We start from the raw sequence: 115,343 nt of genomic DNA on the forward strand, positions 1-115,343 counted from the left end.
AATTGTTGTAATTCCTTTTCTTTCGTTTTTATAGGTTTTAGAAAGATTTATAGATGAACTAAGGAAAAGATGCCCTCTATTAAAATAAAAAAGCACCAAAAAGGTGCTTTTTTTTACGCTTCAACCGATTGATTTTCAGCAACATTTTTAAATTTTCGTTTGTGCATCAAAGTTAAGGAAGCGATCGTTCCAAGTGATAATACAACGATAAAGATCATGAGCATTCCTATGTTTTGCCACATGAAATTAAAGTCTCCACTTGATACGACTGCTTTCAATCCTGATACAGAGTATGTCATCGGTAACCACGCATTGAATGGTTGTAAAAACTTCGGAATCAACTCTAATGGGAATGTTCCAGCACTTGTTGTAAGCTGAATAATTAATGTGATGATAGCAATGAAACGCCCTGCATCACCGAATGCTGTTACTAAACATTGAATTAACGCGATAAACGCTAAACTTGTAACGATGCTAAAGAGTATGAAATACGGAATACTTTGTACTTCTACACCTAATCCGAATAGTAATATAATATCTGCTACTATCGCTTGAATAATACCGACTGATAGTAAAACACCGAACTTACTAATAAACCAGCTAAACCCTGATTTTGGAACACCGACTGTATCACGTAATGGATATACGATTGATAATAATAATGCCCCAACAAATAAACCAAGTGATAAGAAATACGGCGTAAATCCAGTCCCGTAGTTTGGAACTTCCGCCATTTTCTCCGTTTTCACTTTTACAGGGCTTGCAAACATATCATACGTTTTCTCCGTTCCTTTTACTTCACCAGTTTTCTCTGCCCCTTCGCCAAGTTTCTCTGCAAGTTCACCTGAACCATCATTTACTTTCACTAGTCCATCAGTTACTTTTCCTGATCCGTCTGCTAGTTTATTTACGCCGTCGATTAGCTGGGTTGAGCCAGTTGATAATGCACCTAAGCCTGTTGTTACTTGACCGGAGCCATCTGCTAATTGATTTACTCCACCTGCCATTTGGTTTGCTCCTACAGATAATGTTCCTAAACCACCTGTTACTTGGCTTGAGCCATCTGCTAATTTCGTTACACCTACAGATAATGTCCCTAAACCGCCTGTTACTTGACCAGACCCATCTGCTAATTTGGATACTCCTACAGATAATGTTCCTAAACCGCCTGTTACTTGACCAGACCCATCTGCTAATTGATTTACTCCTGCAGATAATTGACCTAATCCTGCTGTCACTTTTCCAGAGCCACTTTGTAATTGCGTTACTCCATCAATTAATTGAACTGATCCATCTTTTAATTTATCGGCACCTATTTTTGCATTATCTAATCCCTCACCAAATCCATGAAACTTACTAACAAATTCATTTTGTGCGCTCGTTAGTTTCTCAATACCACCTGCTAGAGTTTTTATCCCTGCTGGATTTGGTAAGTTTTTTTGCAACCCATTTGTTGTTTGATGTATTTCACCTTTTAATTGTTTCACTTCTTCATTTAATTTATTTGTTCCACCTGCTACTCCGGCAGCTTTTTGCTGAACTGTCGCTGTACTTTTTACAGCACTTGTTACGAATGGCTGTAACTGCTCTTGATATTCTTTTGGTAAACTTTCAATTTGCTTTTGTAAATTCGCTACATCTTGCGCTGCAGTTTTAGCATCTCCTGCTGTTGATTGCGTAAGTTCATTTAACTGATTTACATTCTCCCCAGCTCCATCTATTTTTTCATTTACTGTATTCAATATAGAAGGAACTTTCGACTGCATTTCCTCTAAGCCTGCAGCAGACTTTTGTACGTTACTATTTAACTCTTGCAATCCCTTTTGGATCGCTTGAGAACCTTCCTCTAATTGGCTTTGCCCTTCAACAAGTTTTCCCATACCATTTGATAGGTCCGTTGTTCCTGTTTTTAATTCACCGGATTTACTTATTAATTTGTTCAAGCCACCGGTCACTTTCTCAGATCCATCACGCAACTCACCCGTTTTACTATTTAACGTATTTAAACCGTCTGTTACTTTGCCCGATCCGTCTACTAATTTCCCAATACCTGCATTGCTATTTAGTGCATGTAAACCGTCTGTTACTTTTCCGGAGCCATCTACTAATTTTCCGATACCTGTATTACTATTTAGTGCATGTAAACCATCTGTTACTTTTCCTGATCCATCCACTAATTTCCCGATACCTATTTGCATTTCACCGTTTTTGCTATTTAACGTATTTAAACCTGCTGTCACTTTCCCTGATCCATCAAATAGTTTTCCAACCCCATCCTTCATCTCCCCAGACTTCCCTTGCAGTGTATGAAGGCCATCTGTCACTTTACTTGAACCATCATGCAGCTCACTTGATCCGTCGTGTAGTTTATTTGCACCTTCCGCTCCATCTGCTAATCCTTTTGAGACGTCTTGAATGGAATCAAACATTGTCTCTGCATATGTTTTCGTTAACGTGCTTGATACTTCGCCTTTAATTTTTTCAATTGCTGTTCCGCCAATTTGTGAAGATAAGAAGTTTAAGCTTTCGTTTGGAATGTATTCTAAGTTTAATGGTTTTGGATCATCTTTTAATAACGTTGTAGCGTTACTTGAGAAGTCATCTGGAATGCGTACTAACATGTAATACTTTCTACCTTCCATTCCTTTTTTCGCTTCTTTTTCACTTACAAATTCCCATTTGAAACTTGTATTATCTTTTAAGTTATCAACGAGCCCTTTTCCGACCTCAATTGGTTTCCCATCAAATACTGCACCTTTATCTAAATTGACTACCGCAACTGGTAAATCATCTAACTGTTTATATGGATCCCAAAAAGCCCATAAAAACATACCTGCATATAAAATTGGTACGAATAAAACCGCGATAATTGGAATTAATATTTTTTTACTTTTTATAATTTCATTAAACTCTTTCCGAAGTAACTGATTCCATTTCATCTTTACTCCCCCTCTTTCAAATGACTAAAATGTTCATTTAGTCATTTTTACCCAAATAAAAAGGCTATATTTATTCATACATATGCCTTATCCCCGAATTTATACTATGCAACTTTTACTCAATATGAAATTATTTTCCCTCCTTAAATTAAATATATGACCGTTTTGTTCATTTAGTCATATTTTATAATAATAAAAGGATTATCTTAATTTGACAATCCTTTTAATAAATAAAGTTCAAATAATTCTGCAATTTTTCCTTTTTCTAGTGGTTCGTGATTTTTTTCCCAATCAAAAATAAGCGATACGTATAGGCGAAGCATAATAAATGCTGTAATTTCTGGATCACATTTGCTAATTTCACCTTTTTCAATCGCAATCTTTAAATACGATTGAATAACAGAAACGATTTCCACATCAACTTGTTGCATAACTTCTTGTACTTCTTTCGTTCCCATATCGCGCTCTTCTTGAATTAATTTAATCATGAGCTGATGTTCTTTTCTAAATTCCAAGATGCTATATAATGCTCTATGTACATTTTCAAAAAATGAAACATCTGAACGAATTGCATTTTCTGCAACTTGCTTCATTTCTGTAATTAAATTAGAAATAATTTCACCAAATAGCTCTTCTTTATTTTTGAAAAAAGTATAAATCGTTCCTTTTCCTACATTCGCTAACTTCGCTACTTGATCCATCGTTGTTGCTTTATAACCGAACGCTGAAAAAGACTTTGTTGCAGCCTCAATAATAGAACGTTTTCGATCTATTGCCACATCATCACCTCCAAAAATGACCAATTGGATAATATAGTCAATCGGTACATCTTTGATATTACCACACGCTTACATTCTATACAAGTTCTCTTTTTATTATTTCCAGTATAAAAAAATTTCAGTCATTGTATATCATACTTTCCATAGTTTATCAGAAGAAAAGAGAAAAGGAAAAGATGTTCTAGAGATATACATCTTAAGAACACCTTTTTACTATTTCAACATAGAAAGCATAATTTTCTCTAATTCTTCTTTATTTACATTTTTATCGAATACTGCTTCTCCTGGGTTCTCTAAACTATGATTAATAATAACAATTTGATATGCACTATCTTTCCCTTTTGCAGGAACAATCATCTTCATACCTTGTAAATTACTCTCCGAGTTATGAATTGCGTAGAATATTTGATTACCTTCTAATTCGTACTGTTCAATGTTTTCTTCTACACCAAATAAAGCATGAAACGGATCTTTACTTTCTCCAAATACTTGCGATTGATAAGTTGTATAGTTTCCTTTTCCGTTTGTATACTCTAATTCAATAATTAATTCAGGTCTTCTCTTAATAAAATAACCTACATTTTCATCCTTCAGATTGTATCCTTCAATTGTGTACGTTGGCTTCTTAATTTGAAAATCAACATGTTGTTGCGCTTCCTTTACCGTGTAATTTAAAGATTCGTATACTTTGTCATCAAATGGTTTTGATTGATCATAAAGTGCATATAATTTGTCACGATCAGCTTTTGATAAACGCTCTTCTCTAAAAACTGTTGACTCGTAGTCAGAATCTCTCGGAGCACCTTTTTTCTGTATATTAATAATTTTTTTAGATAATTTTATGTACTGCTGGAATTCATCTTTTGTTAAAGCTTTTTCAGCTAAATATAAGTAATCTGTCTTTTCTTCATACACTCTTGCTGAATAATGATATTCTTTTTTCGCATTTTCTTCTGTACCATACAGCATATCTACAGCATTTTGGAAAGCATCCTTTGACTGCTCTACTTTATCCTCTTGCTTTTCCTTTCCTTCCGTTGCACATGCGTTGAATAAAGAGAGGGATGCTATAGCAACTATGACAATAACTCCGAGTAAAGAAAAACGATACGATTTCTTCTGGAACTTTTTAATCATAACAATTCTCCTTTTTAGTGTTCGTTTATTTCTACTTAAACTTGCTAGGCTTGGTACTTGATAGGAATAGTGTTCTAAAAGGGTAATAATTGTATGACCGTATGCAATTTGTTCCTCTTTATCTATAAAAGTAAGTGCATATGCATCACAGGCTAATTCTTGATCTTCTCGCATACAAAAATAGGCGTACCAAAGAATCGGATTGAACCAATTTAATAGGATTAAACTGTACATAATCCAATTTACAGCTACATCGTTTCTCTTAATATGAGCTAACTCATGGTAAAAGACATATTGTAATTGTTGCTCATTTAATACTTTCATATGTTTTTTTGATAGTAATACTTTCGGACGAAAGAAAGTAAACACAGTTGGGCTCGCAATCTTTCCCGCTAGACGTAACGAAACTGCCTTCTTCATTTTCATAGACTGCTTACAGCGATTAAACACTGTAATGGCCTGTTCATCTGTAATATCGGGTTGTTTCTTTATGTACGAATATAACCGTCTATTTGTAAGAAACGTGATGGTTGCTAATATGATTACCCCAGCTAGCCAAACATACAAAGCAAGTTTGTATAAAGAAAATGTAGTCTGTTTTTCCAAACTGACTTCTACTTCCGGTTCGCTAGTTTTTGTCACCATTTTAGGATTTGATTCCAATTCCACTTTACGGTCGCTTTCTATGTTCTCTATATTCTCAGTAGCCGGCATATTTTTCGGAATCACTTCCGATACACTAGAACGATAGGAAAGTAATGAGTAAATGCTATAAGAGCTATCTGGCGACCACGGTAAAAGGAGTCTTATCATTAATACGATCCACAGCATATATTGCCACCGGGGGGTTAATTTATTTCTAAATAGAACTTTTATACATAAAATAAATCCAACTAATATGCTAGCCATAAGTGACGTTTCTATAAGCCAATCAAAAAAATGAGGAAGGTATACATTTATAAGCGTGTTTATCATTTTTATCGATCCTTCCTCTTATTCTCCTCTGTCTTCTCATCTAAAATGCGTTTTAATTCATTAATATCTTCTGAAGATAATTTCTCCTCTTTTAAGAAATTAACAAGTAATGGTTTAAACGCTGCACCGCAAAAACGCTTTAGTAAAGATTTCGTTTCCACTTGCAAATAATTATCTTGTGATACTAACGGATAATAAGCATACATTCGCCCTTTATCTTGATGGTAAGAAACGGCTTCCTTTTGTACTAATCGATTAATTAATGTGCGGATTGTTTTTGGTTTCCAGTCCATTGTATCTTCCAGTTCTTCTATAATTTCATTCGCTGTTTGTGGAGAATTCGACCAAAGTACTTTCATAATTTCTAATTCTGCTTCAGATATTTTAGGTAATTGATTTGTCATCGTATGTTTCACTCCTAAGTATTACATTCGTAATCTACAATTAAGATTACAAATGTAATACTTAATTGTCAACCATATTTTAGAAAAAATTAATTCCAGCTAACCTTACTTTACAACAACAAAATTCCTCTTTTTTAAATAATCAAATAAAAAAAACAAGAAAATCTTTACAATTAATAGTAATATAGAAAATAGAAAAGTTTATCAAAACAGTGGAGGCTTTTTCATTCATGATGCGTGCACTTCGTTTAAATATAAAGCAAGCTTTTTGTAGTCGTATTTCTTTCATTATGATGCTTAGTGGATTCGTTCTTATTTGCATTTATCACTATTATTATGTAATTCGTTATTTAGGAGACGCAGCAAATGGTCCTATATCAACAGATTTAAAATGGATTGGATTTCGCGACAATGAAATGGATGTTTATTTATTATTAATGCCAGTTATTGCGAGTTTCCCCTTTAGTACAAGTTACAATTCGGATAAGTCCGATGGTTTTAAACCGTTTGTGAGTAAGGGGATTTCTATATTTCCTTATTCCGTAGCGAAATATATCGTTACGTTTTTTTGCGGAGGATTTCTTTATACACTTCCATTCATCTTATCGTTATTATTTTGCAAATTAACCATTCCAGACGGAACACCTACGGTTGGGTCAGGCATCATAAATGCTGATGGAATGTTCGCAAACCTATATTTTGATGCGCCTCTCACTTACATTACTGTATATATTGGAATTAATTTTTTATTTGCAGGTTTAATGGCCCTTTTAGGACTTGCTGCATCTGTATGGTCACAAAAAGACTATATGGCAATTCTCTTTCCATTTGCAGCCGCCTCCATTCCGTACGTCCTGCTAAATACAATACTTCCTTCAATAGGCGGAGCACCTTTTCATTTATATGATCCGAAACAACCATTGCAAGGCATGTCACCATATATTTTAATGACGCAATGTGCTTTCTTCCTTTTCGTTAGCTTACTTATGTATATACAAGGAGTAAAGCGGGATAGAAAAAAATATAAAAGAAGACTGCAAAAAAGAGAGCGGTGTAGAAAAGCGTTTCAAGTATAATAAAACCCTAATTTCCTTACTATATTGGAAATTAGGGTTTATTTACTATTCACTTACGGTGTACCAGCCAACCCCCATAAAATAACGACCGCTACAAAATAAATCGCTTTAATACCTACAACTAAACATAATGAAACAATTGCATATTTACTTAATTCTCTTCTTGCACCTATTAAAGTGAAAATAACCGCCAAACTAAATGTTATATAAGAAGCTGCTGTATGTATTAAGTTATACGTAATATCTAGATTGCTTGTAAGTCCTGTTATATCAGCTACAAACTGAAGCATGATGATCGTACTAAAAAAAATTGCAAACTGATTCATTACCTTTCCATTTATTTGTAACTGCATTGTTGTCCCCCTTGTTAAAAACTAAATATTCAATTAATTTTATCATTAGATTACAAAAAAAGGAATCATCTCTTTATACTATTCTATAACGATGCAAAAAAAGAACGCTTAGTCACCTAAGCGTTCCCCACTTTAAGAAGCCTTCTTCAAATCAATTTGAGCAAGTACTGGGTCGTGGTCACTTACACGTCCGTGCTCTTTCATTATGTTTGAGTTTAAGTGCACTGGATCTACAATTGTGTGCGGTGCGATGTTGTTTGTTACTAAAATATGATCTAACACTTGCGCATTTCCTTCGTGAATGTACGTGTAACGATTCTCTTTCGGTACTGTGTTTAACATATCTTTTAAGATTGTTCCCTCTAGTGTTTTTAGTGGTTTAGAGAATTCGAAATCGTTCATATCACCTAACACGACAACTGGTGCATTCGTATTCTTTTTCTGAATTCCTTGTACGAAATGATTTACTTCTTGCGCTAACTGAATTCGTTTGTCTTCACTTTTTAATACGAGCGGCTGCACTTTTCCAAATGGCGTTGCATCTCCTATTTTTGAGTTTAAGTGATTTGCAACGACAACAATGTTTTGTCCTTGGAACGTAAATTCTGCCGCTAACGGTTTACGTGTACTTTCAAATAATGGATTTTCGTCTCCAATACGAACGACATTTTTATCAAGTAACTTCGGTACCGTCGCTAATTTCACGCGTGATGGATTATAGAAGAAACCGACGCGAATATTCGCTCCTGGTGCTCCTCCGTCTTGATTATTGTTTGGAGCGATTTCTACATACTCATACTTTGGCCCGCGAATTTCTAGAACTGCATCAATGATACGTTTTGCGCTTAATGACGCATCTGTTGTACCGTCATTAATTGATCCGTTATTATCTTGCATTTCCTCTACACCGATAATATCTGGCATTTTTAAATTGTATTTAATAGAATATGCTAACGCTTTTACCTTTTCATCTGTTGTTTCTTTTTTATTCGCCGAGAAGTTTTCAATGTTATATGTAGCAACTGTTAACTTATCAAGACGAGGCTGAATATTTGCGCCTACTTGCTTAAATCCACCATCCACTACAGATGGTAATTCCGTTATTGGCGAAATGCGGAACGAACCGTAATCATATCCGACTACCCCTGTTATATCTCCAGTGAAAGTATCTCCTACTTTTGCTACATAATCGCGAGGTACTTTTACAGAAAGGCGCTCTGGGTTTAATTGATTTTCATCTAATAGAGGTGTTCCATATTGTGTTACTATTTTATCTCCACCATTTTTTACTGTTACATATAAATTTCCGTTTTTCTGAGGTGTAATGATTTTTGGTGTTGGCATCGTAACACGCATGCCTTCTATACTTTCATAGAAGTCGATTGCATCTTCAGTTGGATCAAATAAACCAAATGCATCATTATCAATAATCTGGTCCGGGATTTTCACACCGTTTTCTCCAAGTATGATCGGTGCTGGTAAAGGTTGATCTTTTGCGACTACAGCAACGCGACTCGCCTTAATTTCTGTCGTCGTTAAGTCTGTTTCAAATCGCTCTGCATATCCTGGTCCAACATATTCTTCTACTACTCCATCAACTTGAATAAGATCTCCTACTGCTACATTCGCATCTTTTTTATATACGTACATACCTTCTGAAGTAGCTGGATCATTATCTGGTTGATTATCTTCTATATAAAAGCCGTTTTTATCAAGCGCTGTGACAACGCCTTCCACATTGTATACTTTCTTCCCGTTGTAAGGAGACATATGTGATTTTCCTTGAATGTCATGAATACGAACCTGTTCATTATTTACGATAATAAATGAAAATGTCGAAATTGCTGAAGAAGTAAGTCCTTCTTTTTCTGCGATTGCTTTCACTACACTATTTTCATTCACTATAATTTGTCCATTATAACGAACACCTTTATTAGTAGGATTAGAGCCATCTAACGTATAGTAGATTGTTGCTCCCTCTGTATTCGTCGTTAATGTTACCGCTGTTCCTTTAGCAACTTCTCCACCGTTCGGTGAAGCTACTACATCGCTAACACGGTTTTGTCCTTCACCTTGAAACTTATAAGCTGTTACTGATTTTAGACCTGGGTTACTAAAATATAATTCAAGAGTCCCAGTCAAAATAACTTTCTTCCCGATATTTTCAGGGTGATCTTTTACATTCACTGCCGTTCTCACATCACCTTTCGGTAACTGAACGGGCATGATTTTGTCTGGATTCGTTTCGTTTGGCGAATCTGCAATTGCTACGTTTGTATCATCAAACTTAGCTGGATCCTTCGTATATTTAGAAGAACTTTGCGTATATCCAACAATATATCCTTCTACTATCCCCTTCGTTTTCCCTTGCTGCTTAAATACTTCAATTGCTTTTTCTACTGACATAGAAGCAGTTTCTTCTGCTTGCGCTAAAGTTCCAGTAAATGAAAGCAATAGCAAGAATGATAAAAAGACACTTAACAATTTCTTCACAGCCATTTTCCTCTCTCTATTTCATATTTTCTCAGCATTTCTATCATAACAAATGATTCGTTATATAGAACTATATTTCGACAAATTTTACAAAAGATTTATTTAATTTACAAGCTTTCAAACTATAATACAAAATAATAATTTTACACCTTCTACAAATACACTCTATAATGTTAGAGAGAGAAAACAGAAAATATCGACATTTAATTGGCATGTAAAATGGATTCATTTGAATAGGAGTGATTGGATGGAAGTGCAAACAGAAACATACCGCGCAGCTATGAATGGAACATTAGAACGTCATTTTTCAGATATGATTGCCGTTATACCAACTAGAATTACAATTGAGCAGTTAAAACAGCGACTAGAAACGATCGCTACTAAAGTTGATGATTTAAAAATTGTTTATAGTGATGAGACAAGCCTTATTGTTGAATTACATATGGGTGAAACAGTCATACCGTACGAACTGCATATTGATGAACCGAACGATCCAGAAGGATATAAAATGTACAATAGACAAGATACTACAATCGTAGATCGTAATTTTGAAGATGCAGCTTTCGGCACTGAAATTTTCACTCGTACGCTATTTGTAGGCGATGTACTGGACTGCTTTTTCCAGCAGTTACAGTTCTTATGGAATCTCGCCCCAGATTTGTTATTTGTAATCGATTCAAGTGCAGCAATGAAAGTGATATCTAGAAGCTATATTGAATATCACGTTGAAAATGAATTATTACCTGACATTCCTGACTTATACGTTATTCATTCCGTTTATGAAGACGATAAAGACGGTGAGCCTACGCAATATTGGTTTCATACACATGGTCTTTTAAGAGCAGGCGTAACTGAAATAGAGTTAATTATTCCAAATCGCATTTCTTCCTACTACGGCATTAGCGATCTCTTTCAAACATTTGCTAATAATGCCGTTGAGAATGGACAAGTCCCTATGAATGAGCCTATCGTTATCGCGCATAGTCAGCAAGGTTCTATACATACAGTCGCTGTTCCGTGGGAAAAAGGATTATCTTATATAGGGCATAAAACGAGTATGGACCAATTATCTTCAATCGAAGATGAGGAAGTGAGTCTACAACCAATAGATTCACAAAATGTATTCTTAGGCGGAATGGATGCCCGAGATGAATACCATCAATCTCCATCCGTTCTCTTATTCAAATTTAATACTTCAGAAGAATATATTGAAAGTTTTTTCAAAGAACACGAGGAAGCTACAGGGCTCATGTTCTATAAAACAAATAGTGAAACCGATCGTATGGCTTACAATGCGAAAAATACTTTTGGGTATTTCAGCAACATTTTTCACATTGAACAATCAAATGAAGATTTTCGTTTCCTTGCTAAGTTTGGTGTCTCCTACGAAGAAGGAAAAAGTGAACATATGTGGTTTGAAATGCAAAACATTACGGAAGATTTCATTCAAGGAATACTCATTAATGAACCATATTTCATAGAAGATATGAGTGAAGGAAATAGTTATCATTTAGATTTTGATAACTTAACAGAATGGGTTATTTATGCAGGAGATGCTGTTATAAAGCCAAATAACTTATATATGTTTATTGGCGAATAAGTATTTTATATAATAAACGAAACGCCTTCAATATGATTGAAGGCGTTTCGTTTATTGTGCGATTAATTCAGCATCTATTACTTTCTCCAAATGAGATAATACACGCTTTGCAGCTTCCTCACCTTGATTAATACAATCTGGAAGTCCAGCACCAGCATAGGAGCTACCTGCCAAGTATATACCAGGCAACTCTTTCTCCATAAATGTTGTGAGCTTTTTCATTCGCTCGTTATGGCCTACTGTATATTGAGGCATCGCTTCTTTCCAGCGGCTTACGATTGTAAACTCTGGATCCTCTGTAATATCCATCGGCTTTCTTAAATCTTCTAGTACGAGCTGAACGAGCTCTTCTTCAGTTTGTTCTACAACCGCTTCATCACCAGCACGTCCAACGTAACAGCGAAGGAGTGTTTTTCCTTCTGGCGTTGTATGTGGCCATTTTTTATGCGTCCACGTACATGCTGTAATGGTGTAATCGCTATTTCGTGATACGACAAATCCTGTACCATTAATATCGCGCTGGATTGCGGACTTTTGGAAAGCAAGTGCGACATTCGCAACGGATGTGGATGGAATATTACGAAAGAAACGAAACTGCTTGTATTGAGCAAACATGGACGGCAATACTTTATGCGAAGTTGCCACTACGATAGCGTCTGCTTCTATTTCTTTTCCGTTACTAAGAGTAATCGTATAACCATCACCCTGTTTTGCAACTTTTTCAATGCGAGTTCCCTTTATTATCGTACCTTCATGCATCTTTGCTTCAAGAGATTCAACGATAGATTCTAAACCTGTTTTCACTGTTTGGAAGATTCCTTTTTTCGGTTCAGCTTTCTCTTCTTTCGGAGCGAGCGTACGCATACCGAGTGAAATGCTGCGATGTTTCTGCTCAATCTGATACATTTGCGGGAATGTTGACATTAAGCTCATTTCATCAATATCCCCTGCATAAATACCCGATAGTAACGGTTCTATTAAGTTTTCAACCACTTCGTTTCCAAGACGATGTCTGAAGAATTGTCCGAGTGATTGGTCAGATACTGGCTTTGACCTTGGCATTAATAGATCAAAACCAGCTCTTAGTTTACCAATTGGGGAGAACAGCCCGGAAAATAGAAACGGCGTAATTTGCGTTGGAATTCCCATCATTGATCCATTCGGCATTTTATGTAATCGATTGTTTACGAGGATAAATGATTGACCGGCTTGATTATTTACAAGTTCATCGCCAAGGCCTAATTCTTTCACTAATCTAGCTGCACTTTCTTTTCGTGCTAAGAAAGAATCCGGTCCGCGCTCAATTGTAAATCCATCTTTTCGAACGGTTTGAATTTTTCCGCCAAGTTTACCCGATGCTTCTATAAGTAATGTATCAATCGGCAAGTTTTTTTCATGAATATTTTTTTGTAAGTTATACATTGCTGTTAATCCAGTAATACCTCCGCCGACGATCACAACTTTTTTCCTCAAGCAGGCTCCCCCTTTCTTCTTACAGTACAGATTCTTTTTTCTTTAATACAACATCTGTTAAACAATCAATAAATGCGTCCGATGCATTTGGCATTTCTGGACGATAATATTTCGCACCAATTTCATCCGTTACAACTTTACACTCAAAGTCATTGTCATATAAAACTTCTAAATGTTCCGCAACAAATCCAACTGGTGCATATACGAATGAAGTATAACCGTGCTTTTCATTTAGTTCTCTCGTTAAATCTTGTACATCTGGACCAATCCAAGGATCTGGTGTGTTTCCTGCACTTTGCCAGCCTACTGCATAGTTTGCTACTTCAGCTCCGCGCGCGATATGATCCGCTGTTTCATTTAATTGATCTGGATATGGATCGCCCATTGCAATAATTTTCTCTGGTAAGCTATGTGCAGATACGATTAATACTGCTTTTTCACGCTCTGCATCTGACATACCGTTATATATACCTTTCACTGCATCAACCCAGTACTGGATGAATTTCGGCTCTTTATACCAGCTATCAATGCCGTGAATTGTTAAGTTTCCAAGTTTCTCAGCTTCTTCTTGTGCTCGTCCAACGTATGATTTCACACTAAACGTAGAATAGTGAGGTGCAAGAACAAGTGCGATTGCATCTTGTATTCCGTCGTTATGCATATCTTTCACTGCATCTTCAATAAACGGTTCAATATGTTTTAAGCCAAGATACATATGGTACTCTACTTCATCTTGTACTTCATTTAAGCGCTTCTCTAACTTCTTAGCTTGCTCTAATGTAATAGTAGCTAAAGGAGAAATACCACCAATTGCACGGTAACGCTCTGTTAAATCTTCCAACATTTCAGGACTTGGCTTTCTTCCTCTGCGAATATGTGTATAGTAACGTTCAATATCTTCTTCTTTATATGGCGTTCCGTATGCCATTACAAGCAAACCAATTTTCTTTTTCATACAGCAATTCTCCTTTACTTCGCTAACTTCCCTTTAGAATATTCATGAATAAATGTAGTTAAACGTTTTAATGTATCTGGATTTACTTCTGGGAACACACCGTGACCTAAGTTAAAGATATAACCCGGCTGTTTCATCCCTTGATCTAAAATACCTTTTACATGTTCTTCAATAACAGACCATGGTGCAAGTAAGAATGAAGGGTCCATATTTCCTTGTACCGCCTTAAGAACGCCGCGTGCACGTGCTTCTTCAATCGGTAAGCGCCAGTCTAAGCCGACTACATCAAGCGGTAAGTCGTGCCACTCATTCACTAAGTGTGCAGCTCCTACGCCGTGCATAATCATCGGTACACCCATCTTACGAACTTCTGCAAAAATACGCTCCATTGCTGGTTTAATAAATACGCGATAATCTGCTACATTTACTGTTCCAACCCAAGAATCGAAAATTTGAACTGCTTTTGCTCCTGCGTTAATTTGCGCTTTTAAATATGTGATAACCATATCTGCTAGCTTATCCATTAAAGCAAACCAAGCTTTTGGCTCTGCATACATGAACGCTTTCGTATTATGGTAGTTACGAGATGGACCGCCTTCAATCATATAGCTCGCTAATGTAAATGGAGCTCCTGAAAAACCGATTAACGGTACGTCTAACATTTCTGTCGTTAATAAACGAATTGTATCTAGTATGTACGGTACATCATCTTCTGGATTGATTTCCCCTAGTTTTTCTACGTCTTGTAAAGAACGGATTTGGTTATCGATAACTGGGCCAATACCTGATTTAATTTCTACATCCACACCAATTGCAGGTAGTGGTGACATAATATCTTTATAAAGAATTGCTGCGTCTACGTTATATTGATCAACCGGCAATTTTGTAACGTAAGCACATAACTCTGGATTGTGTGTAATTTCAAATAAAGAATACTTTTCTTTAATCTTTCTATATTCCGGCTGTGAACGACCTGCTTGACGCATATACCATGCTGGTACATAATCGGTACGTTCCCCCCTACATGCTTTTAAAAATGTCTCATTTATAGTTCTTACCAAGACCCTTGCTCCCTTCCTTACCAATGCTTCGAATACGTTCGATATTTATCTTTTTTTACTATACAGCTTGTAAAAACAAAATGCATAATATTATGTACGTTGTTCATTAAATTGACACAAACATTCGTAAAAACGCTTACTATTTTCACAACATTCTTATTATAACACAGAGAAAAACTATGGTTTAGCTACTTTTGACTTTTCTCCTTCGCGATTCGTTTGTGAATTATATGGTACAACGTAAAAGCTCGGTTTTGAAAATATGTTAACGAACTTTTCCTCATATTCTCCAGCACCATTTATAGTGCTAACATGCGTATGAATTCCGTTCTCCACTCTATAGATTCGGTACATAATTCTGTTATCTGGAAGTGGCGTCCAACTTAATTTTGCTTTAAATAAACCGAAAGGACTAAATGATAGTTTCATTTTTACATCTTCAATTTTGCGCAGCCGAATCGGAGCACCGATTGTTTCCACACCTTCAGGCTTCATAAACTTCTCTTTATGTTCTACATTAGCCTTCGTTAAAATTTTCTTAAACAATTTTGTCGCAGATGCACTTTCTCCTTGCAACTGATGTTCCTTATCCGTACGGTCATAACCAATCCAAACAGCGCCTACTAAGTTCGGTGTATAGCCGACGAACCACATATCTCTTGCTCCCTTATCGTCATTTGGCAATGAAGTTGTACCCGTTTTTCCAGCTAGCGCACCGTTATATACACCTGCTCTCGCTGTCCCCTCCTTCACAACTCCTTCTAACATTTTCGTCATATACCATGCTGTCTGCTTCGAGAAGATTTTCGTCTCTACTTTTGGAGATTCCCCAATGACTGCACCGTGTCTATTTAATACTTTATCAATAACGTGCGGCTCGATAATATTTCCATTTGCTAAAAATGAACGATACATTTTTACAAGATCAAATGTTGAAACGCCATTTTTCAATCCGCCAAGCGCTGTACTTAAACCAGCATCTGCAATATGGACATTTCCTTTTTCTAAATATTGCTTTCCTTCTTCTACCCCTAACTCATTTAATAAAGAAACTGCCGGTACGTTTGCCGACTCTAAAATCGCATCATACATCGTCATTTCTTTTGAATACTCATGATTATAATTTCGAGGTTCATACCCTTCAAAAGAATTTCTTTCATTCGTTAATAAAGAATACGGATTATACTTTTTCGTTTCTAGTGCTGGTGCATAAACGATAAGTGGTTTTAAAACAGATCCCGGCTGCCTTTTGGCAAAAACACGATTAAATCCTCTCGGGACGTACTTTCTTCCCCCAATCGCCGCTTTAATCCCTCCCGTACGATTATCCATTAATAAAAATGCACCTTGTGCCCCTTCTTCTTTCCCAGGAAAATTCCTTGCATCTTGAAACTGGTTATACGCTACCTTTTGAATTTTTTCATCCATAGGTACGACAAACGTATATCCTCCGCGAAGTACTTCTTGATGAGACAATCCGTATAAACGAGCTGCTTCATCTATGACCATATCAATATACGGCATATATGCGAGCTCATTTTCGTCTAAGTTTTTATATAAAGCAATCGTCTTTCCTTGATAACGTACGCTATCTTCGGCAGTCAAATAGCCTTGTTTATGCATAAGTGACAATACTAGATCGCGGCGTTCCTTACTCTTCTCTGCAGAATAGTACGGTGAATATCCGTTTGGTGACTTCGGAAGGCCTGCAAGCATTGCCCCTTCCTCTACTGTTAAATCCTCAACATTTTTATTAAAATATAACTTTGCTGCTGCTTGAATACCGTAAGCCCCATGACCAAAATAAATATGGTTCATATACATTTCAAGAATTTGTTGCTTCGTATATTTTTGCTCTAATTGAAGAGAAATTGCGACTTCCTTCAATTTGCGCGTAAATGTTTTTTCACGAGTTAAAAAGACGTTTTTAGCGAGTTGCTGCGTAATGGTACTACCGCCCTCTACCTTTTCTCCAGCTAACGTATCTTTATAAAGAGCACGGAATATAGAGGGATAATCAATTCCTTGATGCTCATAAAAACGAGAATCTTCCACCGCAACAAATGCCTGTTGCACATACTTCGGAATTTGCTCGATCGGTACGAGCTCTCTATTTTCTACGTATAATTTCGTAATTTCTTTCCCTTTCTGGTCAACGATACGTGATGAAGAGTGGAAAACGAGCTGCTTTTCATCCATCATATAGCCACCAGCTAACACGATAAGTTTATAGAGTACAATCGCTACTACGAACGTTGCGACGCCGCCTAATAAAGTCCACTTTACTTTCTTCATACATCGTCCTTCTTTCCAAATGATGGTACATTTATTATTTGAAAAAGAAGTATCTTTATGTATATTATCTTCGAAGTTTTTTAAGAGAGTTGATATAATAGAAACAAACTATTAAGGGGGCATTAAAATGAAGGCTATTATTTCATATGAAACACCTCTAGAACAAGCACATTTCACTGCAAAAAATGATGAAAAAAATATGTTTTATAAAGAAAATACAGAAGAATCTGTAGAAGGCTCACTTAAGTATGACGTACTAGATGCTGTCGGTGAATTTAAAGGACAACCTGGCTATATCGTTTGTAACAACATTTCTGTCACAGACGAAGGTCGCCCTGTATTTGAAAACCGCTTTAAAAACCGCGCAGGCCTTATCGAAAACGAACCAGGATTCCAAGCGATCCGTGTTCTACGCCCATTAAGTAACGATACATATGTTATCTTAACGATGTGGGAAACAGAGCAAAACTTTAAAGACTGGACAGAATCACGTTCATTCGAAAACGCTCATAAAAAACGTCCCACGCAAGCAGAAGGACAAGCTCCGGCACATCCACATGCGGAACAGCAAAAGAGTATTTTCTCACGTCCATCTTTTGTGACTACTTTTAATGTGTTAGTTTAATTTTTTGGAGTTTGGAGTTCGGAATTCTCGGTATGTGAAATTATATCGGCGATTTTTCGAATATATCAGCGCAACTCGAATTATATCGGCGATTTTTCGAATATATCGGCGTAACTCGAATTATATCAGCGATTCTTCGAATATATCGACTTATCGACAAATCATGACATAAAAAGGAAACACCATTACACACCGGTGTTTCCTTTTTCTTTGTACCAATTATATATACGAAGTGAATCTTTTTTTCTCATATGCTTTACTTCATAACCCCGCCCCGCTACCGCTACAAGAGTTGTACATAATTCATCCTTTCTTTGAAAATACGATTGATTATAACCTACTGCTTGAACATGTCTTCTTCGCATTATTCCTGTATATTTCGAAAAATCACGATATACAACCGTTAGTTGATTTTCTCTTAATTCATAACCGCCGCTTTTATATCTAGCATACGCAAGTAACGAAAATACGATAAATAACGGTAAAATAACAAACAATGCAATATATTGTTTTAAATATATACTAACGCTGGCAATTAGAACTGTTAGTATGATACTTATTAACCAGCCCATAATGAAATAACGACGCAACGCTGTTTTTGGTAAGTGAACGATCTCCGCTTCAATTTCATAAGGTAACTCTAAATATGTGAGCAGTTGCCGTACATCTTTTTTCTTCATAAACGGATGCAGCATCACTTCATTACTTGCTGCTCCAATACTGTGAATTGCTTCCACTTCAACAGCGCAATAACCAAATGGCTGGCGAAGCATACCTTCTTTTACAGTAATCGCTTGAATTCGGTGCAATTTTAAGACAAACTCTTTCTTTTCAAATAAACCTTGAACGATACGAATTTCTTCCCCTTTTCGCTCAATTTTAAAGTTTGCATATTTCAACACATATCCAGCCGTGGAAATAATCCATGAAATTGCCATTAAAATTAATGCTATTACAATTAGTTTATAAACACCGTTTCCCATCACATACGCTTCTACTTTACTTGTGAATCCTTCAGGAAGAATAAAATCAAACTTTGTGTAAAGAAGTACTAGTCCAGAAAACACTAGTCCGAACCGACCAGAGGTAATCGCTGCTGCTAAAACCTCTTTCGCTGTTAACTGATAAACCGTCTTGCTTTCTTCCTCTTCTATTTCTTCTTTTACAGTAGTTTCTTTCTTATGTAATAAAGCGATTAAATGTTTTGCCTCGTCTTCTTTAATACCAGCCAACATCACTTCTGGTTCACTACCACCACCCGCTACTTCTATATTTAACTTCATAAGTCCAAGCATCTGATAAATAACGTTAGAAGACGTACTAACATTTTGCACACGTTCTTTATTTAAATAACTTTCCTTCTTTACAAAAACACCGTGCTTTATATGTAGAATATTATTCTCAATCCAGTACACTTTAAAATACCATTTAATTGCTGAAAAAATAGCCATGATGAATAAAACAACCAGAAGAAAAAGATAAAATAAATACCAAGGTTCCACTTGTTCATCAGGTTTAAATAAAACAAGAATAATAAGTGGCAACAAACTCGCAACCCTAATACCTAACAATATTGTAATCGGATGTTGCCTCTTATACATCCTCATCACTCACTTTCGCAAGTTCTCCAATTTGTCTTTTCAGCTGTTCTGCTTCTTCTTTCGTTAAACCTGGGATACTATGAGAAGTTGCGGCTGTTGAAATATGTAATTCTGCTAAATTATACTTTCTCATGATTGGCCCTTGCTCAATCGTTACGTGCTGCACACGGATCATCGGAATAAGTACGCGTTTTACAACGAACATTCCCTTTTGAATCTCAATCTCTTCTTCATTTAATCTGTAACTATAATAGCGCTGACGTAAATTTGGAAACACAAAATAATCAAGTGGAATAAATATAATGGCTCCTGTTACTAATAGTCCAAACAACCAGCCCCACCAGTTAAAATTAATCATAAAAAAGAAATACGCAATTACGACTGTTAGTATAACTGCCGCCCCAATTAAAGCGTGAATTCGCCACACTTTCAGCATATTAGAATGAATCTCTCTTTCTAACGGCTGCATCTCATCACTCCAATTCTATGAATTTATTACTTATATATTATCAAAAAATATGAATCAAAAGCATATTAAAGAAACACATACCTCAGTTTTGAAAATTATATATTATAAATATGAATTATTTTGAACTAAAATAAACCTTACATAATTCATGCAAGGTTTATCGTTTTATGCACAATATATTTCATTATTGTTGAGATATACTAGCATCGCTTTCAATTTGATTTTCTTTTTGGCTCAGTTTTTTATCTTTAGATTTTTTTAATGTTAAAGTCATGCCAATAAAAATAAAAAGAATTCCTGTTATTTGCATTAAAGTTGGACGGAATCCAGTAAGTACAGTATCTAATAATATTGCCACTGCCGGATCTAAAAAAACTAATATTGAGATTGTTTTTGTAGATAAATAACGTAGACTATCAAAAAACAGATAATATACTATCCCTGTGTGAATAAAACCAGTAGCTATAATATATGTCCAATTACTTTGAGTGAGGCCACTAAAAGCATCTAAATCTATAAATGGTATTAAAAGAAATATCCCCAAGAATGTTTGTAAAAATGTCATTGCATACGCACTCATTTTGTTAATCCCTTTACCAAATAAAGTTGTAAATGCATAAAAGAGAGCTGCAAGAAATCCCCATATCATACCTGAAGACATTAATGAGCCGACAGAGAAGCTTCCATCGATACCAGCAATTAATAAAGCTCCTGCAAAACACACAACTATTGAAATGATAGATATTAATGTTAATTTTTCTTTAAAGACGATACTTCCAATTAACAGTACAATTACTGGTGCAAGATGATAAACTGAGATAGCAATTGTAACTGACATATTTTCAAAGGCTTTAAATAAGAAAACCCAATTAAATACTAAGAAAAAGCCACATATTAAAACTTGAATAACTTCTTTTCGTTCCCATTTATCTTGTTTATATTGCCCTGTAAGCAACCAGCATACACTTAAAAATATTGTCGCAAAAATACACCTTACAAACACTAATTCAAACGAAGGTAAGTTTGTTTGAACCGAAAAAAATCCAACTGATCCAAAGATAACCATTGACGCTATCATCTTTAAGGCCGGTACCGTTTTCTCTTGCTTAAAACTTTTTTGAAGCAAATTAATCCCCCTCCAATAAAAACTCGGTTTATAGTGAGAAAAACACCAGCCTAAAAAAGGACAGGTGCTTTTCCTCAAAAACACTCAATTATAAATTTTTCCCAGCAGTCCAACCACCATCAATTACAAAATTAGAACCAGTAATAAAGCGGGCCTGATCAGAAATCAAGTACTCAATACATGAAACAATATCCTGCGGCAACCCCCAAGTATCTAAAGATTGATTACTTTTTATCATAGACATCAAGGCTTTATTACTAAAGTATTCTTCTGTAAGTTCAGTTCTAATAACACCAGGAGAAATGCTATTTACCCTTATATTTTGCTTCCCAAATTCCATAGCCATCTGTTTAGTTAATCCGATTAAAGCATGCTTTGATGCAACATAAGCAGCTCGCTCTGGTTCAGCCATTAATCCAGAAACCGATGCTATATTCACAATACAACCTTTTATTTTCGATTCACACCATCGCTTCGCTACTTCCCTAGAAAGGATAAATGGGGCTACTAAATTTACATCAATTACTTTTTTAAACATATCATCGGATAAATGTAAAACAGGTGTTATCTCTCGAATACCAGCTGCATTTATTAATATATCAGGAGAAAGCTTTTCTAAATCTAATTGAGTAAAAAGATTATGAATTGCTTCGCTATTACTTAAATCAATTTGCACTACTTTCAAAGGCATATCTGTTTTCATATAATCTATTAAATTATTATTATTAATATCAAGCGCTATTACATGAAATGATTTTTCTAAAAAGTATTTTATACAAGCATAACCTATACCGCTATTGGCTCCAGAAATCATAATTATTTTATTCTCTCTCATTTTGTCTCCTTATAAGAAAATGTTACTAATAAAATATCGCGAAAAGCCTCCGTACTACATTCTGTTCCAAGTGGCGTTACGGCATGGAAGACCTTTTGTCCAAATACTAAAGTTTCTAAAGGCTCCTTCAAACTTATAAACTGATTAATTTCCCGAGGAGAATTAGCTATTAAATTATCTCCGCCAATAGCTGTATTACTTAAATTCATAAGGTGTAAAAACACTACTGGTTCATCATCTTTATGTAACCAAATAGGTGAACTAAAAGATGGTCTTTCTTTAGTAGCTTTATATCTTACTTGATGTAAACCTATAATTAAGTCTTTACTTGTATCTATTATATTTGTTTTAAATGCAAATTCAGTATCGAAACGCACGATATTTTGAATTAAAGGATTACATAAAAAGCTATCATTTATGCTATTGAACTGTCTAACTTTCCCGCCATCGTCATAGTTATATTCTTTAGATTGGAAGTAATCATTACTATTATCTAAAATATAATCTGGTGAATCAACATACTTTATATACCTTGAATAAGATCTAGCACGGCATTCACCGTACGCATCATCTTCCAAATTATAATAATCTAACTGTGCTTGTGTTAATAAACGATGATTCTCTTCCTCTTGTAAAAAGATTTCATTTGAGATTTCAAGGAATCCTTTAGATTCAAATTCATGTACCTTTTCTTCTATGCTAAAGCCACTCATTTTACTAAGAACAAACGTCATTATAAAAACCTCCACACTATTGTATTTTTCTATCTCACCCTATGTTAGAAATGCAATAAGTAACCGAGATTCTTGCTTAATAAAATTTAAAATTATGATATTCAATTAATACACCAAATGAAATATACGTAATTCATTAAAATTATTTATTAAGCAATATTATATATCCTTTCGGGTATTTTTTCTAATTATCTGAAGATTTATCAACATTAGTCTTAATATTCAAAAATAAAGAAATAGATTTTTCAGAAAGATAAAACTGCGTGTATTGCAATTATTTATGTATATAACTTTTTTAAAAATTATATTTGAAATATAGCTAGTTTTTTATAAATTTTTTGATATAATTACATACGGGAAAAGGGAAGAATTTTGTCTTCCCTTGTGTTTTTATTTGCATCTAGTACTTTTGCTAGATGCCTTTTTTTATGCTAAAAAAGGTATCCTCAAATACTTTGAGGATACCTTTTCACATTTATTATCTCTGCTGTTTTCTACCTAATACGAGTAATCCAAAACTCATCATTACAAGAAGTGCTCCCATATATGGTTCCACAGGCATTTTCTGCCCTGTCTTCGGTAATTCTTTTTCAGTTTTTTCTGGATTTTGTGTTCCAGGTTTCTCTGGATCTGGTGTTCCAGGATTTTCTGAATTCGGGGTTCCAGGTTTCTCTGAATTTGGGGTTCCAGGATTTTCTGGATTCGGTGTTCCAGGATTTTCTGGATTCGGTGTTCCAGGATTTTCTGGATTCGGTGTTCCAGGATTTTCTGGATCTGGTGTTCCAGGATTTTCTGGATCTGGTATTCCAGGATTTTCTGGATCCGGTGTTCCAGGATTTTCTGGATCTGGTGTTTCTGGACCTGGTGGTGCTAAATGATTCAATTTGTTTAATACTTCTAATTGAACTGCATTTATCATTCCATTTGTAATTTCAAATGGAATTGGATTAGTTAATTTTTCATATCCTTTTGGTGCTTCTACTTCTACTAGTGTGTAGTTACCTACAGATAGATCTGCGATTTTTGCCTTTCCATCTTTATCTGTTGTTACTTTCACTACTACTTTTCCCTTTTCATCATGAACTTCAAACACAGCTCCTGATAAGACTTCCTTGCTTTCAGCAGCCATTTTTGTAATCTCCACTGAACCTTTGTCTAACTGTTCATTCTCTACTTTCAATGATAAGACTTTCGTCATACCATTTTTGATTTCGAATGATACTGGCTTTTCTAGTGGTTTGTAGCCTGCTGGTGTTTCTACTTCTACTAACTCATACTTTCCAATAGATAAATCTGAAACGTCTGCTTTTCCTTCTTTATCCGTTGTTACTTTCGCAACTACTTTGCCTTTTGAGTCACGTACTTCAAATACAACATTTTCTAATGGTGCTTTACTGTCTTTATCTATTTTTGTGATTTCTACATTCCCCGTATCTACCATTTCATTTTCTACAGTGAACGCTAAAGATTTTGTCATACCTTTTGTAATTTCAAATAGTACAGGCTTTTCTAATTTTTTGTAGCCTGGTAAACTCTCTACTTCTACTAGCTTGTACTTTCCTACTGATAAATCTGCAACTATTGCTTTTCCAGCTTTATCTGTCGTTACTTTCGTTACTACTTTGCCTTTGTAGTCTTGTACTTCAAAGACTACACCTGCTAACGGTGCCTTATTATCTTTATCTATTTTTGTAATTTCTACATTTCCCGTATCTACCATTTCATTTTCTATTTTTAATGATAGAACTTCTGTCATACCCTTTTTAATTTCAAACGATACTGGTTCTGTTAATTGTTTGTAGCCTGGTAAGCTTTCTTTCTCTACTAATTTGTACTTTCCTACTGATAAATCTGAAATTGTTGCTTTACCATTTTTATCTGTTTTTACTTCCGTTACTACTTTACCTTGTTCGTCCTGTACTTCGAAAACTACGCCTTCTAATACTTTTTGACTATCTTTATCTACTTTTGTAATTTCTACTGAACCTTTGTCTAACTGTTCATTCTCTACTTTTAATGATAGAACTTCTGTCATACCCTTTTTAATTTCGAATGATACTGGTTCTGTTAATTGTTTGTAGCCTGGTAAGCTTTCTTTCTCTACTAATTTGTACTTTCCTACAGATAAGTCTGAGATTTTTGCTTTACCATTTTTATCTGTTTTTACTTCCGTTACTACTTTGCCTTGTTCGTCTTGTACTTCGAAGACTACGCCTTCTAATACTTTTTGAGTATCTTTATCTACTTTTGTGATTTCTACTGATCCTTTGTCTACTAGTTCATTCTCTACTTTTAGTGATAAGACTTCTGTCATACCTTTTTTGATTTCGAATGATACTGGTTTCGCTAGTTTTTTATATCCTGGTAAGCTTTCTACCTCTACTAGCTTATATTTTCCTACTGATAAATCTGAAATTGTTGTTTTTCCTTCTTTATCTGTTGTTACTTTCGTTACTACTTTATCTTTTTCATCTTGCACTTCGAATGTTACGCCCGCTAATACTGCGCCACTTTCTTTGTCCACTTTTGTAATCTCTACTGAACCTTTGTCTAACTGTTCGTTCTCTACTTTCAATGATAAAACTTTCGTCATACCTTTTTTTATTTCAAACGATACTGGTTCTGTTAATTTTTTGTAGCCTGGTAAGCTTTCTTTTTCTACTAATTTATACTTTCCTACTGATAAATCTGAAATTGTTGCTTTTCCTTCTTTATCTGTCGTTACTTCTGTTACTACTTTGCCTTGTTCGTCTTGTACTTCGAAGACTACACCTGCTAATACTTTTTGACTATCTTTATCTACTTTTGTGATTTCTACATTTCCCTTGTCTAACATTTCATTTTCTACTGTTAAAGCAAGAGATTTTGTCATGCCTTTTTCAATTTGGAAAGTAATCGGATCTACTAATTGTTTATATCCTTTTGGTGCTTTTACTTCTACTAACTTGTATGTGCCAACTGATAAATTAGTAGCTTGTGCTTGTCCTTTTTTATCTGTCGTTATTTTAGCGACTACTTGTCCTGCTTCATCTTGAATTTCAAAGACTGCATCAGCTAAAGCATCTTTCGTTTCTTTGTCTACTTTTGTAATTTCTACATTTCCTGTATCCACTAATTCATTTTCTACTGTTAGCTTTAGCGCTGTTACTCTACCCTTTTCAATTTCGAATGAAATTGGCTTTTCTAGTGGTTTGTATCCTGCCGGTGTTTCTACTTCTACCAACTCATACTTCCCGATAGATAAATCTGAAACGTTTGCTTTTCCTTCTTTATCCGTTTTTACTTTCGCAACTACTTTTCCTTTTAAATCACGTACTTCAAATACAACATTTTCTAATGGAGCTTTACTATCTTTATCTATTTTTGTTATCTCTACATTCCCTGTATCCACCATTTCATTTTCTACTTTTAATGATAGGACTTCGGTCATGCCTTTTTTTATTTCAAATGATATTGGTTTTTCTAACTTTTTATAACCAGGTAAACTTTCTACCTCTACTAATTCATACTTTCCTACAGGTAAATCTGAAACATTTGCTTTTCCATCTTTATCTGTCGTTACTTTTGTAACTTCATTACCCTTTTCATCTTGGACGATGAATGTTACTCCCGCTAACGGTGCTTTATTATCTTTATCTATCTTTGTAATTTCTATATTCCCCGTATCTACCATTTCATTTTCTATTTTTAATGATAGAACTTCGGTCATGCCTTTTTTTATTTCAAATGATACTGGATCTGTTAGTTTCTTATAGCCTGGTAAACTTTCTTTCTCTACTAATTTGTACTTTCCTACTGATAGATCTGAGATTTTTGCTTTACCATCTTTATCTGTTTTTACTTCCTTTACTACTGTTCCAGCTTCATCTTGCACTTCAAAGACTACGCCTTTTAATACTTTTTTGCTGTCTTTATCTACTTTTGTAATTTCTACTGAACCTTTATCTAACTGTTCATTTTCTACTTTCAACAATAGGACCGTTGTCATACCTTTTGTAATTTCGAATGATACTGAATCTGTTAGCTTTTTGTAGCCTGGTAAACTTTTCGTCTCTACTAATTTGTACTTCCCTACTGATAAATCAGAGATTTTTGCTTTACCATCTTTATCTGTTTTTACTTCTGTTACTACTTTGCCTTGCTCATCTTGCACTTCGAAGACTACGCCTTCTAATACTTTTTGACTATCTTTATCTATTTTTGTAATTTCTACTGAGCCTTTGTCTAACTGCTCATTTTCTACTTTTATTGCTAAAGCTTTTGTCATACCTTTTTTTATTTCAAATGGTACTGGTTCTGTTAGCTTTTTATAACCCGGTAAGCTTTTCGTCTCTACTAATTTGTACTTTCCTACTGATAAATCTGAAACGTTTGCTTTTCCATCTTTATCTGTTACTACTTTTCTTACTACTCCATCTTTCTCATCTTGGACTTCAAATTCGACACTCGCTAATACTGCCCCGTTTTCTTTGTCCACTTTTGTAATTTCTATATTACCTTTGTCTATCATTGAATTTTCCACTTGTATTGGAAATATGCCGTCCCCTGTTACATTTACTTCGAACTCTATTTCTTTTAATTGGTAGCCTTCAGGCGCTTTCGTTTCTTTTAAAATATATTTTCCTAGTGCTAACGGTTTAGAAGTTGCCTTACCATCTTTATCTGTAACAATATGTTCGACTACTACACCGTCTTTTACTATATCAAACTCTGCATTTGCTAATGGTTTTTCACCATTTTCCGAATCAATTTTCTTTACTTCAATTTGACCCTTTTGCATAGTATTTTTAATTTCAATTGTTTTTGTTTCTCCAGCTTGAAGTGTAACCTCTACTGGGCTTGTTAATTTTTGATATCCTTCTGGTGCTACTGTTTCATAAACTTTATACGTCCCAGGAGCTAAAGTTTGAGGTACTGAAAAACCTTTTTCGTCCGTTTTCAGTTTTGCAACAACTTCATTTGCACTATTTCGAACTTCAAATTCGGCACCTTTTAACCCTTTGTTCGGATTCTCAGAATCTATTTTATGAATCGATACTGTACCATCTTTTGGAGCTTCAGGCGGCGTAATAGTTACTTCTTTTGATGTTAATGTTTTATCATCAAAATGTAATTCCGCTTTATTAGGAATCTTCTTATCTACGTAAGAAGATAAGTCTGCATCATTTTTAATTTTCGCCTTGATACTGAGATTAATTATCTGGTCTTCATATGACTTATAGTCAAAATTCTCACCAAACGTAAATGTTACTTCACTTCTTTGTTTATCTATATTTAACGTTCCTTTAGATGTAATATCTTGGCCATTTTGATCATACACTTTTGCCTCTAATACTTCTAAAACATCTTCTAAATCATCACTAATTACCATTGATGTGTATTTAAGAGGATCTTTTGGTATATGTGTACCAACTTGGTATTGAATAACTTGATCCATTTGTGTTAGCTGCTCATTCTCTACAAGCTTGCCATTCTCATCAACTATATTTTTTTCAATACTAGGTGGATTATCGTCACCTGAACCGGATCCTCCCCCACCACTTACAAATACTTGTCCTACTTTTTCTTCAGTTACAATATTTTTACCTTCTAATTTCACAGTATTTTTATGAGGCTTTGCAGCAGGATTTGTAACCTTTGTTTTATATCTTAAAATATAGCCTTTTGAACTGTCTGGAAATTTAATTGTAAATCCAGTCTTTGTTGCATTAATTTTAATGTTAGATAAATCTGCTGGCTTAATATTTGTTGGTGCATAACCATCTTCAAATACAGCCTCTTCTAATACTACGCTGTCTGTAATTAACTCATGCCCAGGTCCTAATGTATCTGTTAATTTAAGATCTTGCATTTCTGTTCCAGTTGCATTTACATATACAAGCCAATCAGCAATTGAAGGATCTTCTTGATTATAAGAACCCCATTTCAATAAATTTTCCGTATTGGGCTGTGGCTTCGGTCTCTCTGTCGTATTATTTACACTTACTTCTTTATTGATGATTTGACCATCAACGTTAAATTCTAATGGAATTTCTTTAACACCATCATATGCTTCTAGACCAAAGTAGAATTCTACGAATAAAGAACCTTTAATGTTATTCTTTCCTTCTACGTAATCACCCATAGTACATGTTAATAAACCCTTTTTCATCTCACATGTACCAACTGTTTTTCCTTCAGCATCTTTTAAGGGAAAACTCATATTCATAAGGTCTTTTCGAAACTCTTTTGGCATATCAATTGTGAACTGATCTCCACTTTTTATTTTTTCTTTAGCTGACCACTTCACTTCTACTTTCATTCCATCTGAGGCTTGATACGGTTCAGATGTCGTGCCATCAGTACGGGAAATATTAATTTCGTCCACTGGACTTTTCATCACAGCAGCTTGAATAACTGGAGCCCATACATTCAGCACTGAAAATAATACTAGAAAAACTAATGAAACCATTGAAATGTGCCTTTTAGTACCTTTCATTTGCATAGTTCCCTCCTAAATTTTTATATTTATATAACAAAAAAAGATCGTCCGGTTGCATCAAAAATGTGCAACCAGACGATCTTAGTAACCAATATGTATTACCGTAGACTCTAAGCTTTGCGGCCTATCCTTTCGAATAGTGTGCTAAAAATATCTTTTATTCTTTTTTTGTTTCATTTTCCTCTTAAACCAAATATTACTATACCGTCTGGACGGTTATAATTCAATACTCTATAAAATTGTTCTATTTTTCTAATAAAAAAAACAATTCACCACTACATTAAAGAAGCAATGGTGAATTATTTTAAAATTATATAGTTCGTATATTCTATTTATATGAATTACTAATAAGAGCTTGAATCACTTTTTCTCTTAACTCTGGCCTTAGTCTTCCAACCCCTAAATATTCCGAATACCATAATCCATCTGCTGCTAATCTAATAATTGTTGCACACACTGAATCTATCTCATCATTTTCTATATTCTTTTGCAGTTGCTGAAATGATTGTTGTAACGGCTCAAGTAATTCAGGTTTTAACATGAGTGCTGCCATCATACTGCTAGACAACTCTTCTGTTCTTCTCTCATTACTTAATCTTTCCTCTACAAAAGAGCGAACCCATCTCCCTTTCCTCTCTGAGTCTTCCGCTACTTTATTGTAAATGGCCCCTTCATAATCCTCTACCCCTCTGACTATCATACCTTCTATTAAAGCTTCTTTATTTGAAAAGTGATACAATAATCCACCTTTACTTAAACCCGCCTCTTTTGCCACTGCTTCTAAGGTTAATTTAGCAACCCCTTTACATTGTACAATTTGAGAAGCAGCTGCTAAAATCTTTTGCCGCGTTATGCTTATACTCATTCCTTTTTAAAACCCCATTTCTACTAAATTTATATAAATACGAATCTTATTTTTAATATTGTTGATTACTACTAAGTATTTTCTTTATACAACAAAAGCTGCATTACCTTTGAATTTTTAGTTACTTATTCTATTAAAAATTTCCATATCATTCAATATGATAACATTAAATACACAAAGTTGACTATACATCTATACTTTTGTATTTATTGAAAATATATCCATTAATAAAATTTACCGATTTAGTCCTTCTTATTACTTTAAGACGGCAGTAATTCTTTCAGCACTAAATAAAAAATGTTATTACCCCCATTGAATTGAGTAATAACATTTTACTTAACAAATTCGCTGCCAACTAGCATCCTTCACTAGTCGGTTTTCTAACTGATCCAATAAAACATTCCTCGCAAGCACCATATGCAATAAAATTTTTCTGTGCTTGCCTTAACGAGACTTCATTTGCCCCACCTTCATAGTCATGATTTTCAAATTGAACCGGATCATCTTCCCAATAACATATATTACAAATTTCATATGTACCTGGTGGTTCTTCTTCTAATGTTTTACCCCGCATTAACGGGCAGTAAAACTCCCACCTCAAAATTCAGCTAGAACAAAGGAGTTAGGCGGGGGCGGGCTGCCCATAAATGCCCGATTGGTGAGAACTAATAATTAGTAGGGAATGAACAAAATCCCCACTGATTAAAGTTTCACTTTATATCCGCAACATAGATAAGTATATTTCATTTCTGTTACTCCTTTTATTTTTCCTAAAAAGAATTATACCTATTTATTAGACGAATTCCTCAAAAAAGAAAACCACCTATCCCCTAAAGAATATAGGGAACAGGTGGTTTATATGTTTTATTAGAAAGTAGTGCTCACTTTTTTATAATATTCTTTTGAAATCTCTTCATAAAATGCTGCCGATGTCGAGTAGAAATAAGGTACTAACCATAAGAAACCAATTCCTACAGTAAGAATACTTAAAATGAACCACCCTAAGAAACTTAAGCATAGTAAAAAGTAATCCATTTTATGTCCATTCATCATATGACGACTCTCAGTAATCGCTTGATTCGCTGTATATTCCGGATGATCATTCAAAATAAAATATGTCATAGAATAAGAAAATGATTTAATAATACCTGGGATAATAAGAAGTAATGTCCATAGAGTCAAGTATACATACATTAGTAAATATGTTAAAAACGACTTCATCAACTTACTTCCATCGCTAAACCATCTAAATATATGACCAATGCTAGCATCAGTCCCACGAATTGCATTTAAAACAAGATAATAGGCACCTATTGTTAATGGACCTATAACAAGCATTACAATAATACTTACTGTAAATGAATCACTTGCTTCTTCCCAACCCCAAAATATCGAGAAAATACCTGTTGTTAGCATTTCAACAACGCCAATAAGGATTCCAATTAATAAGGTTGCCCCTACCGCTAATCCCCATCTTCCTTTTAATGCATCAAGTGCTTCTCTTTTCAACTGACTTATCATATATAACCTCCTAATACTATTTCCATTTTATTATACCATTTATATCAAAAATCCCACATATTTTCCTAAAACAGAAGCATATTACCTTTTTTCATACGTATTGGTACATGTGTGCTGTAGTTGTACTGATATATGGATTAAACCACTCTTTTCCCTATAACCAGAGAAAGCTTGCCCTTCATAATAGGCAAGCTCTCTCTGGTTATTTCTCATTTATTTTCTTCTTATACCAATCCTGCATTCTCTCCGCATCTTCTAATCTCGTATGCTCTATTTTGTAACTAGATGATGCACTCGAAAACTTATACGTACATAAATCCGCACGGCGCTGGAAATATGATTGTGTCTTCTCCATTGATTGGACGTGTCTTCTTCTAATAAGTCCTGTATATTTTCCGACGCTACGATAGACAAGTGTAATTTGTTCTCCGTTAACACTGTAACCATTTGTTTTAAATGTTGCGTAGCCAAGTGTAAAGATAAGGATTGCGAGCGGTAGTAATGCCCACATGATGTAATACTTTTCAAAGTATATGCTTATTCCAGTAAGCGGGATTGCGAGCATAGCGAAAAAGATTAAACTATCAATGAGATAGCGGCGTAATGCTGCTTTTGGTAATGAAATAATATTTGTATCCAGTTCGTATGGTAGTTGTAAATGCGCCAGTAACTGTTGTACTCGATCTTTTCGAATGATTGGATGCAGTGTAACTTTTTCTTTTTCATCATCCGTTCCCTTACTTTGAATCACTTCTACTTGCACAGCACAATAGCCGAATGGCTGACGTAAAATACTTTCTTTTATGGTAATACCTTGAATACGGTGCAATTTTAGTACGAGTTCTTTTTTCTCAAGTAATCCTTGCGAAATGCGGACTTCATCATTTCTTCGATTCACTGTGAAATCTCCATGTTTTAGCGCATAACCGATTGTAGATATAATCCACGAAAGGACGAGCAAAATAGCTACCATGAAAATCCAGCCATATATATCATACTCCATTACATATGACTTTACGCTATTCTCTATCCATTTCGGAATGTACTCCTGTACTTGGTGATACACGAAAAAGATTAACGAGAATAATAGTCCAAACTGCCCCGATGTAACAGAGGCTAGTAAAATTTCTTTCCAAGTCAATTTATATTCTGTCGTTTGTTTTTCTTCTGTAACGATTTCTTTTTCTACTTCATGTTCCGTTTTTTCGCCTAGCGTTCCTTCTGCTTTCACTTCTGGAGTTGGCTCATTTAGCAAAGCAATAAGCTCAGTTGCCTCTTCTACTGTAATACCGGCTAAGCTAACCTCCGCATCATCGCCCCCACCAGCTGTTTCAATTTGGATTTTCTTTAAGCCAAGCATTTGATATAACACGTTAGAGCTTGTATTGATTGTTTGAACACGTTCTTTATTTAAGTAGCTCTCCTTTTTCACAAAGAGACCTTGCTTCACATGTAATACGTTATTTTCAACCCAGTATGTTGTGTAATACCATTTTTCAAACGCTGAAAAGACAGTGAGTAAACCAAATGCAGCGGGAATTAAGTACCAAAACGGGAATTTTCCATTTAAGCTAAACATGAAAATAAAGAGTGGTATAAAATCTCTTATTTTTAATTCCAATAACATCGTGATTGGATGCTGCCTCTTATACATCCTCATCACTCACTTTCGCTAATTCTGCGATTTTTGTTTTCAACATTTCTGCTTCATACATCGTTAAGCCTGGGATGCTGTGAGAAGTTGCCGCTGTAGAAATATGTAATTCTGCTAAGTCATATTTTCTCATAATCGGTCCTTGTTCAATTGTCACGTGCTGCACACGAATCATCGGTACTAATACGCGCTTTACGACGAAAAGACCGTGCTGAATTTCAAGCTCTTCTTCATTTAATTGATAACTGTAATAACGTTGACGTAGTTTCGGGAATAAGAAGTACGAAAATGGTGCGAACACAACTGTTAGCCCAATCATCACATACAAAATCCATGCCCACCAATCAAACTTTATCATGAGGAAAAGGTAAGCTAAAATGACGAGAATACCGATCCCTTCTTCAATTACAGCACGAACTTTCCACACCTTGACCATGTCAGGGTGAATTTCATTTTTCAATGGCTCCATGTAACCACTCCAAATCTAGTAATCTAATATATGAATACTCTTAATCTATATTTTACGTAACTTTACAGAAAATTGAAATTCAATCTTCTTTCTTCTCAGGAATAAAATATCCGAACCAAAGTAGCCAAATGAAACCGATTAACTTCATCCAATTTCCATCCGCTTGAAAAGCTTCAATCATACCTGGTATTTTATAAACCCCAATAAATCCAAGAAAACCGAGCCACCAGTTTTTTTGCATTTTCATTTTTACTCCTCCTTCATTACGTTTTTCACATTTCGAATCCAAATTTCTTTATACTTTAACTGGAATCCCATGAGCATATAGTTGCTCATATTATCGATCACGAGTGCTAGCGTATGAGCATTTTCTTCCGTTTCATGTTGTAACACAACGCCCAGTCTCGCGCCTTTCTTCAATAAATCGTGGAAACCATGTAAGAAATCCTCTTGTATTTCAAATAAACGTTTCTGGTACTTTTCATTTCGCGATGCAGTTACGATAAATTCATTGATAACGCGTAGTATTCCTTCTTGCCCTTCATACTCAGAGAGCATATGTAAACCATCTGTGATTAGCTTTTCTGCAAAGTTTTCTTTCGTATACTGCTCTTCATCGAAGTAATTTGCGAAATGATAATCAGAAAAAATCTCTTCAAATAAAAAATCAACTAACGCTTCTTTAGAAGAAAAATGATAGTAAATAGCCGGTTTTGAAATACCTACCTCTTTCGCAATCATGGAAAGACTCATCTTCTCAATGCCGTGTTCTGCCATAAGTTTAAATGATGCCTCTACAATGTTCTGCGATGTTTGTAAATTCTTCGTCATACTGTACCTCACTTATTTTTACTTACCGGTCGGTAAGTAAATTATAAAACAAAACGAAATGATTTTCAATTTAATTAGTACTACATAAGGTATTTATAGGAAAATACCGAAAATTATAAAGTAAAAGCAATATATAACAATAAAGAGGATATCGTATGGGACTTGGTGGTAATGGGGTAGTGGGGGTAATGGCGGCGGTGAAGCGGGACAAGCTGGTAAGAGCGGATTTTCATTAATCATTGTACTTTTTATCGTATTGATTATAGTTGGAGTTAACTATATCGGACTTGGCTTCTAAGAAAAGGCGTCCCACATTACACATGTAGGACGCCTTCTTTTTAATCCCTATTCAGCAATCGCATACGATAACAATTCATCGTCACTTCTCCAAGTCTTTGCAGCAATTGATAGTTCGCATATGCGCCGACTGGGGCACCGATTACTGGTACGAGCTGAAGCATTTTCGCTAAATCAATATAGTCTCGGTACTCTGTTTGGAACTTTTCCCAGTCCATATGATTTTCTTTTTCTGTATCCCACGTTTCAATTGCTTTCCATATTTCTTTTCTATGATCATCACTTGAAAAGGCGAGTTGGAAAACGTGAAGGATAAAAAGACGTTCTTCTTGTTTACTCGTATCAAATCCGTACAACGTTGCTGCATCGAATAAAAATTTAATTTTAATTGTAAGTAAAAGCGGAAAGTCAGCAAGACCGAGGAGAATACCGCCAGCCCCCGTCCCTGCTCCTTCTGCCGCTGCTATTTTTTTGTACTCATCCATTTTTTTACGCACTTCATCGTCACGTCTTTGCAGTGACCATGTCGTCTCTTTTAGCTTCGGCTTTATAAAGTTTGACCCGGCGCTGATCGTTTGCACCATCATACGAATCGTCTCTGTTAGTACCTTTTGTACTTTCGCCGGAATGAGCTGTTGCACTTTCGTCTGCACTTTTTTGGAGAACCGTGTCATCATAGAAGAATCTTTCATGAATGTAGCTTTCCACTGCTCCAATTCTTTTATAACCTTCTCTTCGTATGTAATCATAGGTTCATTCCTTTCAATTTAAACGCTCAATGCGCTTCGCCCCGTATTGGTAAACGAAACCGATACTAAATAATATGCTTAGGATAAGTAAAATTCCTGTCATCATGAAATCTTTCGTTGCTAGTGCAAATATAACTGTAAAGATTACGCTCCCGATGATTAGAATCGCATTTAATAAAGTAAGAAAATCTTTCTTCTTTTCATCTACCTTTACTGGATACAAATCAAGCCAAATTTTCATACGGTGATGTTTCCATAAAGTTAATAGCTGATAACCGATTAAGTATAGGAAAATAAAACTTACGATAAATCGCCCGTATAAAAATGGAATGAAGTACAAAATAACTCCTCCAAGAGCGAGCAGACGCACATATAATCCAAAATAGTTACCTGATCTTAAAAACGTTCTCGTATATAAGTATAAATATGTACGCTTTTCGCCGATTATCGAAAGAATGAAATCAAGCCATTTTCGGCGAGATACTCTTTCTTTTAATGCTGGTACATCAACGAACATATTCGCAATGCGGTACAGCAACATCATCTTCTTACCTTCTTCAGAAATTAAATACTCCCAGTTTAGCGGCTTTCCCTTTACCATTTGATGCATGATAGCAAGGTATAACACCATGAGAAGGACGATTCCACCAATGAAAAGAACTGAAGTACGTTCTACAAGGAAATATACAAATAAACCGTTTAGGATAAAACGAACAAACCAATCAGCCCTTTGTATATTTTGATCTGTTAAAAATGACTTTTCCCACGCTACAAATAAATTCCACGCTTTTACAATGACAAATGCGAGTACGATCCATATGTAGCCAGCTCCTGTTTGCTTCATTTGTTGGAAGTATAACGGAGCAAGCGCAGCTGCTACGATTGCGATTATGTATAACTGAATCATAAATGTAAAAAGAAATGCCTTTGTGAAGTAAGGTTTTAACTTTTCTTCAACTGGCAGTAAGTAAACGAGATCCGCTTCTTTTAATAATGTTTGAATGGATCCAGCCGTTAACACGAGTCCAATTAATACTGCCATTACGAGCGCAGTTGGAAACGAAGTTGTTAACGTTTGTAACCATTGCTGGTAATAATACGCTCCCGCACCGATGATGAACACGAAAATAAATTTCAAATGATCATTAAATACGTATTTACTATATGTACGAACTTCTTTTAGAAAGTGACGAAATCGTTCTTTCCATAACGCTGTGCTATTCATAATCTTCTTCCTTTGTTAGCGCGATGTAAATATCATCTAACGTTGCACCTGGCATATGAAACTGTGATTGCAGTTCAGATAACGTTCCCTTCGCCCTTACTTCACCTTGATGCAAAATAATGAACGAATCACAGTAACGCTCTGCCGTCGCTAAAATATGTGTGCTCATTAAAATACCCGCGCCACTCTTTTTCATTTGGTCCATCATTTGAAGAAGCGATTGAATCGCTAACGGATCTAATCCAACGAAAGGTTCGTCTACTATGTAAAGAGATGGCTCCACTAAAAATGCGCTCATAATCATTACTTTTTGTTTCATCCCTTTTGAGAAATGAGATGGAAACCATTTTAAACGATTTTTCATACGAAACTCTTGTAGTAGTTGTCCTACACGTTCTTCATATTGTTTTTCATCAACACCATACGCCATAGCTGTTAATTTCAAATGCTCTTCTAACGTTAATTCATCATATAATACCGGCGTTTCTGGAATGAATGAAAAGCTGGAACGGTACGCTGTCATATCATCACGAATTGTTTTCCCATTAATTGTGACAGTTCCTTTTTTCGGTTCCATTAAACCGATAATATGTTTAATCGTCGTACTTTTACCAGCTCCATTTAAACCGATTAAGCCGACAAGTTCGCCTTTATTAACAGAGAACGAAACGTCTTTTAATACAGGGCGTTTCGTATATCCTCCTGTAACATTTTCTACACGCAATAACTCGCTCATACGACACCACTTTCTTCATTAGTATTCATTCTATATTCATCTTACCAAAAATTATGCCGTACTACATAGTATCCATGTACTCAAAAAAATTTTTAAAATTTATTAGCATATATTTTTCCGAAAGCGGACATCATAATTATTGAGGAAGGAACACATTGAAAAAGCAACCACCAATTGATGAGTACAACAACATAGTGAAGTCATCATGAAATGGGGTGTCCAAGTTGGACAATGAAATTTACACATAACCAGATTATTTGTTTCATTTTCGAAACGGGGTGTCTCTGAAAGAGCATATACTGTTTTAAAAAATAAACAATTTCATTTTAAAAAAGATTGCAATTCATTTCACTTGAAAATGGGGTGTCTACGGCAGAAACTTTAGCCGATTTACCGTGCATTTCTTAAATAAATGAGGTGTCTGCGAAACGTAAATTACGATAATGCTTTTTCAATCCCTCTTCAGAAAACAGGAAGCTGAGTCAGCTTCCTGTTTTTCGTGTTTGTTCTCTTATGTAATTATGGTAAAATACGGCTAAGGATATTTGAAAGGATGAGATCAATGAATCATACAGCAGACAATTGTATTTTTTGTAAAATCATTGACGGGCAAATCCCTTGCTCAAAAGTATACGAAGATGAACATGTGCTTGCATTTTTAGATATTAGTCAAGTAACAAAAGGACATACTCTTGTTATTCCGAAAGTTCACAAACAAGACATTTTTGCGTTAACGCCAGAAATCGCATCACACATTTTTTCTGTCGTTCCAAAAATCGCAAATGCGATTAAAGCAGAGTTTAATCCAGTTGGCTTTAACCTACTTAACAATAACGGTGAAAAAGCTGGACAAACTGTGTTCCACTTCCACCTTCATTTAATTCCACGCTACGGTGAAAAAGATGGTTTCGGTGCTGTTTGGAAATCACATCAAAATGAATACACTATGGAAAATTTACAAAACATCGCAAGTACAATTGCAAATAGTGTGAAATAATGACACTATAAGAAGGCGTAATACATAACAAGCCACTTCCCTGAAGTCATCAAATTCCGCATGGCTTGTTTCTTCACTTAAAATGCTCAGGGATGATTGTTTGTGCATAGCACAGATAAGAAAGATATGCATATTTTTTCCATCATGAATACGAACAAAAAATAAGGAGGTCTCCTTTTATGTCAAAAGCTAAATCCTTTATTACAGGTGTTATTTGCGGCGGAGCAGTTGCTGGACTAGCTGTTCTTTTCTCAACTCCTTCTTCTGGTAAAGACATGCGCGGCAAGTTAAAAGAAAAAGGAAATGATATTAAAAAGACTTTAGCTGATATTACAGCTGATACGAAATTATTAAAACGTCAAATCGTTGAAACTGCTTCAGAAGGTAAAGAAGTGTTTCAAGAATTAAAAGACGATATGCACGATACACTTTCTAACTGGAAGCAAGATATTTCTCAAAACAAGCGCCATATTGAGAAAGAAATTTTGGACATCCAAAAGTCAATTGAGAAACTACAAGAAGCTGTTCCAGAAAAAGCGTAAACAAATTCCTGCTTAGTTTTTTGCATATAACAAATATTTTTTATATAAATTGACCTTGACACGGCATATCGTATAGATATGCCGTGTTTTTATGCATTTACAATATATGTTATCACTTAACATGTAAGGACAACGTATGTATTCACGACTCATAAAACGCTTCCATAGTTATGCATGATTTGTATAGAATGTCATTTTTCCGAAAAATTTTCACAATTCTCACAAAAAGACTTTATTAATTTTTATTTTACTGGCATAATAGATAGTAATGAAAAAAGAATGTTAAAGTGGGTGAGTAAATGAAAAGTGGAGAAAAAGATTACTCGGTAAAAGAAGCGATGATTTTCAGCCAACGCATTGCTCAATTATCGAAAGCGTTATGGAAATGTGTAGAGAAAGATTGGCAGCAGTGGATTAAACCTTACGATTTAAATATTAATGAACATCATATTTTAACAATCGCTTATCATTTAAAAGGGGCTTCTATTTCTGAGATTGCTAAGTTTGGAGTTATGCACGTATCAACAGCGTTTAACTTCTCGAAAAAGCTGGAAGAACGCGGCTATCTTGTATTCTCAAAAAAGGAAGATGATAAACGAAATACGTACATTGAAATTACAGACAAAGGGGAAGAATTACTACTTCGCTTAATGGAGGAGTATGATCCTGAAAATAATTCAGTGTTTAATGGGGCTCTTGCACTTCGTAATTTTTATGGGAAGTTCCCAGAAAATATCGAACTGATTGCAATCCTGCGTAATATTTACGGACAAGACTTTATCGATATTTTTGAGAAATCATTAGAAGATATTGAAGAGAACTTTACAGAATCCGATCAAAAGTTAGTTAAGAAATAATCTATTTATTTTTTCGCAATCATGCTTAAGAATTCATTCATAAGCGGCTTAAATAAACCTTGTTTTGCTAGCGCTTCCGCAGTTTCGTGTACTTCGAGCTGATGTGGAAGCGCTTTTTCAAATTGATCTAACAGCGCATCGAACAAAAGAAGCCCTTCTGCTTTCTCCACTACATATTGCTCGTTCAGTTTTTCACAAAGATTTAGTATACGTTCAATATCTTTTTTACGAGCTTTTTTCTTTATGATCAAAGAATAAAATGGACACTTCTCTTCATCAATCATTTTAAATAGTAGGTCTACATAGTATTCAGCTTGTTCTAATCTTCTAACAACGTCCATTTTCTCCCTCACTTTCTAACACAAAGTCTTCTATTTCTGAATTTTGTAACACGAACAAAATATCGTGTGATACAATATATGTATATGTATTTTAGCCAAAAGGAGGTCTCGCCTCATGACACTTATAACAGTTGTTTTTGTCGCATTCGCACTTCTTGTTATATTTTACACGAATTTCATGACACATACACTGTGTGAACGAAAACAAATAGCTGCGAGCCGCCAGCCCGGTGTCTTTCGGGTTATTAATGTATGTATAACAATTTTATTAATTTCTAGTTATATAGAAATTATATTTCATGGAAAGTGAGGAAGGAAAGCCCCTTCCTCACTTTTTTCCTCTATAAGCAAATTATACCTACAATAACCAATAAAATAAACAGTACAAGTAATAAAATAAGTTGAGAATTCATCCCCATCCCCTCCTCTATTCTGTATATGCGGCATGCGCCCAATATGGCACACTTTCAAAATCTGACACGTGCTGGTTAATTTTTCTTTATCAATATGAAAACGGTTCGAAATATGATATATTAAATTTTGTACATATTGCTTATACTATAGAACAAAACATTCATCAAAACTTTATCCTCAGCCACGGTAAGCCCTGTTAAGCGCGCTTTACCAATATAAAAAAGCAAAAGTATCAGTGAGACTTAATCGGGCTCTTATGAATCAAAATTCATTGGTGTAGGATAAATTAAAAATACATAATAGTAGGAGTGTTTATTGAATGAAGAAAGCTATGCTTGCCTTAGCCGCAACAAGTGTAATCGCATTATCAGCATGTGGAACATCATCATCAGACAAAATCGTTACATCTAAAGCTGGTGACATTACAAAAGAAGAATTCTACGATCAAATGAAGACACAAGCTGGTAAACAAGTACTAAACAACATGGTTATGGAAAAAGTACTTATTAAAAACTACAAAGTTGAAGACAAAGATGTAGACAAAAAGTTCGATGAAATGAAAAAACAATACGGTGATCAGTTCGATACACTATTAAAACAACAAGGTATTAAAGAAGAAACTATAAAAACTGGTGTGCGTGCTCAATTAGCTCAAGAAAAAGCTATCGAGAAAACAATCACTGATAAAGAACTAAAAGAAAACTACAAGCCTGAAATTAAAGCAAGCCACATCCTTGTAAAAGATGAAGCTACTGCGAAAAAGGTAAAAGAAGAACTTGGACAAGGTAAATCTTTCGAAGAGTTAGCGAAACAATACTCTGAAGATACTGGTTCAAAAGAAAAAGGTGGAGACCTTGGCTACTTTACTGCTGGTAAAATGGTTAAAGAATTCGAAGATGCTGCTTATAAACTGAAAAAAGATGAAGTAAGCGAGCCTGTAAAATCACAATTCGGTTACCACATCATTAAAGTAACAGACATTAAAGAACAAAAACCATTTGATGAAGTAAAAGGCGACATCAAAAAAGATCTAGTTCAGAAGAAAGCACAAGATGCTGCATTCATGAATGATCTTATGATGAAAGAAATCAAAAAAGCTGACGTAAAAGTTGACGATAAAGATTTAAAAGATCTTTTCGAAGAGAAAAAAGCTGACGCTAAGAAAGACGAAAAGAAATAATGCAGTAAAAAGCTTGGGCTTAGGCCCGAGCTTTTTTTATCCCCTCTTCTCCCGGTAGTTATATCTAGATTCGGTAAATGAAATTATATCGGCGATTTTTCAAATATATCGACCGCAACTCCAATTATATCGGCGATTTTCAAAATATATCAGCGCAACTCCAATTATATCAACGATTTTCGAAATATATCGACTTACCGACAAAAAACGACAACAAGCGTGACTCCCTCTTCAAACACAAAAAAACCTTGATCCACGCCACGTAGAACCAAGGTTTATCTTATTATCATTGATTAAATGAAAAAACTATGTTAAATTAGTACAGAAACACGTTTTACAAAATGCAAAGAACGTATTTATCCGTATCTTAATTGTACACCAAAATACATCTTCAGTCAACCTCTATTTTTCACTTTTAAAGGAGTGCTTACCGTATGAACAAAAACCTTGATTTAGAGCAAAAACGATTGGATACCGTAATTGAAACAATTACGGAGCAAATTGATAAACTGGAAAACGAAACTGGCAGACGCCGAGCAGAAGTAATCAATATTCGTAAACACCTTTGGGATGATGTGAAAGTGAACACGGATACTTTCGATGATTATCTTGAAACAGTTATCAACTTAAGACAACAAGCTCAGTCACTAGCTGTCACACAAATTACCCATAAGCACACCTTTAATCGACTTGCCGCATTAAGACGTATGCATAAAGCACCTTATTTCGGACGAATTGATTTCAAAGAAGAAGGAGAATCTGCCGCGGATCAAATTTATATCGGCGTCGCTACACTTACTGATGCAAGCGGAGAAAACTTCCTTATATATGACTGGCGCGCACCTATTTCGAGTGTGTACTATGATTATCCACCAGGACCTGCTGAATATAGTACACCAGGCGGCGTAATCCACGGTAATGTGGAGAAAAAATTACAATACATTATTCAAAATGGCGAGATTGATTCTATGTTCGATACGAGCCTTACAATTGGTGATGAAATCTTGCAACAAGCGCTCGGAAAAGGTACGAACAAACATATGCAAAGCATCGTCGCTACAATTCAGCGCGAGCAAAATGAAATTATCCGTCACGATGAAGGCCGACTTCTTATCGTGCAAGGAGCTGCTGGTAGTGGTAAAACGTCAGCTGCCCTGCAACGAATCGCCTACTTACTATATAAATATCGCGAATGGCTAAAAGCGGATCAAATTATTCTCTTCTCCCCTAACTCTATGTTTAATAGCTACGTTTCTAACGTACTACCTGAACTTGGTGAAGAAAATATGCAGCAAGTTACATTCCAAGAATATTTAAATCATAGACTAAGTAAGTCATTTGAAGTTGAAGATCCTTATGAGCAATTGGAATATATGTTAACTGAAACGAATAGCCCTACCTATAAAACGAGAAATGCGAGCATCCGATTTAAAGCATCCACTCAATTTTTCGAGATGATTAGAGCGTACAGACAATCTCTTGAATCTTCAGGTATGCTATTTAGAGGAATGAAATTTAGAGGAAAACTAATCGTCTCAGCTAAAGAAATTACAGAGCAATTTTATAATACTGACTCCTCCCTCCGCTTCCATAGTCGAATTGAGAAGTTAACGGATTGGCTAAATAAGCAAATAGATGCACTTGAAAAAGCAGAACTGAAAAAGCCTTGGGTAGAAGAAGAAATTGAATTACTTAGTAAAGATGAATACCAAAAGGCTTATAAATATTTACAGAAAAAAGGCGAGTTTGACGACAACTCCTTTCATGATTTTGAAAAAGAAACGAGAGTACTTGGACGTATGATTGTCCGTAAAAAAATGAAGCCACTTCGTAAAGGCGTTCAAACTTTACGTTTCATCAATTTCACAGGCATATATAAACAGCTCTTCACAGATGCATCATGGGTTACTGGGGAAAAACCGAAAGAGTGGGATGACATTTGCTCATTAACAGTAAACATGCTTGATGAAGGAAAGCTATATTACGAGGATGCGACGCCATTTTTACTTTTAAAAGAGTTAATTGAAGGCTTCCAAACGAACAGATCGATTAAACACGTACTCGTAGACGAAGCGCAAGATTACTCGCCGTTTCAGTTCGAGTTTTTAAAACGTCTCTTCCCTGCCGCGAGAATGACAGTACTCGGCGACTTTAACCAAGCGATATTTGCTCATGCGAGTGAAACAGTTAATTTCGATACACTTACAAATTTATACGGTCCAGACGAAACAAACGGCATTAACTTAACTCGTAGCTATCGCTCCACAAAACCGATTATTGAATTCACACGCGCTCTCGTACCGGAAGGCAAGAACATTCACGCCTTTGAACGTGACGGCGAGAAACCCACAGTGACGAAAGTAGCGAATGAGAGCGAACTGCACGAACATATTACTGCCAAAGTTGCTGAACTACAAAAAGAGCAGCACAATACAATCGCAATTATATGTAAATCCGCAGCTGAAAGCGCCGCTGCATATGAAGCACTTAATCATATCGATAATATTAAACTCGTGAAGAGTAACTCAGCCGAGTATGAGCAAGGCATTGTCGTGATCCCTGCTTACTTAGCGAAAGGTATTGAATTTGATGCTGTTATTATTTACGATGCTTCTAAAGATGTGTACAGCGATGAGAGCATTCGTAGATTGTTCTACACTGCTTGCACACGCGCAATGCATGAATTGCAACTTTATAGCGTTGGCGAGGTTAGTCCTTTTATACTTGGGGCTAATTCGGAGAGTTTTGAGCTTATAACGAAAACACCTTGATGATTCAAGGTGTTTTTCTCATTCTAAACGACATATCTTTACGACGATATACACTCAGCACAATCCCCATTATAAATGCATGAAACAGAGTTGGTATCAATCCGTAGCTAATAAAAGGTAATGATATAGAAACACGTGGTAATATCCCGAGGGTCATGCCAACGTTACAAATAAAATGGATTACAAAAAGAGTCACTCCGCCAACGAGAAGCAATTTACCATAACCATCATTTATTTTATAAGCTATGTTCATTATTCTTACTGCAAAAAGAGAAAGAATCACGACAAGAACTAGCGCAAGTACATATCCATAATAGTAAGTCAAACTTGCAAATACAAAATCAGTATGGGCAGCACGGATAGACTTTATATTTTCATATGTACCAAACCAACCTGCTGAAGACATCGCCTCTTTTAAACGTAAATACCATAGATCATGCTCTGGATTTAACATTCCTAAAATTCTGGCCATACGGTATTCTTTTACAGCAGACCAGGAAAGTAGATCCCTAATAATCAATGGTACAATAGGTAAAATCGTAATGAGCCATGCCGTTTTCTTTCCTAACTTACTCCACCAAAGCATAACAAATACCATCGTAATATAGATGAAAATTGGTAAAAGAATTGATGTAGTTGAAAATAGATATAAAGAAAATACGTACAACATGAGAAGATGCATAAGCTTTAACCTACTATTATTGAAAAAAGAAGCCCAAGCCAGAAAGAAGAATGGTATCGTCATTAAACAGTCAATTGTGATGGGACCAATTTTTATGATTGCCTCTCCAATCACGTAACCAGTCGGAAAACATTTTATCATTAATAAGATCAGTACCCCAATTGTATAAAACAACCATCCAAACCTCTCTAACTTCCGATAATCAATCAGCATTATCCCAACAGCTGTTACAACACCGAGAATAACAAATATCACCTTATTCATGAATAAGTCAGCATGTCCAAAAGTTATAACCGGCAAAAACCCTAACCCCATCGCAGCCACTAATAAACCAATTAAAAACCAATCCACCTTTGGTTTATACAGTTTGTTAAGTTCTTCGCCAAGTTTGACCGGACTTCCCATTTGTTCAACGGCCTTATCTTCCGCAACTGCCTCACTTAACCCTTTCCCTATCCACATATTCTTCGTCTGTTTTAAGTGAAATTCTAGTTCCGTTACCACCAAGTCCTTCGCTTCTTTTGATTTAATATGGTTCGTAACTTCCTTTAAAAAACGCTCCCCTTTTTTGTTCAATTTTTTCTCACTCCTGTACTAATCCTTTTAATATAAATCGTGCCTTCGTAGCATTCTTCTCTGCCTTTCGCAGCATTTTATTTCCTTTATCATTTAATTGATAATATTTAGCTCCCGCGTGATCCCAGCTAGATTGGATAAAGCGATTCTGTTCTAGACGATGTAATAAAGTGTATAGAGACCCTTCATCACCTTCGAATTTTTGAATCCCTCTCCCTCTTAGTAACTGCATCAATTCATAACCTGTTTTTTCATTCATAAGAAGTTGTAACACTGCTAAAAGGATATCTTCTTCCTTTTCGGACGATTGCTTAATTTTTTCGCGCACCTGCTTCTGGTGTTGATCAGAAAAACTCAAATGTTTAAACGTTGTGTTCTCCATTGATTTTCGCAAGCCTTTTAATCGATCTTCCATTTGATTATCCCTCCAATCCTTTCTTCAAAAGCTCCTTCGCTTTTTTCAGTCTCGTTTTTATCGTGTTTTCTTTCACGTCTATTACAGTAGCAATCTCTTTAATTGATAATTTTTCATAATAAAATAGATAAATGACTTCTCGGTATTTTATCGGTAAATTCATTACCGCAGAAGCGAGCTCACGATCCTCCGCATTTTGCATAACAGTTTGTTCGACACTATCATTTTGAACCCCCATATAAGCAGATTCATCCTCTGTCACGATCACCTTTTTGTTATACCAACTTTTTATATAGTCCTTACATTGATTAATCGCAATTCTCCATAACCACGTTTTCACATTCGACTTCCCTTTGTATGTATGAAGAGACTTATAACATTTCACAAATATATCTTGCGTTACATCCTCAGCGATTTCTTTATTGTTTACATATGAATACACAAGCTGCAGGACTTCTTGTCCATACTTGTTCATGATTTCATCGATAAGGAGTTCCTTATCTTCTATTTCAAACGCTTCTACCGTTAATTCATCCACATCATTTCCTCCTTCCCATATATTAGACGACGCACTGTATGAAAAAGTTTTATAAATGTATAAAAAATACGGACGGCAATAACGTTTTTTTATAAAACACTTTCCAGCCACTTACATATAATAAACCGAATAGTCGTTACAATACATTCACTGAAAGAGCGCCTCTCTCCCAAGGCGCTCTTTCAGTTTGTGATAAGGGTTTTATCGTAGTGCTCTAGTAGTTCTGGATCTTCATAAATGTTTTTATCAAATTCATCATCCAAAAGCTTCTAGGTAATTTTCTTTGAGCAGGGTGTATCCTCCGCTAAATTAAAAAGAGAACTCATTTAATTTAATAGTTCGCCTTTTAAATATTACCGCAATTTTCTATGTTAAAATTAATGTTGGAGGTGTTTCTTATGGAGGAATTGCAAGAAATTTTAGAGAAAAGCAACTATACATATGCAATAATTCAACACGAAAAACCGATACACTCAAGACAAGAGGGCTCAGAGTATTTTGGGATTGAAGTTGGGCAAACAGCTCCAACGATGATACTAAAAACCGATAAAGGCTTCTTTGTGTTAATTGTATCTGGAAGCCGTAGTAAAATTAATTTTGAGAAAATAGCTAATATTTTAGGTTGTAGTAAAGTGAAATTAGCATCTCCAGAGGAAGTTCAAAAAGTTACAGGCTTTCAGGTAGGAAGTGTTCGTATGGTAGGTCTTGATTTACCTTGTGTGATAGACAAACGACTTTTCCATTATGATTATATTTACGGAGGTACTGGTCAATCAACATTTACTTTAAAACTTGAACCACAGGCCTTAAATGAATTAAATCAAGTGATCGCAACTTTCGATTAATAGGGAATACTACATTTTCTTGTTTAACAAACGGGTGCCATTTTTTGAATAAAACCTAAATTTCCAAACCACTTTATTGTTATATTTTTTTAGTGTAGTAAAGTATCTTACATCAAGATTAAACAACTATATTTTTAACCCCGTCCTAAATTTAGAACGGGGTTATACTTGTTTGGGCTTTTAAATTAAATAACTTTATTGTCATTTTACAATATCTACATTTAGTTTTGGATTTTCTGCTAACTCTTCAGTCGATTCAACCTCAATTTCTGAAGTGAACGGAATTACATACAGATATACCATCTAGATTTTAGGATCATAAGTAATTAATTTTTTTATGATACACCTCATATCCGTATTCATTTGTCTTGTTCCCTATTTTAAAACATAATACAATTGAAATGTAACTTAATAAGCTATAACTAGTAGGTGTGGTAATCATCTCTTCCATTTTGAAAAAAGGGGGGAGGTGATAAAATGATCGCGATGTTTGTCATTAAATTAGTGTACGGTATCCTAACCGGAGCTGGCGTTGTCATCGGTAGAAGATACGTCGGTCCGTGGCTAATTTCTGTATACAAAAAAGCGAGAACCACCCTGCTTCGTGGAAAAGGTAAGGGCGGTTCTCGGCTAAAACGTTAATGTAATTGTCTTATAACCGCACCTACTACCACCACAATAGCAAGTTAGGTTACACAAGGCAGAAGTTTCTCAGACTTCTGTCTTCTTTATTTTATGCAAAATTCATACTACATACTCTATCATCATTGTAACACATTTTATTTATTTTTAGTCAAGATAAAAAACACCTGAAGGGGTTCCCTTCAGGTGTTTCTCTATTTTACGCTAACGCAGCCGCCTGCTCTTGTTGATCTACAGGAATGACAGCGTCTGTTAATGCTTTTTCTAGTTCAGCTGTATATTTCATTTGTTCTTCTTTGCTCCAGCCTAGTTTCGCAGCCATGTAGTTGATTACTGCTTCTTTCCACTCGTATACCCAGTGGATGTTGAAGAATACAGCGCCTCTACGGCGTACGAAGAAGTCAACTGGTTTTGCTGTCATTTCGTAATCCATTGCGTATACAAGCGGGATTAGAACGTCAAGCGGCATGTTGTATTCTTTCGCTTCGTCTTTATGTTTTTTCGCTAAGTCAAATAGTACGTCAACGTTAGAGCCGTAGAATTTCGCGAATTCTTCTGCTTGTGCTGTTGTTAAACCATATTTCGTACCTTCGCCAGCTTTTTTCGCAACGAATGCTGGGAATCCGTGTGAACCATCTACATGTCCACCAGAGATTGGCATATGTTTCGTGTCGCTCTTCGGATATGCGCTATGACCTTCTTTTTGTAGTAAGTTCGTTACGTAGTCTACTACCATTTCAGCCATTTTGCGGTATCCTGTTAATTTACCACCTGCGATTGTAATTAAACCAGATTCAGAAGTCCAAATTTCATCTTTACGAGAAATTTCAGATGCACTCTTACCTTCTTCATAAATTAACGGACGTACACCAGCCCAGCTTGATTCAATGTCTTTCTCTGTAATTTTCACGCTTGGGAACATGTAGTTAATCGCATTAATGATGTATGTGCGATCTTCTGTTGTCATTTGTGGTACAGCTGCGTCTTTATCATAGAACGTATCTGTTGTACCTACGTATGTTTTTCCGCCGCGAGGAATCGCGAACACCATACGTTTATCTGGTGTATCGAAGTAAATTGCTTGACCTAATGGGAAACGTTTTTGGTCAATTACTAAGTGAACACCTTTTGATAACTGAAGTACTTTTCCTTTTTTCGAGTTATCTTTTTCACGAAGTGTATCTACCCAAGGGCCAGCTGCGTTTACAATTTTCTTACCGTACACTTCATATACTTCACCGTCTAGTAAATCGATTACACGTACACCGCATACTTTTCCATCTTTATATAAGAAACTGTCTACTTTTGCGTAGTTAACAGCTTTTGCGCCGTGCTCAATTGCTTCTTTCATTACTTCAATTGTAAGACGCGCATCATCTGTACGATATTCTACGTAGTAACCGCCGCCTTTTAATCCTTCTTTTTTTACAAGAGGCTCTTTGTTTAATGTTTCTTCACGGTTAAACATCTTTCTGCGCTCGCTTCGTTTTACACCTGCTAAGAAGTCGTATACACGAAGACCAATTGATGTACTAAATGATCCGAACGTACCGCCTGTATGGAACGGAAGTAACATCCACTCTGGTGTTGTTACATGGGGACCGTTCTCATATACGATCGCACGCTCTTTACCCACCTCTGCTACCATTTTCACTTCAAGTTGTTTTAAATAACGTAGACCACCGTGTACAAGCTTCGTTGAACGACTTGATGTACCTGCTGCAAAGTCCTGCATTTCAAACACAATTGTTGATAACCCGCGTGTTGCTCCATCTAATGCAATACCAGAACCAGTAATACCTCCACCAATTACGATCACATCTAACTCTTGTTTATTTACTCCGTTTAATACGTCTTTACGTTGTTTACTTGAAAATTTCATGGTAATTCCTCCCTTTGATAACGAAAAAAGAGACCACAAACTCCGCTATAGATTTCGCTTCTATAGCGCGTTGTGGTCTCTCCAAATCTCCTACCGAATTATTAACTTGTCACCATTATAACACTGTTTATGATTATTTGAAAGCTTTTGTTGCTTCAATTGCTTTTTTCCATCCAGCATATAGCTCTTCGCTTGTTTTCGCTTCCATCGTTGGCTCAAAGCGTTTGTCCATATGCCACTGTTCTTTAATTTCATCTTGGTTTTTCCAATATCCAACTGCAAGACCAGCTAAGTATGCTGCACCTAGAGCCGTTGTTTCGTTGATCACTGGACGCTCTACAGGAACATCTAAAATATCACTTTGGAACTTCATTAAGAAGTTATTTTTAACCGCTCCGCCATCAACGCGTAATGTTTTCAGTTCAATACCTGAATCTGCTTCCATTGCGCATAATACATCTTTCGTTTGGTAAGCTAAAGATTCTAGCGTTGCACGAATGAAATGCTCTTTCGTCGTACCGCGTGTTACACCAAACATAGCGCCGCGTACTTCACTATCCCAATAAGGTGTTCCTAGTCCAACGAATGCTGGTACAACGTATACACCATCAGTTGATTCAACGCGATTCGCATACACTTCACTCTCACTTGCATCTTTAAACATGCGCATTCCGTCACGTAACCACTGAATTGCAGAACCTGCTACGAAAATACTTCCTTCTAATGCGTAGTTTACTTTACCATCTATTCCCCATGCAATTGTTGTTAATAGACCGTGCTCAGAAGCTACTGCTTTTTCACCTGTGTTCATTAACATGAAGCAACCAGTTCCGTAAGTATTTTTCGCCATACCTTCACCGAAACAAGCTTGTCCAAATAATGCTGCTTGTTGGTCACCAGCTACACCTGCAATCGGTACATTTTGACCGAAGAAGTGGTAATCAATTGTTTCTCCGTAAATTTCAGATGATGGACGTACTTCTGGAAGCATGCTCTTTGGTACTGTTAACATTTCTAGAAGCTCATCATCCCACTGTAAGTCGTGAATGTTAAACATTAACGTACGTGATGCGTTTGAGTAATCTGTTACGTGTGCTTTACCACCAGATAGTTTCCATACAAGCCACGAATCAATTGTTCCGAATAATAGATCGCCGTTTTCTGCTTTTTCTCTTGCACCTTCAACGTTATCTAAAATCCATTTTACTTTCGTTCCAGAGAAGTATGCATCAATTAAAAGACCTGTTTTTTCGCGAACCATTTCACTATAACCTTTTTCTTTTAACTCATCACAAATTTCAGCTGTTTGGCGAGATTGCCATACGATTGCGTTGTAAATTGGTTTACTAGTCGTTTTATCCCAGACAACCGTTGTTTCACGTTGGTTCGTAATACCGATACCAGCGATTTGTTCTGGTTTTACATCTGCTTCGCTTAAGCAAGTTGCGATAACTGCTAAAATAGATCCCCAAATTTCTTGTGCATTATGCTCTACCCAGCCCGGCTTTGGAAAATGTTGTGTAAACTCTTTTTGAGCTGAATGAACAATTTCACCTTTTTTATTGAAAAGAATTGCGCGTGAGCTTGTTGTTCCTTGGTCTAATGAAAGAATATATTTTTTCATATCGGTTTCCCCCTTATGCTACTTTTCTACTATTTGTATTGCTTCCGCTTTTTTTACTTGTCATATAAGAGATTGCTAGTACAATCACAGTTGCGATAATCACATAAATAAGTGCTGAATTTTGCTTTCCTTCAAATACAACTTGATGGAATAAACCTGCAAGTGATCCACCTAAAATTGGACCAACTACTGGAATCCATGCATACTTCCAGTTTGAACCGCCTTTTCCTGCAATCGGAAGGAAGAAGTGTGCGATACGCGGACCTAAATCACGAGCTGGGTTAATTGCGTATCCTGTTGTCCCACCTAATGATAAACCAATACTTACAATTAAGAAACCTACGATAAATGGATTTAATCCATCTGCAAATTTATTTGCACCAATTGCTAATATACCAAATACTAAAACGAATGTTCCAATCATTTCACTTAAAAGGTTTGCAAATGTGTTCGGAATTGCTGGACCTGTTGCAAATACACCTAACTTTGTTCCTGGATCTTCTGTTTCTTTCCAGTGTGGTAAGTAATGTAAATATACGATAACTGCCCCGATAATTGCCCCAATCATTTGTGCTGCGATATAACCTGGTACGTCACTCCATGGGAACGCTCCCTTAAATGCTAATCCTATTGTTAAAGCTGGATTCAAATGTGCCCCACTAATTGATCCAACCGCATATGCTGCAACCGCTACCGCTAAGCCCCAGCCCATTGTAATTACAATCCAACCAGAATCTTTCGCAAACGACTTCTTTAAACTTACACCAGCACAAACGCCGCCACCAAGTACGATTAACAACGCAGTCCCTATTAATTCTCCTAAAAATGCTGACATAGTATCCCTCCACAATCAATTTAAACGCTTCCAAATGTGATAGAGGTAAAATGAATGGCCATTCGTTTTTGTCAAAAGAAAAAGACCCACAGCTTGCACGCTTCTATATAATTTTATATAGAAACAATGAAATGTGGATCTCTACTTTTCTCCGTCACGTTTATTAACTTGTCTATAATGTTAACCGTAAATGAAAGCGGTGTCAACGAAAAAATTCACATTTTCGTCACTTTTTTTGGTAATGTTTCCATAGTTCGCGTTTTGATGTCGTAATTGCTGTCGCACCAGCGTTTAAAGCTCTTTCCACATCTTCTACAGTACGAATAAAACCACCCGCTAAAATCGGTACACCAGTACGCTCTTTCACTTCAGCGATAACGTCCGTTAATGCTCCAGGAAGTACCTCAATATAATCCGGTTTCGTCTTATCTAAAAGATTGCAGCTCTTCTCCATTGCACTCGAATCGATTAAAAAGATGCGTTGTATTGCCACAACACCTTTTTGCTTCGCCTTCATAATAACGCTCGCCTTTGTTGAAAGTAACCCGTACGGTCTAAACTCCTGACATAAATATTCCGTCGCATGCCCATCACTCTGCAAACCATGAATTAAATCCACATGTAAAAACACCTTTTTACAATATTGCTTCGCAAGTGATATAACACTCTTCAATTGACCGACATGAATATCTAAAATAACGATATATTCATACGAACTATGTAATAGCTTTTCCAAATCTTTAATTTGCCTCACTGCCGGCAAAATCTTCTGTTCATGAAATTCCATTCTATATGTCCCCTTCTTTATGTCATCCTATCCTTTATAGTACACAATTTAAGTGAAAAGAACAGCTAGTGTTGGGGATTTCTTTCAAATCTTTCTCTTATCTATATATTTTCTTCAACTTATCGGAACCTATACCACCTATAATCATTAGTGCAAGGGGCAAAAGATTCATTACATATGGCGCATCTGCTACAATTGTAATACTTGCTCCAGCAAACTTATTTAGCATCCATACAACGATTTTTGCAATAAACAAAAATACTCCTATTATAAATAGACTATCAAAAAACACCTTCCATTTTGGATATGCCAATTGCTTACTATCTTCAATTACTTTCTGCGTCAATTCTTCATCACTCCTTAGCAGTTCATCAATTGTAATACCGAACAGGTCACTTAAATGAATAATAATTTCAATGCTCGGATAGTTCTTTTCCGTCTCCCATTTCGAAACAGATTGCCTGCTCACATGAAGTTTTTCAGCCAAATCATTTTGCGACCAATTTCTTTTTTCCCTTTCTTCTTTTAAACGCTCACTAAAAATCATACTGTGTTTATCACCTCTCTATGCCCATTATGTTCAAATAAATGATGAAGAGTAAAGCGAGTTATCGTTGCATTTCCTGCGCAACTTATGCGTTACAGCTTATAATGGCGCTATTTTATATGTTTCTTCCCTATACTATGCTCCAATAATAATTTCCCGAACAATAATACAAAGGACGGATACTAATAAATTGAAACTTTAATCAGTGGGGGTTTTGTTGATCCCCCACCTAACTTCTTTGCTTCCGCTGAATTTTGAGGTGGGGGTCTTACTGCCCGGCAAATAGCGGGATAAAGACTAGATTAGGCATAAAAAATACGCCATCCCTTCTTATCAGTCTCCAGAAAGAATAACGCAAATTTTCATTTTTACTCATCATTTTTCGGACTATATAAAAACTCCGGATATTTCACAACAGGCCACTTCTCCTTACGCAGGGAATCCATTACTTGCGGGCCAACATGTATATTACTCTCCACTATTTCTTTAGGAGTCAGTGCCATCCATTGATTTAACGATACATCTTCAAAACGATTGCTTCTGAACATCTCTAAAAACCATAATGTTTCGGTACCTGTATTTTGAATATAATGCCCCGTCGCAAACGGTACATACCCGACATCGCCAGCTCTATAATCAAATGTACGAGCGGTACCATTTCCAAGAAACACAGTCATTCTCGCTTCCCCTGTCAAATAATATTGCCATTCATCATTATTCGGGTGCCAATGAAGTTCTCTCATTCCGCCAGGCTCAACCTCAACGAGCGCTGCTGCGATTGTTTTGGAAATAGGAAAATTTGTAGAATCTACAATTCGAACGCTACCACCAGGAGTCTTAATCGGCTTTTGTTTTAACAATTCATGTTTAAATGTTAAAGGAACTTCTCCTTTAGGTGATTGAATTTCCTGACTTTCAAGCGAACCTGGCACCTCTCCTTGATAAATATAAACTTGATCTGAAGGAATAGAACGAAAAGCACTCTCAGGTACTCCGAAATTAGCCGACAACACTTCTTTTGGCGTATGCGCAAACCAATCAGAAATAGCTAAAGTAGATAAATCAGAAAAATGCCCATCATCGAAAACGAGTAGAAATTCACAATGTTCCAATCCTTGAATGGAATGCGGAATACCAGGAGGAAAATACCAAAGATCACCTGGCCCAACATCAGCAATAAAATTACGCCCATTTTGATCAACAGCCGTTATGCGCGCCCGTCCTAAAAGCATATACGCCCATTCTGCCTCTTTATGCCAATGTAGTTCTCGTACTCCACCGGCCGTTAAACTCATATTCACTCCCGCAATCGTCGTCGAAACCGGTAGTTCCCGAGCAGTAATCTCCCGAGACCACCCGCCTTGTTTCAAAATCATAGAAGTGTCTGAGAATGAAAACTTCAAGTTAGGAACTAACCCTGCATCCGTTATAGGCGGAACAAGCATATTCGGATTTTGAATATCCCGCATAACATTACGAGGTCCAGAATCAATCGCACCTGCTCCGTCGCTGCGGATTGGTTGTGGCACATTCCCTCCCGCTTCATTAACAGTACATTTCTTCATGATTACACTCCTTTTTCATCCGATTAGTAAGTAAAAAGCCTCCATCATAGTGTATGAATTGGGCTTTAGATGGTTACAGTTACATCGTGAGAAAGGTTTGCCTATCATTATCGTTTTGTTCATTTCTCAACTTATACTAGTATGCTTAGCGCTTAGGAAGACAAAAAAATAAACTAGAACTAACAAAAAACCCTGTAAAATTTATTACAGAGTTTTTCACCAATTATTTATTGTTTTATATATCGAATACGAACATTATCGTCCATTTGATAAATTTGTAATGTGTTTCCATAACTAATTCCTAACTCTTCACTTGCACCAACTGCACCCACAAGTACCCCTTAAAATAATTTATTCTTAGTTGGTTTTACTACCGATACTCTTCGCTGCCTCTTCAAACAGTTTCGAACCTTCTTGTGCTTTACTTAGTGATTGATGCATTTTACTTTCGTCTTCTTGATCTAATGCATCAAATAGAAGTTGAAAACAATCCGCATATAGTTCCATCGACTGCTTTATCTTCGCCTGTTCTCCCTGTAACTCAGGAGGCGCTTGTAGATTCTTCAGTTTCGTTGCAGTTGCCTTTGCTCCACCTAAACTCAGTTGTACTTCACTTTTCTTTTGTTTGTATGATTTTACGTCTGAATCTGCTATTCCTTCAATTAATTTCATTGTATCTTCAATTTGAGTAGCACTATTTATGATATCTGCCTTGTACCTTTCAACATCTGAACCAGTTACCTTACCAGTTGAAGAACTAGAAGAAGTTGAATTATTTGAAGAAGAACTTGGTTGACTACTTGATGAGCTACTATTTGTACCTTCACCTTTCGCTACAGATAAGCTATCCTCTTTCTTGCTATCAGTTGACTTACTCTCTTTTTCAGAAGTCTTATTCTCTTTCTCTACCTTTTGCGTTTCTTCTTTCTTTGGTTCAGCTTTCTTACCATCAGTTTCAATTGTAATACAACCACTCAATAACATAACTGGTAGCGCTAAACTTACTAATTTCTTTGCTTTCATGATTACTAATACCCCTTTATTTGTAAAATGTAGTGCAAACAAGTTAATATACTTAACTAATAAATTTCCCTTGAATAATTTATTAAAATCTATTATCCATAGATTTCCTGCATATTCATAATATTTCCATATATAACATTTTACAAAGAATTACATATTTGGTCAAAGGGATTTATGTAGTCCTTAAAAGAAAATTTTAATCACAAAGAAAAGAAGCTAACAATAAATTGTTAACTTCTCAGCTTAAGGAAAAATAGTATCTTTCCTTATCTTCTAATATCTAGGTTGTGATTGAATATTTGTAAGGTGAACATCATACATATCAATGATTTCAAGAAATCTATCAGCTTCACGGAAAACATGGTCTGCTAATAATGGATGAATGATACTCTTTATTTTACATTGCTCAATTAAATCACGTGCTGTTTTCTTAAAATCCCGAAGAGATGCAACCGACACGCGATTTTGATCTAAAAATTGATCTAAAAGAGGAGCTGTTTGGGATTGTGGTTTCATAGATTCTAAGTCAATTGCTTGATACATCAATTCATCAAAATCATTGCTAAAATTTCGTGCTGTCTCTACAAGCTTTCTTTCCGATGGATCAAGAAGATGACCAATAAATTTAGCATGGTCTGCCATAATCCGTAAAAAGAAAACATTTTCTTTAATAATAGCATCAGGAAGCGCATCTAATTTACCTTCATTTAATTGTATTAAACGTTTTCTAAAATAATCAGCTTCCCTACTTGTATGGTCAACTAAAAGTGGAAAGTTATTTTGTCCTGGCAATTTACATGTGAGAATTAATCCTAAAATTTTTCGTTTAAATCCCCAAATATTAGTTGCGGCTTGTTGTACTTCTGCATTAAATCTTTTTATTTGCTCAGGATCTGTTTCATTTGTATAGGAATGCGCTATTTGTTCAATATGTTCAAACAATCGATAAAATTGATTCGCCTCTTCGATTAATTGCGTATCCTCGCATCTAAACCCTAAGCGAAGAAAAAGAGAATGCTCTTTCATGATTCTAGACCAAAAACGAATTTCATTTAATGAACGCTCAACAAACATTACAGATGTAACACCTGTATCAGGATGTAATGAAGTTTCATCCCTATGCATTGTTAATCCCCCCCCAGTAAAATCCCCACTAGTTCCATTCTTATGAGTAAAAATATATATAAATACCATCAATAAAAGTTTATGATGACTCTCTTATACATGTAAAATTAAACTAATATAACCTTAGCTTGATGAACATATACTGCTCCCGCAGAAGAAAAAAAGCTACCACCTAGATGTAAAATCCTACTAGGTGGTAGCCTTTCAAAATTTTTATTAAAGCAATACCGAATCTTTATCACTATCCTGATTACGTTTCTCGCGTTCTTCTTCTAAGCGCTTCATATATACTTCGCCTTCTTTTTCAATAAACTCATTATCCATATCTTGCTCTTTTTTCGAAGTATATAAAACCATGTAGCCACTTAGTACAATCCCGACAATTACAAGATACACCCACCATGGTAAAGTTTCCAAATCACTTCATTCCTTTCCTTAGACAAGCCTTATTAGTTTCACTTTATGAGGAAAGAAGTGGATTTATGCTTAAAATTTTTATTGTGGATGCTTCGCGAAAAACGCTTGTACATATTCCATAAACTCGATTGGTTCCTGACGAAACGGTGCGTGGTATCCTTTTTCAATAATATGAAACGTACTATTTGCAAATAGCCCATGATACAGTTCACCATTTTTCCAAGAAACACTCTTATCATGTCGTCCCCATATAATTAGAGTTGGCACCTTAATTTTATCAGCTTCCATCGCAATGCGGCGCTCTCTCATTTTCGTAAGCTGATCATAATGCTCTTTATCATCACGACTATTTTTCACTTCATTTTTATTATACTTCGTAATCTCAGTTACAGTTTGTAAGTCCGTCGATAGCGGCGGCACTTCATAACTGTCTTTTTGCTGGAAAGACTCTATCCCTGTAGCATCCGCCAAGATGAGATGCGTCACTGCATCCGGATATAAATACGCTAAATTAAGGGACATCTCTCCGCCCATCGAATGACCGAGCACCGCAAACTGATCGTATCCGAGCTTCTTCATTAACTTATAATATAAATTCACTTGCGCAGGAAACGAATACTGAAAATCAACTGGCTTAGAAGAACGCCCAAATCCTAAAATATCAACCGCTATAATCGTGTGATCCTTTACAAGTTCCGGATAAATATCACTAAACCCATCAGATGAACCACCAAACCCATGAAGCATAAGTAAAGGCGGCTTCCCCTCTCCAATTTGCTTAAAATAAATTGTCTGCCCATCAATTTGCGCCATACTCTCTTTCGTATGCAGCTTCATCATAACAGTATCTTTCACTTCTCCAACCTTCGCAATCGGCTTATCGACGAAATTACAAACAATTAACAAAACGAGCACAATACCGCTAATCATATAAAACTTAAACCTTTTCAAAGTTCCCGTCTCCTTTCTCTTGTTGCTATTTAAAAGTTTTTACATTTTTTGGTTATTTTATGTTCTCTTTTTAATTGTAACTAAAACAGTTACAATTATACTAAAAAAATATAACTCACTTCTATTACTAATGGTTATTCTGTAACTATTATAGTTACATATTTAAAGTAAGTCAATTCTTTTCTCTACATGGCCTGAAAATAGAAAAAGGGACTTCATGTTGAAGTCCCTTTCTTTGTTACTATAGTTGGCTTACTCCGCCGCCGTCGCCTCTATTATCTGCTGGTGCTCCGCCTGTGTCACCTCTAGTATAGTCCGGTTTTACTGGCGCTCCACCCGTGTCTCCTCTATTGAAACTAGCATAGTCTGGTTTTACTGGTGCTCCACCAGTATCTCCTTTATTGAAGCTAACATAGTCTGGCCTTGCTGGTGCTCCGCCTGTCTCTCCTATATTTAATGCTTGATTTGTAAACGCACTGTTAACTCCAATTGATAACGCGCCTACTAGCGCAATCCCTAACATTCCAAAGTGAATCTTTTTCATTATTTTAGCGCCCCTTTTTTTAATAATTTTTTCTGAGCTTTATGACTCATGTAAAAATAATAACTTGCTTTATTGTGATTCTCTTCTTTATAAAACCTTAGAGCTAACATTTCAGCGTATTCCTGTATACACTCCCATAGCTCTTCTTTTTCAAAATAAGTAATACCTTCTAAAACTACTTGCTCTAAGCTTAATGTAGGTGATTTTTCGTTTACGCTTTTCAAAATCATAAAACGATATTGAAACTCTTCCTTATTTAATTCTTTACAAATATCCAAACCTTTTTCAACCAGATCTGCTACCAATTGATATTGCCCTAATTTATAACATTCACGCGCTTCAACAAATAGCGCTTTAAAAAATTTCGGCTGTTTTTTTGTAACTTCGGATGCATGGCGAACTGCAAGTTCCGATAAATCTTGACTAGCATACAAAAAGGCTAAATTATGACGCACCATTAAAATATATTTTTCATAATTTACCTTTTGGAAAATATCCATAGCAGCATTAAAGCTTTCTTCCGCGAGTTCATAATTTTTCAAATCTACACAACACAGACCAAAAGCATTTTCACATAGCGCTATATTTATTTCGCAACCTATATGTTTTTTAAACTCTTCTTTCGCTTTTCTCAAATAATCAATTGCATTAACTTGTTGATATGTCTGATAGTAAAAATTACCCATACGATAATCAAACTCTGCATTTTCTAAAGAGTTCGAAACGTATTTCAGTAGTTCATTTGCTTTTTCATAACTTTCCTTTGCATCGCTATATTTAGACATTGAAGTACAATATATTCCTTTAAAAAAGTGATAATAATATGCTAAAAACCCTTTAGTTGGAATTTCAAAAGATTCTATTCTCTCAAAACTATTTTCTTTTATATTCAACCAATCCGTCAGCATTTTATATCTAAAATCTAATAAGGTAAAATACAAAGATAACTCCTGATCCACATCCAACCCACTAATCTTACTTTCAATCTCCTCTTTCATTTCCATAGCTTTCTCTATATTTTGCTGCAACATTACACGATACCAATCATCTAAAGAATGTTTCATTTGCTCCCGCGTTACTACATCTGCTCCCATACACTCGCATCCCCTTTTCTCCAAAATTGCAAAATTAGAATTTTTATACAATCATCAAAATTGTATATTACCACTCCTTTTCTATGCATTGAAAAATAATTATCAGAAAATTTAATATTTTAATTAATTATACCAAAGTTTTCCTTTTTGGTAACTTGAGAAACAATTATCAGAAAACTTACTAGGATAAATAAAAAAGCAAGCAGTTCCAGCACTCCGCTAAAACTACTCGCTCTCCTACTTACTATCTCTATTTTTACTCTTTAATAAATTCCTTCGTACTTCTCACTGTATCAATTGGACGGACTAATTTTTCAATTTCTTCACGTTTTGGCTCTAGGAATGGAGGTAAAGATAATTTTTCGCCAAGTGTTTCGTATGGCTCATCTCCCATAAATCCTGGGCCGTCTGTTGCAAATTCAAATAAGATTTGTGGTGCAACTCTTGCGTATAATGATTCAAAGAAATGACGGTCTACATAACCAGATGAAGGAAGTCCAACGCTACTGATTCTCTCAATCCATTCTTCTAATACAGCGCGATCTTCTACGCGGAATGCAGCATGGTGAACCGTACCAAAACCTTGTCGTGCTTCTGGAAGAACCGTATTATGTTCTACAATGACAGAAGCACCGTTTCCACCTTTATTCACTTCAAATAAATAGAATTCTCCTTCTTGCGCAACCTCTTTAAATAATAAAACTTTTTCTAGCACTTCTTTGAAGAAACTAAAGTTTACAATACGGATGAATACAGGGCCTAAACCAGTAATTGCATATTCTAATGGAACTGGTCCGTTTTGCCATGGTGTACCTGATTCGATCCCTTTATCAAGTTCATCTGAGATTAATTGATAGTGTTGGTCATCAAAGTCAACGAAAGAAAGAGTTTTCTTACCAAATTGCTCTTTAATTCCTGTATGTTCTACTTCAAGACGGTCAAAGCGTTTCACCCAATACTCTAATGCTGCATCAGTTGGAACACGGAATGAAGTTTTTGAAATTTCATTTGTACCGTGTACTCCTTTTGGAATACCTGGGAAGTCAAAGAATGTCATATCTGTTCCTGCACTACCTTTATCATCTGCAAAGAATAAATGATACGTTTGAATGTCATCTTGGTTTACTGTTTTCTTAACTAAACGCATTCCTAAAACGTGAGTAAAAAACTCATAATTCTTTTCTGCACTACTTGTAATCGCTGTAACGTGGTGAATTCCTTTTAATTGGTTCATTTTATATTCCTCCAATGTTTTTAAATTTATATTTTCTCTCCTATTAGTTCTCTTCAATAGGTGCTAAATTCACTTCAATTTCTGCACGCTGATCTTCTAGGAACGGTGGTAAATCAAGTTTTTCTCCTAAGTGTTCCACATCTCCATCAACTGTAAATCCTGGTCCATCTGTCGCAATTTCAAAAAGGATTCCGTTTGATTCACGGAAATATAAGCTTTTAAAGTAGAAACGGTCAATGATTCCTGAAGAATGGAAGCCTCTTTGTTTCACTTGTTCTTCCCAATAGGCAAGCTCTGCATCGTTTTTCACACGAATTGCTAAATGGTGAATGCTACCGCGGCCCGGCTTTTCAGTAGGACCATCTAAATATTTCACAACGATTTCTCCAAAACCCTCTCCTTTAATGGACTGAAAAATTGCTTCCTCTTCGCTGCGGCTAACCTCTGTATAACCAAACATCTCTGTAAGTGTACTCGCCATTTTATCAAGTCTACGCACTGTCATTTCTACAGAACCCATTCCTTGAATTTGATGCTTTGCAGGAACTTCTGATTTCTCCCAAGTTTCCCAGTGCTCTACTTTTTCTCCGTTTGAAACGAGTAGTACTAAGCGAAGACCTTCAGCATCCTCAAATTGTAAAGCAGGACGATTTGCATATGTTGTTAGTTCACTATGTTTCACATCAAATTTCTCAAATCGTTCTTTCCAGTAATGTAAGCTTTCCTCTGAAGGAACGAGTAATCCAATTCGCGTAATTGCATTTGTACCGCGATATGTTCTTCCTACTAAAGGAATTTCAAAAAATGATAACTCTGTACCCGGACTTCCTGTTTTATCTCCGTAAAATAAATGATACATTGACGGATCATCTTGGTTTACTGTCATTTTCACACGACGTAATCCAAGCACATTTTTATAAAAGTGATTATTTTCATTTGCATTTTTCGTAACCATTGAAATGTGATGATGCCCTTTAATTTCATACATTGATAATTCCTCCGTTTCATTTTACTAGTCAAGTGATAACTAAAAAATAATATGCTTCTTAGCTTTTCAATTTATTCTCATTATGTTTTTGTAAATTCATCTTAGTTTTTACTGTATAAGTTACTTTGTTTTTTAATCGAAAACAACTGAGTGTATGTTTTTCATATGGCTCAATTGCTTTCGTTACTATCACTTTACAACTCAAGTGATTAAAAAGCAAGAGATTTATCTCAAATTCGAGATATTTTTTATAAAGTCTTATGTACTTCCTATAAAAATAGCTGTGCAGAAATAATATAGTTGTTTAAAAATCCTTATTCCACGAACGGAGCAGGTTCGTGGAATCTATGGTAATTAGGTTTGGCTGGGAATTTTGTCGATGATATTAAAAAAGACACCGAAGTGTCTTTTTTTTTCAAATTAAGCATACCGATAAATTAAAATTTAATTACTTAACATTATGCTTATCTTGGGAGCGAGGTACTTTATCGATGAGTGTATACAAACCATGTAATGCTTGCTGTTAATAATGCTGACGAAATCAAAGCTGTAAGAACACTATATGTTTGCCACATAAGTATTGTTGACCAATCGAAAGCACAGCACAGTATACCTAGGGCAATCGTAGCAGTCAGGAAAATAACTGTTACGGTTATTCTCTTTTTTGTCATTGGCTGCCGCTCATTCGTTCTCCTTCTGCGTAATCCTAAGAGAAATAGCAAAACGGCCAATAGGCAAAGAATAATTGTGATAGACGACAAAATGATATCCAAAAGCTGTGTGCCGCTTATTTCATATGACTGAGTGAGATTGCCTTCTAATATATCTTTAACTTTTAGTACCATGTTTGTATTGGTATTTGCGCCGTTGCTCAGCAAGGAGACGGCTGTTCGTTCATTTGGCAGTATGACTACTTCGGTTCTGAAATTTGGATTGCCCCCAGTGTGTTCTATAATCGTTTGTTCGGCGTTTACGGACCAGCCTGCCGCATAATACATACCGTTGACAGCCGAAACAGACATATCACCCCTATGTGATTTTTCGATAACCATGTGAAATATTTCGGGTATGTCCTGCACGATCCCCATCTGTATGCCCATCCAACGCGCCATATCTTTTGTATTAGAAATGATGTAGCCTGCGGGTTTATTCCCAGCATAATCCGGAGCTTTAAATGGAGTTGTCATAAAAAAGGAAGAACGGTAGCCCTGTGCCAACTGTCCAGTGGCTTGAGCAGCTTCTTTATAAACATACGTCTGGTGAAGACCTAACGGCTGAAATACCTGTTCCTTCATAAAGTCTTCATAGCTTTGTCGCGACACAATCTCAATAACCAAACCCAATACGTCATAATTAACGGTTCCATAGTTATACTGTTCACCGGGAGGGAACGCCAATTCAGCATCCACGAGCATTTCTACAGTCCTTTGCAACATATCTGGTGTATTGCCTTGTGGAATATTTTGAAGATGCCTAATATTTGTTAGACCACTGGTATGGTGAAGAAAGTTATTTAGTGTAAGACTTTGCATATCAACAAGTTTCCCTTGATACTTTAATGTAAACCAAGGTAAATATTTTTGGACAGGGTCAGTCATTGAAAGCAGCCCTTGCTCTTCCAATAGCATAATACCCATACCGGTAAAAGCTTTACTGACCGAGGCTAACTCATAGAGTGTATTTTCACTTGCAGACAACCCCTTTTCACGGTCTGCATACCCTGAAGAAAAGTAGAACACTTCATCATCAGCAAGTATTGAGATTGACATTCCCGGCACACCTGATATACGACAGGCATCATCTAGCAACGCTTGTATTGCCGCAGATTGAGAATCTGACAACGCATAACTTTGTGTTGCAAATCCTGAGAATAATATAAATATCGTTAATACAAAAACAATAATCTTTTTCATAAACTCTCCTTTTTGGGAAATTATAAGAGAATAATATAAATAACCTCCTTTTACAACTACGAAACTAAATTTTAATTCATCTTTCTATTCACCTGTATAATATCAAATAATTACGAATAGTTACACTTGAACGAACAGATGGATGTAATTTGAAACAACTTTAAAGAGCCTTGCTACGTAGAATGTAGTAAGGCTCTTAGCTTTTTAATAATCAAAATTCAATAACTTTATTATCATTATACAACAGCCTCACTAAGCATATTAACACTTAATGAGGCCACTTTATTCACACTATTAATTATGAAACGACGGCTTATAGAACGAACGATTATCAAGTGCAAAGACACGTTCTGTGTATTCGCCTGGTTTCGTGCGTCCTAATGCACGGTCCATCATGTTCATTTTTGCATCTAAGTTATCGATGTAATGCAGAATTTCTGCTTCTTTTACTAATGGTGGTTTTGGGCTACCCCATTCTGCTTTTCCGTGGTGAGAAAGCACGATGTGTTGAAGAATTAATACTTCTTCTGCATCGATTTGCAGCTCATCTGCTGCTTTCCCAATTTCGTTCACCATAATCGAAATGTGACCTAGTAAATTTCCTTCTAACGTATACGTTGTAGAAATTGGGCCAGATAATTCGATTACTTTACCAAGGTCATGTAAAATAACGCCTGCATACAGTAAGTCTTTATCTAATGATGGGTATAGATTTGAGATAGCTTTCGCTAAATCAAGCATCGATACGACGTGATACGCTAATCCAGATACGAACTCATGATGGTTCTTAGTCGCTGCTGGATAGTCTAAAAATTCGTTTTGATGCTTATTTAATAAATGTCTTGTTAGACGTTGAATGTTCGGGTTTCTCATTTCAAATATGTATTGCGTAATTTTCTCGACCATATCTTCTTTTTTCACTGGTGCTTTTTCTACGAAGTCCGAGATATCTGTTACTTCATTTTCATTCGCAACTCGAATTTGTTTCACACGTAATTGAATACGGCCTTTGTAGTTTAAAATATCTCCAGCTACTTTCACGATTGTTTCCGCTACATATTGTTTCTCAACTTCTGGTGATACGTCCCATAGCTTCGCTTCAATATCTCCACTTGGATCTTGTAAGATTACTGTTAAAAATGGCTTTCCATTGCTTGCGATACCTTTTGTCGCTGTTTTAATTAACAAGAAAATATCGACTTGTTCACCAACTTCATATTCTGCAATTTTCTTTTTCATTCGAATTCCTCCACCAAATCAGTTACTTTTAGTATAGCACACTACAACTCATTTTCTTTACGCATATGTGTTAATTTTATAATCTGTTTTTCTGTAAAATACGCGAGTAAATGCGCATGACATGTAAAGAATATGACTTGTCTATCCTTTGCAATTTCCTTTATAAGTTCAATCGTTCGATTCGTCCTTACCGCATCAAAATGCACGAAACTATCATCAATAATAAATGGATAATCATGTTCGAATGTTTTCGCGAGTGCAAATCTCAGCGATAAATATAACTGCTCCGCTGTCGCTTGGCTTAGTTCATGACTGTAAAAACGCATACCATCGTTACGTTCAACGATAAACGGTTCTGCCTCTGACGGTGAAAAGATTTTACTATATCGTCCGCCTGTTAAATAGACGAAATACTCTTCTGATTTTTGTAAAATACGAGGAAGATGTACTTCGTGATAATATTGCTTCGTTTTCGTTAACACCGTTTTTGCGGCCGCATAAGCAGCCCACTTCTTCACTTGTTCACGCACTTGCGCTTTTTTCATTTCCCATTCATGCATTAAATCGCCGTATGTACTACCTTTTTCTAAATTCGCAATTTCCATACGATGTTTCGCAATACGCTCTGTCAGTTCTTTCTCTTCCGTAAGACAGTTTTGCACGACTGTCATTTCTCTCTTTAATTTCTCTTCATAACCGTCAGCTTCATAATGTTCAGCTAATGATAAGTTCGTTAAACGCTGTTCCAACAGATCAATTTGCGGTAATAAACGCCCCACTTGTTTCTCAGCATCTTCACGTTTTTCCGCTAGTTTACCTACTTCTAAAAACATCTCTTCATCTGTAGCCTCTGCAATATGCCATAAACCATCTCGTTCTACTAACAGATGTTTCAATCGTTCTTGCATAAACTCATATTCTTCTTGCCATTCCGCCAGTTTTTCTTTTAACTGCTTACAAGTTTGGCGCTTCTCTTTCTCATTTTGCATACGGCTTTGTGCCTCGTGTAGCTTACTATACTCCGCACTACCGATAACAGTTTCTAGTTTATGTTCAAATTGCGAAATCATTTCAAATAATGAAGATTTGCGCTCACTTTTCTTCTCTAAATCACGATATAATTGCTGCATTTTTTCCATACGCTCAAACGCCGGCAATATGTGTGCATACGTATAAAATTCAGGAAACATATAGCGCGTTTTATATGCATCGACTTGTTCTCCCGCCTGGAACGTTTCTCTCTCCCATTCCTCATACGATGAAACGACTTTATCATACGCTCGTTCCATTTGCTGTAACTTATATGACTCACGCTCAAATAGTTTACGTATCTCTTCATCTTTTTCTAACTCATAGCGCACAGACATCGCTTCTTCACTTTGTCTCCCGCCAGCACTTTGCTGAAGTGTAAGGAGCTCTTCTTGTAATCCACTTGATGGATCTTTATATAAAACAAGGGCGAGAACAATCCCTACAAAAACAATGACACTAATAAATAAGAGCGCTCGGTTATCTATAAATAAGCTTGTGAATAAAACGCCTGTGTTAATAAGAAGTAATAGAAGACAAACTCTTTGCCACTGCTTTTTCTTTTGCTTAGCTGTTCCTGCTTTTTCCTCATACTTGCGCTTCATTCTCTCTGCGCCTATACCGATAAACGCCGCATCTTGGAACGATTTCTCTTTCTCAACTAACACATTTCTCTCTTCATCCACTAACATTTGTTTCTTAATCTGCCTTATATTTTCTTCTTGTTCTTCTAATTGCTCTTGCGCTACTTTAAAACGATCATCGAGCTGTGCTTTTTGCGTTTCTAATTCGCGCGCCTTTTGCACTGTTTGCGTAATTAACTCTTTCGTTGCCAAACTCATATCAAATGAAAGAACTGTTTCCTTTTCAAAAGTAGCACCAATTTGTTGTTCCAGTTCTGCGATTTCTTCTTTTATATTCGTAATACTTCCTGTCAGATCACGCATTTCTTGGCGTGCATTTTCGTAAGACATATGCTGCATTCGAAGTTCTTCTACATAACTTTCTTTTTGCAAAAACTCTTCATCTATTTGAATCGATTCCATTTCAGATTGCACATTCTCAATTTTTTTATGAAGTGAGTCCACTTGTAATTGAAGCGGCTCCATCTTCGCCTTAATTGCTTCATAACGCGCCATTCCGTTTACAGGAAACTGCCCGCTCTCGTTCTCTAACACTTTCTCATGCGCACGCTTTTCAATAACGAGTGGCTCAAGCGCTGCTAATATTTCATAATCTTGCTTTCGTTTTTCTGCACTCTCTTTTTCCCCGCGAACAGAAGCAAGCTTCTCTTCACTTTCTTTTAACTGCTCCACTTGCTTTTCATACGTGCCAATTTTCCCTTGCCACTCTTTCATCTTCTCTTCAAGTTTCTTCATCTCTTGCAATGACACGTTAATTTCTGGTTTACGACCACTCGGCTTAAAGCGCTGGTCCATTTCTTTTTCTAGCTTTTTATCTAACTGCAATAGCGCATCACTCCCGACTGCACTTGCCGAAAATAAATAATTGCCAATATCCGCTTCACCAAGCTGATGAATGTTTTGAAGGCCATGCATATCAAATGAAAAGACAGATTCAAATAAACTTTCATTCATCCCGCTTAATATATCGTGTAAAATTTCCTCGCCGCCCGTTTTCCCGTCTTCAAAATAAACGGTCACCTCGCCAGCTGCCATCTTTGGCAATCGTTCAATTTTCAAACGGCCATACTTCTCTGTTTGCACAGTCATCGCACCGCCATACTTGCCGCCTTCTTTCGGCTCATAACGGCGCTGTCCTCTCGTCGGAAAACCGAATAAAATACTTTTCATAAATGAGCGAATTGTTGATTTCCCCGCTTCATTTTCACCATATAACACTGTCAGCATTGACAGATCCATTTCCACATTTTCTAATTTTCCGTACCCATAAATATGGAGTTTTTCAATTCTCATTTCTTATCCCTCTCTTGCTGGAATAATTGTTCTAAAATAATATTTTCTGCTTCCTTTTGAATCTCTTTCTTCTCTTCCTCTGTAAAAGATTCAATACTGTTACGTGCTACAGGAGATGTCCAAATCGTGCGCAACACGCCGTCCATATTGGTGAAAGCTTCTAACTCCTTCAGCACACTACCGACGAAATGATTTTCTTCTTTCAAACGCTCGATTTCTGCAAAAGAGACTGTCTCATTTTTCCACTTCATCGTATATACGAAATCTTTTCGCTCTTCACCAGATGCTAAAATATGAAAAATCTCTTCTACGCGCTTTTCATCACGTAAATAAGGAGAAAGTGGCCCTTGTCCTGTAAATACGACAGTAAGTAGCGTCCCTTCCTCTTCTCTTCGGCATTCATTCATCGCACTCGATACGCTCGTCATCAGTTCATCAACAGTTTCAAGTCCATCAATATTCACTTCTATCTCATCCCACACAACATCCGCCGTATGGAAAAATGAACATTGCGTTCCTTGTTTTGTAAGTTCAATAAGGTACGCACCCTTTTCCCCTGTCTCCTTACGATGACGACCTTGTATATTCCCCGGATAAATAATATACGGCTCTTCTGATAAAATTTCACGTTTATGTATATGGCCAAGAGCCCAATAATCAAACTGCTTTTCTTTCAGCTCACGAATTTGAAACGGCGCATAGCGATTATGCTCTGCATCCCCTTCCACACTTCCGTGAAGCATACCAATATGAAAAGGCGCATCACTCATTTTCGTATACTGCGCTGTCATATTATCCGTTACCGCTTGCTGCAAATAACTAAAACCGTAAATAGAAGCTAACAACTCACCATTTTTATAAAATGATTTCTCTTCTACATAAGGCTCCGTAAACACGTGAACATTTTCCGGAAACTCAATTGCTGCCCAGCTTCCCCCTAAATGATCGTGGTTACCGTGAATAATAAAAACAGGGATATCGTACTGCGAAAGTCTCTTCATTTGCTCGCGCACAAACACTTGCGCTCTCAAACTTCTCGTCTCCGCATCATACAAATCCCCGGCTAGCAATAAGAAATCAACGCGCTCTTGAATCGCTTTATCAACAATACGCTCGAACGATTCAAACGTACTCTGCTTCATTCTCTCCCAAACAGACTGCGGTACATTCATCTCCATCCCTTTAAATGGACTATCCAAATGCAAATCAGCCGCATGTATAAACTTTACTTGTTTCACAAATAACGATCCTTTCTATGTTTCAAAAGTTTCACCTTATTGTAACACGCAATGTCATATATTTCTTTGCATATTCTAGTGATTTATGCCAAAATAGTTATAAGATTCTGATTTTATTATTGGAGGGAATTTTCATGGGAGTATACGTTCTAACAGTCTTTGAAAAAGATGGTTCTAAAGCATTAGACGAATCATTCGAGGCGGCAACTGAAAAAGAAGCGAAAGCAAAAGGTGAATCTATTTTAAAAGAAAAAGGATTGTATGAGAAAACACATCGCTGCACATCTTCTGCAGGTAAGCTCGTTTTATTCCAGCGCTAAAAAAAGAAGCGTCATCCGCTTCTTTTTCACTCTACTATATCTTCGTCACACCACGTAAACACCACATCTAGAATGCGATTACCGATACGTACGCGTTTATTCCATTTACCTGTTTGGATCTGATGTTGCAATTCTGCTTTCATCTTTTCCGTCCAGTCGTGAATCGTTTCACTACCGTCGTACGGATATACGCTCGGAAACTCTTTCTGCAATAGATGCAAGCTCTCTGCATCAAAATGAAAATGGAAGAAGTAGTTTGCTGTAAGCGATGGTTCTTGTAATCGTAAAAAATGATCATCAATTTGCTTTCTATTTCTATAGAAAGTAAAGATATTCACTTTACCACTCGTAATTTGGTCAATTTGAATTTCGTGCTTCTCTATAATCACGTCTTGTCCACCTCGTTGTATACTATCTTTAGTATATATGTCTTTTGCAACAAAGTTAACCATTTTCGTGCGAAATTCATTTCCTTCATTATAATTCCTGTACCTCCATATGCAATCAGGATAAATAAAAACAAAGTTGAAGGGGAGCGATCACATGTATTTCGGAAGCAAAGGTTGGTATGTAAAAGAACTTAAAAAATTAGGTATCCGTACTTATGAAGGTAAAAAACTAGAATCTTATCGTACGCATGTGTTATCTAGTTTACTTGAGAGAATGAAGAAGGCTTCGGCTTAATTGATGTAGGAAGCAACTACGGTTGCTTCCTTTTTATATAGTGGAAAAAAAGAAATAATTCTATCTTAACGTTCTATCTTTACCGTTATACTCTCTTGATAAAAACCACCCATTATTAACTGAATCTCTATTACCAAATCTCTTTCTAGATAATCATTCGTACATACTTTAAATTTCCCATACTTATTAACCCGTCCGCTTCCAACATACATATCACCACTTGTTATGACAATTGTTGAATGAGGTTCTGCACGACCCAACACAAAATTATGACCATATTCCACAGAAGCTATCGTTATTTTTTGATGCATATTATTAATTGAACCTATACATTTCTTTTTACGCAAATTAGCATTACTTTCTTCAGCCCTCGAAAACGCTAGATTCCTGTTAATCTTTTCTGAAGACGAAGCAACATTCCCCAGCCAAATAAACCTATCAAATGTAGTAATAAGTAGAAACATCTACGCTAACTCCCCCATTCTTCCTTTCCCACATTAAAAACGTCTGTGTAATGCAATTAGAGCGTTCTTAAATCTCTCATACTTTCTAAAGCATAACATGAGAAAATAATAAAAAAATCGTACAAAAGGGCAAGCCTATAATGTACGATTGGGCATATATAACGTTTTAAAAATGAATTAACTTCCTTTCAATAGATACAGCTACTGCTTCTGACCTTGAATTAACACCTAATTTATTATATATATTTGTTAAATACGCTTTTACTGTTCGTTCAGCTATTCCCATATCGAATGCAATTTCTTTATTCTTATTTCCACGCGCAATAGCTTTCAACACAAACAATTCTTTTTCTGTTAAATTATTTTCTTCAACCTTATCAGCATATACTTCTTTCCTTTTATAATTCACTATCTTTTCCATAATATTAGGTTGTAGTAAAATCTCACCTCGAATAGCCGCTTCCAATGTTCGAAACAAATTCTCACGATCCGTATCTTTTAGCAAATATCCTTTTGCTCCTAGCTCAATTCCCTTTAACATTAATTCATCTTCGTTATAAGTTGTTAATATAATAATCGGCGTATGATTTTGTTTTTTATTTAAAGCCTCAATTGTTTCTAAACCACTCATTTTAGGCATATTTAAATCCATTAAAATAACATCAGGTTTCTTTTTTTCTATGAAAGAAAGGGCTTCTTCTCCGTTTGCAGCCTCACCTATAATTTGAAATGAATCACTCGTTTCTATTATTAATTTCAGACCTTCCCTTACAACGAAATGATCATCCACAATTAATACGTTATACTTCATCGCTATCTCCTTCATTATTAATAGGTACTTGAATACACACTTTCGTACCCTTCATCTTTTCACTCAATATATGTATTTCTCCATTAATCAATCGAACTCGCTCATTTAAGCCAATTAAGCCGTAATGTCCAGGATTCTTACCGATATATCCAGTGTCAAAACCAATTCCATTATCTTCAACTTCAATAGTAAGTTTTTCAAGGTTATCACTATATTCAACTTTCAAATTTACATCTTTTGCCTGTGAATGTTTTGCGATATTCGTTAAACATTCACTAATTACATATAAACAATGTTCCTTTACTAATCTTGAAATATGCGGGGGACTTTGAATAGTAAATCTCACATGTATAGACGTAGCCTCAGAAAAACGTTGAACTTCTTCCTCTACAGCTTTATTAAATGAATTAGTAGTATGACGCAAATCATCAATAACCAGCCTTGCGTCATGTAAAGTTTGTCTCGCTCTTATCATAGTTTGTTTCATAATCTCTTGCGATCGCCCTGTATTCCCTTTTTGCATATGGGCTTCTATTGCTTCCAATTGCATAATTAAGCTCGCTACACCTTGCGCTAACGTATCATGTAAATCCCTTGCCATTCGTTGCCTTTCATTAGCTAATGTCAATTCTTCTACTCTCATATATGCAGACTCTAACTCTTGAATGTAGCTCTGTATACGATTACGTGCATCATATTGCTGCTTATTAATATAAGAAAAAGGAATAATAATTGCTAGTACTAAAAGGAACATAGAGATAAGAATAGCTACTTTATTCACACCATAATTCATACTAATCGCAGTACAAAATATGGCATACATGAGAGTGAAAACCGCCATTACTTTAAATATATTGTTATAAACATATAAACTTTGGGCAATTAAAATAGGGGTTAATCCAACAAAAATAGCTATTGAACCATTTGGTACAATAAATGCAGCAAGAAACACAATGAAGAGTTGTACAAAAAAGAAATACAACAATTGTCTATTCTTTAATGAACTTGCATACCAATGAAAGATAGTATGAATAACAATAATTATTGTGAAGAAGAAACTATCCATTGAGAGAATATTATTACGAAATTCTAAAAGCATTGAAGCTATATATACGAGTGTAATCCATAAAACAATAAACCTTCTTGGAATAAATACCGCTTCCAATACATTTGTATCCACGTCTATATTTGAATTCATTTTTTTCATATTCGACCTCCACCATTATATTATACAAGATGCAGCTTACATTTTGATAAAGTGAAACTTTAATTAGTGGGGCTTTCTCCCATCCCCATTACAGAATACAAATATGAAATATTGCATATCGAAATGCATTGATATAATTGTAAGCGCTCACTATAATAAGCGTATAAAGATTTATTGTATCTTACCCTTAAAAAAGGAGGCACTCATATGGAAATCGCAATGGCAGTTTTAAAATTTGTAGGTGGAGTAATTCCATTAGTTCAAGAACTTTTAAAAGCATTCATGTAAGGTTATCATTCAGCAATTATCTATAATAATTATCATACAAATGATCTGTATATCAAAAGCAAATTGATATACAGATCATTTGTGTGAGAAAACTTTATACGAGAACTATGTAACCTAGTAGAACAATAATAATGCATCTATCTCAAGTTAGAAAAAGACGCTCACAAGAGCGTCTTTTTCTTATATTACTACGTATTCAGAAGAAACCGATTTTATCAAATAGATAAACGAAGAATTTCTGTTCCCTTTTATTTTTTGATAACCAAATAATCACTCCAACCAAAAATGCTATAATTAATCCTATCAAACCAAGGGGGAACATTTATCGTGCACGGAAAACACATTCAATTTCACAAGTTTGGCAACCCAAAAGATGTATTACAAGTTGAATATAAAAATATAGAACCACTAAAAGAGAATGAAGTTTTGGTCCGTATGTTAGTTAGACCGATTAATCCATCTGACTTAATTCCAATAACCGGAGCGTACGCTCATAGAATTCCTTTACCTAACATACCTGGTTATGAAGGTGTTGGTATTGTAGAAGATGTAGGTGCGGGCGTTACGAGAGACCTTATCGGTAAACGTGTTTTACCGTTACGCGGAGAAGGTACTTGGCAGGAGTATGTGAAGACGTCAGCTGATTTTGTAGTCCCTATCCCTGATTCCATCGATGATTTTACAGCGGCGCAAATGTATATTAACCCTCTTACGGCGTGGGTTACTTGTACAGAAACGTTAAACTTACAGAGTAATGACGTTTTATTAGTGAATGCTTGTGGATCCGCTATTGGACATCTATTTGCTCAGTTATCACAAATTTTAAACTTCCGATTAATTGCTGTTACAAGAAATAATAAGCATACAGAAGAATTACTGCGCCTTGGTGCTGCATATGTAATTGATACTTCCACTGCCCCGCTTTATGAAACTGTTATGGAATTAACAAACGGGCTCGGTGCGGATGCTGCAATTGATTCTATCGGGGGATCGGCTGGAAATGAATTAGCTTTCTCCTTACGTCCAAACGGGCACTTTTTAACGATCGGTCTTCTATCAGGAATACAAGTAAACTGGGCAGAAATTGTCACGAAAGCCAAAGTACACGCGAACATATTTCATTTACGACATTGGAATAAAGAAGTGTCACCATATAAATGGCAAGAAACGTTTCGTCACTTAATTCGCTTAGTAGAAAATAAGCAATTGTGTTTTATGACGGTACATTCTACGTATGACTTAGCAGATGTGAAAGCAGCAGTTGATGTTGTGCAGTCCGCTGAGAAAACGAACCCCGAAAGTTAGACAGGTCGTTTCATTAGGCAGCCTCTAGGGTATGAGCCCGGTATTGTACTGGGCTCATACCCTTTAATTTTGCCTTAATTCTTTTATGATTATAGTATTCTATATACTTTGCTAACTCTTGTTTGAAATGTGTTATACTTTCAAATTCTTTTCGATACAGAAATTCCGATTTCATGATACCGAAGAAATTTTCAATAACGGCATTGTCATAACAGTTTCCTTTGCGAGACATACTTTGAGTTATGCCACAATTCTTAAGAGAATGACGGTATTGTTTCATTTGATAGTGCCAACCTTGATCAGAGTGAATGAGGAGTTTATCCGGATCGGTTACACAATAAGGGGCTTGGTCCAACATCGTTGAAACAAGGGAATAGGTCGGTCTTGAACCAATTGTATACGTGATAATTTCACCATTAAATAAATCCAACATTGGTGATAGGTATAACTTCTCCCCAAATAACTTAAACTCCGTAATATCTGTAACCCACTTTTCATTTGGTTTTTCAGCTTGGAAGTTGCGATTTAAAATATTTGGTGCAATTTTCCCAATTGTCCCTTTGTAAGAGCGATATTTTTTCATACGAACCAGACATTTTAACCCTAATTCTTTCATAAGACGATACACTTTTTTATGATTTACTTTGTGTCCACGATTCATAAGTTCATCACGAATACGACGATAACCATAACACCCATCGTGTTCATTATAAATAGCTTGAATCAGTTCTTTTACCTCCGCATTTGGATCAGGACGATTAAAATGTTTCATCCAGTAATAGTACGTACTACGTGGAATGTTTGCGAGTTGAAGTAACTCCTTGATAGGAAATTCATGCCTTAACTCGTAGATTACTTGCGCTTTGTCTTGTTTGGTGATTTTTCTTTGTTTTGAACTAAGGCATTCAACTTTTTTAAATATGAATTTTCCATACGTAAACGTTCATTTTCCGCTTGTAAGGCTTCGATTGATCCTTCATCTACTGGTTTTATTTTTTTATCTTTCATGGTTGGACGCCCCTTTTTCTTTGATTGTAGGGCATCCAATCCTCCTGTTTCATAAGCTATTTTCCATTTCCGAAGTGTTTCATAAGACGGTATATTGAAAAGTGCCGCTGTTTCTCTGATAGATGTCCCGTGTTCATTCATATAATAAAGTACATCTAGTTTATACTGGGCTGGGTAGAATGTATAGCACTTTTCAAAGGCCTTTTCACCTGAAGACTCATATCGTCTAATCCACTCACGAAGTACGCTAGGGTTAACTCCTATAGATTTAGCAATTGTTTTTCCACTTTCTGTACCATCTAAATATCGTTTCACCGCTTGGATTTTTTCTTTTGAAGAAAATTTAGCCATAAAAAATGCACCTCCAATTGTTAGACTGTGTCTAACAATTGGGGTGCACTTCATAATTAGGTGGGCTTTTGTTATGTTACTCTATCGTTTCAACTTCACGTGGATTTTTCATCTCTTCCACATACACAACTCTAAATCCGTGATCTTCTAAATCTTTCAATAATGTCTCTAATTCACCGTCGTTAAACTCTTCTCCTAATGTAAACATAATTCTACGAACTAATAAGGCATCATTATCAAAAGTCATCAAACTTTGAATACCAGTGTATTTCTTTAAAACTGTCGATAACTTTTGGATTGCTCCATTATAGTCTTGCGTCCCAATCATGACAGAGTATTTACTAGAGTGAACGCCCCATGCATCCTCTAATAACTCAAAAACTTTTTTATGCGTTAAAATTCCAAGGAAAACCCCTTTTTCGTCAACTACTGATAAATAAGGCAATTTTTTTATTGTAAAAAATACTTTAAAGAAAGATGAATCTTCTCTCACAAATCCTTCTTTATCGTTTAATAATTGTATTACACTCTCATCAAGTGATCCTTTATATTCTAAAATATCTACTTTATATATATTCCCTAAAAATTTCTCTTTTTTTTCATCTAAAACTGGTACACAACGATACCCTGTTTTATTTAAATGCTCTAACGCTTCCCCTATCGTAATCGAACTTGAGCACAGTAAAACTTCCCTTTTCGGCACGTAATTCCCTTTAATCCTCATAAAAAGCCTCCTTATGTTAAAATACTTTCTGTGCCATAACTATATTATATTTTCAGAAAAAAATAAATAATTTATTTTATTTTTCTGAAAATTATTCATTTTCTTGTCATAATTTATTCATCAATCCTTCACTTGCATATTTTTGCTATCAAATCTTCTCTCTGAATTGCTGAATGAAAAATATATTGTAACTTCTTTCAAAAAAAGCTAAAATAAGAATAAGAATTTTCTGAATATTCCAAGAGCAGGTGGTTATATGTCCTTATTACACTCACATATATGTAAATTTATAATTGGTGTTATTGTTATTTTTGCCATAAGTCCTATTCCAGCTCTTTTTACTACACACAATTACTCTTATCAAAATGGATTTATTAGCATTTTTCAAAACTTCGCACAGCTTTCTTCTATATCAATTCCAAAGGTTGATTGGATGCATGAATCTATCTTTTTCTCAGCAAACCAAATGATACATACTTCTAATCATTCAACACCATTATTCCCTTACATATGGGAAATATATTTTATATCGATTGTTCGTTTTACTTTTACCCTTGCGATCGGATTTTTCATAAGTTTGGGTATCGGCCATTTATTTTTCAAATTACCTAACTCGTTTAAAAAGTTTACTACTGTATTAAATTGGATACCTTACTCTTTTTGCACTGTAGTATTACAATGTTCAGTCTTATTACTACTTCTATACGTTGCACAATTTATAAACCTTCCTTACTACTCATCTTTTATTATCGTATGTAGTACTTCCATGATTATCGTTATGCAAGCAGTACAAAAATGGATTCCTTTCTTGAAAAACAAAAATGAATATGAAATAAAACATGATTCTTTTCTTGTGGATACATTGTTTTTGGCGCTTACTTCGAATCATAAATCAATTTTAGGTTCCATTATTCTTTCATTCGTTTTTATGGAATGCGTTTTTCATGCAAATGGACTGTTACAATTTATCGTTCAATTTGGCGGAAATTCCCCCATAATTGTTACAATCGGCTTATTACTACTCTATATCCCTTATAGCATGCTTTCTTTCCTTCAAACACTATGGACCACAAATTACTCCAAGCAACAGTCATACACTTTAACGAGAAGTGTTCCAAAACCTTAATTTGAAATAACCCTCTATAATCTAAAAGTAGAGGGTTATTCCTTTTGTATAGCGGACAAAATAACAGCAAATTCAAAAACTATTACAGAAACATACCAATATTTACCCTTTTCCTTTGACTATTCTTTTCATTTGGATTTATTATAAAAGTATAACATAATTGCAGGAGGTGACATCTTTATTCCAAACCTTGGAATGGAGAATACACTTGGACATATTAAATATTTTTCTCATCTTTGTACTTATTCTTATTTCTGGCTTTTTCGTTGCATCAGAATTCGCTGTTGTAAAAGTACGAAAAAGTCGAATTGACCAACTTGCAAATGAAGGTAATAAACAAGCTTTAGCTGCAAGAAGTGTCATATCAAATTTAGATGTTTATTTATCAGCTTGTCAGCTCGGGATTACAATCACTTCTTTAGGGCTTGGTTGGCTTGGTGAACCGACTGTAGAACATTTGCTACGACCGCTCTTTGAAAAAATTAATATTACTGGAACAATGGCTAACACTTTATCTTTTATTATCGCTTTTAGCGTTATTACATTTTTCCACGTTGTATTAGGTGAGTTAGTTCCAAAGTCTTTCGCAATTCAAAAAGCAGAAGCAATCACACTTAAATTTGCAAGACCGCTTATTTTATTTGATAAAATTATGTATCCATTCATTTGGCTGCTCAATAGTACAGCTATATTTTTTACAAAACTACTCGGATTAGAACCTGCGAAAGAAAATGAACTGGCTCATTCTGAAGAGGAATTGCGACTCATATTAGGTGAAAGTTTTAAAAGTGGTGAAATAAACCAAACCGAATATAAATATGTAAATAATATTTTTGAATTTGATGATCGAGTTGCAAAAGAAATTATGGTTCCTCGTACCGAAATGATTTGCCTATCTACTGAAAATACGTTAGAAGAAAATATGGATATCGTCGCTACTGAAAAATATACACGCTATCCAATCATTGAAAAAGATAAAGATGATATTATCGGGATGATCAATACGAAAGAAGTATTCCATGATCAAACAAAAGGTATTTATAAACCACTTGAATCTTATATACATCCTGTTCTAACTGTATTTGAAACAGTTCCAATTCGTAAAACGTTAGTACATCTTCAAAAAAATCGTGTTCAGATGGCAATCGTTATGGATGAATATGGTGGAACTGCCGGGCTTTTAACGATGGAAGATATTCTTGAAGAAATCATTGGAGAAATTCAAGATGAATTCGATGCGGATGAATCACCTATGATTGAAAAACGTACGCCTAAGCTTACTGTTTTAGATGGAAAGGTGCTTATTTCTGAAGTAAATGATATCTTTGGCCTACATATTGATGATAGTGATTTAGATACAATCGGAGGATGGCTTCTCTCTCAAGCAATTGACTTAAATATTGAAGCTGGCTATTCCATTGAATATGCTGGTTTTCAATTTAAAGTATTAGAACTTGATGGACATCAAGTCAAAAAAGTTGCTGTACATAAACTAGATATTAAAAAGGAGCTATAAAGTGACTGTTTTATTAACAATTTGTATCATTGCCTGTTTCGTTGTTTCATTTCTCGCCTTTATTTATCCAATTATCCCTGGCATACTAGCTGTCTGGGCTGGATATTTGATTTACCATTTCGGTATAAATGGAGGAGAATTAACAACTTCTTTTTGGATTATTCAAATCATTTTTACTCTTTTCATTTTCGTTGCTGACTTTATTGCAAATGGATATTTTTTAAAAAAATACGGTAGTTCTAAATGGGGCGAACGTGTCGGAATGATTTCTATCATTGTCGGATCGTTCTTCTTCCCCCCATTCGGACTTATTATCATACCGTTCTTATCAGTATTTATAACAGAACTAGTGCATAAAAAAGCGCCAAAAGATGCCTTTCTAGTTGGAGTCGCTACTGTAGTTGGTTTTTTAAGCAGTACAGTAGCGAAAGCAATTCTCCAAATCATTATGATTATCATCTTCGTATGTTATATCATCTTTTAACCATCCCGACTTCGGGATGGTTTTTTAATATGCAATACCTACTCGACTATTTTCATATATGTTTTTCTTGCATAGGTCCCATGCAAAGTGTGCTGTATCACCTACTGTAATTTTTGATCCACCTTCTGGCAATATATCTTTTTCAGTTCGATATACCTTTATCGCCTCACCGTCTATTAAATGTGTCGGACAAACAACTGTCCAACATAAATGATTACTATTACTTAGTACCTTATATGCAGCCAAATGATCTTCTGCTGCCGTTGTCGTTTTCCTTTTGGATTCCGTTGATTGAAAACGATATAAATTGGGATTTGATCTTGCTTGTAAAATACCAGCTGTTCCTATTGTAATGATTTTACGAACCCCTTTTTCTTCCATTTCCTTTATAATTTGTGGCATACTCTTCGCTAATGTTCCATTTTGATCCGTTCCAAGTGCACTAATTACTATATCACTTCCTTCTATCGCTTTCTTTATATCATTTTCGTTTAATACATTACCTTCTATCACTCGCAACCTTTCATGTTGTATTTCTATTCTACTTAAATCACGTGCTAATGCTGTCACTTCAGCTGAATCCTTTAGTGCTAATTTTATTATATTTGAACCTACTCGTCCCGTTGCTCCCAATATGCATACTTTCATTTATTTCCCTCCTCTTTCCTTCTTTCTCTATTTTTCAATACTCTCAATCAAATTACAACAAAAAAGCTTCCTCATATGTAAGAGGAAGCTCTATTATTACTTTATTTCTTTTCTTTAGAATCCGTAGACTTCTCAGTTCCACTTGTTTCTTTATCCTTTTTGTCCTCTTGTTGTGTAGTTGTATCTTCTTCTTTCTTCTTATCCTCACCTTTACTACAACCTACCATTAATAAAGAACTTGCAAGTGCCATAGCAGTCAATGATTTAACCCATTTGTTCATTTGCGTTTCCTCCTTGTGATAGAATATGTACAATCCCATATTACTCTCTATTTTTAAAGGAGAGATTGAAAAACAGTAAATATACGGTAAATTATTGTAAATTTTCTGATAACAAAACTTGATTTTAATTTATATATTCCATTTCCAATCGATACACAATAAAACTAGTTATTTTCTCTCAATGGACGTAAAAAACTAAGGCGCATACCATTCCGCCTTAGTTTCTCATGCAAACTTTTCATTTTCATATAGATGTGTAATCTTATATTCCTTCTTCATAACATATTGCCACACACTATAAGCGTAACGGTTCATTTTCAGGAAACAATTTTCCAAAAATGAGCGAAACTCCGGATTAGCAACTTCCACTGCAACTTGAGCAAACTTTAGTGCTAATCGTTTTAAATGCGAAATATATGCAGTAGCAATATAGATATCTCCTGTATCTTTATATTCCGTTTCCTCTTCTATTTCATGCAAATGAAATGGAAGAGGTTCACAAGTAATATGCTGTACATTCTCTCCTTCTTGAAAGTTCACTTGCTCATTATATGCTTGTAACATATATGGTAAATGCTGCTGCAATAACTCCTTTAATTCTTCGTCTCTCACCTCTACTGTATACTCCCCAACCTGATATATGAGCATATAACTATATCTCATTAATTCTTTCATACAGTCCATGAAAGTGCCTCCCTTCTCTATTGTCTATATGTTATAAATATGATGCTATAACGTTTGCTATTCTTGCTAAAAACCAATCCCATTTACTAATTTTCTCAAAGTCTTCTTCTGAAAATCTTTTTGATTTATGAAAGTCTACCTGTAATCGACTCCATACTTCATCAACAGCTGTTTTATCATATATGATACAGTTAGACTCACAATTTAAATAAAAACTTCTATTATCAAAATTCGCTGTCCCAATATCAACAATTTCTCCATCAATGATTGTTACTTTCCCGTGAAAAAAACCATTCTGATATTGATAGATCTCAGCTCCAACATGGTTCATCTCTTTCAAATACGGATAAGCAGCTTGTTTTAACAATATGGCATCACTTTTAAACGGTACGAGAATTTTCACATTGACACCCCGGTTTAATGCATCTTTTAACTCTTTCATCATTTCTTTACTTGGTACAAAATATGGCGTAGCAATAATTAAAGATTTTTTAGCCTGCTTTAATAGTGCTCCATATTTTTCCCATAAACCTTTTCCATCTGAAAATAAATATTGATATTTCACATTCCCTAATGTAGGTATACTTTCATGTATAGGCATTTTTTCTCCTGTATCTTCTTTCCAATCAGCAGCAAATTTTCTTTCCATATCCGTGGCACCATTCCCCTTGACTCGTACATGATAATCACGCCACGGACCAAATTTCGGATTTTGTCCAAGATACTCCTTTCCAATGTTAAAGCCGCCGATATATGATACTTTTCCGTCAATCGTAACAATACGTCTATGATTCCGTTGATGCAAAGAATAGAACACATTTTTCAGTTTCAGTTTCTTACTAAATGTAAACTTCACACCGTTTTCTTTTAATCGGCTAATTACCTTTTTCTTCAGCTTATATCCGCCTACCCGATCGACTGACAATTTCACTTCTACTCCGCTAGATGCTTTTTTCTCTAATAACTGTAAAAACTCTTGGCTTATTTCGTCTTTTCCTACAATATAAAAATGGATATATATATACTTTTCTGCATCGTTTATATCGTCAAATAATTTCCTATATAACTCTTCACCGTTCGTATATAGTTGAAATTCACCTAATCGAACTTTTCCTAATTCATATTCACTAGCCATTTCCTTCCCCATTTCTACATCGATATTCATCCAAATGAATACACCTATTAAACAAAGGATTATAGCGAAAAAGTACTTCATGGATAAATTCCTTTCTCCACTTACTGTTATTTCTATATCTTCCCTTTTTTATTACATTATCATTCAAGAAAATATGTCATTACATGATATATGTCCATATCAAACAATAGCTCATTTGCATATTGTATGTTGTATCTTAAAATAAAAGGAGGAAATAACAATGGGCTTCGCACATGGTAATGGATTTGCGCTATTAGTCGTATTATTTATCCTCTTAATCATCGTCGGTGCTGCTTGCTTCTGCTAAGTAGCTACTGTCATATGATATGTGGATGAAAAAATTATAAAAGCGGACACCTATTTTTTAGGTGTCCGCTTTTCATTTTAAAATCATTTCCGCCTGCTATAGTAACTTAAATGGCTAAATATTCATCTCAAAAAGTTAACAATGTAGCTACTTTCTTACTCTCTGCCTTACGTATATGACGCTGTTCTGCACGTAATACAGCAATACGATGTAATTCTTTCTCTTCTTCTGTTTCAGGGATAACACGCGGTACAGGAACTGGATTATTTTCCTTACTAAGTGCAACAAAAGCAACAAATGACGTTGCCGCTATACGCTTCTCACCTGAGATTAAATCTTCAGCCACTACCTTCACAAACACTTCCATCGAAGTTCTCCCCGTCCAAATTACGAAAGATTCATAACTAACACAATCTGAAGAACGAACAGGATGTAAGAAATCAACCCAGTCCATAGATGCTGTGACACATTCCTTTCTCGAATGTCTGGATGCTGAAATAGAAGCAACCATATCCATCTCCGCTAATATCTTCCCACCAAATAGCGTGTTATGATCATTTAAATCTGTTGGAAATACTCGGCTCGTTTTGAACACTCTTGACTCATTGGCAGTTTTTCCTTTTACTTCCGTCATTGTTATCACCCCTTTAATGATTTATCCCTAACATTTTAATAGTCACTATACTAAATGAACTACACATTTAATATTAACAACATTCAGAACTTTTAGTCCACAAAAAAGAACCGATTTTATCAATCGGCTCCTCTAAATACATATTGTTCTTTCGGCTGTTCAACTTTATTCCATTTTGTTACTTCTAATACAGGAATATTTGCATGAAACGGCTGATAAAACTCAGTAGTTATCTCTCCTTCTACTTGAATCCAGTCATCATTATTCCACTCTACACCTTCTGGTTTTTTCACTAACATACCATACACACCAGAATCTGCTACGCAATGTATAATACCGAAACGGAATAAGAAGTATTGTTCTTTTTTAGATGAATCATCTCTGAAAACAAACCCTTTATAGGATAATTTTTTCCCAGTAAACTCACCAGGATAATTATAAATTGTCTCCATCCCTTTTAGAAAATCTTCGTCTTTTAAATTAATACTATCTTTCGTAACAAATTCTTTTTTACCTTTTTCCATTACACCTCGGTATCCTTCTTTCCCGTAATAAATGCTCGTATCAGGTCTTAGAAATTGCCTTGTCATAAATGGATCTTTACTTTCTGCTTGTGCTACTGGAAAATGAAATCCCTTCGCCTTAACAATGTCGGAATCTAATGTTGCAATCGGGAAAAACAATCCTGTGACTATCGGAAAACAAAACAATGTGTACGAAAATGCTTTTTTCCACCACGTATTCTCATCTTTTGAATGATCATGTCCGCAATGGCTATGATCGCAACCACAATTGTGCTGTTCCTTCTCTTTTTGATGTTCTTTTTGGAAAACGATAATAATTTGAACAATCGTTAAGAATCCTAAAATAATAGCTGCTGTTGTTGATAAATAGGCATACTTCATATTGATATACTTCGTAATATTGCCTGAAATATGAAGCTGCGCAATTAATATTGTAAAACCTAATAATATATACGCTCGAAACATAACCTACCACCCTATCGCATAAATGAGTAGTGAGCTTGCATAAACAACAAGTGTAACTGTAACTGTAACGACAATTACAAATTTTGTTTTAAATGTCGCAAGCATCATAAACATATTTTTAATATCCACCATTGGTCCGTAAACAAGGAACGCGACAAGTGATGCTGTTGAAAATGTACTTTGGAATGACGAAGCAATAAATGCATCTGCTTCTGAACAAAGTGATAAAATGTAAGCAAGTCCCATCATAACAGCTGGTGAAGAGAACGGCCCTTGTCCTATAGCAAGAAGTGTTGAAGTTTGTACAAACGTTTGAACTGCAGCCGCAATTAACGCACCTAATACTAAATATTTTCCCATCGAGAAAAATTCCTCAACAGCATGCGTACACACATCCCACATTTTTTTACGTAATGGACGCTTATGATTCACTTCTGGGAAGTGATCATCTCTTAATTGATGTTCTTTAAACATAAATGATAATATAATTCCAACGATAATGGCTACAATAATCGCTACAATAGAACGATACCATACCATGTGCATACTACTTCCAAAGGCAACGTATGTTGCAAATAAAACAACTGGATTAATAATTGGCCCAGTTAACATAAATGCAATTCCAGCATATGGCGGAACCCCTTTTCCGATTAATCGCCTTACAATCGGAACGATTCCACATTCACAGCCCGGAAACATCATCCCTAAAAAAGTAGCCATTAAAACAGACAGAAATCGGTTTTTCGGCATCCATTTTGCTACCATATCTTCTGTAACAAACATTTGAATGAATCCTGAAATAAATACACCAATGAGCACGAAAGGAAGTGCCTCGATTAATATGGAGATAAAAATTGTATTCATTTGCAGGAATGCTTTCGGTAATTGAAACAATTCCATGATGTATTTCCTCCAACTTTTCATTAACAATATGTAATTTTAACCCCATTTCATTAATTGGACAAGGTTTATATGGAATACATACCCTTTATATACATTACATTGTACAAGTTATATTCTATTCAAAATTTGAGATTTCATAGCAAAAAAGCTGCTCTAGCGCAGTTGTATAACTATGCTAGAGCAGCTTTCCTATCGTTAAAAGTAACGTTTCTTCCAAAATACAAATGCTAAAGCGCAAGATAATGTTGCACATATTATGAGTACAATTACAAAACCTTGAGCCTCACCTTCAAATGGAACCTTTACGTTCATTCCAAAGAAACTAGAAACCATCGTCGGTAAAGATAAAATGATTGTAATTGACGTTAACAGTTTCATAACACTATTTAAATTATTTGATATAACGGAGCTAAAAGTATTCATCATTCCACTTAAAATGTGACTATATATTTCCGCCATTTCAATAGCCTGTTTATTTTCAATTAATACATCTTCTAATAAATCTTGATCGTCTTCATACATTTTTAAAAATGTACTGTTACGCATTAACTTTTGAATTACAATTTTATTAGCCTTTAATGACGTCGTAAAGTATACTAAACTTTTCTCAAGGCCTAGCAATGTGAAAATCTCTTTATTTTTCATCGACTTATTTAATTGATGCTCTAAATCAATTGTTTTTCGATTTATTTGCTTTAAGTATCTTAAATAATAAGTAGAAATCGTATATAAGAGCTGAAGTGCAAAGCGCGTCTTCTTAAACGTATAAAATTCTTTAATACGTTGATTAATAAAACGTTCAAAAATTGGATTCTCTTCTAAGCAAATTGTAACAAAACAATCCGGCATCACAATCATACCTATTGGAATCGTGTCATAAATCGAATTTCCTTCTTCGTCATGTCTAACTGTCGGAATATCCACGATAATTAAAGTATTATTGTCTTCCTTTTCAATACGAGAGCGTTCTTCATCATCCAAAGGATCTTTAATGAAATCTAAGTCTACATTTAAAGTTTGTACTAGATATTGAATTTCTTCTTCTGTTGGATGAAGTACATTAATCCAGCATCCCTTTTGCATTTCCTCAATCTCTTGTAGTTTTCCGTTTCGGTCTGTTAAATATATATTTAACATACTATCACCCCGATTCTTTTTACATGTAGGAATCTACCTCTCTTAAATCACAGTTTTTAAACCGACATTCTCAGCATATGAAACATACGTTTAAATTTCAATAGAAAAATTATTTTGAAAACGTTTTTATAGGAAAAATATTATAAAGTGAAACTTTAATCAGTAGGTAGCTTTATCCCCCGCTGATTATTAGCCCTCACAAATCGGGATTTTACGGGCAGCCCGCCCCCAACCAAACTTCTTTTCTTTCGCTGCATTTTGAGGTGAGGGTCTCACTGCCCGTTAAAGCGGGATAAACATAGAAAAAGACAGAGTGCTCTCTGCCTTAAAAGCTTATGTTGCCTTTATAACATATTTAGAAAGCATCCACAAGTTAAACCCGACTGAAATCGTATAGCCCGCGTATGTTGAAATGATAAAACTTACATAATCGAAATACGGAAGCAATACAATATTTAGAACTATCTTCATAATAATTCCAATCACTAGTCCTAGCACCGTCTTCTGCTGTTGATTGATTCCTTGTAGCATAGCAGCCGTTACTGTAAAAAGAGAAAATAGTATGCAAGCAGGAGCATAATACTGTAAAATGATTCTCCCCACCTCTGGATCATTTCCAGCACCGAATAAAAGAGTATATACAGGTTTGGCTAACACCATCATTCCAATTGCCGCCGGTACCGTAATCGCTACTACTAATACATTTGTTCTCGTAAAATGTTTGTACAATAGCTTCGTATTTCCTGCTGTGTAAGCTTTCGTCATCTCTGGTACGAGAGACATACTAAAAGCTGTGGCAACGGATACCGGGATGAGCACAACCATTTGAACAAGACCAATTATCGCATTAATTTTTTCCGCTTCTCCTTGCATATACCCTATTTGTATAAGTAGTTTATTAATTGTAAATGTATCAATCGTCTGATACAACGGAATTGCTAAGCCCACCACAACAAAAGGAATAGAATATGTAAAGAGCTCCTTATAAAGCGAGAAAAAAGATTTCGTTGTTTGTGATATACTTGCCATTTCTTTTTTCTTTAAGTGCCTTCTCCTTCTCATATAATACGCACTTAAAACAGTTAATCCACCTACCGCTCCCATAAAGGCACCAAATGTTGAAATACCAACTGCTAGCGAGACAGATGCTTTTAAAATATATAAAACGACAAAGCTTCCTATTAAAATGGTTAAAACCCGAAAAAATTGCTCTACAACTACACTTAATGCAGAAGGCCCCATCGATTGGAATCCTTGAAAGAAGCCCCTTAATAAACTCATTACTGGCACAAGTATTAACGCAAAACTTACAATTCGAATATTAGTAGTAACCGCTCCTACACTATTCCCCGTTTGATCATTCCCATCGATGACAAGCTTAGCTAAATGCGGAGCTAGCATATATAACGTAAAACACGAAATGACTCCCATTATAAACATAAACACGATTCCACTTTTCAACACTCTCTTAACCGTATGATAATCATTCAGTTGATCATATTTTGATACCATTTTTGAAACTGCAAGTGGTAATCCCATTGTCGCAATGCTGAGCATAATTGTATAAGGGCGATATGCATACGTATATAAAACGTATCCACTCGTACCGACCATTGCTGTAAATGGTATAACATATATAAATCCTAACATTTTTGATATCATCGTTGCCATCGTTAAAAATATCGTTCCACGTATAAACGGTGACCCTTTCATCACATTCCTCCGCTACGCTTTATTATTATACATTATGGACAACTCTTTTTTTTTAGAACCGAACCGAAACAAATAAAAAAAGCCAATGAAAAATCATTGACTTTAACGCGCTGCTTTTTTCTTTTTGAAATACTTTAAACCAAAGTATAGAGCAATAAAAAGAACAGCTCCTATAATTATGTAATGTGTGTAATCAGATGCATACTCTTTAATTTGTCGCCAATTCCCACCAAGTTTTTCACCTAAGTATATAAATAGAATTGACCACGGAATGATCGCTACAACCGTATAAAGTGTAAATAGTTTTAATGGCATCTTAGCTAGTCCTGCTGGAATAGAGATCGCATGACGTACTACTGGGATAAAGCGCGCAGAAAATATTACGCCTGCTCCATAACGCTTAAACCAACCTTCCGCTATGTCTAAATGATGTTTATTAATAAGTAGATACTTCCCATATTTCTCTACAACCGGACGCCCTCCGTAGTATCCAAGCCAGTATAAAAAGATTTGTGCTAAAGTACCACCAATCGTTCCGGCGATAACTGCACCAACAAAACTAATTTTACCATTCGCTACTAAAAAGCCAGCATACGAAAGTACAATTTCACTTGGGATTACTTCAATCATTAAAGCAAGAGCTACCCCAAAGTAACCTAAGCTTGCGAAAAATTGCAATAACTGATCTATTATGTTTGCTAACATGTTCTTTTTTATCTCCTTTTTTCTTCACATACCATCCCATTATTACATAAAGGCTGCAATCTGCCAATATCTTCATTTTAACAATATGTACAATTCAAGCAGGATTAATCTATTAATTTCTCTTTCTGCGGGTCTTTCATGTAGGCAAACATCTCTTTAATTTGGTCTTCTGTATTTCTAGCAAATGATAAATTAGGCAATTCATTTTCACCAAAAAACTCCACCTCTTCTGTTTCAATGCTAGTTTTCTTTTCTCCACCAATAATCTCGCATCCAATGAAAATCTTATATACATGCGTTGCCGATGGAGATGGTTGATGTTTTTCTTTATCAAATATAGCTAGTAACTTAAAATGATCTACCTCATAACCAGTCTCTTCAAAAACCTCTTTTGCTGCAACTTCGGTTGGCGTATAACCGACATCAGCCCATCCACCTGGCAATGCCCATTTCCCATCGCTTTTTTCTTTCACAAATAATAACTTTTCATTTTGAAAAATAACTGCTCTTATATCAACTTTAGGTGTTTGATAGCCTGTCTCACTTGCAAATAATTTCTCTACGACTTCCCAATCTGTTTTCGTGTAATGTGACATCATTGAAATAGAAATATCTCGTAATTGCTGGAAACGCTCAATATCATACACATCCTTAGAATACGTTAAACCCGCTTGAGCTATAGATTGTATTTGTTTTACCCAATCAATCCATTTAATTTTCATATATCCGCATCCCCATTCTCTATGAAATATATTACTTCATTTTTATTGATACATCTTTATTATACAAAAAAAAGAGATTGATAACGTTTCAATCTCTTTCAAAATTAATCCAATTCATGTAAGTGGTCTTGTATATATTTTCTTCTTTTATTTATATATTCATAAATCATATCAGCCTCTTGATCAAATGTTTCTAATTTTTCTTTCATGTATGGATCTTGTAGTAAATATGGACGAATCAATTCACACAACCCTTCTACTTTCGGCCTCATAACCGAAACTGTAAATTGATTTTCTAATATTTCTTCTAAAATACTTCGATACTGCTTTCTAAATACAGGTATGTCTAGCAATCTTGCACTTAACGTATTATACCCTTGAATGCGAATATATTCATGATTAAGTGGTCTCCCTTGTACATCTCGCCCCCAAGTCGCATCATAATCCCACGGTATAACTTCAAATAAGTTTGTTTCATCGTTATGATATAGTGCATAGTTATGAACAAAACCATCAAAGTTTTGCGTAAAAATAACTCCTGCTAACCATCGTAAATATTTATCTACATGTAGAAACTTCCCAATTTCTTTTTCATAGGCTTCCCTCGTCAAAGTATTCGCTTGAAATACAAATTCACTCAATTGTTCTTCACTATTTTTATTCGAATATTTAAATTCATAACCCGCAAAAAGCTCCGTCTTAACATCTTTATCTCGTTCACTCATTAATGAAAAATTCGCATCATCATCTATCGCATAATAAATAGAACCACTCGGTAATCCTCTATTTTTCAAAAAATTTTCATCAACGGATTCTAACTGTAAATACACACCTTGAATTTGACCATTAATTTTTATAAATACATGTTGTGATTTTGGCGAAAGTACACCAATATCATGAAAAAAATCTAAAGATAATTTATTTCGTATGAGAGACGGATCCATAAACTCCGAATTCAAATGAAACTCTTTCGCACCTTGAAATTTTTTAGGCTTATAAAACATAACATGATAAGACTTTTTCTCAAATTCGCGAATATGAGCTCCTCGGTATACGATATCAATATCATACTTCTTTTTTCCATAAGTTAATTTTGCTGGCACTGGACTATCTGACCAAATGTCCTTTTTCAATTCCACTAAGTACATTGGATGAACAAAAAAATCATATGAAGGCAGCATGTTTTCTCATCCCTTCTCAGTTCTCTTCATTCAATGTATGCGCCTTGTCTTGTCCATACATCCGCTATCATCTATTTATAGAAAATTACACTCTTGTCCTGTTCAGAAAGATGCCTATATACATATCATGTTAAGGAAAAAGAATACCTTTTCAACTTAATACATGATAAGGAGGATTTCTATGAAACGTGATATTAGAAAAGCTGTTGAAGAAATCAAAAGTGCTGGGATGGAGGATTTCTTACACCAAGATCCAAGTACTTTTGAATGCGATGATGATTGCTCTTCAAAAGTTGAATGTAGCGATGATTGTAATTGCCCAAGAACAAGATGTACTCGTGTGAAACATTGTACTTTCGTTACAAAATGTACTCATGTAAAAAAATGGACATTTGTTACGAAATGTACTCGCGTACGCGTTCAAAAATGGACGTTCGTTACGAAAGTAACACGTAGAAAAGAATGCGTTTTAGTTACAAAACGTACGCGTAGAAAACATTGTACTTTCGTTACAAAATGTGTACGCTTTGAAAAGAAATTTTACTGGACTAAACGATGTTACTGTAAAAAATGCGAGTTCTTCCCTAACGGACACGGTGGCTCTTGCGATGATTCATGTGATCATGGTAAAGACTGTCACGATAGCGGACACAAATGGAATGATTGCAAAGGCGGACATAAATTCCCATCTTGCAAAAATAAGAAATTCGATCACTTCTGGTATAAAAAACGTAACTGCTAGTTTTTATACCACCAAAAAAAGGCCGTTTTGCGGCCTTTTTTATATTTATTGAAAGTGACTTATATCTGCAAATTGTTTCACTTTACCAATACCCTCTTCAAATTCTATTATGCTCAAACTGGCACTATGCATAAATGGATCATCCCACACATTTTCTATTTCAATTCGCGCGAAATGCCCTACAAGTAATTTTGCTGCTGCCGCATGAGAAACAATCAATATGTTTTGTCCTTTATGCTTCTCTAAAAGAAGATGCACCCCTTCAATTACTCTTTCATAAACGGCCTCAAAATTTTCGCCTGATGTTGACTGAAAAAGATGTGGCTCATTCCAAAATAGATGTACTTCTTGTGGAAATTGCTTTTCTATATCCGCGATTGTTTCTCCTTCCCATATACCCATGTTGATTTCATAGAAATGCTCATCCGCTATAATGGGTATATCACGTTCCCCCTTTATTAACTCTGCCGTATGAAGTGTTCTTTCGCTCGGACTACTATAGATCGCATGGATTGGTAAATCTTTCATTCGATTTCCTAATTGTTTCGCCTGAACTATACCATTTTCAGTTAAAGCAGAATTTTTTCGTCCCTGCATTCGCTTCGCTACATTCCACTCTGTTTCACCATGCCTTGTTACATATATAGTTGTTTTCATTTCTTACTCCCCCTCACCATGTTGGTCGTAATTCCCACGGTTCAACTCTCCCTACAATCCACTCCGCTCGTTTACTTTCAATCCCTTTTATAACTCCATCAGCTATCTCTTCATGAGTAAGCCATTTTCCATATGTATCTTCTAAAATAAAACCTAAAATAATTCTATGATAAATACATCGCGTACTCCCCATTTTTTGTGCAGGCATACGTGATGCTTTACTACCTAAAATATGAAATAAACTATATGTTTTAGACGACAAATCTAGTTCTTTACAAATATTTGATAGTGCATGTTTTGCACTTGTGTGTACCCATGCAACAACTAATGTGATCGGGCCATTTTTCTTAATTGTACTTTTAATAGCTAGCTTTACATCTTCATCATTATGCTAATCTAACGAAAGGCATGTAATATTTTCTGGTGCAGAACTCATTTGCTTAACATTTTCTAATTTCACTTCGTCTCGCCCGATAATAGAAACATAAAATCCCTTCTCACAAAGCCACATAGAAACTTTCTTTAGCATTCCTGTTCCACCAATTACAAGTGCATGCAAATACTATCCCTCCCTAATAAAATGTCATATGAGGTTTCTCATCTCTATAATAATTTAAACGGTCTTGCAGTGTCCCTGAGTGAAATTCAAATTTATGACCGTCAGGATCAACAAAGTATATAGATTCGCAATCTCTTACATCACGTTCTCTTCCTTGTAAAATATGAACATCATTTTCTTCTAATCGCTTTATTAGACATTTAAAATCTTCTTGTTCAACAGAAAATGCAATGTGCGTATAAGATTGATGAATCTCATTTCTCGGAATATGCGTCTCTTCATTAAGCGCTATCCACACTCCACATATGTTAAAATAATCCAATTTCCTTCCTTTAACTAATAATTCTCCTTCTAATACTTTTTCATAAAACATAATAGAGTTTTCTAAATTAGATACCGAAAAACAAATATGATTGATTCCCCTTAACAACTATAATTCCTCCTTATACAAATAAAAGATGAGCGAAAATTCACTCATCTTTCATTATACTATTTTTTTGTAATATATGCCCATTTATAACTGAAGTCCCCACCAAACGTATGGTTAGCAATGTCTTTTACAAACGGCTTCTCTAAATAAGCTGTACTTTGTTGGTACGTAGGAGAAATTGCTGCGTCTTGACCAATTAAGATTTTTTCAGCTTCCGCAAGTGCATTCCAGCGTGCTTTATCATCTTTTAATAGCTCTCCTTTTGATTTCGCTACTAAATCATCATACTTCGGATTAGAATAATCCATTTCATTAAATGAGCTTCCAGTAACAAACATATCAATATAAGTCATTGGATCCGGATAATCAGGGCTCCATGCAGATAATGAGAATTCATATTGGAATTTCTTTTCTAAATCTAGCTTCTGCTTGTATGGTTGCTGTTTCAAATTCACTTTAATACCAGGCAAGTTTTTCTCTAGTTCTTCCTTAATAAAGTCGCCCACTTTTTTACGGCTACCGTTATCATCGTTTAGTAATTCAACCGTAATTGTATCTTGACCAAGCTCTTTCTTCGCTTCTTCCCATAATTTTTTTGCTTTCTCTGCATTATCTTTACTATCACGGAAGTTTTTATTTACAGAGCGGAAATCTTTTCCATCCGGACCTGTCGTGAATTTTTCAGGTACTAAGAAATATGCTGGCAATGAACCGTCATTTAAAATGACATCAGCAATTCCTTTTTTATCGTATGCTAAATCAATCGCTTCACGTACCTTTTGGTTTTTAAATGTTGCATTTTTTTGGTTAAAACGTAAGAAATATATGCGTGGATCTAACTTCGTTTTAAATTCATCTGGCTTATTCTTTTTATATTTATCAACAAATTCAGAAGTTAAAATAACTCGATCTGCTTGATCACTATCATATAAATTTACTCCCGTGCTTGTTTCCTTCACAATACTTACATTAATTTCGTCTAACTTTACAGTATCTTTATCCCAATAATTAGGATTTTTCTTCAACTGATAATTTTGTTCATGTTTCCATTGACTCATTGTAAATGGTCCATTATATACTAATTTATCTGCTTCTAATCCGTATTTATCTCCTTGCTCTTTCACATATTTTTCATTTAATGGGAAAAATGTAGGGAACGACGTAAGCTCAAGAAAATAAGGTGCTGGTTGCTCTAATTCTACTACCAACGTTTTATCATCCTTCGCTTTAACACCCAATTGATCTGCTGGTAATTCACCTTTATTTACTTTCTGTGCATTTTTCACATCAAATAAAATGAATGCATATTCTGCCGCTATTGCTTTATCTAATGTACGTTGCCATGCATATACAAAATCTTGTGCTCGAACTGGATCACCATTTGACCATTTCGCATCACGTAATTCAAATGTATATGTCTTTTTATCTTCACTAATCTTCACATCTTTTGCCATACCTGGTGTTGGTTTATTATCTTTATCTAGACGATATAAACCTTCCATTGCATTTACAAATACACGGAAAGATACAGAATCCGTTGATTTAGATGTATCCATTGAAGGAATTTCAGCTGTTTCTAGCAAATTTAAAACTTGTTTATCGGCCATTCCCTTATTCGATTCTTTCTTCGTTGTCGAAGCCTTCTCACCATTCCCACATCCTGCAACCAATACACTCGTCGTTAACGCAAGTGCAGCAATTGTTGTTGTCTTTCTCTTCATTCTTCCTTCCCCCAATCTATATGTATAAGTTAAATCCTATATAATATATTTCATTATACAAAAGATTCTGATTATTTTAAATATTTATTTTAACAAACATAGAAAAAAGCGATCAGAAATTTCTTTCCAGCCGCTTTCTTGAATAGCATTTACTTGTAATCCATCCTCTATATCAAATGGATTTTGAACTTTAAATATTTCTTCCATCAGCTTCAAAAACTCTTCTTCAGTTTTAGATTCACCATTAACCATAAGTGAGTATGGTTCCACTTCACCTAATTTATAATCGACAACAAATTGAATCTTCACCTTTTGTCTTGGCGTTCCGGTGTTATATCCTTGGAATTCTACTAATTCTAACCCTTCCGTTCCACGATAATATATCCAACCTGAATTTTGAAAATAATTTTCGAAAGATTCACCTATTGAAAAGAAAGGATATTCATAAAGCGAGCTTGTACGAACCTTTTGAATAACGTCTCGATCAGTCGGAAAAAAGAAATGACTAAAAAATATGCTAGCAACTGCTAAAATAGTAACAATTGTCGCTCCCATTTTGCTCGTTCCGCCGCTATCATTGATTAGATAGTTTTCAACTGATTTATCTTTTATTTCTCTTGCTTTTATTCGGTATATACGTCTTTCCGCAAATTGATAGTATAATCCATTTGCAAAAATCCCCATTCCAAACAGAATAAAAATGAGTAATAAAAACGTAAGAGGCACCATATTAATGATTGGCAACGCTACATTAAACCCCATATAATACGAAAATGCATCACACGCTACTAATAACAACATAAATAAAGCAGCTGGTACATAATACTTACGATATCCTAGCCAGCCTATATTGAAAATAGCAGCCCAACCATTCCAGCTCCACCTAGCAATCCGCTTATTCTCAAGCTCCCATTTCCTTTTGTAATACGGATATTGTCTCCCTACATATACTTCTAGTTCTTTATCTATTAACGAGCTACCTTCCTCTTGTTCATTATCCAAGTTTCGCTGACAACTTGCACAATTTAACTGTTCCTCCTCGCAAGGTTGCCCACAATTTATACATTTCAAAACAATCCCTCTTCCCATCCATACGTCATTTCAAAATACCTTCGTGTTTTAATAACCACTCTTTCCTCCATAAACCACCAGCATATCCAACAAGCTTTCCACTCTTCCCTATTACACGGTGACATGGAACAATTATTGAAATTGGATTCCGACTATTTGCCCCTCCTATTGCCCGTACAGCTTTTGTATTTCCAACTTTCTCTGCAATATCTAAATATGAAGCACTTACGCCGTACGGAATAGTATAAAGTGCATCCCATACATTTTTTTGAAATGCTGTTCCCTCCGCAGACAGCGGGACCGTAAACTCTTTTCTTTTCCCTTTAAAATATTCATCTAACTCATTTATACATTGTTCTATCATTTCATTTTTATTTTCTTCTTGTCGTTCATCAACAAATATAACAGACGTAATTCCTTCTTGATTCGCTGTAATTTCAAGCAAACCTACTTCGCTTTCATAATAAGCCTGGTACATATGCCATCCTCCAATTCAGTTCATATTAGTCATTGTAACACGAATATACAAAATTTTTCGTATAAGCGTTTTATTAGAGAAACAAAAAAGAGAATGATACAATGTAAGAAAATTCAATCTAGGAGGCTATTGGATGAATTCCGAACTTTTTTCACCTTATACAATTAAGGACGTTACATTAAAAAACCGGATTGTTATGTCACCTATGTGCATGTATTCATCGGAAAACGGGGATGGCCAAGTAACGAATTTCCATCTCATTCATTATGGAACAAGAGCTGCCGGTCAAGTTGGTTTAGTTATGATTGAAGCAACAGCCGTGTTACCTGAAGGTCGAATTTCAAATAAAGACTTAGGCATTTGGGATAACAGTTTAATTGAAGGCTTACATAAAACGACTACTTTTATACATGATAATGGTGCAAAAGCTGCCATTCAACTCGCTCACGCCGGAAGAAAAGCAGAACTAGAAACAGATGCGTTAGCTCCTTCAGCCATTCCATTTAATGAAACAATGAAAATGCCAATAGAAATGAGCAAACACCAAATTAAAGATACCGTATTAGCTTTTCAGCAAGCTGCAGTACGATCAAAACAAGCTGGATTTGATGTTATTGAAATACACGGTGCTCATGGTTATCTTATTAATGAATTTCTTTCTCCGCTTTCCAATAAGCGGACTGATGAATATGGTGGTTCACCTGAAAACCGCTATCGTTTTTTACGCGAAATCATTGACTCGATAAATGAAGTTTGGGACGGACCAATATTCGTTCGTATTTCAGCAAATGATTATCATCCTGACGGGCTAACGGTTCAAGATTACGTTCAGTATACAAAGTGGATGAAAGAACAGGGAATAGATTTAATCGATTGTAGTTCTGGCGCAGTTGTACCAGCACATATTGATGTGTATCCCGGTTATCAAGTACAATATGCCAAACATATTAAAGAGCATGCTAACATTGCAACTGGTGCAGTTGGATTGATTACGACCGGAGTACAAGCAGAGCAAATTTTAAATAATAACGAAGCAGATTTAATTTTCATCGGACGTGAATTACTTCGCAATCCGTATTTTCCGAGAATAGCGGCCAATGAACTTGGCTTTGAATTGCAAGAACCTCACCAATATAAGCGAGCACCAGGAAAAATTCATACGAATAAATAAAACCGAGAAGTCATTCTTCTCGGTTTTATTTATTCTATCGTTGTAATTTCATTTGAATTATAAGTATGGATACCCGATTCTTCTCGTAGCGCGGTTATATACATCCCTTTCGCCACATCTTTAGCTGAAATTGGTTTATATTTTTTGAAAGCTCCTTTAAAGATAAACGGAATAATACGAGATAACTTTTCAGCCATTCGTTCGCCGAAACGAAATTCTTGTCGATTTCCTACTAATAATGATGGTCTAAAAATGTGAATACCACCAATCACTAACTTTTGCAATTCTTCTTCCATTTTTCCTTTCACTTGTGAATAAAAGAAGAATGATTTAGGATTCGCTCCCATAGAAGACACGACAAGGAAATTTTGTACCCCTTGTTTTTCAGCTAAACACGCAGCTCGTAACGTATATTCATAATCTACTTTTTTAAAATTTGCTTTTGTTTTTGCTTTTTTTATTGTTGTTCCTAAGCAACTAAAAACATCATCCACAGCAAAGAACTCTTTATATTCCTCTAATACCGAAAAATCAACTTGTTTCTGCTGTAACTTCTCATGTTGCAATTGCATTGGCTCTCTTACAAAAATAGTAACCGAATCGTAGTAATCTGATCCAAGTAATAGACGCGTTATCTCTTGTCCAACTAAACCACTTGCACCAAGTATTAACGCTGTTCGCTTATTCATATATGCATATACCTCTTATTTTACTTTTCTCTCCTTTAGTAAAATACAACCTTTAGGAGTTTCCTGCTCTTATTTTACCACAAGTAAAACACTATGCGTACGCATAGTGCTTTACTCACTCTTTTTTCTCATCTCTCTCTTGTAATTTCGTTATTGTTGTAGCGTCCCCTAAATTACTTATTAATTTTCTTAAAAAAATTAATACGAAAGATAATGGCAATACTACCGCTAATATTAATAAAATAGCTTCCATTAAGTAACCCAAGCGCTCATCCCCCTCTTTACCTCCTTTTCAATATATGAAAACAGCGTTGTCACATATGCATGCATTTGCAAAAATAATACACCTATATTTGACAACTTTATAACAAAAACAAATCGGAATGATTATTATTTATTGCAACTTTATTAAAGATGTATTATACTAAGTTCGCAAACTAAAACGTAATTATTCCGTTTTGTATTAAAATGATATTTTTCTTCTATAATTGGGGAAAATATATCCGTAAAAAAGAAAAGAGGAGAACTTCATGCCTAAAAGATTGACTATATTTTCATTCTTACTTATTTTTACCTTAATTTTCGCTGGCTGCTCAAATAAAAAAGAAAGTAATGCCAAGAAAGATGGAAAGCTAACAGTTTATACAACGATTTTCCCACTTGCTGATTTCGCAAAGAAAATCGGTGGCGACTATGTAAATGTTGAAGCGATTTACCCACCTGGTGCAGATTCACATACATTTGAACCAAGTCAAAAACAAACAGTACAAGTTGCAAAAGCCGATTTATTTGTTTATAACGGCGCTGAATTAGAACCATTTGCTGAAAAAATGGAAAAAACATTACAAAAAGAAAATGTTAAAATTGTAAATGCATCTAAAGGTATTGAGCTTCGTGCTTCTACTGAAGAAGAGCATCATGATCATGGAGATGGCCATAAAGAAGATGAACATCATCACGATAAAGACCCGCATGTTTGGTTAGATCCTACTCTAGCAATGAAACAGGCAGAAAAAATTAAAAATGCACTTGTAGAATTACAACCTGAACATAAACAAGAATTCGAAAAAAACTTTGCAGCACTTCAAACTAAATTTACTGATTTAGACGATGGATTTAAGGCAGCTGTAGCGAACGCAAAAACGAAAGAAATTTTAGTTTCTCATGCTGCCTATGGTTACTGGGAACAACGATACGGCCTAAAACAAATTCCTATCGCTGGAATTTCAGCTTCTGATGAACCATCTCAAAAGCAGCTTGCTGACATTACAAAAACAGTAAAAGAACATAATCTAAAATATATTTTATTCGAAACATTCTCTACTCCAAAAGTAGCATCCGTAATTCAAAAAGAAACTGGTACAAAAGTTTTACGCTTAAATCACTTAGCTACTATTTCTGAAGATGATGCAAAAAATAATAAAGATTACTTCACTTTAATGGAAGAAAACGTAAATACATTGAAAGAAGCAACAAACTAATCCATTATATTTTCTAGGCAGCTGAATTTGTTATTCAGCTGCCTTTTTATGTATTTATCCTTGACTTGACCAAAATAACAAGTAAAATTATCCATATTAGCTTTAAAGCTATATTAATTTAGAAGGTGAGTTGGAATTATGAATCTTCACATTTGTGAAGTAACAGCAAAAAATTGGCGTTCAGTAGTTGCTTTAGACGTCGCAAAAGATCAGCAACAATTTATTGAAAGTAACGCGTTTTCTTTAGCAGAATCATTATATGAAGGAAACGGAACGTCAGTAGGTTTATATGATGGAGAAACACTTGTAGGATACGCAATGTATGGATGGTATTCAGTAAAACATAAAAGTGTATGGCTCGATCGCTTTATGATTGACCAACAATATCAAGGAAAAGGATACGCAAAACGTTTCCTTCGCTTACTCATTCAATTCTTACAAGAAAAATTTGAATGCAAAATAATTTACTTAAGTTTACATCCAGACAACAAACTTGCAATGGGACTGTATGAATCATTTGGTTTCCGCTTAAATGGGGATATTGATGATGAAGGTCCAGTTGTAGGTGTTGTAATGGAGTTACTAATAGACGAAAATACAAGCCTGTGAAAACAGGCTTTTTATTATACATTTATCAATTTTTAGTTTCTCTCCCTTATTTAATTCTGTTTTGCAATCTAATAGAATGCTCATAAAAAATAAGCCTGCAATTTACGCAGACTTATTTCACACACTCCTCGAAATGTTCTTGGAACCACTCTTTATTAATATCTCTTCCGATAAAAACTACTTCACTTACTCGCTCTTCGCCCTCTTGCCACTCTCTATCGTACGAAGCAGCAAATAACGTATGTACACCTTGGAAAACGATACGTTTATCTACTCCATCTATCGATAAAATTCCTTTGTAACGATATAAATATTCCCCTAGCTCTTGAACGACAGCTGACATCCACTCATTAAGCTTTTGTAAATCCAGCGGACGTTCTTCACGTAATACAAATGATTTCACACCTTCTAAGTGGTTATGTTCTTTATGAGGGTAAATTTGCAACGTATCTTTCGTTTTAAACGTTTGGATTTGTAATAAAGATGGTATATCTACCTCACAGTTAGTCGCCTCAATTAACTTTGCAGTCGGGTTAATTCCTTGAATTTCATGCAAGAGATTTTCTTTCTCATTCTCTTCAATTAAATCTAATTTATTTACTAAAACGACATCAGCAAACGCAATTTGCTCTTTTGCTTCTAATCCTTTTTCAAAATGTTTATGTATATGATAACTATCTACTACCGTTACAACACCGTTAATTTGGTAAGCAGATTGAATGACTGGATCTAAAAAGAATGTTTGAATAATTGGGCCTGGATTTGCAAGGCCAGTCGTTTCAATTACTAAACCATCAAAATCCATTTTCCCTTCTGCTTTTACGTCCAGTAACTGTTTTAAAGCAACGAGTAAATCTTCACGTACAGTACAGCATAAACAGCCATTTGTCATTTCCATAATTTCTTCTTCCACATTCATAATCAACTGATTATCAATGCCAATTTGCCCTATTTCATTTACAATCACCGCTAATTTCTTACCGTGATTTTCTGATAAAATACGATTTAATAATGTCGTTTTCCCAGATCCAAGAAAACCAGTTAATATTGTTACTGGAATCATTTCGTACATCTCCTTATAGCTATATGTTTCTACATTATAGCATATAGAGAAAATCGTTTTTGTAGCAAAACATATTTATTGTCTCTACACCTAATTAACTATATAATAACATGTAGTAAGAAAGCCTTTTCAAAACATTATTATTCATCAAGGGGGTACTTATAATGGATCGAGTTCAAATGGCTGAAACGCTAGAATTTTCTCGTATTATTCAAGGATTTTGGCGTTTAGCAGAATGGAATATGACGAAACAAGAATTACTTTCTTTCATTGAAGATTGTATGGATATGGGAATTACTACTTTTGATCACGCTGATATTTACGGCGCATATACGTGTGAAGGGTTATTTGGCGAAGCTTTACAATTAAAGCCTTCCTTACGAGAAAACATGCAAATTATTACAAAGTGTGGAATCGCTCCCCCATCACCGAAATTTCCAGAGCGATATGTTGCTCACTACAATACTAGTGCAGAGCATATTATGCAAAGTGTAGAAGCATCACTTAAAAATTTACATACAGATTATATTGACGTATTACTTATTCATCGTCCCGATCCTTTTATGGATCCAAATGAAGTGGCAAAAGCATTTTCACAATTAAAACAAGAAGGGAAAGTTCGTCACTTCGGTGTATCTAACTTCTTACCTTCACAATTTAATATGTTAAGTTCGTACTTAGATTTCCCGCTTATTACGAACCAGATTGAAGTTTCTGCATTGCAGCTTGAGCATTTTGAAAAAGGGACAATTGATTTATGCCAAGAAAAACGAATCAATCCAATGATTTGGTCACCTCTTGCTGGTGGGGAGATTTTTACTGGTCAATCAGAACGCGCCGTACGTGTACGTGAAACTGTGCAAAAAGTTGCTACTGAGTTAGGTGTTTCTAGTATCGATACAGTTATGTATGCTTGGTTACTTGCTCATCCAGCTAATATGATGCCTATCGTTGGCTCTGGTAAATTAGATCGCGTAAAAACTGCCGCTCTTGCTACAAAAGTTAACTTAGACCGTCAACAATGGTTTACAATTTTCGAAAGCTCTAATGGACATCCTGTACCATAATGCATAAAAAGAAGAGCTGTTTTCTTACAGCTCTTCTTTTTCATATGTATTTCTAGTCATAGCAAATACACACATATCCCTTAATCCGTTTCCATCTACCGCAACGCTCGCACTTTCTAACGTACCTTCTAACTTAAAGCCTAATTTCTCAGGTATCGCTCTACTCTTCTTATTGAAAGAATCACAACGAATTTCTACACGGTTTGCTTTCAATTCAGAAAAAGCGTAATCCGTTATACCTTTCGCAGCCTCTACCATATAGCCTTTTCCGCTAAACCTTGTATCAATCCAATATCCGATTTCAAATTGAGGTATATCCCAATTAATACGATGTAATCCGGCTGAAGCAATAAATTCACCTGTTTCTTTCGAAAATACTAGTAATCTTAAATCTTCACGTTGCAAAAATTGAATATGTGATTTTCTAATACTTTCTTCTACTTCTTGCTCTGTTTGCTCTTTTTGTGCAAACACCATCCAAGGTTTTAGTTCTTGTATTGAAGCCTGAATTGCATCATATACAACTTTACCATCTCCTGGTTTCGGCATTCGAATAAAAAGCCTGTCAGTATAAAATTCAGAAGGAAAATCGAATAATAACGGATTCACTGTAAACACTCCCTATATTTCTTTTATATATAATAATATCCATCTCAAGTTATATAGTAAAGAATTTTCTGAATTGAAAACCTTTTACTCATTCACTTCCACCGCTACACGAATTCCAGATTCAATCGCACCTTGAATCCATCCGTGATATAGCGTTGTATGATCTCCAGCGAAGAATATTCTCCCCTCTGGTTTGACAATCGCTGGTTGCAGCTCAGTTTCTTGACCTGCTTGAAAAAGTGCAAATCCTCCAAGCGCATACGGATCCAATGTCCAGCTTTTTGAAATTCCAGATATGAACTCATCATAGACTTGACCACCTAATATCGTTGCTAAATTGTGTAAGGTGTAATAAATACGATCGCCTTTTGATAAACCATCCCATAACAATGCATCGTAAGACCATGTATAGCTACCTAACATCATAGCAGGTCCTTTTTCTCCAATCCCATGACTTGGATAATAGGCATAACGGATTGGCAAATCTGTTATAATTCTGCCACCTAATTGCCCTTGTTCTTCCCAAAATCTGCTTTTAAATTGAATTCCTATTTTCGTCGCAGGCATGTAATGTAATTCACGAATTGCTTTCCATTTTTCATGAGATATAGAATCAAACGGATCTACTTCTACAAAACGCATTGTCGAAAACGGGATAGTAACAATAACTAAATCTCCTGTAATACTACTATATTCAAAAGTTTCCTCGTTCCGATAGAAAGCTGTCACACCATTATCGTGTTGATGTAACTTCATTAATTTTTGATTATATATAATATTTTCTTCTAATTGCGGTAAAAACGACTTTGGTAATCTATCATTCCCGCCCATAATTTCACAAAATCCGCTCTCCTCTTGCATAATGTATAAAAATCGTAAAGTCTCTACAAACGACCGCTCTAAAAAACCTTCTAAATCTAATAGAACACCGATCATCTCAATTGTTACTGGCGAAAAGTAAGTATTATACTGATAAGGATGATACTTTAAAAATTGTCCAGTAGAGTATCTTCCAAAATCCTTTACTACAACGTCCCAATTTTTTTCTGGGTTCTTTTTTATAAAATTTATAATGGGCTGTACCGCTAACAATAATAATTCCTCTGACGTTTTTCCAACTTCATTCATTTCCACAGGATATCTTAGAATACTTGGATCTTTTTCATATTGTTTTAACGTCGTTTTCCGTCCATTTACGTATATAACATCCGTCTCATTCCTATTAATAAAAGGTCTCACCTGTAGCCCAAATTTTCTTATATATGCCATCGTTAATGTATGCGTATACGGAATTCTCATTGCTCCAACATCTAAATATAATCCGGTATCTTCCATTCTAACCGTTTCTATACGGCCACCTACCCGGTTATTTGCTTCAAAAATTTTCACATCATGTCCTGCAGCCTTTAATAAAGATGCTGAAACTAACCCAGCCATACCAGCTCCCACTACAATAATCTGTTTTGGGCTTATCGTCTTCTTCAATCCTTTATCTATAACTTTTAACGCTTCATCCATTTCAGTGTTATACATTATATCTTTCTGCACAATTCCACCCCTTACTTCATCAAATGGACGTTAGTGGTTTAGTGCATTTTATTCATAAATCCCCATAAACATAACACCATTGCAATTTGAATATTCACTAAAAGTACATAAGAGACAGATCTCACTTTTCTTTATACTTCGTATAATATAGCAACTACAAAGAAGGAGTGGTTAAAAATGAAACATACTTATGACTACGATGCTACAAAAAAACATTTAGAATTAAAGAAACAAAACTTATGTAAAAAACTTAGCAATATGACACTATCTGAAAAAGAACGTGAACAACTAAAACGTGAAATTGACAACTATGAATATATTTTAAATCTAGTCGAAATGAATCATTATGAACGCGGATTTTCTCGTTAAAAGCGGAAATAAGATTATCCGCTTTTCATTTTGAGCATTTCACTACGCATTTTTCATAAGTAAATATATAATAGGATGTACATTAAGATTGAGAGGTATATTCTATGATCAAGTTAAGTGTATTAGACCAATCACCTATTTCAGATGGTAGCACAGCAGCCCAAGCTTTTTCACATACAGTTACGCTTGCACAAGAAGTTGAAAAACTCGGATTCACACGTTTTTGGGTATCCGAACATCATAATTCCGTAAGCTTAGCTGGTTCAAGTCCAGAAATACTTATTTCTCATATTGCCGCAAAAACGGACCGTATTAGAGTCGGTTCAGGTGGTGTTATGTTACCGCATTATAGCCCATATAAAGTTGCTGAGAATTTCCGTGTTCTAGAAGCACTGTATCCAAATCGTATCGATCTCGGTGTTGGTAGAGCCCCTGGTGGTATGCCAATAGCAACTCGCGCACTTCAAGAAGGGAAAATGGTCTCACTTGATCAATATCCAGAACAAATTGCAGACGTTGCAATGTACTTACATGATCAAGTACCAGAAAACCATCACTATGCAAACTTAAGAGCCACTCCAGTTATCCCAACATCTCCTGAAATGTGGATGCTCGGTTCTAGCGGAGAGAGCGCTAAAATTGCTGCAAACAACGGAGCTTCTTTCGCATTTGCACAATTTATTAACGGCTTCGGAGGCCCTGAAGTTATGAGGGCTTACCAAGAACAATATCAGCCTTCATTTTTAGGAGATAAGCCTAATTCAATCGTTGCCATCTTTGTTATATGCGGAGAAACAAATGAAGAAGCGGAAAAAATTGCTTCTAGTTTAGATTTATCAATCTTATTATTAGAGCAAGGAAAACGAACTACTGGTACACCTTCTATTGAAACTGCTCAAAATTATTCATACAGCGCTTATGATTTATTCCGTATAAAAGAAAATCGTCAACGTATGATTGTCGGTGATCCGTCTTCTGTAAAAGAAAAAATAATAAACTTAAGCAAAGCATACAATACTGACGAATTTATGATTGTCACGATTACTCATCAATTCGAACATAAATTAAAGTCTTATCGCTTACTAGCAAATGCTTTTAATTTATAATTCTAAAAAGAGATGCATCACATATGATGCATCTCTTTTTCTTACTACTTATTGTTTTCATTTCCTATATATTCAATAGCTTCTTTTAATAGCTCTTCAAAGTTAATAGGATAATTATGATCTAAGTCAGGCACAACTTTATACTTATGTTCTATATTCTTCTCTCTTAATAGTTGTACGAATTGCTGCGTGGATTCGAAACAGTCTTCATCTTGATCCCCGCATACTATATATCCTTTTATATGTTTATCCTTCAGCACTCTTAGCAACTCATCCCATTCTTCAATCTCAGGAAGCCAGGGTGCCATAAAAACAAAACCATCTACATCTATATCTTTTTGTAAAATCGTATATAAAGCTACTCTTGCCCCTGCAGAAAAACCACCAATTATTACATTTTCTACTGTATGATTTTCTATAAACTTATTGTAATGCTCTTTTAATTCCCCTTTCCCTCTCTCTAGATCACCCCAAACAAATCCATCTGAAAACTGAATTTGTGAAGACTGTGGTAAAGCTAACGTGTAATCTTGTGTCAAAACTGATTTCCAATATGACTCTACTATTTGAATATTTTCTTGGTCACCATGTAATGTAAGTAGTAGATTTCCCTCTTTCTTGCTGTATATATATTTCACGTCTGGTCTTTCCGTTTTATGTGCTAATGCTTCTCTTTCTTTACATAATTGAACCATTGTATGAAATTCTTCAAATTTATGTAGTGATTTTAAATCATCGTCCGAAATTAAATACTCATTTCCATACCAGAATCCCTTTTCTATAATGGCCTCTCTCATTAAATGTAATGCTTCTTTTTCAAGTCCCGATGCACTTGCGAGCGCATACTTAAAATTATATATTTGCGCCTCATTCCCTATTACACCTGTAGCATTTTCCATTATATAATTGTACGCTTCAAAACTTCCTTTATTTGCATAACAACGTAACGTTTCATTTAATAATTGAATGTAAGTCATACTATTTTTCATGTACCAATTCCCCCGAAACCTTTTATAATATTTTTTTGCGAATCTTTATACCACTTTGTATAACCTACTCTAACAATATCTTATTCTCAGAATGATGCTTAATAGTTACTCTTCCCTGTCCAATGCATTTAGTATAAATAAGAATAGACTGAAAAATCAATATTTTAACAGACAAAAAAAGACAACAATATATGTATTGTTGTTTTCATTACGTCTACCCGCTCTTTTGTTTTTTTCTATCTGGTTTACTTGAAACTAAATAATGTTTTTCTGAAATATATAAGTCTCTTTTTAAGCTACGATTTAAGTAAGGTCCTAGTTTCATTCCGCATATGAGGCGATCTTCGCTACCTTCAACAATTGGGAACATTTCTTTTTCTGTTACGTATTGATCTACTGCTTTTTGTACGACATCAATTTCTTTCACTAGGTTTAAATTTTCTTCTGTATGTTCAAATACCTCAAGCGTTTCCTTCGTTATAAGAAAAACATTTGTTGGAAATGCAGGTAAATACGGTTTTAACAGATCATAATTTACTGTATAATCATCATTTACTAATACTGTATAAACGATATTAGCATTCGTTTCTAAAAACTGAGCCATCGCTTGTTCTAACTCATCTTTCGTAATTTCCCGCTCTTCTTTTCCAGTTCTGAAAAAGCGAAACATCGCATCGCCTCCTTTTTACTATATTATAGCATAAAAGAAAACTGAAAAATCATAAAAAAACCCATTGAAATAATTTTTCAATGGGTTTCTATATATTTTTTATCGTTATTTTAAGAATGCACTTAGCATCCATACATGTTGTTCTAATGTTGTATGAATTGCTAACAGCATGTCAGCTGATGTTTCATCGCCAGCTTCACCCGCAACTTCCATACCTTCTTTTAATTCTTGAATAAGTGCAGAATAATCATTCACTAATGTTTGCACCATTTCTTCTGCAGATTCTTTGCTTGTCCCTTCACTGACACTAGATGTTGCGAGATATTCTTTCATTGTCGCTAATGGTTTACCTTCTAAAGCTAAAATACGTTCTGCTAACTCATCAATATACGTTCCAGCCTCATTATAAAACTCTTCAAATTTCTCATGTAATGTAAAGAAGTGTGGCCCTGTCACATACCAGTGATAATTATGTAATTTAACATATAACACATTCCAGTTTGCTACCTGCTTGTTTAATACTTCAACAACATTTGTTTTCGTACTCATACAATCCACTCCTCTTATCATTTTGTAATGTTTATCTTTTAATAACCTAATTACATTTTACCATACATTCCCTTTCCTTTCGAACAATCGGCTTATATGTAACAAAGTTTTAACACCTTTAATACTTCCCTAATATCATTTAATTCATGTATTTTTTCAAACACTTCATACGTCTAATTGTCCAAGCTCATACATATGCATAATAGTACATCAAGCTCATCATAGTAGAAAGAGGGATAACATGGACAATCAACAATGGCAAGTAGCAAAGAAAGTAGCTGCTACTTATATCGGAACTGTCGTTGGAGCTGGATTTGCTACTGGACGAGAAATTGTTGAATTTTTCACAGTGAATGGATTATACGGGACAATTGGCATATGTGTAAGTGGATTTTTTTTTATTTGGCTCGGCACAAAGATGATGTTACTTTCATCACAAATCGGGGCATTTTCAGCGCAAGAATTTAACAAATATTTATTTGGGGATGTATTTGGGAATGTTGTAAACACATTATTATTACTCGTTTTATTCGGCGTAACGAGCGTTATGTTATCAGGGGCTGGTGCAGTATTTGAAGAGCAACTTCGCTTACCAAGACAACTCGGTATTCTCATTACAGTTATCGCTTGTCTCATTATAAGTAGCCGCGGATTACAAGGTGTTTTTGAAGTAAATACACTTGTCGTACCTATTATGATGATTTTTATTATCGGACTTGCTATTACAACCTTTTTTCACGGTACACCTTCCATTAATAACACTATTCCTGCAGAGAGTTGGAATATGAAATGGATTACTAGCCCTATTACATATGTCGCCTTAAATCTTTCTCTCGCCCAAAGTGTTCTCGTCCCATTAGCCAGTGAAGTAAAGGATCGAAAAGCCATTTTTTGGGGTGGGATTTTAGGTGGTGCTGGACTTTCTTTAATTTTATTATGCAGCCATTTAGCAATCTTATCAGTCGATCAATTTTATCAATATAACATCCCAATGGCTGAAGTCATAAGAAGATTTAATGCAACTTTTCACTTCTTCTTCGTTCTCATTATTTTCGGTGAAGTTTTCACAACTTTAGTTGGTAATGTGTTCGGGATGACAAAACAGATGCAATCTATTACCGGGTGGAAAAATCACAATATTATTTTCTTCATTTTACTAATTAGTTATTGCTTTAGTTACATCGGTTACAGTGACTTACTTCACATTCTATATCCTATCATCGGATGGGTAAGTATTGTTATACTTCCAATCATTGCGTTTAAACAACTTCAAAAAACATAAAAAAGCATCCATGTTATTGGATGCTTTTTTATGTTCATTCACAATCATCACATACTTCCCAGTACGGTCCCATTTCTAATGCTAAATACGGCTTTAACTGCAACCGAATCATTCGACTAGGCATGCGTTCTAAAACAAATTGAATACCTTCTTCATCTTCGTCTAATTCAACTTTTAAAATCACAATTCTTTGTATAGTCGTAATCGGAATTCCATCTTTATATAAAGTGATTTTCACCTCATCGTATTCATTAAAATACAATTCGACACTCATTTGATTTTTCAGTATTTCATCACCAATTTTATATGTATCATTTTGTTCTTGGATTATATATTTCCATCCGCCTCTATCTTCTTTCGGAGCTGTTTGAAATAATGTCTCCAAATCCTCGTATAGCATAAGATAACCCCTCTCTTACTAAAAAACGATGAGTATTTTATATACCCTTTATCTCTATCACTATCCATAGCTATTGTACCATATATCACCGTTCTTACCGTATTCATTTGCTTCATAGATACTTATAAAATAACTAATTCTATCTTCATTATTATGTATATTACCTCATTACTCCATACACTCTTACAAGTTTAAATAACGTCAGACTTTAATCCATGCAAATATTGTCTACTCTCCGCTTTTATTAGCTCACAGCATTCATACTTTTACATATAGTAAGACTACCACAAATAAAAAAGGAGAGTGACTTATACCACTCCCCTTAAAAGAACTTCCCTATAGCTGCTAAAACTAATACGATTATTAAAATTGCAAATAATAATGAGACAATGAAACTAAAAATAGGTAACGCTTTCTTTTCATTCTTCTTAAATAGTAACTTTAAACTAAGAAAAATATTTACCGGTACAAGTATAAAATAAAAATATTTAACAATTTGTACCGAGCTATTCGAAAGTGTTTTTAATATAAACACTTCAATTAGAAAAACAATAAAAAATGAAATACTTAGCCAAAATGAGACGTAACTAAGCCAAGAATGTCTTTTTGTCCCCCAATACACTCCCATAATACTCTCCTTTTATTTGTATTCTATACGTTAATAATTATACACAAAGCTAACAAATACCTCTATTTTTCGACAAACATTATGCAATATGCCATTTTAAACGTCATAAAGGAAGTCTACATCCCTATTTGATTTTACACAATAAAACAGACTACCCTCTAGTGGCATAATGCTACTAGGGGATAGTCTGTTCTCTATTAAACTTTAAATCTGTCAATTAGTCCTTGTAACTCTTCAGCCATTTGAGATAACGTACCCGCTGCGGATCCAATTTCCTCCATTGAAGCTAGCTGTTCTTCAGCTGAAGCCGCAACATTTTGTGTGCTTGTTGCATTATTTTGTGCTGTCATTGCAATTTGTCCTACCGAAATAGATACTTCATTTGCCCCTTTTGACATTCCATTAGCCGTTTCAACCATCGTCTTAATTTGATTAGCTATTTCATTTGTAGATTGTAAAATTTCAGCAAAGTTTTGCTTCGTTTCATTTGCGATAACAAGTCCAGATTGAACTTCCTCATTTACATGATTCATAGATTTGACTGTCTTACCCATATCATCTTGTATTTCACATATTAATTTACTAATTTCACTAGAAGATACGCTAGACTGCTCTGCCAATTTACGCACTTCATCTGCAACAATTGCGAAACCTCTTCCATGCTCACCGGCTCTTGCGGCTTCAATCGCCGCATTTAGAGCTAGAAGGTTTGTTTGATCTGCAATATTTTGAATTACTTCTAAAATATCACCAATTTGTTTTGATTTATTATTTAGTAATTGTATAACTGCATCTGATTGTGACACAGATTCTGCAATAGACTGCATCTGGTTTACTGTTCTTCCTACTAGTTTCCCACCATCTTCTGCTTTTTCACGAGTATGTGCAGAAGCCGTATTAATAGATGATGAACTATTTGCTACATGCTGAATACCTTCCGTTACATCAAACAGTAACATAGCGCCATTTTCTACGCTTGTTGTTTGCGTCGTTGCCCCACTTGATATTTCATCCATTGCGATTGTGATTTGCTCAGTCGCTTCACTTGCTTGCCTTACACTTGCAGTTAGCTCTTCTGATGCCGCTGCAACATGCCCAGCTGAATCGTTAATTCTTCCGATTAACGTCCGTAACGAATTCGTCATCTCATTAAAGCCTTTAGCAAGTTGGCCGATTTCATCATTAGAATGAATTTCAATTGTTTGCGTTAAATCCCCTTCACTTATTTCTTTAGAGGTAACAACTAATCTCTTTAAAGGCTTCGTAATTGAAAGTGTTACAAAATAAATAAGTGCCCCGCCTACTACTAATGAGATAAGCATAACAATTAACATATTATAAAATACAGGTTGAGCAGCTTCAATTACTTCACTTGAGTACATAGTTCCACCAATTTTCCAACCTGTTTTTACATTTGTAGCAAATACCATATTCTTTTCACTACCGCCATAAGAATATGAAAAAGCACCGTGATTATCTTCATAAATTTTCTTTGCCCAAGAATCAGCCGCTTTTTCTCCTGATTTTTCTTGTGGATGAGCAATTATTTTTTGCTTTCCATCTAAAATGAAGGCATATCCTTTTTTACCAATATTAATTAACTTTGATGTTTTTAATAAATTATCTAAACTTAAATCTAGCGCAACAACCCCATTTTTATCTTCTGTTTGTTTTGCGATTGTTACGACAATATGTCCATTTCCTTTTGCCTTATATGGCTCAGTAACAACAATACCACCTTGTTTTGCAACTGCATCTTTATACCAAGAACGCTCTGTTGGATCATAGTCTGCTGCCATTTGTATATTTGGTTCTTGTACAAATTTTTTATCATTTCCGGCAACATATACTTGTTCAACATCTTTATTTAAATTTATATATTGAGATAACATTTTTCTTAATTCATCCTGATTATCTCCTTGATACATATTCCCCTGAATCACCCGTGCAAAATTATTCACATCATTAAATTTTGCATCAATCATTTGATTGATTAAATTATCCAGTATTTTTATATTGTCGTTGGCACTACTCTTAATTTGCGATTCAAAATTCTTTTTGGCTGTTTGATAAGACATGCCTCCAATAATAGACACAGCCGCAATTAAAATTACAAAGAATGAAATTAATAGCTTTTTTGCTACTTTCATATCACGAAATAAATTTAATAGTTTACCCATTATGAACCTCCTAATTTTCAAATTTAAAAGTTAATTTGAGTTAATTATGAATATTTCCCATTCCCTAATTATTATTTTCATAACCTATTATGGTGAATACTTTGTAAAGTTTAAACAATTAATTTCCCTTTGTCTATATATACGAATAATATTATTATAAAATTTACAAATAGAAAAAACCAAAGGGGCCCTTTGGTTTTTACATTTTTTTATGTTGTTTAGAAATTTTCTTCCATTTATCACGCTCTGCTCTGGCAAGGATTGCATCTTGTTTCCTCATAAAATACGCCAGTTCTCTTTGTAATTTTTTATAGCTTTTCAAACGATCTATCGTAATAAGTCCGTTTTCAATTGCACTATACACCGCGCATCCTGGTTCATTCTCATGCTTACAATCCCGGAAACGACATGTTGTCGCAAGTTCTTCAATATCAGAGAATGCTGTTTGAATCGCTTCGCTGCCTTCCCAAAGTTGCAATTCCCTCATGCCAGGCGTATCAATCACGAGAGCTCCACTAGGCAATTGGAATAATTCTCGATGCGTTGTCGTATGCCTCCCCCTACTATCCTCTTCACGTATATCTCCCGTTTTTGCTACATCAATTCCTATTAAAGCATTTAACAAAGTTGACTTTCCTACCCCTGATGATCCAACTAAAGCAATTGTTTTCCCTGAAGAAACGAATTGTTTCAACGAATCAATACCTGTATGCTCTAAACTATCAACAACGAAAATAGGAACACCAATTGCTATAGCTTCCGTTTCTACAATTTTCTCTTCCACATCATTACATATACTACTCTTTGTTAAAACAATAACTGGCATAGCGCCGCTTTCATACGCTAATAATAAATAACGTTCCATCCTTCTAACATTAAAATCATGATTAAGTGCATTCACTAAAAATAAATAATCTACATTTGCTGCTATAATCTGTTCTTCTGTTCTTGTTCCAGCCTCTTGTCTTGAGAAAGAGCTTCTTCGCTGGAAAATACGATGAATAATCGCTTTCTTTTCATCTTCTATTTTCTTTATATACACCCAATCACCAACTGCTGGATAATCGCTTTTCGTAATCACTTCATGCCGAAACTTCCCAGACAGTTCTGCCATATATTCACCATCATTACAAATAATGCGATATATATGCTTATGCTCAAGTAAAATACGACCTACTTCATAATTTTTCTCTGTAACTTGTTCTTCAAAAAATGAATCCCAGCCGAAAGATTCTAAAATATTTTGATTCAAATAAATATCCTCCCTAGTTTGTACTAAGTGGAAGGATTGCGAATTACCTTATATAATATCGCCCTTTCCATCCACCTTTGTATTTGGTTGATTATTCATATAAGTTATTTTCGCCATAATACATCACCCCGTTCTTATTTTAATT

At 35.2% G+C, this 115,343-nt stretch carries 108 protein-coding genes, 6 pseudogenes and 1 riboswitch; of the genes and pseudogenes, 28 read left to right on the top strand and 86 right to left on the bottom strand.

The window, feature by feature from the left end; genetic code table 11:
* Positions 1–113: 113 nt before the first annotated feature.
* From AC0OM3_RS14395 to AC0OM3_RS14410, 4 genes are all read right to left on the bottom strand, one after another.
* Complete coding sequence (locus AC0OM3_RS14395; protein ID WP_474212195.1) at positions 114–2,939, bottom strand: YhgE/Pip family protein; 2,826 nt, start codon at positions 2,937–2,939, stop codon at positions 114–116.
* 206 nt (positions 2,940–3,145) lie between these two features.
* Positions 3,146–3,718, bottom strand: coding sequence for a TetR/AcrR family transcriptional regulator (locus AC0OM3_RS14400; RefSeq protein WP_000963379.1), 573 nt, complete (start codon positions 3,716–3,718; stop codon positions 3,146–3,148).
* A 213-nt stretch (positions 3,719–3,931) separates the two neighbouring features.
* Complete coding sequence (locus tag AC0OM3_RS14405) at positions 3,932–5,830, bottom strand: M56 family metallopeptidase (protein ID WP_474212197.1); 1,899 nt, start codon at positions 5,828–5,830, stop codon at positions 3,932–3,934.
* Positions 5,831–5,832: 2 nt separating this feature from the next.
* Entirely contained in the window at positions 5,833–6,234 is a 402-nt protein-coding gene (locus tag AC0OM3_RS14410) for a BlaI/MecI/CopY family transcriptional regulator (RefSeq protein WP_000184507.1), read from the bottom strand.
* Between the two features lie 230 nt (positions 6,235–6,464).
* Between AC0OM3_RS14410 and AC0OM3_RS14415 the strand changes: the two genes are divergently transcribed.
* Positions 6,465–7,310, top strand: coding sequence for a hypothetical protein (locus AC0OM3_RS14415; protein ID WP_000984166.1), 846 nt, complete (start codon positions 6,465–6,467; stop codon positions 7,308–7,310).
* A gap of 53 nt (positions 7,311–7,363) precedes the next feature.
* Here the strand turns inward: AC0OM3_RS14415 and AC0OM3_RS14420 are convergent, their stop codons facing one another.
* Both AC0OM3_RS14420 and AC0OM3_RS14425 read right to left on the bottom strand, forming a co-directional pair.
* A complete protein-coding gene (locus AC0OM3_RS14420; RefSeq protein ID WP_001176844.1) occupies positions 7,364–7,663 on the bottom strand; it encodes a hypothetical protein in 300 nt (99 codons plus the stop codon).
* Positions 7,664–7,795: 132 nt separating this feature from the next.
* The gene (locus AC0OM3_RS14425) at positions 7,796–10,162 is read right to left on the bottom strand and encodes a DUF6359 domain-containing protein (RefSeq protein WP_000279267.1); all 2,367 of its coding nucleotides are present in this window, start codon (positions 10,160–10,162) and stop codon (positions 7,796–7,798) included.
* 241 nt (positions 10,163–10,403) lie between these two features.
* Between AC0OM3_RS14425 and AC0OM3_RS14430 the strand changes: the two genes are divergently transcribed.
* Positions 10,404–11,756, top strand: coding sequence for a DUF4026 domain-containing protein (locus AC0OM3_RS14430; protein WP_474212199.1), 1,353 nt, complete (start codon positions 10,404–10,406; stop codon positions 11,754–11,756).
* Positions 11,757–11,807: 51 nt separating this feature from the next.
* Here AC0OM3_RS14430 and hemY read toward each other — a convergent pair whose 3' ends face one another.
* The 4 genes from hemY to AC0OM3_RS14450 all read right to left on the bottom strand — a co-directional run bounded on the left by hemY (position 11,808) and on the right by AC0OM3_RS14450 (position 17,540).
* Entirely contained in the window at positions 11,808–13,229 is a 1,422-nt protein-coding gene (gene hemY / locus AC0OM3_RS14435; protein WP_474212201.1) for a protoporphyrinogen oxidase, read from the bottom strand.
* A gap of 19 nt (positions 13,230–13,248) precedes the next feature.
* Positions 13,249–14,184, bottom strand: coding sequence for a ferrochelatase (gene hemH / locus AC0OM3_RS14440; RefSeq protein WP_000726773.1), 936 nt, complete (start codon positions 14,182–14,184; stop codon positions 13,249–13,251).
* A 14-nt stretch (positions 14,185–14,198) separates the two neighbouring features.
* The gene (gene hemE, locus AC0OM3_RS14445) at positions 14,199–15,245 is read right to left on the bottom strand and encodes a uroporphyrinogen decarboxylase (protein WP_202822457.1); all 1,047 of its coding nucleotides are present in this window, start codon (positions 15,243–15,245) and stop codon (positions 14,199–14,201) included.
* Between the two features lie 177 nt (positions 15,246–15,422).
* Positions 15,423–17,540, bottom strand: a complete 2,118-nt coding sequence (locus AC0OM3_RS14450; RefSeq protein WP_474212204.1) for a transglycosylase domain-containing protein — start codon at positions 17,538–17,540, stop codon at positions 15,423–15,425.
* Positions 17,541–17,667: 127 nt separating this feature from the next.
* On the opposite strand from AC0OM3_RS14450, the gene hmoB reads away from it, so the two are divergent.
* Positions 17,668–18,165 (top strand): heme-degrading monooxygenase HmoB, encoded by a 498-nt coding sequence (gene hmoB, locus AC0OM3_RS14455; protein WP_000644056.1) that lies wholly within the window; start codon positions 17,668–17,670, stop codon positions 18,163–18,165.
* A gap of 185 nt (positions 18,166–18,350) precedes the next feature.
* Here hmoB and AC0OM3_RS14460 read toward each other — a convergent pair whose 3' ends face one another.
* The 13 genes and pseudogenes from AC0OM3_RS14460 to AC0OM3_RS14520 all read right to left on the bottom strand — a co-directional run bounded on the left by AC0OM3_RS14460 (position 18,351) and on the right by AC0OM3_RS14520 (position 34,751).
* A complete protein-coding gene (locus tag AC0OM3_RS14460; protein WP_000278146.1) occupies positions 18,351–19,766 on the bottom strand; it encodes a PH domain-containing protein in 1,416 nt (471 codons plus the stop codon).
* Entirely contained in the window at positions 19,759–20,235 is a 477-nt protein-coding gene (locus tag AC0OM3_RS14465; protein ID WP_001182719.1) for a PH domain-containing protein, read from the bottom strand. The genes AC0OM3_RS14460 and AC0OM3_RS14465 overlap by 8 nt, the downstream gene beginning before the upstream one ends.
* Positions 20,236–20,419: 184 nt before the next feature.
* Positions 20,420–21,361, bottom strand: a complete 942-nt coding sequence (locus tag AC0OM3_RS14470; protein ID WP_000939631.1) for a DMT family transporter — start codon at positions 21,359–21,361, stop codon at positions 20,420–20,422.
* An 88-nt stretch (positions 21,362–21,449) separates the two neighbouring features.
* Positions 21,450–22,196, bottom strand: a complete 747-nt coding sequence (locus AC0OM3_RS14475) for an SDR family NAD(P)-dependent oxidoreductase (RefSeq protein WP_001208950.1) — start codon at positions 22,194–22,196, stop codon at positions 21,450–21,452.
* On the bottom strand, positions 22,193–22,930 hold the full coding sequence (locus AC0OM3_RS14480; RefSeq protein ID WP_000144819.1) for a 2OG-Fe dioxygenase family protein: 738 nt from the start codon (positions 22,928–22,930) through the stop codon (positions 22,193–22,195). The genes AC0OM3_RS14475 and AC0OM3_RS14480 overlap by 4 nt, the downstream gene beginning before the upstream one ends.
* A 478-nt stretch (positions 22,931–23,408) precedes the next feature.
* Positions 23,409–29,414 carry a SpaA isopeptide-forming pilin-related protein gene (locus AC0OM3_RS14485; protein ID WP_474212209.1) on the bottom strand — a complete coding sequence of 2,002 codons (6,006 nt, stop codon included), beginning with the start codon at positions 29,412–29,414 and terminating at the stop codon, positions 23,409–23,411.
* A gap of 60 nt (positions 29,415–29,474) precedes the next feature.
* A riboswitch (cyclic di-GMP riboswitch) is annotated at positions 29,475–29,567 on the bottom strand.
* Between the two features lie 172 nt (positions 29,568–29,739).
* Entirely contained in the window at positions 29,740–30,276 is a 537-nt protein-coding gene (locus AC0OM3_RS14490; RefSeq protein WP_000028009.1) for a TetR/AcrR family transcriptional regulator, read from the bottom strand.
* Positions 30,277–30,612: 336 nt separating this feature from the next.
* Positions 30,613–30,850 (bottom strand): annotated as a pseudogene (locus AC0OM3_RS14495) (CPCC family cysteine-rich protein).
* A gap of 293 nt (positions 30,851–31,143) precedes the next feature.
* On the bottom strand, positions 31,144–31,797 hold the full coding sequence (locus AC0OM3_RS14500; RefSeq protein ID WP_000625406.1) for a DUF975 family protein: 654 nt from the start codon (positions 31,795–31,797) through the stop codon (positions 31,144–31,146).
* A gap of 202 nt (positions 31,798–31,999) precedes the next feature.
* On the bottom strand, positions 32,000–33,451 hold the full coding sequence (locus tag AC0OM3_RS14505; protein WP_474212592.1) for a PH domain-containing protein: 1,452 nt from the start codon (positions 33,449–33,451) through the stop codon (positions 32,000–32,002).
* Positions 33,444–33,920: a PH domain-containing protein gene (locus AC0OM3_RS14510; RefSeq protein WP_000433536.1), complete on the bottom strand. Its 477-nt coding sequence runs from the start codon at positions 33,918–33,920 to the stop codon at positions 33,444–33,446. Before AC0OM3_RS14510 ends, AC0OM3_RS14505 begins: the two co-directional genes overlap by 8 nt.
* A gap of 79 nt (positions 33,921–33,999) precedes the next feature.
* Positions 34,000–34,167 (bottom strand): hypothetical protein, encoded by a 168-nt coding sequence (locus AC0OM3_RS14515; RefSeq protein WP_000783813.1) that lies wholly within the window; start codon positions 34,165–34,167, stop codon positions 34,000–34,002.
* A gap of 2 nt (positions 34,168–34,169) precedes the next feature.
* Positions 34,170–34,751, bottom strand: coding sequence for a TetR/AcrR family transcriptional regulator (locus AC0OM3_RS14520; RefSeq protein WP_061883865.1), 582 nt, complete (start codon positions 34,749–34,751; stop codon positions 34,170–34,172).
* A gap of 155 nt (positions 34,752–34,906) precedes the next feature.
* On the opposite strand from AC0OM3_RS14520, the pseudogene AC0OM3_RS14525 reads away from it, so the two are divergent.
* Positions 34,907–35,049, top strand: a pseudogene (locus tag AC0OM3_RS14525) (YjcZ family sporulation protein).
* 40 nt (positions 35,050–35,089) lie between these two features.
* On the opposite strand, the gene ecsC reads toward AC0OM3_RS14525, so the two are convergent.
* From ecsC to ecsA, 3 genes are read right to left on the bottom strand one after another with little or no spacing between them, the layout of a single operon-like run.
* On the bottom strand, positions 35,090–35,797 hold the full coding sequence (gene ecsC / locus AC0OM3_RS14530; protein ID WP_000634142.1) for an ecs operon protein EcsC: 708 nt from the start codon (positions 35,795–35,797) through the stop codon (positions 35,090–35,092).
* Between the two features lie 13 nt (positions 35,798–35,810).
* Positions 35,811–37,022, bottom strand: coding sequence for an ABC transporter permease EcsB (gene ecsB, locus AC0OM3_RS14535; RefSeq protein WP_001089135.1), 1,212 nt, complete (start codon positions 37,020–37,022; stop codon positions 35,811–35,813).
* Positions 37,015–37,758 (bottom strand): ABC transporter ATP-binding protein EcsA, encoded by a 744-nt coding sequence (gene ecsA / locus AC0OM3_RS14540; protein ID WP_001292602.1) that lies wholly within the window; start codon positions 37,756–37,758, stop codon positions 37,015–37,017. The genes ecsB and ecsA overlap by 8 nt, the downstream gene beginning before the upstream one ends.
* 562 nt (positions 37,759–38,320) lie before the next feature.
* Between ecsA and AC0OM3_RS14545 the strand changes: the two genes are divergently transcribed.
* From AC0OM3_RS14545 to AC0OM3_RS14555, 3 genes are all read left to right on the top strand, one after another.
* Positions 38,321–38,755, top strand: coding sequence for an HIT family protein (locus AC0OM3_RS14545; RefSeq protein ID WP_001016835.1), 435 nt, complete (start codon positions 38,321–38,323; stop codon positions 38,753–38,755).
* 179 nt (positions 38,756–38,934) lie between these two features.
* Positions 38,935–39,297 carry a YtxH domain-containing protein gene (locus tag AC0OM3_RS14550; protein WP_000030300.1) on the top strand — a complete coding sequence of 121 codons (363 nt, stop codon included), beginning with the start codon at positions 38,935–38,937 and terminating at the stop codon, positions 39,295–39,297.
* A gap of 299 nt (positions 39,298–39,596) precedes the next feature.
* Positions 39,597–40,154 carry an HTH-type transcriptional regulator Hpr gene (locus tag AC0OM3_RS14555; RefSeq protein WP_000834924.1) on the top strand — a complete coding sequence of 186 codons (558 nt, stop codon included), beginning with the start codon at positions 39,597–39,599 and terminating at the stop codon, positions 40,152–40,154.
* A gap of 5 nt (positions 40,155–40,159) precedes the next feature.
* On the opposite strand, the gene AC0OM3_RS14560 is transcribed toward AC0OM3_RS14555, so the two are convergent.
* Positions 40,160–40,495, bottom strand: a complete 336-nt coding sequence (locus tag AC0OM3_RS14560) for a DUF1878 family protein (RefSeq protein WP_000383655.1) — start codon at positions 40,493–40,495, stop codon at positions 40,160–40,162.
* Between the two features lie 115 nt (positions 40,496–40,610).
* Between AC0OM3_RS14560 and AC0OM3_RS14565 the strand changes: the two genes are divergently transcribed.
* The 3 genes from AC0OM3_RS14565 to helD all read left to right on the top strand — a co-directional run bounded on the left by AC0OM3_RS14565 (position 40,611) and on the right by helD (position 44,860).
* Complete coding sequence (locus AC0OM3_RS14565) at positions 40,611–40,805, top strand: hypothetical protein (RefSeq protein ID WP_000172690.1); 195 nt, start codon at positions 40,611–40,613, stop codon at positions 40,803–40,805.
* Positions 40,806–41,228: 423 nt separating this feature from the next.
* A complete protein-coding gene (prsA, locus tag AC0OM3_RS14570) occupies positions 41,229–42,089 on the top strand; it encodes a peptidylprolyl isomerase PrsA (RefSeq protein ID WP_000710057.1) in 861 nt (286 codons plus the stop codon).
* 434 nt (positions 42,090–42,523) lie between these two features.
* Positions 42,524–44,860, top strand: a complete 2,337-nt coding sequence (gene helD, locus AC0OM3_RS14575; RefSeq protein ID WP_474212216.1) for an RNA polymerase recycling motor HelD — start codon at positions 42,524–42,526, stop codon at positions 44,858–44,860.
* A 4-nt stretch (positions 44,861–44,864) separates the two neighbouring features.
* Here the strand turns inward: helD and AC0OM3_RS14580 are convergent, their stop codons facing one another.
* The 3 genes from AC0OM3_RS14580 to AC0OM3_RS14590 are packed head-to-tail and all read right to left on the bottom strand — an operon-like array spanning position 44,865 to position 47,071.
* Positions 44,865–46,118 carry an FtsW/RodA/SpoVE family cell cycle protein gene (locus tag AC0OM3_RS14580; protein ID WP_089149387.1) on the bottom strand — a complete coding sequence of 418 codons (1,254 nt, stop codon included), beginning with the start codon at positions 46,116–46,118 and terminating at the stop codon, positions 44,865–44,867.
* Positions 46,119–46,125: 7 nt separating this feature from the next.
* Positions 46,126–46,533 carry a PadR family transcriptional regulator gene (locus tag AC0OM3_RS14585; RefSeq protein ID WP_000390149.1) on the bottom strand — a complete coding sequence of 136 codons (408 nt, stop codon included), beginning with the start codon at positions 46,531–46,533 and terminating at the stop codon, positions 46,126–46,128.
* A gap of 4 nt (positions 46,534–46,537) precedes the next feature.
* A complete protein-coding gene (locus AC0OM3_RS14590; RefSeq protein ID WP_474212219.1) occupies positions 46,538–47,071 on the bottom strand; it encodes a sigma-70 family RNA polymerase sigma factor in 534 nt (177 codons plus the stop codon).
* Between the two features lie 398 nt (positions 47,072–47,469).
* Between AC0OM3_RS14590 and AC0OM3_RS14595 the strand changes: the two genes are divergently transcribed.
* Positions 47,470–47,916, top strand: a complete 447-nt coding sequence (locus AC0OM3_RS14595) for an aminoacyl-tRNA deacylase (protein ID WP_000391907.1) — start codon at positions 47,470–47,472, stop codon at positions 47,914–47,916.
* Positions 47,917–48,126: 210 nt separating this feature from the next.
* Here the strand turns inward: AC0OM3_RS14595 and AC0OM3_RS14600 are convergent.
* A pseudogene (locus tag AC0OM3_RS14600) lies at positions 48,127–48,255 on the bottom strand (DUF2283 domain-containing protein); the annotation flags it as partial.
* A gap of 138 nt (positions 48,256–48,393) precedes the next feature.
* Between AC0OM3_RS14600 and AC0OM3_RS14605 the strand changes: the two are divergent.
* A complete protein-coding gene (locus AC0OM3_RS14605; protein ID WP_000561154.1) occupies positions 48,394–48,558 on the top strand; it encodes a hypothetical protein in 165 nt (54 codons plus the stop codon).
* A 199-nt stretch (positions 48,559–48,757) separates the two neighbouring features.
* Here AC0OM3_RS14605 and glpD read toward each other — a convergent pair whose 3' ends face one another.
* From glpD to AC0OM3_RS14695, 18 genes are all read right to left on the bottom strand, one after another.
* Entirely contained in the window at positions 48,758–50,440 is a 1,683-nt protein-coding gene (gene glpD, locus AC0OM3_RS14610; protein ID WP_000672831.1) for an aerobic glycerol-3-phosphate dehydrogenase, read from the bottom strand.
* Between the two features lie 133 nt (positions 50,441–50,573).
* Positions 50,574–52,064 (bottom strand): glycerol kinase GlpK, encoded by a 1,491-nt coding sequence (gene glpK / locus AC0OM3_RS14615; protein WP_000760009.1) that lies wholly within the window; start codon positions 52,062–52,064, stop codon positions 50,574–50,576.
* A 13-nt stretch (positions 52,065–52,077) separates the two neighbouring features.
* Positions 52,078–52,899: a glycerol uptake facilitator protein GlpF gene (gene glpF / locus AC0OM3_RS14620; protein ID WP_001272195.1), complete on the bottom strand. Its 822-nt coding sequence runs from the start codon at positions 52,897–52,899 to the stop codon at positions 52,078–52,080.
* A 226-nt stretch (positions 52,900–53,125) separates the two neighbouring features.
* Complete coding sequence (gene glpP, locus AC0OM3_RS14625; protein ID WP_000394285.1) at positions 53,126–53,686, bottom strand: glycerol uptake operon antiterminator GlpP; 561 nt, start codon at positions 53,684–53,686, stop codon at positions 53,126–53,128.
* Positions 53,687–53,783: 97 nt separating this feature from the next.
* The gene (locus tag AC0OM3_RS14630) at positions 53,784–54,233 is read right to left on the bottom strand and encodes a helix-turn-helix domain-containing protein (RefSeq protein ID WP_474212222.1); all 450 of its coding nucleotides are present in this window, start codon (positions 54,231–54,233) and stop codon (positions 53,784–53,786) included.
* A 368-nt stretch (positions 54,234–54,601) separates the two neighbouring features.
* Positions 54,602–55,798: an oxalate decarboxylase family bicupin gene (locus AC0OM3_RS14635; protein WP_000710666.1), complete on the bottom strand. Its 1,197-nt coding sequence runs from the start codon at positions 55,796–55,798 to the stop codon at positions 54,602–54,604.
* Positions 55,799–56,155: 357 nt separating this feature from the next.
* Positions 56,156–56,821, bottom strand: a complete 666-nt coding sequence (locus AC0OM3_RS14640) for a DUF7018 domain-containing (lipo)protein (RefSeq protein WP_000644835.1) — start codon at positions 56,819–56,821, stop codon at positions 56,156–56,158.
* 273 nt (positions 56,822–57,094) lie between these two features.
* Positions 57,095–57,946 carry a DUF2935 domain-containing protein gene (locus AC0OM3_RS14645; RefSeq protein ID WP_474212225.1) on the bottom strand — a complete coding sequence of 284 codons (852 nt, stop codon included), beginning with the start codon at positions 57,944–57,946 and terminating at the stop codon, positions 57,095–57,097.
* Positions 57,947–58,162: 216 nt separating this feature from the next.
* Positions 58,163–58,363: a sporulation YhaL family protein gene (locus tag AC0OM3_RS14650; RefSeq protein WP_000449223.1), complete on the bottom strand. Its 201-nt coding sequence runs from the start codon at positions 58,361–58,363 to the stop codon at positions 58,163–58,165.
* Between the two features lie 78 nt (positions 58,364–58,441).
* Complete coding sequence (locus AC0OM3_RS14655) at positions 58,442–59,314, bottom strand: alpha/beta fold hydrolase (RefSeq protein WP_000819476.1); 873 nt, start codon at positions 59,312–59,314, stop codon at positions 58,442–58,444.
* A gap of 241 nt (positions 59,315–59,555) precedes the next feature.
* Complete coding sequence (locus tag AC0OM3_RS14660; protein ID WP_196477870.1) at positions 59,556–59,858, bottom strand: Phr family secreted Rap phosphatase inhibitor; 303 nt, start codon at positions 59,856–59,858, stop codon at positions 59,556–59,558.
* On the bottom strand, positions 59,858–60,952 hold the full coding sequence (locus AC0OM3_RS14665) for a response regulator aspartate phosphatase (protein ID WP_196477869.1): 1,095 nt from the start codon (positions 60,950–60,952) through the stop codon (positions 59,858–59,860). Before AC0OM3_RS14665 ends, AC0OM3_RS14660 begins: the two co-directional genes overlap by 1 nt.
* 256 nt (positions 60,953–61,208) lie before the next feature.
* Positions 61,209–62,186, bottom strand: coding sequence for a ring-cleaving dioxygenase (locus tag AC0OM3_RS14670; protein ID WP_001072556.1), 978 nt, complete (start codon positions 62,184–62,186; stop codon positions 61,209–61,211).
* Between the two features lie 43 nt (positions 62,187–62,229).
* A complete protein-coding gene (locus AC0OM3_RS14675; protein ID WP_474212228.1) occupies positions 62,230–63,174 on the bottom strand; it encodes a ring-cleaving dioxygenase in 945 nt (314 codons plus the stop codon).
* Between the two features lie 485 nt (positions 63,175–63,659).
* Positions 63,660–65,087, bottom strand: a complete 1,428-nt coding sequence (locus AC0OM3_RS14680; RefSeq protein ID WP_000720968.1) for a serine hydrolase domain-containing protein — start codon at positions 65,085–65,087, stop codon at positions 63,660–63,662.
* Between the two features lie 294 nt (positions 65,088–65,381).
* On the bottom strand, positions 65,382–66,326 hold the full coding sequence (gene yhaM / locus AC0OM3_RS14685; RefSeq protein WP_000726638.1) for a 3'-5' exoribonuclease YhaM: 945 nt from the start codon (positions 66,324–66,326) through the stop codon (positions 65,382–65,384).
* A 41-nt stretch (positions 66,327–66,367) separates the two neighbouring features.
* Positions 66,368–69,292 (bottom strand): ATP-binding protein, encoded by a 2,925-nt coding sequence (locus AC0OM3_RS14690; RefSeq protein WP_474212231.1) that lies wholly within the window; start codon positions 69,290–69,292, stop codon positions 66,368–66,370.
* On the bottom strand, positions 69,289–70,530 hold the full coding sequence (locus tag AC0OM3_RS14695) for a metallophosphoesterase family protein (RefSeq protein WP_000815719.1): 1,242 nt from the start codon (positions 70,528–70,530) through the stop codon (positions 69,289–69,291). Before AC0OM3_RS14695 ends, AC0OM3_RS14690 begins: the two co-directional genes overlap by 4 nt.
* Before the next feature lie 134 nt (positions 70,531–70,664).
* Here AC0OM3_RS14695 and AC0OM3_RS14700 point away from each other — a divergent pair, with 134 nt between their 5' ends.
* A complete protein-coding gene (locus AC0OM3_RS14700) occupies positions 70,665–70,850 on the top strand; it encodes a YhzD family protein (protein ID WP_000539547.1) in 186 nt (61 codons plus the stop codon).
* Positions 70,851–70,876: 26 nt separating this feature from the next.
* On the opposite strand, the gene AC0OM3_RS14705 is transcribed toward AC0OM3_RS14700, so the two are convergent.
* Positions 70,877–71,239, bottom strand: a complete 363-nt coding sequence (locus tag AC0OM3_RS14705) for a hypothetical protein (protein ID WP_000582785.1) — start codon at positions 71,237–71,239, stop codon at positions 70,877–70,879.
* A 154-nt stretch (positions 71,240–71,393) separates the two neighbouring features.
* Between AC0OM3_RS14705 and AC0OM3_RS14710 the strand changes: the two genes are divergently transcribed.
* Entirely contained in the window at positions 71,394–71,534 is a 141-nt protein-coding gene (locus tag AC0OM3_RS14710) for a YflJ family protein (RefSeq protein ID WP_000273536.1), read from the top strand.
* A gap of 65 nt (positions 71,535–71,599) precedes the next feature.
* On the opposite strand, the gene AC0OM3_RS14715 is transcribed toward AC0OM3_RS14710, so the two are convergent.
* The 3 genes from AC0OM3_RS14715 to AC0OM3_RS14725 all read right to left on the bottom strand — a co-directional run bounded on the left by AC0OM3_RS14715 (position 71,600) and on the right by AC0OM3_RS14725 (position 74,016).
* Positions 71,600–71,998 (bottom strand): hypothetical protein, encoded by a 399-nt coding sequence (locus AC0OM3_RS14715; RefSeq protein ID WP_000479289.1) that lies wholly within the window; start codon positions 71,996–71,998, stop codon positions 71,600–71,602.
* Positions 71,999–72,164: 166 nt separating this feature from the next.
* Positions 72,165–72,809 carry a response regulator gene (locus tag AC0OM3_RS14720; RefSeq protein ID WP_000876838.1) on the bottom strand — a complete coding sequence of 215 codons (645 nt, stop codon included), beginning with the start codon at positions 72,807–72,809 and terminating at the stop codon, positions 72,165–72,167.
* A complete protein-coding gene (locus AC0OM3_RS14725) occupies positions 72,799–74,016 on the bottom strand; it encodes a sensor histidine kinase (protein ID WP_000738695.1) in 1,218 nt (405 codons plus the stop codon). Before AC0OM3_RS14725 ends, AC0OM3_RS14720 begins: the two co-directional genes overlap by 11 nt.
* 103 nt (positions 74,017–74,119) lie before the next feature.
* Here AC0OM3_RS14725 and AC0OM3_RS14730 point away from each other — a divergent pair.
* Positions 74,120–74,304, top strand: a pseudogene (locus AC0OM3_RS14730) (hypothetical protein).
* A gap of 327 nt (positions 74,305–74,631) precedes the next feature.
* On the top strand, positions 74,632–75,609 hold the full coding sequence (locus AC0OM3_RS14735) for a zinc-dependent alcohol dehydrogenase family protein (RefSeq protein WP_474212235.1): 978 nt from the start codon (positions 74,632–74,634) through the stop codon (positions 75,607–75,609).
* Positions 75,610–75,622: 13 nt separating this feature from the next.
* Here AC0OM3_RS14735 and AC0OM3_RS14740 read toward each other — a convergent pair.
* Positions 75,623–76,968, bottom strand: a protein-coding gene (locus tag AC0OM3_RS14740) for an IS3-like element ISBth10 family transposase (RefSeq protein WP_474212237.1) whose coding sequence is annotated in 2 segments (ribosomal slippage) — positions 75,623–76,527 and positions 76,527–76,968 — 1,347 coding nt in all. Because the reading frame shifts where the segments join, the coding sequence is not laid out codon by codon here.
* 76 nt (positions 76,969–77,044) lie between these two features.
* Complete coding sequence (gene cbpA / locus AC0OM3_RS14745; RefSeq protein WP_001220526.1) at positions 77,045–77,692, bottom strand: cyclic di-AMP binding protein CbpA; 648 nt, start codon at positions 77,690–77,692, stop codon at positions 77,045–77,047.
* Between the two features lie 256 nt (positions 77,693–77,948).
* On the opposite strand from cbpA, the gene AC0OM3_RS14750 reads away from it, so the two are divergent.
* From AC0OM3_RS14750 to AC0OM3_RS14760, 3 genes are all read left to right on the top strand, one after another.
* Positions 77,949–78,818 (top strand): hypothetical protein, encoded by an 870-nt coding sequence (locus tag AC0OM3_RS14750; protein WP_061884087.1) that lies wholly within the window; start codon positions 77,949–77,951, stop codon positions 78,816–78,818.
* A gap of 208 nt (positions 78,819–79,026) precedes the next feature.
* The gene (locus AC0OM3_RS14755) at positions 79,027–80,334 is read left to right on the top strand and encodes a hemolysin family protein (RefSeq protein ID WP_000353731.1); all 1,308 of its coding nucleotides are present in this window, start codon (positions 79,027–79,029) and stop codon (positions 80,332–80,334) included.
* Between the two features lies 1 nt (position 80,335).
* Positions 80,336–80,818, top strand: a complete 483-nt coding sequence (locus AC0OM3_RS14760) for a DUF456 domain-containing protein (RefSeq protein WP_000217337.1) — start codon at positions 80,336–80,338, stop codon at positions 80,816–80,818.
* A 24-nt stretch (positions 80,819–80,842) separates the two neighbouring features.
* Here the strand turns inward: AC0OM3_RS14760 and AC0OM3_RS14765 are convergent, their stop codons facing one another.
* From AC0OM3_RS14765 to cls, 4 genes are all read right to left on the bottom strand, one after another.
* On the bottom strand, positions 80,843–81,466 hold the full coding sequence (locus tag AC0OM3_RS14765) for an NAD(P)-dependent oxidoreductase (protein WP_000861628.1): 624 nt from the start codon (positions 81,464–81,466) through the stop codon (positions 80,843–80,845).
* A gap of 101 nt (positions 81,467–81,567) precedes the next feature.
* Complete coding sequence (locus AC0OM3_RS14770) at positions 81,568–81,747, bottom strand: hypothetical protein (protein ID WP_001045967.1); 180 nt, start codon at positions 81,745–81,747, stop codon at positions 81,568–81,570.
* A 225-nt stretch (positions 81,748–81,972) separates the two neighbouring features.
* The gene (locus tag AC0OM3_RS14775) at positions 81,973–82,431 is read right to left on the bottom strand and encodes a spore coat protein (RefSeq protein ID WP_000340562.1); all 459 of its coding nucleotides are present in this window, start codon (positions 82,429–82,431) and stop codon (positions 81,973–81,975) included.
* A gap of 31 nt (positions 82,432–82,462) precedes the next feature.
* Positions 82,463–83,647 (bottom strand): cardiolipin synthase, encoded by a 1,185-nt coding sequence (cls, locus tag AC0OM3_RS14780; RefSeq protein WP_003300934.1) that lies wholly within the window; start codon positions 83,645–83,647, stop codon positions 82,463–82,465.
* Positions 83,648–83,807: 160 nt separating this feature from the next.
* On the opposite strand from cls, the gene AC0OM3_RS14785 reads away from it, so the two are divergent.
* Complete coding sequence (locus AC0OM3_RS14785) at positions 83,808–83,894, top strand: YjcZ family sporulation protein (RefSeq protein ID WP_000505094.1); 87 nt, start codon at positions 83,808–83,810, stop codon at positions 83,892–83,894.
* A 127-nt stretch (positions 83,895–84,021) separates the two neighbouring features.
* Here AC0OM3_RS14785 and AC0OM3_RS14790 read toward each other — a convergent pair whose 3' ends face one another.
* The 8 genes from AC0OM3_RS14790 to cotH all read right to left on the bottom strand — a co-directional run bounded on the left by AC0OM3_RS14790 (position 84,022) and on the right by cotH (position 91,878).
* On the bottom strand, positions 84,022–84,528 hold the full coding sequence (locus AC0OM3_RS14790; protein WP_131251384.1) for an acyl-CoA thioesterase: 507 nt from the start codon (positions 84,526–84,528) through the stop codon (positions 84,022–84,024).
* Between the two features lie 119 nt (positions 84,529–84,647).
* Complete coding sequence (locus AC0OM3_RS14795) at positions 84,648–85,517, bottom strand: TIGR03943 family putative permease subunit (protein ID WP_000488052.1); 870 nt, start codon at positions 85,515–85,517, stop codon at positions 84,648–84,650.
* A 3-nt stretch (positions 85,518–85,520) separates the two neighbouring features.
* A complete protein-coding gene (locus AC0OM3_RS14800) occupies positions 85,521–86,417 on the bottom strand; it encodes a permease (RefSeq protein ID WP_000418723.1) in 897 nt (298 codons plus the stop codon).
* Between the two features lie 198 nt (positions 86,418–86,615).
* Positions 86,616–87,557 carry a magnesium transporter CorA family protein gene (locus AC0OM3_RS14805; protein WP_000932387.1) on the bottom strand — a complete coding sequence of 314 codons (942 nt, stop codon included), beginning with the start codon at positions 87,555–87,557 and terminating at the stop codon, positions 86,616–86,618.
* Positions 87,558–87,890: 333 nt separating this feature from the next.
* Entirely contained in the window at positions 87,891–89,270 is a 1,380-nt protein-coding gene (locus tag AC0OM3_RS14810) for a putative polysaccharide biosynthesis protein (protein ID WP_000678843.1), read from the bottom strand.
* 102 nt (positions 89,271–89,372) lie between these two features.
* The gene (uptA, locus tag AC0OM3_RS14815) at positions 89,373–89,975 is read right to left on the bottom strand and encodes an undecaprenyl phosphate transporter UptA (protein ID WP_000880691.1); all 603 of its coding nucleotides are present in this window, start codon (positions 89,973–89,975) and stop codon (positions 89,373–89,375) included.
* A 104-nt stretch (positions 89,976–90,079) separates the two neighbouring features.
* Positions 90,080–90,697, bottom strand: a complete 618-nt coding sequence (locus AC0OM3_RS14820; RefSeq protein ID WP_000695954.1) for an NUDIX hydrolase N-terminal domain-containing protein — start codon at positions 90,695–90,697, stop codon at positions 90,080–90,082.
* A 104-nt stretch (positions 90,698–90,801) separates the two neighbouring features.
* Positions 90,802–91,878, bottom strand: coding sequence for a spore coat protein CotH (gene cotH, locus AC0OM3_RS14825; protein ID WP_000938002.1), 1,077 nt, complete (start codon positions 91,876–91,878; stop codon positions 90,802–90,804).
* Between the two features lie 181 nt (positions 91,879–92,059).
* Between cotH and exsB the strand changes: the two genes are divergently transcribed.
* Entirely contained in the window at positions 92,060–92,620 is a 561-nt protein-coding gene (gene exsB / locus AC0OM3_RS14830) for an exosporium protein ExsB (RefSeq protein WP_000817483.1), read from the top strand.
* Between the two features lie 45 nt (positions 92,621–92,665).
* On the opposite strand, the gene AC0OM3_RS14835 is transcribed toward exsB, so the two are convergent.
* The 6 genes and pseudogenes from AC0OM3_RS14835 to AC0OM3_RS14860 form a co-directional block, all read right to left on the bottom strand.
* Positions 92,666–93,277 (bottom strand): phosphoserine phosphatase 1, encoded by a 612-nt coding sequence (locus AC0OM3_RS14835; protein WP_474212246.1) that lies wholly within the window; start codon positions 93,275–93,277, stop codon positions 92,666–92,668.
* Positions 93,278–93,290: 13 nt separating this feature from the next.
* A pseudogene (locus AC0OM3_RS14840) lies at positions 93,291–93,836 on the bottom strand (short-chain dehydrogenase).
* 13 nt (positions 93,837–93,849) lie between these two features.
* Positions 93,850–94,266: a FosBx1 family fosfomycin resistance bacillithiol transferase gene (gene fosB, locus AC0OM3_RS14845; RefSeq protein WP_474212248.1), complete on the bottom strand. Its 417-nt coding sequence runs from the start codon at positions 94,264–94,266 to the stop codon at positions 93,850–93,852.
* Positions 94,267–94,325: 59 nt separating this feature from the next.
* Entirely contained in the window at positions 94,326–95,987 is a 1,662-nt protein-coding gene (locus AC0OM3_RS14850) for a peptide ABC transporter substrate-binding protein (RefSeq protein ID WP_000824272.1), read from the bottom strand.
* An 84-nt stretch (positions 95,988–96,071) separates the two neighbouring features.
* Positions 96,072–97,076 carry a DUF2628 domain-containing protein gene (locus AC0OM3_RS14855; protein ID WP_003300930.1) on the bottom strand — a complete coding sequence of 335 codons (1,005 nt, stop codon included), beginning with the start codon at positions 97,074–97,076 and terminating at the stop codon, positions 96,072–96,074.
* A gap of 7 nt (positions 97,077–97,083) precedes the next feature.
* The gene (locus AC0OM3_RS14860; protein ID WP_000283913.1) at positions 97,084–97,536 is read right to left on the bottom strand and encodes a methylated-DNA--[protein]-cysteine S-methyltransferase; all 453 of its coding nucleotides are present in this window, start codon (positions 97,534–97,536) and stop codon (positions 97,084–97,086) included.
* A gap of 133 nt (positions 97,537–97,669) precedes the next feature.
* On the opposite strand from AC0OM3_RS14860, the gene namA reads away from it, so the two are divergent.
* Positions 97,670–98,707, top strand: coding sequence for an NADPH dehydrogenase NamA (gene namA, locus AC0OM3_RS14865; protein ID WP_001083646.1), 1,038 nt, complete (start codon positions 97,670–97,672; stop codon positions 98,705–98,707).
* 29 nt (positions 98,708–98,736) lie between these two features.
* On the opposite strand, the gene AC0OM3_RS14870 is transcribed toward namA, so the two are convergent.
* Together AC0OM3_RS14870 and AC0OM3_RS14875 are read right to left on the bottom strand one after the other, a co-directional pair.
* Positions 98,737–99,396, bottom strand: coding sequence for an oxidoreductase (locus AC0OM3_RS14870; protein WP_001042740.1), 660 nt, complete (start codon positions 99,394–99,396; stop codon positions 98,737–98,739).
* Between the two features lie 115 nt (positions 99,397–99,511).
* The gene (locus tag AC0OM3_RS14875; protein WP_000540931.1) at positions 99,512–99,661 is read right to left on the bottom strand and encodes a hypothetical protein; all 150 of its coding nucleotides are present in this window, start codon (positions 99,659–99,661) and stop codon (positions 99,512–99,514) included.
* 265 nt (positions 99,662–99,926) lie between these two features.
* On the opposite strand from AC0OM3_RS14875, the gene AC0OM3_RS14880 reads away from it, so the two are divergent.
* A complete protein-coding gene (locus AC0OM3_RS14880; protein ID WP_001126151.1) occupies positions 99,927–100,877 on the top strand; it encodes a metal ABC transporter substrate-binding protein in 951 nt (316 codons plus the stop codon).
* A gap of 138 nt (positions 100,878–101,015) precedes the next feature.
* Positions 101,016–101,486, top strand: coding sequence for a GNAT family N-acetyltransferase (locus AC0OM3_RS14885; protein WP_001048677.1), 471 nt, complete (start codon positions 101,016–101,018; stop codon positions 101,484–101,486).
* Positions 101,487–101,598: 112 nt separating this feature from the next.
* Here the strand turns inward: AC0OM3_RS14885 and AC0OM3_RS14890 are convergent, their stop codons facing one another.
* Positions 101,599–102,549: a CobW family GTP-binding protein gene (locus AC0OM3_RS14890; protein WP_000613422.1), complete on the bottom strand. Its 951-nt coding sequence runs from the start codon at positions 102,547–102,549 to the stop codon at positions 101,599–101,601.
* A 164-nt stretch (positions 102,550–102,713) separates the two neighbouring features.
* Here AC0OM3_RS14890 and AC0OM3_RS14895 point away from each other — a divergent pair, with 164 nt between their 5' ends.
* Complete coding sequence (locus AC0OM3_RS14895; RefSeq protein WP_000376358.1) at positions 102,714–103,616, top strand: aldo/keto reductase; 903 nt, start codon at positions 102,714–102,716, stop codon at positions 103,614–103,616.
* A 24-nt stretch (positions 103,617–103,640) separates the two neighbouring features.
* Here AC0OM3_RS14895 and AC0OM3_RS14900 read toward each other — a convergent pair whose 3' ends face one another.
* The gene (locus tag AC0OM3_RS14900; RefSeq protein ID WP_001068749.1) at positions 103,641–104,225 is read right to left on the bottom strand and encodes a GNAT family N-acetyltransferase; all 585 of its coding nucleotides are present in this window, start codon (positions 104,223–104,225) and stop codon (positions 103,641–103,643) included.
* An 84-nt stretch (positions 104,226–104,309) separates the two neighbouring features.
* On the bottom strand, positions 104,310–105,773 hold the full coding sequence (locus AC0OM3_RS14905; RefSeq protein ID WP_001168124.1) for a flavin monoamine oxidase family protein: 1,464 nt from the start codon (positions 105,771–105,773) through the stop codon (positions 104,310–104,312).
* A 177-nt stretch (positions 105,774–105,950) separates the two neighbouring features.
* Here AC0OM3_RS14905 and AC0OM3_RS14910 point away from each other — a divergent pair, with 177 nt between their 5' ends.
* Both AC0OM3_RS14910 and AC0OM3_RS14915 read left to right on the top strand, forming a co-directional pair.
* Positions 105,951–106,142: a DUF3896 family protein gene (locus AC0OM3_RS14910; protein ID WP_000683359.1), complete on the top strand. Its 192-nt coding sequence runs from the start codon at positions 105,951–105,953 to the stop codon at positions 106,140–106,142.
* A gap of 104 nt (positions 106,143–106,246) precedes the next feature.
* On the top strand, positions 106,247–107,248 hold the full coding sequence (locus AC0OM3_RS14915) for an LLM class flavin-dependent oxidoreductase (protein WP_000594046.1): 1,002 nt from the start codon (positions 106,247–106,249) through the stop codon (positions 107,246–107,248).
* Positions 107,249–107,292: 44 nt separating this feature from the next.
* On the opposite strand, the gene AC0OM3_RS14920 is transcribed toward AC0OM3_RS14915, so the two are convergent.
* The 3 genes from AC0OM3_RS14920 to AC0OM3_RS14930 form a co-directional block, all read right to left on the bottom strand.
* The gene (locus tag AC0OM3_RS14920; RefSeq protein WP_000798310.1) at positions 107,293–108,237 is read right to left on the bottom strand and encodes an alpha/beta hydrolase; all 945 of its coding nucleotides are present in this window, start codon (positions 108,235–108,237) and stop codon (positions 107,293–107,295) included.
* A 214-nt stretch (positions 108,238–108,451) separates the two neighbouring features.
* Entirely contained in the window at positions 108,452–108,907 is a 456-nt protein-coding gene (locus AC0OM3_RS14925; RefSeq protein ID WP_000488208.1) for a DUF3939 domain-containing protein, read from the bottom strand.
* 105 nt (positions 108,908–109,012) lie between these two features.
* The gene (locus tag AC0OM3_RS14930; RefSeq protein ID WP_000105199.1) at positions 109,013–109,456 is read right to left on the bottom strand and encodes a Dps family protein; all 444 of its coding nucleotides are present in this window, start codon (positions 109,454–109,456) and stop codon (positions 109,013–109,015) included.
* A gap of 241 nt (positions 109,457–109,697) precedes the next feature.
* Between AC0OM3_RS14930 and AC0OM3_RS14935 the strand changes: the two genes are divergently transcribed.
* Complete coding sequence (locus tag AC0OM3_RS14935; protein ID WP_000370207.1) at positions 109,698–110,738, top strand: YkvI family membrane protein; 1,041 nt, start codon at positions 109,698–109,700, stop codon at positions 110,736–110,738.
* Between the two features lie 34 nt (positions 110,739–110,772).
* Here the strand turns inward: AC0OM3_RS14935 and AC0OM3_RS14940 are convergent, their stop codons facing one another.
* From AC0OM3_RS14940 to rsgA, 5 genes and pseudogenes are all read right to left on the bottom strand, one after another.
* Entirely contained in the window at positions 110,773–111,138 is a 366-nt protein-coding gene (locus AC0OM3_RS14940; protein ID WP_474212254.1) for a DUF3979 family protein, read from the bottom strand.
* A gap of 322 nt (positions 111,139–111,460) precedes the next feature.
* Positions 111,461–111,766 (bottom strand): hypothetical protein, encoded by a 306-nt coding sequence (locus AC0OM3_RS14945; protein WP_000539571.1) that lies wholly within the window; start codon positions 111,764–111,766, stop codon positions 111,461–111,463.
* Positions 111,767–111,963: 197 nt separating this feature from the next.
* Positions 111,964–112,911, bottom strand: coding sequence for a methyl-accepting chemotaxis protein (locus tag AC0OM3_RS14950; RefSeq protein ID WP_406566133.1), 948 nt, complete (start codon positions 112,909–112,911; stop codon positions 111,964–111,966).
* Positions 112,906–113,946 (bottom strand): annotated as a pseudogene (locus AC0OM3_RS14955) (HAMP domain-containing protein); the annotation flags it as partial. The gene AC0OM3_RS14950 and the pseudogene AC0OM3_RS14955, both read right to left, overlap by 6 nt.
* Positions 113,947–114,145: 199 nt before the next feature.
* The gene (rsgA, locus tag AC0OM3_RS14960) at positions 114,146–115,198 is read right to left on the bottom strand and encodes a ribosome small subunit-dependent GTPase A (RefSeq protein WP_001073079.1); all 1,053 of its coding nucleotides are present in this window, start codon (positions 115,196–115,198) and stop codon (positions 114,146–114,148) included.
* Between the last annotated feature and the right edge of the window lie 145 nt (positions 115,199–115,343).

The sequence above is a fragment of the Bacillus sp. FAU20 genome (assembly GCF_056033865.1).

Coding starts and splice junctions, on each gene's coding strand:
- AC0OM3_RS14395 (WP_474212195.1), bottom strand. CDS start 2,939: ATGAAATGGAATCAGTTACTTCGGAAAGAGTTTAATGAAATTATAAAA.
- AC0OM3_RS14405 (WP_474212197.1), bottom strand. CDS start 5,830: ATGATAAACACGCTTATAAATGTATACCTTCCTCATTTTTTTGATTGG.
- AC0OM3_RS14410 (WP_000184507.1), bottom strand. CDS start 6,234: ATGACAAATCAATTACCTAAAATATCTGAAGCAGAATTAGAAATTATG.
- AC0OM3_RS14415 (WP_000984166.1), top strand. CDS start 6,465: ATGATGCGTGCACTTCGTTTAAATATAAAGCAAGCTTTTTGTAGTCGT.
- AC0OM3_RS14420 (WP_001176844.1), bottom strand. CDS start 7,663: ATGCAGTTACAAATAAATGGAAAGGTAATGAATCAGTTTGCAATTTTT.
- AC0OM3_RS14425 (WP_000279267.1), bottom strand. CDS start 10,162: ATGGCTGTGAAGAAATTGTTAAGTGTCTTTTTATCATTCTTGCTATTG.
- AC0OM3_RS14430 (WP_474212199.1), top strand. CDS start 10,404: ATGGAAGTGCAAACAGAAACATACCGCGCAGCTATGAATGGAACATTA.
- hemH (WP_000726773.1), bottom strand. CDS start 14,184: ATGAAAAAGAAAATTGGTTTGCTTGTAATGGCATACGGAACGCCATAT.
- AC0OM3_RS14450 (WP_474212204.1), bottom strand. CDS start 17,540: ATGAAGAAAGTAAAGTGGACTTTATTAGGCGGCGTCGCAACGTTCGTA.
- hmoB (WP_000644056.1), top strand. CDS start 17,668: ATGAAGGCTATTATTTCATATGAAACACCTCTAGAACAAGCACATTTC.
- AC0OM3_RS14460 (WP_000278146.1), bottom strand. CDS start 19,766: ATGTATAAGAGGCAACATCCGATTACAATATTGTTAGGTATTAGGGTT.
- AC0OM3_RS14465 (WP_001182719.1), bottom strand. CDS start 20,235: ATGCAGCCGTTAGAAAGAGAGATTCATTCTAATATGCTGAAAGTGTGG.
- AC0OM3_RS14475 (WP_001208950.1), bottom strand. CDS start 22,196: ATGAGAGAGAATAAAATAATTATGATTTCTGGAGCCAATAGCGGTATA.
- AC0OM3_RS14480 (WP_000144819.1), bottom strand. CDS start 22,930: ATGACGTTTGTTCTTAGTAAAATGAGTGGCTTTAGCATAGAAGAAAAG.
- AC0OM3_RS14485 (WP_474212209.1), bottom strand. CDS start 29,414: ATGCAAATGAAAGGTACTAAAAGGCACATTTCAATGGTTTCATTAGTT.
- AC0OM3_RS14490 (WP_000028009.1), bottom strand. CDS start 30,276: ATGAGTATAAGCATAACGCGGCAAAAGATTTTAGCAGCTGCTTCTCAA.
- AC0OM3_RS14500 (WP_000625406.1), bottom strand. CDS start 31,797: ATGATAAGTCAGTTGAAAAGAGAAGCACTTGATGCATTAAAAGGAAGA.
- AC0OM3_RS14505 (WP_474212592.1), bottom strand. CDS start 33,451: ATGTATAAGAGGCAGCATCCAATCACGATGTTATTGGAATTAAAAATA.
- AC0OM3_RS14510 (WP_000433536.1), bottom strand. CDS start 33,920: ATGGAGCCATTGAAAAATGAAATTCACCCTGACATGGTCAAGGTGTGG.
- AC0OM3_RS14515 (WP_000783813.1), bottom strand. CDS start 34,167: ATGAAAATGCAAAAAAACTGGTGGCTCGGTTTTCTTGGATTTATTGGG.
- AC0OM3_RS14520 (WP_061883865.1), bottom strand. CDS start 34,751: ATGACGAAGAATTTACAAACATCGCAGAACATTGTAGAGGCATCATTT.
- ecsC (WP_000634142.1), bottom strand. CDS start 35,797: ATGATTACATACGAAGAGAAGGTTATAAAAGAATTGGAGCAGTGGAAA.
- ecsB (WP_001089135.1), bottom strand. CDS start 37,022: ATGAATAGCACAGCGTTATGGAAAGAACGATTTCGTCACTTTCTAAAA.
- ecsA (WP_001292602.1), bottom strand. CDS start 37,758: ATGAGCGAGTTATTGCGTGTAGAAAATGTTACAGGAGGATATACGAAA.
- AC0OM3_RS14545 (WP_001016835.1), top strand. CDS start 38,321: ATGAATCATACAGCAGACAATTGTATTTTTTGTAAAATCATTGACGGG.
- AC0OM3_RS14550 (WP_000030300.1), top strand. CDS start 38,935: ATGTCAAAAGCTAAATCCTTTATTACAGGTGTTATTTGCGGCGGAGCA.
- AC0OM3_RS14555 (WP_000834924.1), top strand. CDS start 39,597: ATGAAAAGTGGAGAAAAAGATTACTCGGTAAAAGAAGCGATGATTTTC.
- AC0OM3_RS14560 (WP_000383655.1), bottom strand. CDS start 40,495: ATGGACGTTGTTAGAAGATTAGAACAAGCTGAATACTATGTAGACCTA.
- AC0OM3_RS14565 (WP_000172690.1), top strand. CDS start 40,611: ATGACACTTATAACAGTTGTTTTTGTCGCATTCGCACTTCTTGTTATA.
- prsA (WP_000710057.1), top strand. CDS start 41,229: ATGAAGAAAGCTATGCTTGCCTTAGCCGCAACAAGTGTAATCGCATTA.
- helD (WP_474212216.1), top strand. CDS start 42,524: ATGAACAAAAACCTTGATTTAGAGCAAAAACGATTGGATACCGTAATT.
- AC0OM3_RS14585 (WP_000390149.1), bottom strand. CDS start 46,533: ATGGAAGATCGATTAAAAGGCTTGCGAAAATCAATGGAGAACACAACG.
- AC0OM3_RS14595 (WP_000391907.1), top strand. CDS start 47,470: ATGGAGGAATTGCAAGAAATTTTAGAGAAAAGCAACTATACATATGCA.
- AC0OM3_RS14605 (WP_000561154.1), top strand. CDS start 48,394: ATGATCGCGATGTTTGTCATTAAATTAGTGTACGGTATCCTAACCGGA.
- glpD (WP_000672831.1), bottom strand. CDS start 50,440: ATGAAATTTTCAAGTAAACAACGTAAAGACGTATTAAACGGAGTAAAT.
- glpK (WP_000760009.1), bottom strand. CDS start 52,064: ATGAAAAAATATATTCTTTCATTAGACCAAGGAACAACAAGCTCACGC.
- glpF (WP_001272195.1), bottom strand. CDS start 52,899: ATGTCAGCATTTTTAGGAGAATTAATAGGGACTGCGTTGTTAATCGTA.
- glpP (WP_000394285.1), bottom strand. CDS start 53,686: ATGGAATTTCATGAACAGAAGATTTTGCCGGCAGTGAGGCAAATTAAA.
- AC0OM3_RS14630 (WP_474212222.1), bottom strand. CDS start 54,233: ATGATTTTTAGTGAGCGTTTAAAAGAAGAAAGGGAAAAAAGAAATTGG.
- AC0OM3_RS14635 (WP_000710666.1), bottom strand. CDS start 55,798: ATGAAGAAATGTACTGTTAATGAAGCGGGAGGGAATGTGCCACAACCA.
- AC0OM3_RS14640 (WP_000644835.1), bottom strand. CDS start 56,821: ATGAAAGCAAAGAAATTAGTAAGTTTAGCGCTACCAGTTATGTTATTG.
- AC0OM3_RS14645 (WP_474212225.1), bottom strand. CDS start 57,946: ATGCATAGGGATGAAACTTCATTACATCCTGATACAGGTGTTACATCT.
- AC0OM3_RS14660 (WP_196477870.1), bottom strand. CDS start 59,858: ATGAAAAAGATTCACTTTGGAATGTTAGGGATTGCGCTAGTAGGCGCG.
- AC0OM3_RS14665 (WP_196477869.1), bottom strand. CDS start 60,952: ATGGGAGCAGATGTAGTAACGCGGGAGCAAATGAAACATTCTTTAGAT.
- AC0OM3_RS14670 (WP_001072556.1), bottom strand. CDS start 62,186: ATGAACCAATTAAAAGGAATTCACCACGTTACAGCGATTACAAGTAGT.
- AC0OM3_RS14675 (WP_474212228.1), bottom strand. CDS start 63,174: ATGTATGAAATTAAAGGGCATCATCACATTTCAATGGTTACGAAAAAT.
- AC0OM3_RS14680 (WP_000720968.1), bottom strand. CDS start 65,087: ATGAAAAAGATTATTGTTTTTGTATTAACGATATTTATATTATTCTCA.
- yhaM (WP_000726638.1), bottom strand. CDS start 66,326: ATGAAAAAGAAAATTGCAGAATATGAAGTTGGTGAACAAGTCGATATT.
- AC0OM3_RS14690 (WP_474212231.1), bottom strand. CDS start 69,292: ATGAGAATTGAAAAACTCCATATTTATGGGTACGGAAAATTAGAAAAT.
- AC0OM3_RS14700 (WP_000539547.1), top strand. CDS start 70,665: ATGGGAGTATACGTTCTAACAGTCTTTGAAAAAGATGGTTCTAAAGCA.
- AC0OM3_RS14710 (WP_000273536.1), top strand. CDS start 71,394: ATGTATTTCGGAAGCAAAGGTTGGTATGTAAAAGAACTTAAAAAATTA.
- AC0OM3_RS14715 (WP_000479289.1), bottom strand. CDS start 71,998: ATGTTTCTACTTATTACTACATTTGATAGGTTTATTTGGCTGGGGAAT.
- AC0OM3_RS14720 (WP_000876838.1), bottom strand. CDS start 72,809: ATGAAGTATAACGTATTAATTGTGGATGATCATTTCGTTGTAAGGGAA.
- AC0OM3_RS14725 (WP_000738695.1), bottom strand. CDS start 74,016: ATGAAAAAAATGAATTCAAATATAGACGTGGATACAAATGTATTGGAA.
- cbpA (WP_001220526.1), bottom strand. CDS start 77,692: ATGAGGATTAAAGGGAATTACGTGCCGAAAAGGGAAGTTTTACTGTGC.
- AC0OM3_RS14750 (WP_061884087.1), top strand. CDS start 77,949: ATGTCCTTATTACACTCACATATATGTAAATTTATAATTGGTGTTATT.
- AC0OM3_RS14765 (WP_000861628.1), bottom strand. CDS start 81,466: ATGAAAGTATGCATATTGGGAGCAACGGGACGAGTAGGTTCAAATATA.
- AC0OM3_RS14770 (WP_001045967.1), bottom strand. CDS start 81,747: ATGAACAAATGGGTTAAATCATTGACTGCTATGGCACTTGCAAGTTCT.
- AC0OM3_RS14775 (WP_000340562.1), bottom strand. CDS start 82,431: ATGGACTGTATGAAAGAATTAATGAGATATAGTTATATGCTCATATAT.
- cls (WP_003300934.1), bottom strand. CDS start 83,647: ATGAAGTACTTTTTCGCTATAATCCTTTGTTTAATAGGTGTATTCATT.
- AC0OM3_RS14785 (WP_000505094.1), top strand. CDS start 83,808: ATGGGCTTCGCACATGGTAATGGATTTGCGCTATTAGTCGTATTATTT.
- AC0OM3_RS14790 (WP_131251384.1), bottom strand. CDS start 84,528: ATGACGGAAGTAAAAGGAAAAACTGCCAATGAGTCAAGAGTGTTCAAA.
- AC0OM3_RS14795 (WP_000488052.1), bottom strand. CDS start 85,517: ATGTTTCGAGCGTATATATTATTAGGTTTTACAATATTAATTGCGCAG.
- AC0OM3_RS14800 (WP_000418723.1), bottom strand. CDS start 86,417: ATGGAATTGTTTCAATTACCGAAAGCATTCCTGCAAATGAATACAATT.
- AC0OM3_RS14805 (WP_000932387.1), bottom strand. CDS start 87,557: ATGTTAAATATATATTTAACAGACCGAAACGGAAAACTACAAGAGATT.
- AC0OM3_RS14810 (WP_000678843.1), bottom strand. CDS start 89,270: ATGAAAGGGTCACCGTTTATACGTGGAACGATATTTTTAACGATGGCA.
- uptA (WP_000880691.1), bottom strand. CDS start 89,975: ATGTTAGCAAACATAATAGATCAGTTATTGCAATTTTTCGCAAGCTTA.
- AC0OM3_RS14820 (WP_000695954.1), bottom strand. CDS start 90,697: ATGAAAATTAAATGGATTGATTGGGTAAAACAAATACAATCTATAGCT.
- cotH (WP_000938002.1), bottom strand. CDS start 91,878: ATGCTGCCTTCATATGATTTTTTTGTTCATCCAATGTACTTAGTGGAA.
- exsB (WP_000817483.1), top strand. CDS start 92,060: ATGAAACGTGATATTAGAAAAGCTGTTGAAGAAATCAAAAGTGCTGGG.
- AC0OM3_RS14835 (WP_474212246.1), bottom strand. CDS start 93,277: ATGAAAACAACTATATATGTAACAAGGCATGGTGAAACAGAGTGGAAT.
- AC0OM3_RS14850 (WP_000824272.1), bottom strand. CDS start 95,987: ATGAAGAGAAAGACAACAACAATTGCTGCACTTGCGTTAACGACGAGT.
- AC0OM3_RS14855 (WP_003300930.1), bottom strand. CDS start 97,076: ATGGGAAGAGGGATTGTTTTGAAATGTATAAATTGTGGGCAACCTTGC.
- AC0OM3_RS14860 (WP_000283913.1), bottom strand. CDS start 97,536: ATGTACCAGGCTTATTATGAAAGCGAAGTAGGTTTGCTTGAAATTACA.
- namA (WP_001083646.1), top strand. CDS start 97,670: ATGAATTCCGAACTTTTTTCACCTTATACAATTAAGGACGTTACATTA.
- AC0OM3_RS14870 (WP_001042740.1), bottom strand. CDS start 99,396: ATGAATAAGCGAACAGCGTTAATACTTGGTGCAAGTGGTTTAGTTGGA.
- AC0OM3_RS14880 (WP_001126151.1), top strand. CDS start 99,927: ATGCCTAAAAGATTGACTATATTTTCATTCTTACTTATTTTTACCTTA.
- AC0OM3_RS14885 (WP_001048677.1), top strand. CDS start 101,016: ATGAATCTTCACATTTGTGAAGTAACAGCAAAAAATTGGCGTTCAGTA.
- AC0OM3_RS14890 (WP_000613422.1), bottom strand. CDS start 102,549: ATGATTCCAGTAACAATATTAACTGGTTTTCTTGGATCTGGGAAAACG.
- AC0OM3_RS14895 (WP_000376358.1), top strand. CDS start 102,714: ATGGATCGAGTTCAAATGGCTGAAACGCTAGAATTTTCTCGTATTATT.
- AC0OM3_RS14910 (WP_000683359.1), top strand. CDS start 105,951: ATGAAACATACTTATGACTACGATGCTACAAAAAAACATTTAGAATTA.
- AC0OM3_RS14915 (WP_000594046.1), top strand. CDS start 106,247: ATGATCAAGTTAAGTGTATTAGACCAATCACCTATTTCAGATGGTAGC.
- AC0OM3_RS14920 (WP_000798310.1), bottom strand. CDS start 108,237: ATGAAAAATAGTATGACTTACATTCAATTATTAAATGAAACGTTACGT.
- AC0OM3_RS14925 (WP_000488208.1), bottom strand. CDS start 108,907: ATGTTTCGCTTTTTCAGAACTGGAAAAGAAGAGCGGGAAATTACGAAA.
- AC0OM3_RS14930 (WP_000105199.1), bottom strand. CDS start 109,456: ATGAGTACGAAAACAAATGTTGTTGAAGTATTAAACAAGCAGGTAGCA.
- AC0OM3_RS14935 (WP_000370207.1), top strand. CDS start 109,698: ATGGACAATCAACAATGGCAAGTAGCAAAGAAAGTAGCTGCTACTTAT.
- AC0OM3_RS14940 (WP_474212254.1), bottom strand. CDS start 111,138: ATGCTATACGAGGATTTGGAGACATTATTTCAAACAGCTCCGAAAGAA.
- AC0OM3_RS14945 (WP_000539571.1), bottom strand. CDS start 111,766: ATGGGAGTGTATTGGGGGACAAAAAGACATTCTTGGCTTAGTTACGTC.
- AC0OM3_RS14950 (WP_406566133.1), bottom strand. CDS start 112,911: ATGACGAATTCGTTACGGACGTTAATCGGAAGAATTAACGATTCAGCT.